Source organism: Rhodopila globiformis (assembly GCF_002937115.1).
GTDB classification, from domain to species: Bacteria; Pseudomonadota; Alphaproteobacteria; order Acetobacterales; family Acetobacteraceae; genus Rhodopila; species Rhodopila globiformis.
The window spans coordinates 1-114036 of the sequence record NZ_NHRY01000269.1; the positions used below are offsets into that span (position 1 = coordinate 1).

The window sequence follows — 114036 nt, forward strand, 5'->3', positions numbered from 1 at the left end:
CCAATCGCCGCTCGCCGCGGACCTACGACCGCGACCTCTACAAGGCGCGCCATCTGATCGAAAATTTCTTCGCCAGGCTCAAGCAGTTCCGTGCCATCGCAACCCGCTATGACAAGACTGCCCGCAACTTCCTCGCCGCGGTCCACCTCGCCGCCGCCGTCGTTTGGCTTAATTGACGACACGCCCTAGTTGGTCTATGATAAAAATGACGAAATCGATCAGATAAGGCTTCCTGTGGGCCGGATCATCTGGGATCAGTCAGGCAAGCAGTCACCGTCCGGGCCATACTCGAACTGCCACCGGGCGTCGTGGTGGTGCAGCCGGCCGGTGGCGAAATCCCGGCGGAACCAGCCGACCCGGCCGACCTTGAGGCAGAGCCGCAGCACGGCCTCGGCCGCATGGGTTGACGTGACGTCGATGACGACGCCGGTCGAGCCGAGGAACCGTCCGGCCGCGTCGTACTCGTAGCGGGCGCGAGGGGGGCCGCCGGGCGTGGCCGCGGGGTGGTGATGCCTCGCCTACGGCGCCCCGGCGAGCGGCGGCGTCTCCGCCAGCGCCTGGTAGACCAGCGTGCGCAGGGCGGTCCGCTCGCGGTACCCCTGCCCCGGCGCCTGGGTCATCAGGATCGCCACGAGATCGTCGGCCGGGTCCACCCAGAACGACGTCCCGCCCGCGCCGTCCCAGCGAAACTCCCCGGCATGCCCCAGCGCGTCCGAGCGGGTGCGGACCGCGACCGTGAAGCCGAAGCCATAACCCGGTCCGAGACCGTTCCCGGGACCGACGGCCACGCCCGGCGGCAACTGGTTCGACGTCATCAGCGCCACCGACGCCGGCGACAGCAGGCGCACGCCGTTCCGTTCGCCGTGGTTGGCCAGCATCAGGGCGAAGCGCATGGTGTCGGCCGCGGTGGACAGCAGCCCCTCGCCGCCGCCGAGGAAGATGCGCGGCTTCGTCACGTCGGTGAGGTCCGGGATGCGCCCGGTGTCCGGATCGGCGCCGGGCTGCGCCACGCGGTGCAGCTTGCCGGGCGGAAGGTTGAAGGCCGTGTCGGTCATGCCGAGCGGGCGGAAGATATGGTCGCGCATGAACGCGTCGCCGCGCTGACCGGAGACGACCTCGACCAGGGCGAGCAGAACGTCGATGGAACGGCCATAGACCCAGCCGGTGCCTGGCTGGAACTTCAGCGGCACCGTGCCGAGCGCCTGCGCCACCTGCTGGTCGGTCAGGCGCTGCGACAGCGGATGGCCGTCGCCGCGTCCGAGCTGGATGCCGAGCCCGGCCCGGCGCATCGCCTGTTCCGCCGCTGACTGGCCGACGCCGTAGGTGATGCCCGAAGTGTGGGTCAGCAGGTCCCGGATGGTGATCGCGCGCTCGGCCGGCACCAGAGAAACGATCGGTTGGCCATTTACATTGGTCGTTTCGACTGCGACGCGCGGATGCGCCAGCGCCGGCAGGTATTTCGATACGGGGTCGGAGAGGTGGATCCGCCCCTGTTCCGCCAGCATCAGCACGGCCACGCCGGTCATCGGCTTGGTCATCGAGTAGATGCGGAAGATGCTGTCGGTGCGCATCGGCGCGCCGGTGGCGGGGTCCGCGAGGCCGAACGCCTGGTCATAGATTACCGTGCCGTGGCGGGCGATCGTCACCACAGCGCCGAGGATGCGCCGCCGCTCGGTTTCGTTGCGGAAGTAACTGGTGATGCGGTCGAACCCGCGCGGCGCGGCCTGCGCCGCCGGGGCCGGCAGGACGGCGGCGGGCGGCGGCCGAGCGTCGGCGCCCCCGGCGGTGCCGGCCATGGCTGGCGTGGCCGCGAGGGTGCTGGCGGCGAGGCACAGTAACCGCGCCAGCCGTCTGATGAGTGCGGCTGGTTCGACGTGGTTCATGCCGGGTGATCCATGCCGGTGCCCGTTTCGTGTGACCGTCCTGTCTGACGAACCGAGGCTAGCGCAGGCTTTCCGTGCCGGCAACAGCGGGGCGAAAGCCTTGTTGGCGTTATGTTCGCTATATGTCCTCGCTACGATCCGGAGCCGGCGCCACATCAGAGAGGTCTTGTACAGAACAAGAATAAATCACGTATTTACAAGGAACAGCGCCATACCTTCGAAGCGCCGCCGACGTCTGACCACCAACCTTGATCATCGCTTTCATTTTGTTGCTTTAGAGTTACAAGAACGTCTTATCGTCTGATAGTACGTTACCATTTCGCACCAGGTACGTCACTTATCCGTTACATTGTTGCTGAGTAACATATATAGGTACTATTAAGTTACGTGTGATGTTATTATGATGTCGCAATGGAGGCGTGGTTACGTACGTCACTATTTTGTGCGACGCGACTGCGCCCACCGCCATGTGGCGAACGGAAATATCAATCGGAGCCAACTTGGACCGAAACAAGAACGAACCTTCTCGGGCGCTCGTTGCCCAGCCCGGAACATCGAATAAATCAGGAACAATAAGCGCCCCGCTTCGAAAGCCAGCTTCGAAAGCACGCCTGGGAAAATTTGGGGCTCTTATTGGATTTCGGGGCGGTGAGACGCTTCACCGTCCATCCGGAACCCGGCAAGACCCTTCAAAACCACAACCGAGCGTCCCGGCAACAATCGGCGCGCGGCCGACAACACGTTCGGAGGTCCGGTTCACCACCGGCCCATTTGCGTTCATCTGCGTTCATCTGCGTTCATTTGCGGTTCCTGAATCAGCGTGGCGGCGGGAGGGATGTTCCAACCCGTGCGTGCTGCGCCAAAGCAGAAATGGAACCGCAGATGAACGCAGATGAACGCAGATGCAGCGGGGCTGTTGCCGCAGCAGGGGCGCACGTCATCCGACAGGGCATTGTCGTGGCCCTTTTCAACACGGTTCTGGTTGGATTTCGCGGCCGTGGAACGCCTCACACGACCACCCCGGAACCCGACAAGAGCCAAACCTGGTTGGGCGAGCGTGTTGGGAAACCCTGCGGGCAGCCAAGCGGGATACCATCCGCATTGGCGTGATTGATCCGGCCCTCATTGCCTTGAATGCCAAGCTGCGCGTTGCGACAGCAACAGGCCGGCCGCATTCCAGCCGCCCTTGCCGCGGGCCGCCCCGATTCCTTTCTCTGCGTGCTCTGCGCCCCGCTCTGCGCGCTCTGCGTTAAATCGCGGTGGCCGGGGCGCCCCCGGCGTTGCAGGTTGGCCGACTCACCGGCAGCGCCGCTCTTTGTTGCGGCACCGCATTTTTGCAACGCAGAGATCGCGGAGCGGGGCGCAGAGCACGCAGAGAAGGAATCGGGGCCGCCCGCGGGGGCGGTGGGTTGATCGCCGTGCCCGCTTCGTCGTGGCCAAGATAATGTGACGGCCGAATCTGCAGGACCGGCGCACCAGCGACGGACCGCCCTGTCGTCATGGCGGCCACCCGGGACAAGCCCGGGCACAGACTCCAAGCCTCTATCCACGCCTTTCCGCCGCTTTGACACCGCCAAACGTGGATGCCCGGCCCTGTGCCCCACTGGCGCTAAAACAAGGGCACGCGCAGCGCGACTCCTCTGTCATCATGGTCGCCGCAGGGCCACCGTCCACGCCTGCGGTGCCGACGCCAGCATAAGGCGTGAATGCCGGTCCTGCGCCCGGCATGACGACGTGGCAACGACCACCGCTGTCGCAACGCTCATGCGGTCCGCGCCCGGCATGACGAAATAGCAGCGGCCGCCACTGTTGCATCGCCAGTGGGGCACCATCCGGGCAACCACGCCGGCCGCCGCCTGCGCAAATCCTGGCGCCGGCACCGGCAAACGGATACACTGGTCTGTGAACGGACAACGGATACAGCGTGGCCTCGATGCACATCAACGACGTCCGCACCGCGGACATGGACGCCGCTTTTCCCAGCGGCGCATCAGGCAGGGCCGCGCGCGGCATGCCTGGCAACCACCCCATTCGGCATCGCCCTACCCGGACCCGGCAGCCATGACCGCGACGCACCACCCCACCCCGGCGGCGCCGGCGTTCGACGACGCCTTCCGCTCCCAGCTCCAGACACTGTTCCGCTGGCGCCGCGACGTGCGCCACTTCCGGACCACGCCCATCCCACCCGCCACCGTCGCCGCCCTGTTCGAGACCGCGTCGCTGGCGCCGTCCGTCGGCCTCTGCCAGCCCTGGCGCTTCGTCATGGTCGACTCGCCCCAGCGCCGCGCCGCCGTCCGGGCCAGCTTCGAACGCTGCAACGGCGAAGCCCTGGCCAGCCAGGACCCCGCGCTGGCACCCGCCTATGCTCGCCTGAAACTGGCCGGCTTCGACGCGGCCCCGTGCCAGTTCGCCGTGTTCGCCGAGTGCGATCCGGCCCAGGGCCACGGCCTCGGGCGCCGGACGATGCCGGAAACGACCGCCTACTCCGCCGTCATGGCGGTGCACACGCTGTGGCTCGCGGCCCGGGCGCTGGGCATCGGCCTGGGCTGGGTGTCGATCCTTGAACCGGCGATCATGCACGAGATCCTCGACGTGCCGCGCGACTGGCAGTTCATCGGCTATTTTTGCCTGGGGTACCCGCAGACCGAGGACGACACGCCGGAACTGGAACGCTTCGGTTGGGCGGAACGGCAGCCGACGGCGGCAGCAACGATCCGCAGGTGATGCCTGGCGTCGCGTTCGTTCGCCGCCATGGACGTCGTCACCAGATGGTGCGCCGGGCGGCCAACGTCTCGGTCGTCACAGACGCCACCAATTATCGCGACACTGAACAGCCTTGATTTTGTTGCTATTTATCAATAAAACGTGTCGCCGGGCGCAGCATGAACCCATCCCCCTGCACCACCGACACAAGGTTCAATCTCCAGTATCTTTTGAAGTGCCATGGTAGGCCTTTGTACAATCGCTACCTCAAAGCCACAATTCATCAAGTAAGTATCCCCCGGCAAAGCCGGGGGCTTTATGGTGTTGGCCGCTCAAAGCGGCAAGCGGGTCGCTGACACGACCCCGGGTTCAGTCGGCCACGAAAGTGGCCGGTTAGCGCTAACAGCCCGTCCAGGCACTACAGCAGACCGCAGGTTGGTTGAGACACGGCGACGGCGCACCTCACTCGTCATGGCCCGGCTTGTCCGGGCCACCTATTCCAGCACGTGTGCCGCGACAGGTGGCCCGGACAAGCCGGGCCATGACGATGAAGACAGGCCGTCTGCGTCCCACCTAACCTGCGGTCTGCTGTAACATCGTGGGCATGCGGCAGAGGCTGCGCTGGCATCCGGGCCCGCCCGCTGTTGCCGGGCGGCGCCGGGCTTGGCGCGCCATGCACAATGAAACTGAGAACTGGAGTCTCGCCATCAATCCTTTGAACAGCCTTTTAGGTTGAGTAGAGCGAATTGAGGGCTTCCGCGGCGCGAAGCCGCCGCAGAAGCACCGTTGACCCAACGCTGTGATGTCGGGTGGTTGAATGGCCTGGAACCATTGGAATGTGGTAAGAATGGGTGGCATCGCTGAGTCAGCCAGGGAAGTGCGAACGCTACAGCAGACCGCAGGTCGGTTGGGACACTGCAGCCCCCTGTCCTCATCGTCATGGCCCGGCTGGTCCGCATAGGCGCTAACATAACGAGGCCGGGGCGGGTCCATTGCCTCCCCGTCATGGCCGGGCGTGTCCCGGCCATCCGCGCTTCAGCGGCGCGGGGTGGATGGCCGGGACACGCCCGGCCATGACGATAAGGAGACGACCACGCCCTGTTCCCGACTATGTTGGCGCGGATGCGGCTCGTCCGGGCCACCTATCGCGGCACATGTGCTGGAACAGGTGGCCCGGACAAGTGTCCAGTCTAAACAACAAGTCGGGCCATGGCGATGAGGGAGCGCCGTCGCCCTGTCTCAATTGACCTGCGGTCTGCTGTAGAAGCCGTTGCTTCGCTTCAGGCCCGCTTTACCCTGTCAAGCATGAGACATCACCCGGCCTCCAGTTCCTCCCGCAGCATCTCCAAAGCCAGCCACTGTTCCTCGGCTCCAGTGAGGGCCGCCTGCGCCGCCTCCAGCGCCTTGGTGACCTCGGCGAACTTCGCCGGCCGCCGGGTGTAGAGATCACCGTCGGATAGCACACCGTTCAGCCGGCCGATCTCCTTCTCCAACTCGGTGATACGGCCGGGCAGCGTCTCTAGCGCGTGCTTGTCCTTGAAGCTCATCTTCCGGATGGCCGGCTTCGCGGCCGGTTCCTCCCGCGCCGCCCGAGGCTTCGCCGCCGGGACGGTCACTGCCGATCTCACCGCCGGGCCGCGCTGCGCCAGCATGTCGGTATAGCCGCCGGCATACTCGGTCCAGCGCCCGTCGCCCTCGGTTGCGATCACCGACGTCACGACGCGGTCGAGGAAATCACGGTCGTGGCTGACCAGCAGCACCGTGCCGCTGTATTCCGCCAGCCGCTCCTGCAGCAGTTCCAGCGTCTCCAGGTCCAGGTCGTTGGTCGGCTCGTCCAGCACCATCAGGTTCGACGGCGTGGCGAAGGCGCGCGCCAGGGTCAGCCGCCCGCGCTCGCCGCCCGACAACACCCCCACCGGCGTGTTCGCCTGCTCCGGCGCGAACAGGAAGTCCTTCATGTAGCCGACGACGTGGCGGTTCTGGCCGTTGACGGTCACCGTGTCGCCCGACCCGCCGGTCAGCGTCTGCGCCAGGGTCAGCGCCGGATCGAGCGTCTCCCGCCGCTGGTCGAGTTCCACCTCGGACAGGTTGGTGCCCAGCTTCAGCTCGCCGCTGTCCGGCGCCAGCTTGCCCGTCAGCAGGTTCAGCAGCGTCGTCTTCCCCGCGCCGTTGCGCCCGACGATGCCGACACGGTCGCCGCGGATCACCCGCGCCGAAAAATCCCGCACCACGGCACGGTCGTCATACGCCTTCGATACATTTTCAGCCACCGCGACCAGCCGCCCGGACAGTTCCGCCTCGGCAGCCTCCAGCTTCACCTTGCCAACCGCCGCCCGCCGCTCCTTGTGCCGCTTGCGCAGCGCGTGCAGGTCGGCCAGCCGCTTCTGGTTGCGCTTGCGCCTTGCGGTGACGCCGTAGCGCAGCCAGTCCTCCTCCACGACGATCTTGCGGCCCAGCTTGTGCCGCTCAAGTTCCTCCTGCTCCAGCACCTGGTCGCGCCAGCCCTCGAAAGACGCGAACCCCTCGTCCAGCACGCGGGTGACGCCACGGTCGAGCCAGACGGTGGCGCGCGAGATCCGCTCCAGCAGCCGCCGATCGTGGCTGATCAGCACGATGCCGGAGCGCATGGCGGCGAGTTCCTGCTCCAGCCACTCGATCCCCGGCAAATCGAGGTGGTTGGTCGGCTCGTCCAGCAGCAGGATGTCGGGTTCCGGCGCCAGCACGCGGGCGAGGGCGGTGCGCCGCGCCTCGCCGCCGGACAGGCGCTGCGGGTCCTCCTGGCCGGTGAGGCCAAGCTGTTCCAGCAGGTAGGCGGCGCGATACTTGTCCGCGGCGGCGGCGTCGCCGAGGCCGGCTTCGACATAGGTCAGCGTGGTGGAGAAGCCGGCGAAATCCGGCTCCTGCGGCAGGTAGCGGATGGTGGCGCCGGGCTGGGCGAAACGGCGCCCGGCATCGGGCTGCACCAGCCCGGCGGCGATCCGCAGCAGCGTGGACTTGCCGGATCCGTTGCGGCCCACGAGGCAGACGCGGTCGCCGGCCGAGACAGACAGGCCGGCGGACGTCAGCAGCGGCGTCGCGCCGAAGGTCAGGGCGATGTCTTGCAGGGTGAGCAGGGGAGGGGCCATGGCGAGGGTCTACACCACAACCCGGGCAACCGCGAAACCGGTTTTGGAGCCGGTTGGGTTGCCGTGGGCCTGGAGGTCCGCAGCGCTTGCTGTCCGGCTGGAAACCGGCACCGCAGGGCATTCGTGGATGCGAGAGTACTGGTCCACTTGTTCCGGGACGGCCGCGGTGCGCGATGGTGCCTCCGCGGCAGGGACGGCGTGGTTGATGGCGTATTTCTGTTCGCACAGAGAAGAAGCCGAGGAGCTTGGAAGGCCCCGGAGAATCAGGGGGGACATCGGGCGGGCTGGTGCGGATGTTCATCGTAGCAGTCCCCGTGGCGGCGCGGCCACCACGATGGGTGAAAAATGGGTGAGGCCGGTGCCTCCCCGTCATGGTGGGCGGCTTCTGCTGATACCGGCACCGCAAGGCGTGGATGGCAACCGGGAGCCTCTGCCCGGGCTCGTCCCGGATGGCCACCATGACGCGGAAGGGCTGCTGCGCCGGATCGGTTATTCCGCCCGGACCCTAACCGCCGAGCGGGCCGATGGTGACCCCAAGATCAGTGACCAGCCCGTTGGCCAGCGAATAAACCCAGCCGTGGACGCTGACTTCCTGGCCGCGCGCCCAGGCGTCCTGCACGAAGACGTCGGCGGCGACGTTGCGCACCTGGCGGATGACGTTCAGCTCGCACAGCCGGTCCAGCCGGGCCCGTTCGTCGGTGATCCGGTCCAACTCGTCCCGATGTTCGTTGAACACCTCCCGGATCGGGTGCAGCCAGTGGTCAACCAGGCCACGCCGCCTGCCGTCCACCGCCGCGCGGACGCCACCACAGCCGTAGTGGCCGACAACCAGGATGTGCCTGACCTTCAGCACGTCAACGGCGAATTGCAGCACTGACAGGTAATTGGCATCCTGTGGTGGCGCCAGGTTGGCCACGTTGCGGTGAACGAACAACTCGCCGGGGTCGAGGCCGACGATTTCGTTCGCCGGCACCCGGCTGTCGGAGCAGCCGATCCATAAATATTCCGGCGCCTGCTGGCCAACCAAGCGCTTGAAGAATCCGGGATCGCCCGCGACCTTGCGCGCCGCCCATGCCCGGTTGTTGGCTTTGAGATTGCTCAGCATGGCCACAACGCAATACGTGAGTCCTATGCCCGGTCAAGTGCCGGCGACGCGCGAAGAGCCGGGCGGTCGTTCGGCGTTCCGGCGATCACCAGAATGGTCAGGGCGCTACGCCGGCGGACGCGGATGCCGGCAGGCGCGGCGGGTCTGATCATTCAACGTGCTCCCACGAAAGTCACCAGCGCCTTCGCGGCCGGACACATGGCGCAAGGGCAACGGTGGCGCAGGAGCCTCACGCCCGTTTGAGATCGTTCTATTCGCAACAACCGAAGATCCGCATCGCGCCGGTACTGTAGCCGCCGGATAAGGCGGCGGCCGGCGGTGCCCTTGACCCCGCCGCCGCGACCGGCATCCTTCCCGCATGACAGCAAGGACATCGGTCATGGCCCCGACGCCGTTCACTCTGTCCATCCCCGAGCAAGACGTCGCCGATCTGCGCACCCGCCTGGCATTGACGCGGTTTCCGGACCAGGCGCCCGACGCGCCCTGGGCCTACGGCACCGACCTGGCGTACATGAAAAACCTCGTGCCGTACTGGCGGAACCAGTTCGACTGGCGGGCGCAGGAGGCGCGGCTGAACGCCTTCCCGCAGTTCAAGGTGGCACTGCCGGACGTCGATCTGCATTACCTGCACGTGCCGGGGCAGGGGCCGGCGCCGATGCCGCTGCTGCTGATGCATGGCTGGCCGGGCTCGGTGTTCGAGTTCCTCGACATCATCCCCCGCCTGACCGACCCTGCCCGCTTCGGCGGCGACCCGGCGGACGCTTTCACCGTCGTCGCCCCGTCGCTGCCGGGCTACGGCCTGTCCTTCAGGCCCGGGCAGAAGCGCTTCAATATCGAGGAGATTGCCGCCCGCTTCGCCACGCTGATGACCGACGTCCTGGGCTACAAGCGCTACGGCGCCCAGGGCGGCGACTATGGCGCCTTCACCGCCTCCCGCCTCGGCTACGCCCACGCGGACGCCCTGATCGGCATTCACATCAACCTGCTGACCATCCAGCGCGACCGCCCGCCGCCGGCGAATCCCACCGAGGAGGAACGCCGATACTTCGCCGACCTGGCCGCCTGGCTGAAGGAGGAAACCGGCTACCAGTGGATCCAGGGCACCAAGCCGCAGACCCTGGCCTATGGCCTGACCGACTCGCCCGCCGGCCTCGCCGCCTGGATCATCGAGAAGTTCCGCAGCTGGACCGACTGCAATGGCGACCCGGAGTCCGTCATCAGCCGCGACCACCTGCTCGCCAACGTTTCATTCTACTGGTTCACCGGCGCCATCGGGTCGTCCTTCTGGCCCTACTACGCCCGGATGCATTTCGGCTGGCCGATTCCGTCGGGCAGCACGATCGCCGTGCCGATGGGCTATTGCGCCTTCCCGAAGGAGATCATCCGTCCGCCCCGCTCGATCGCCGAAAAGACCTACACCAACATCCAGCGCTGGACCCCGATGCCCCGCGGCGGCCACTTCGCTGCCATGGAGCAACCCGACGCCCTCGCCGAAGAGATCCGGGCGTTTTTCCGGGTGCTGAGGACGTGAGGGTTTGCGCCTGGAAATCGGCATCGGGTTGGCATTTGTGGATGATCGAGTTGGGGGGTGGTCCGGGCTGGTGCGGTGTTGGGAGGGGTGCCTCCCCGGGTGGGGACAGCGTGGTTGAGGGCGTATTTCCGCTCGCACAGAGATGGAACTGAGGGTGGCGGAGGGCCGCGGAGGGGCAGGGGGACGGCGCACGGACGGGTGCGGATGGCGCTGTCTTGGCAGGCGGGTTCACCGGTCCGGCCATGCCGCGATTCCTGGCGCCACATGGGGCGGGTCCGTGCCGCAGCATCGGGTCGCCGGTCACCACGAGGGAACCGCTGGGGCACAGGTTCGTGTTTGTTTGTAACAATATGAGACAAAAACGACTTGAGGGTTATGGTCCAGGTTGATCAGGTTGCTCGTGGGATACGAGAGGGTCTGATGTATGCATCGTGCCCGGCCGGCTGTCCTCTCTTCTGCAATCGCTGTCACGATGTCTCAGCGCCACCCGGGATTAGCTGATCGTACGTTGAGTATGCCACGCAGGACCAGGACCGGGAGCTTCCGCATTACGACCTGGTTTTCAGTGGAATCGGGGAAGTTGACCTGGCGCCCGCGCTGACACCGCCGGTTGCGCGCGTGTTGGACGAGCCCGGTGCCATCGTGCTCAATCATCCGGATCGCGTGGCTTGCACACGGCGCGATAATTTGGCGGATTTACTTGGCGGCATGACAGGCGTGCTCGTTCCGCCCGTGGTCCGTGTGGCCGGCGCGCCAGCGATCCGTGGGAAACGCTCCGGCGGTCCGGGCTTTCCCTGCCCGTCATCTATCGCCCGCTCGGCGCTCATGGCGGGCAAGGCGTCCGCCGGATCGATGATATCGCCGGCTTGCGTTCCTGTGTTACCGATCCGGGCTACGTGACGGCGTTCATCGACTACAGGCCGCCCGACGGGTGGTTCCGCAAGTATCGCTTCATCTTTGTCGATGGTTGCCCGTATCCGTATCATCTGGCGATTTCACGCGATTGGCTCGTTCATTACTGGACCGCCGGGATGGCCGGCGACCGTGCACGACAGGCCGAGGAGCAGCGGTTCCTCGCCGATCCCGAGGCTGAGCTTGGCACTTCGGGCGTGACCGCCCTGCGGGCGATCGCTGCCCGGATGGCGCTCGATTTCGGCGGGATCGATTTCGGCATGATGCCGGACGGCAGGATCGTCGTCTTTGAGGCCAATGCCACGATGCTTGTTCATCCCGAGTTGGCGCCGCACTTCGCCTATCGGAACCACGCGGTGACGGCGATCCAGCAGGCATTTCGGACCATGCTGGCATCCCGTCTCAAGGGCTGGCGGCGGGACCCGGCTTGAGGTCGCCACGAACAGCCGCCGCCTGGCCGCGGAAGCCGGTGGCGACGACATACAGCTCACTCGATTCCTTCCGGCTGGCCGGCGGCTTGGCATGGCGGACGCTGGCGAAGTTGCGCTTCAGCAGGTCCAGGATCTGCTTCTCCGAGCCGCCCTGGAACACCTTGGCGACAAAGGCGCCGCCGGGCGCCAGCACCTGCACCGCGAAGTCCAGCGCCAGCTCGGCCAGGGCGACGATGCGCAGGTGATCGGTCGCGGCATGGCCGGTGGTGTTCGGCGCCATGTCCGACAGCACCACGTCGGCCTCGCCGCCCAGTGCCTCGCGCAGGCGCTCCGGCATCGCCGGGTCGTTGAAGTCGCCCTGCAGCACGGTGGCGCCGGGGATCGGGTCCATCGGCAGCAGGTCCAGCGCCAGCACCGACTTCGCACCGCGCTTCACCGCCACCTGCGTCCAGCCGCCCGGCGCCGCGCCCAGGTCCAGCACCCGCACGCCCGGGCGGATCAGGTGGAACTTCTCGTCCAGCTCCAGCAGCTTGAACGCAGCGCGCGACCGCCACCCCTGCTGGCGCGCCGCCGCGACATAGGGATCGTTGAGTTGGCGGGCCAGCCAGCGGGTGGAGGCGGAACTGCGGCTCCTGGCGGTCTTCACCGGCACCGCCAACCCGCGCGAAGGCGGGACGACCGGCTTCTTCATGGGCGGCAGTAATCCCGCCGTCGCCCGTCATACCGCCCGTCATACCGCCCGTCATACCGCCCCTGGCGCAACCGGTGCGCGCGGATCAGCCGCAGCAGCAAACCCTCACGCAGACCACGATCAGCCACGATGACGTGCGGCGCCGGCCACATCCGGGTGATTGCGGCGAACACGGCACACCCCGGCAGCACGAACTCCACCCGATCGGCGCCGACGCAGGGGTGCTGGATCAGCCCCTCCCGCCCGAGGGCACGCAGGTGCGCCAGCGCGTCGGCGGCCTCACGCGCATTCAGTTCAATCCCGTCCACCGCCGGGCGGCGGTAGCGGTCGAGGTTCAGCGCCACGCCTGCCAGGGTGGTGACCGTGCCGCTGGTGCCCAGCAGCCGCACCCCGCCGTCGCGGATTTCGTGCGCGATGCAGTGCACGCGCTCGAACGCCAGCAGGCGCTTCTGCACGTCGGTGACCATCGCCTCGAACCCGTTGGGGTCGAAGCCGGCGTCGCCCCAGCGCTCGGCCAGGGTCACCACGCCGACGGGCAGCGAGTCGTAGCCAATCAGCTCCGGCCGGCCGTGGGCGAGGCGGATCCAGGCCAGCTCGGTCGAGCCGCCGCCGATGTCGAACAGCAGTGCCCGCCGCCCGTCGATGGGCAGCAGAGGGGCGCAGGATTCCAGGGCCAGCTCGGCCTCTTCCCGGCTGGTGATGATGCCGAAGTCGAAGCCGGTTTCCTGCTTCACCCGGCAGAGGAACTCGGGCCCGTTGGCGGCGCGGCGGCACGCTTCCGTGGCGATGGCGCGCACCTGGCGGACCGGGCGGCGCACCAGCCGCGCGGCGCAGGCCTGCAACGCGATGATCGCCCGGTCCATCGCGTCGGGGCTGAGGCGGCCGGTGCTGTGCAGCCCCTCGCCCAGGCGGACAATGCGGGAGAAGCTGTCCACCACCCGGAACCCGCTGCCATGCGGGGTGCCGACGAGCATGCGGCAGTTGTTGGTGCCAAGGTCGAGCGCGGCGAACGCCGGTCCGGGGATACGGCGCGGCGGACCCAGCCGCGGCTCATTGCACGGCGCGGATGTGTCCGGAAAAGGGGCAGCTTGCACCGGCGTCATCAGGAGATTGTCAACCGACTGGCAGAGGGGGGCAAGCGCCGAATGCGCGTACCGGGGTGCCCTGTCGAAATTTTCACTCCTTGGGTTGGGAACAGCGCGGCTTTGCCGGCAGATGCGACACCCGCCAGCCGCCACCGCCGATGGCCTTCAGGTCCCGCACCGCAAGCTGCGCCCGGCGCAGCAGGGTGCGGACGTCCTCACCGCTGCCGATGGGGCGGGAGGCGATGCCGATGGAGAGCGAGGCGCGGTGGCCGTCCGGCAGTTCCTGGAACATCGGCTGCAGGCACAGCGATTCCGCCCGCTCGGCCGCGGTCAGGTGGTCCATGCCGGTCTGCCACAGGGCGAACTCGTCGACGGCGATGCGGGCCACCACGTCGCCGGGCCGCACCATGGTGCGCAGGTAGCTCGCCAGCCGGACCAGGACGCGGTCGACATGCGTGCGTCCCAGGCTGACGGCCAGCCGGGTCAGGTTGTCGATCTCGATCAGGCTGAGGGTCCCCACCGCGCCGTCCCCGTCCAGCCGCTCGATATGCCGATCGGCCTCGTCGAGGAACCAGCGGCGGTTGGGAACGCCGGTCAGACGGTCGATGCCGACCTGCCCGAGGCCGCTGCAGAGCAGGACATGCAGCAGCATGGCGACGGTGGCGGCAAGGCTGTGGTCGCCGTCCTCCCAGCGACGGGCGCCGGCCGCCCGCCACAGCGCCAGGCCGCCCGGGCGGTCGGGCGGCAGCATCCAGGGGCAGGCCAGGATGGCGCGGCCATCCGCGGCGAGCGTATGCGATGGGCGAATCGGGTCGGCGAGCAGCAGGTCGCGCCCGTGGGTGACGGTGGCATGGCCGCCCGGGCCGAGGGCGAACAGCACCGGCTGCTCGGTGTCCGACAGGTCGAGCAGGGCGAGGCCCTCCACGCCCGCGATATCGCGCAGCCTTTCCAAAACCGCGACGATTGAGCCATCATAATCGCCAGTAAAGGGCACGCCGATTACTCCGCGCCAGGGATGCGCGAGACAATAAACATATCTGCGCGGAATAGGGGAATAATTTCTATAGCGCACCCAGGCGTGGCCGTGCCTGTCCAGAGGCAGCCAGATCCATCAGGGAGAACGACCATGCGCGCAGTCTGGTACGATCGGCAGGGCGCCGCCAACGACGTCCTGATGACAGGGGAACTGCCAACGCCGGAGCCAGGGCCGGGCCAGGTGCGGGTGCGGCTGGAGGCGTCCGGCGTCAATCCGTCCGACACCTATCGCCGGCGCGGCGCGGTGCCGGCGGAATACCCGCGCGTGATCCCGAACAGCGACGGCGCCGGGGTGATCGACAAGGTGGGCGAGGGCGTGCCGGCGGAGCGCGTCGGCGAGCGGGTCTGGCTGTACAACGGCCAGCGCAACGGCCGCTGGATGGGCACCGCGGCGGAGTACGTCGCGCTGGATGCGAACCTGGTGACGGCGCTGCCGGACCATGTGTCCTTCGCCGCGGGGGCGACGCTCGGCATCCCGGCGATGACCGCGCATGGCTGCGTGTTCGCCGCCGGGCCGGTGCAGGGGCTGCGGGTACTGGTGACCGGCGGCGCCGGGGCGGTCGGGCACTACGCGGTGCAGCTCGCCGCCTGGGCCGGGGCGGAGGTGATCGCGACGGTGTCCTCGGTGGCGAAGGCCGAGCGGGCGCGGGCGGGCGGCGCGGCGCATGTCATCAACTACCGGACCGAGGATGTCGCGGCCCGCATCGCCGCGATCACCGGTGGCGCCCTGGTGGACCATGTCGTCGACGTCGACCTGGGCGGCAACCTGGCGGCGACGCTGGCCTCGGTGCGGGAGAACGGCAGCATCGCCTATTACGCCACGGCCGGGGCGGTGCGGCCGGCGGTGGACCTGCGGGCGCTGATGATGCGCAACCTGACGCTGCGTGGCTTCGTCCTGCCGACCAGCCCGGTGGCCCATCGGCGGCGGGCGCAGAGGGACATTGCGGCTTTCGTTGGGAATCCGCACCGCATCCTGTCCGTGGCAGCGGAATTCCCGCTATATGAAACCGCGGCTGCGCACATCGCGGTGGAATCGGGTGGCAAGGCCGGCACCGTGGTCGTGGCGTGCGCCCGCTGAATTGAAAGGACTATTCTATGACTGACCATCGGCTCGCGCTTGTCGTGGGCGCCAATCGCGGCATCGGCCTTGGGGTCGTGCAGGTGTTTCTCGACCACGGCTGGGATGTGATCGCGACCGCGCGGCAGCCCGGGAATGCGACGGCCTTGCGGGCGCTGGCGGACAGCCATCCCGGGCGGGTGACGATTGCCGCCCTGGACGTCACCGACACCGCCGCGGTGGACGGATTTGGCGCGACGCTGAACGGCAGGGTGCTGGACGCGGCGCTGATCAATGCCGGCGTGGCGGGCCCGGGGCATCGCAGCGCCAGCCAGGCGACCATGGAGGAAACCGGCGCGCTGATGTTCATCAATGCCGTCGCCCCGGTGCGGCTGGCGCGGGCGCTGGCGGGGCATCTGCGATCCGGCTCCGGTGTGCTGGCATTCACCTCGTCGGTGATGGGCAGCGTGGCGATGAACGGCGGCGGGCACGAGTTGTACCGGGCCAGCAAGGCGGCGCTGAACTCGCTGACCCGCGGGCTCGCGGTGGAACTGCGCGGGAGGAAGCTGACGGTGCTGTCGCTGCATCCGGGTTGGGTGGCGACGGACATGGGCGGCGCGGGCGCGCCGGTGTCGGTGAAGGAGAGCGCCGAGGGGTTGGTGGCGGTGATCGAGAAGCAGGCGGGCAGCCACGGGCACCGGTTCCTGGATTACACCGGGAAGGAACTGGCCTGGTAGCAATCGTAGTTGGCGAGCTTGGTGAACTTGGCCAAATTGGTCTCGTCAGGAGACGCTGATGGCACGGGCAGCCAAAAACAGGATTGGCTCGCAGCCCCGGCCGGGGTCGGCCTCCGCCGTGGAAATGCCGGCCCTGGTTTCGCTGCATCAGCTTCCTGACGAGGATATGGCCCGGCTCATGGAGTTGGTGGAGAATGCGGGCATCCACGGTGTCAGATCAGCGAAGGTGGTGGTAAGCCCGGATGCCGCCGAATGCATCGCGTCCAATCGTCAGGCCATTGTGAAAGCAGTGATTATTGCCGGCGAGGGACCTGAGGCACCGGAACTCGCCCCGGCTCTCGACGCCGCGAAGAGGCGCGGCGATGCCTTGAAGCGGTCGCTTCTTGCTGCCCCTGACATGCTCAGTACTGCAGAGATGGCAGAACGCCTGGGCATGTCGGAGGAAGGGGTGCGGCTCAAGCGTAAGCGTCATGAAGTGCTTGGACTGGAACTGGCGAAGCGCGGGATCCGCTATCCGTCCTGGCAAGTTCTAAACGACCGGACGTTGCTGCCAGGTCTGCCGCGCCTGTTCCAGATTCTCGGCGACAGCCCGTGGACGATCTATCGCTTTCTGCTGCAGCACCATGCGGAACTGGGTGGGGTGCGCGGGATTGATGCGCTGCGACAAGGCCGCGTTGAGGACGTCCTGGCGGTGTCGGAGAATAGTGTTGCCGGTGGATACGCATAGCCGCTCGAACCCCTGACGGTGGGGCTGAGGCTATCCGTATGGCTTGAAGGGTCAGGCTGGCTCAGGACCGCACGGGTGGCTGGGCGCGACCAGGCTCATTGGCCTCAGTCTGCCGACTTTTTCCGCAGGATAACCTGGATCTGCGCGACGGCGGGTCCTCGGGTCTGGTCAATGGGCACCTCGAGCCAGCGGTTGAACCTCACCAGCCACGGCCCTGTCCAGCGCGGCCTGGGGCCGGGCCGGTAAAGATCCTTGTTCCATTTACGGAAGCACCAGCGCAGGGCTTTCTGCCAGTGACGCATCATGCGGTTGCGTGGAAGGTGCAGGTAGGAATGATCGTACCCGCGATCCTGCCGATCGATCTCGACGGTCTCGCATCCGGGGAGGGCGCCGACGAGTTGGCCCAGATCATGGGACACCGGGGACCAGGATGACGGTTTGTCCAGCCGGAAGGTCGCCTTGTGGTCGGGGTTGAACAGCGACGGCCAGTGCCCCTGTTCATAAAGGTCCTCATCGGGAACGACCAGCACCAGGAACCCGCCCGGCTTGACGAGCGCCCACCACTGCATGAGCGCGGCTTGCGCATTGTGCATGTGCTCCAGGCAGTGGGAGCTATGCACGCAGTCGAACGAGTCCGGGGCCAGATAATCCAGTATCCGGTTGGCATCGCCCTGTTCCAGGTCGAACGGCATGGCCGCCGGCACCACCGGGTCGGTGCCGCAGCCGATGTCGAGCACATGTCCGCTGAAATACTTCGCCTTGAAGGTCTCGTCGCGGAGGCGGTTTGTCTTCGCAGCCTCATGCCCCATGATGGGGACGTCCTGCCTTGAGCGGTGGTTTGACCTGGCCTGGGCAGGCGCCCGGGGATTCCGTGTGCATCTTGTGTTCTGTCATGAAGGGTAGGGCGGTGCGGCCTGTCGTAACCTGGGGAGGGCCGCCGGGCAATCACCGTTGGTCTGCTGGCATCGTCCGGGATATGGCGTCAGCCCGCCAGGGGATGTGCCAAGGATGGCCCGTGACCATGGTGCCAGCTTCGGCGCCGGCGCGTTCCGGGAACCGTCCGTGCCCGTTCATCCTTACGTAATTTTCAACACGGAGGAAGATGAAGGACCACAAGGGCCACGGAGACCGGACCTTGCTGGCCTGTCGGGACCCGGCCAACGGCATCATCGGGCGGGACGGCGTCGTCTCATCGCCTGACTCGTTCACACCCCCTTCGTGGCCCTCCGTGTGTCCTCCGCTTTCTTCGTGTTGAAAGCGGTCGCCAATCCAGGCTGTGCCGCTGCCTTGTCCCACCCGGGGCGGGGACGCTGCTTGCCAACATAGAAAAAGGCCGGCAGGTAATCCCGCCGGCCTCCTCCAATCCCAACAGCGTCAGCCGGCCTAAACCTCGACCTCCTGCTCCCGGTCCGTGCCACCGTCCTCGTCGCCTTCCGGCTTCGGCAGGGCGGGCAGGGCGGCTTCGGTGATTTCGAAGTCCAGCTTGTTGTCTTTCAGCGTCACCTTCACCGCGCCGCCCTTGACCAGCTTGCCGAACAGCAGCTCCTCGGCCAGCGCCTTCTTGATGTGCTCCTGGATCACCCGGGCCAGCGGCCGGGCGCCATACAGACGATCGTACCCGCGCTCCGCCAGCCATTCCTTGGCCGCGGACGACAGCTCGATCGTCACGTTGCGGTCCGCCAGCTGGGCTTCCAGCTGCATGACGAACTTTTCCACCACGCGGCCGACAATCTCCGGCGTCAGGCCGGCGAAGGCGATGACCGCGTCCAGGCGGTTGCGGAACTCCGGCGTGAACAGGCGCTTGATCGCATCCTCGTCCTCGCCCGTCCGGGTTTCGCGGCCGAAGCCGATGGCTTCCTTCGCCAGGTCGGAGGCGCCCGCATTTGTCGTCATGATCAGGACCACGTTGCGGAAATCGACCGTCTTGCCGTTGTGGTCGGTCAGCTTCCCGTGGTCCATCACCTGCAGCAGGATGTTGAACAGGTCCGGATGCGCCTTCTCGATCTCATCCAGCAGCAACACGGCGTGCGGATGCTGGTCGATCGCGTCGGTCAGCAACCCGCCCTGGTCGAACCCGACATAGCCCGGCGGCGCGCCGATGAGGCGGGAGATGCTGTGCCGCTCCATGTACTCGGACATGTCGAAGCGGATCAGCTCGATGCCCATAGTCGCCGCCAGCTGCCGGGCCACCTCGGTCTTGCCGACGCCGGTCGGGCCGCTGAACAGGTAGTTGCCGATGGGCTTCTCCGGCTCCCGCAGGCCGGCGCGGGCCAGCTTGATCGCGGCGGAAAGGGCCTCGATCGCTTTGTCCTGGCCGAACACCATCGACTTCAGGTCGCGTTCGAGGTTGCGCAGCGTCTCCTTGTCGTCGGCCGAGACGCTCTTTGGCGGGATGCGGGCGATCTTCGCCACGATCTCCTCCACGTCGCGCAGGGTGACGGTTTTCCGCCGCTTGTGCTCGGGCAGCAGCATACGGGAGGCGCCGACTTCGTCGATCACGTCGATCGCCTTGTCGGGCAGCTTGCGGTCGTTGATGTACTTGGCCGACAGCTCCACCGCACCGCGGATGGCTTCCTCGGTGTAGCGGACCTTGTGGTGCTTCTCGTAGTTCAGCTTCAGGCCGCGCAGGATCTTGACGCTGTCCTCGACCGTCGGCTCGTTGACGTCGATCTTCTGGAAGCGGCGGACCAGGGCGCGGTCCTTCTCGAAGTAGTTGCGGAACTCCTTATACGTAGTACTGCCGATGCAGCGCAGCGTGCCGGAGGCGAGCGCCGGCTTCAGCAGGTTGGATGCATCCATCGCCCCGCCGCTGGTCGCGCCGGCGCCGATGACGGTGTGGATTTCGTCGATGAACAGGATGGCGCCGGGCTGCGATTCCAGTTCGCTGACCACCGCCTTAAGCCGCTCCTCGAAGTCGCCGCGGTAGCGGGTGCCGGCCAGCAGCGAGCCCATGTCGAGCGCGAAGATCGTGGACTTGGCCAGCACCTCCGGCACGTCGCCCTCGACGATGCGCTTGGCCAGGCCCTCGGCGATCGCCGTCTTGCCGACGCCGGGGTCGCCCACGTACAGCGGGTTGTTCTTGGTGCGGCGGCAGAGGATCTGGATTGTCCGCTCGATTTCCAGGTCGCGGCCAATCAGCGGGTCGATCTTGCCGGCCATCGCCTTCTTGTTGAGGTTGACGCAGTAGTTGGACAGCGCGTCCTGGCTGCGGCGGTTCGGCTTTTCCTCGCGCTCCTGCTCCGGCGGGCTGCCGTCGGGCTGCTGCGCGTTGGTGCCGGTGACCGGGCGCTGGGTGGAGCGGCCGGGCGCCTTGGCGATGCCGTGGCTGATGAAGTTGACGGCATCCAGCCGGGTCATGTCCTGCAGTTGCAGGAAGTAAACCGCGTGGCTCTCGCGTTCGCTGAAAAGGGCGACCAGGACGTTGGCGCCGGTCACCTCGTCGCGGCCCGAGGATTGCACGTGGATCGCGGCGCGCTGCACGACGCGCTGGAAGCCGGCGGTGGGCTTCGGGTCGCCCGGCCGGTCGGTGGCCAGTCCGGCGAGGTCCTTGTCGAGGAATTCGGTCAGGTCGGTGCGCAGCTTCTCGAGATCGACGCCGCAGGCGCGCAGCACGGTGGCGGCGTCGGTGTCCTCGGCCAGGCCAAGCAGGAGGTGTTCAAGGGTCGCGTATTCGTGGCGCCGCTCACTGGCCAGTGACAGGGCGCGGTGAAGCGTCTGTTCGAGGTTCCGGGAAAGCATGTCCGACGCTCCTGCTCGTTAGATGGCCCCTTGCGGGGCAGACCATGACCGGACGGTGCCCACGGGCAGGCCGCCAGACCGCAATAAGACCGAAGCTGCGCCGACTCCGCGCATCATTCCTTCTCGATCGTGCACTGCAAGGGATGCTGGTTCTGGCGTGCCAGGTCCATCACCTGGGTCACCTTGGTCTCGGCGACCTCATAGGTATAGACCCCGCATACGCCGACGCCGCGGCGATGAACGTGCAGCATGATCCGGGTCGCTTCCTCGCGGTTCTTCTGGAAGAACCGCTCGAGCACGTGGACAACGAACTCCATCGGCGTGTAGTCGTCGTTCAGCATCAACACTTTGTACATCGCGGGTTTGCGGGTCTTTGGACGCGCCTTGACCACGACCCCCGTGTTGGGGCCCTCAGTCGTTCCGCCGCCGCGCTTGTCGTTGTCGCTCATCGTCTTCGCATCCATTCGCCGTCCCGTGGCCACCGCACCACGGTCTGCATCTTTGACCGGACCATTTGCCGGCAACCCTCTCCACCTGTCAGCCACGCGCCGTCGGGCCACCTTGCAGGGAGTCAGCATATCGGATCGCGACGCTCCGTTGGAAGGGCTTTGCAATCCCTAAAATACAAAGACGATTGCGCTGACGGGCCTCAACCGCAAGAGGGGACTGTCACGTTATCGCCAAATGGCCCCGGGTTTATCAATTCGCATCTTGGAAGATCCCCTCCCGGCGTCAGCGGCAGAACGCCAGATGGGCAGTCGCGGCGAAAAAGCAAAGGCCCGGACATTTGCCCGGGCCCTTTTCATCGTCATCGTGGCGCTCCGCGGCCGGGCCGCCGGAGGATGGGATCCGTCGGCACGCGGTGCGGCGCGGGTCCCGCCGGCATCAGGCCGCCTTGGCGAACTTCTCGACCGCGACCGTCACGCGGGCGGTCAGCGGCGCCAGCGCCTGCTCGGTCAGCTTGAACGAGGCGTCGGTCAGCTTGCCGGACTCGGCCAGCGTCTTCTCCATCGCCGAACGCGCATACGCGGCCTGGAGGTCGAACGCGTCCTTCAGCGACTTCGCGGTGCTGATCGCCTTGAAGGTGGCGATGCTCTCGTCCAGCGACTCCTTCGCCGAGGCGACGACGTGCTTGGACAGGTCCTGCAGGCCCGTGGTCCAGATCTGGCTGGCCTTCACGAACGCTTCGACGTTGCCCTGGCTGAATGCAACAAAGTCTTCGGCGGTCTTCATAGCTTTTTCCATTCCTTCCTTTACCGTCGCCTGGGTCGCTTCCAACCCGGCCGTCGCTTTCGCCACGTTGCCCTTCAAGGTGGACACGGTGGCCTCAACCCCCTTTGCAGCAGCCTCGTCCGCCGGCGGGGGAACTTCCGTGATCTTCGCTGCCATGTCTCGTCCTCTCTGTCTGCGTCCGTGTGGCGCGGTTTCCCGCGGCCGGACGGCATTTCACCGGGTGGTTTCATTACGCGGTGCCGGTTGGTTTTGCTGCACCGCAACACGAATGCGATATACGAGGTGACAGGTCCGCAATCAAGAGTTTTTTGTGCAGTGCACAAAAATTTGGGCCGGGCGTTCCGGCGGTCCTGCCCTGTAGCCGCTGACTGACCGGGCGGCACGACGTGGAGAGGCCGCTGCGCCGGCTTCGGCGGATCGGTTATTCTTCCCCAGGCCCTGCGGCCACCCGCCGGATATCCAGCCCCATTCCCCAACCGCTGCGGAGCCTGGCAGGCTGCAACGCGTTCCGTCATGGCCCAGTGGGTCGGCATTTCCCGGCGAGCCGCACCGGGTGGGTCGAAGGCGGCGGCGGAGTCTGGATCGCCGACCGATTTTCAACACGGAGGACGACGGAGGAGCACCAAGGGCCACGAAGGGTGTGAACGGGTCAAACAATGAAGCCGCGCAAGCCGTGCTTCATGCACGCGGCACGGACACATCCGCGCAGACCCGGGCTGATCGATGCGCTGCACCGCGATCGCTGCAGCAAACCGCAGATCGATTGGGAATCGACTGCGGGTGGGACGATCTGCCCCGACCGTCATGGCGGGCGCAGGGCCGCCATGACGATGAAGGAACGCCCTCGTCCCGTCCCAACCGACCTGCGGTCTGCTGTAGCCCAATAACGCCTGGCCAGGTCCCGGCAAGCCAGCAGGGTCCGGTCTTTGTGGTCCTTCGTCCTTCCTCCGTGGTGAGAATCGCAGACGGCCGAGCCAGCACGGGCGGTTCCGAACACCCCTGGTCAGTACCACCTGCCGCCGATCGAGCCCCCGGCTGCTACCGACCACGGTCAGGGCAACCGCCGGAGAGCCTTCCACCACGTTCATCTGCAGTTCCGCCCCAGGCCTCCCGGCGCCCCCGGCCCATGCGAGGGTCGGCCCGTAACACCTTAGGTTTTAGGGTTTTTGACAACATTTACGCTAGACACGCGCCGGGGTTGAAACATAAGGTTGCGCACTGCTCTGAAAGGGACATGGATGACTCGCTTTGCGTGCCAACCGCGCAAGCACCTGCTGCCCTGCCTTATGGCCGCGGCGGGTTTTATGTCCTGGGCCAGCGTGCCCCCTGCCCAGGCGCAAATCGGCTCCGCGCGCTACAGTTCCATTGTCGTCGACGCCAACAACGGTGAGGTGCTGGAGGCGGTCAACGCCGACCAACTGCGTCATCCGGCCAGCCTGACCAAGATGATGACGCTGTACATGGCGTTCGAGGCGCTGCGCGACCGGCGCATCTCGCTGGACGACCTGGTGCCGGTCTCCGCCCATGCCGCCAGCATGGAGCCGAGCAAGCTCGGGCTGGTGCCGGGCACCCGCATCACGGTCGAGCAGGCGATCCTGGGTCTGGTCACCAAGTCGGCCAACGACGCCGCCTCGGCGCTGGGCGAGATGCTGGGCGGCAGCGAGGACCGATTCGCCCAGATGATGACCCTGCGCGCCCGCGCGCTGGGCATGAGCCGCACGACGTTTGAGAACGCCTCCGGGCTGCCGGACCCCGACCAGTGGACCACGGCGCGCGACCTGGCCATACTCAGCCGCCACCTGATCAACGATTTCCCCGGCTATTACCGGTATTTCTCGACGCCGAGCTTCGTCTGGCACCGGCAGGTGATCCCCAATCACGACAACCTGCTGCGGTCCTATCCAGGCGCGGACGGGTTGAAGACCGGCTACACCGACGCATCCGGCCACAACCTGGTCAGCAGTGCGGTGCGGGGCGGCGTGCGGCTGGTCGGGGTCGTGCTGGGCGCGGCCTCCAACAACGAGCGCGACGTGCACATGGCGAGCCTGCTCGATCGCGGATTCGAGCAGATGGACGTGCCGATCGGCCATCCCACGATGGCGCGGGTGACGCTGGTTTCCAGCGCGCGCGCCGAGGTGGTCCGGCCACCGCCCCCGCCGCCGCGGGTGCCGCATGGCGGCTGGGTGGTCCAGGTCGGCAGCTTCGCCACCGAGGCCGCGGCCCGGGCCGCCGCGAATGCGGCCAGGCATGAGGCCGAGGCAGGCGAGGCGCGGGTGGAATCGATCACCGTCCACCACAAGACCACATGGCGTGCCCAGGTCGTTGGCCTGACGTCCGAGGATGCGCAGGATGCCTGCTCGGGCCACCGCAAGCGCAACTGCATCGTGATCCGGCCGGTCGCCCGCCAGATGGCCAGCCGGTAGGCTGGCCCGGCGCAGCTGCGTCTGGGCGAGGTTGTCTCTCTGCGGCGCCAAGTCGCCTCTCTATCGTCATGGCCGGGACTGCCGCCCGGCCATGACGGTGACGGAGATGACCTTGCTTCGCCGGACGCCCTATCCTGATTCGCATGGGCGACACACCCGGCCATGACGGAGGAGGCGGTGCCGGCTGGCTGATTCGTGGCGGTCGCCGCGGAACCGGGGCCGGTCGCAGCGACGCTGGAGCGACCTGGCCACCGGGCTTCCTCTCTACTTCGCCGACGCCGAGCCTGATCCGGCCTGTGGCTGAGCAGGCTGGCCAGCGCTTCTCGCGTCCTGACGCTGATACTTCTGCGCGTCGCGCTCTCTCTTGAGGTCCATTCGGCCCTTCTCGGCCTGCCCCGGGCTTTTGCCGCTGGTCGCCTCGGCGGATCCCCGCGGACCAAGTTGAGGCTCGCCGGCGGCATGTACCGGCCACGGTGCCGTCATGCCGACGCCCAGGACGACCGCGACAGTCAGAGCAGAGGCTTTCATGGCGTTCTCCCTGCCAAAGGCTTGCAGGGCCAGTAACGACCACACCCGGGCGTGGTTGCCTTTGCCGCGCGGACGCACGAAGCAGCGGCGGCGACTCGGGAATGCCGCGCCGGCAACGCGGGCTGGCCAGCCATGAGGCGCCGGCCCGCGGCAGGGTTTACCGGTCCAGCCGCAGGATGCCGGTCGCCGTCGCCACCAGCGCCGTCGCCGCCATGCCGATGAACAGGCCGGTTTCCACCACGCCGATGACGCCGGAAATGTCCCGCTCCAATTGCGCCGGATCGGCGATCACGCCGAAATGGCAGTCCAGAATCAGGTTGCCGCCGTCGCTGCGGAACGGCTGGCCGTCCGCCGCCTGCCGCAGCACCGGATTCGCACCCAGCCTGGCCAGGCGCTTCGCCGTGGTCTCCCAACCGAAGGTGACCACCTCGACCGGAACCGGCACCGTGCCGCCGAGTCCCGGCACCAGCTTCGGCTCGTCGGCGATGATGACGAGGCGCTGGCTCGCCGCGGCGACGATCTTCTCGCGCAGCAGGGCGCCGCCCAGGCCCTTGACCAGGTCGAGCGAGCCGCGGGCGATCTCGTCCGCGCCGTCGATCGTCAGGTCCACCTTCTGATGCTGGGAGAAGTCGGTCAGCTTCAGGCCGCCGGCGCGGGCCTGCTGCGCGCTGCGCTCGCTGGTGGGGATGCCGACGATCCGGAGCCCGTCGCGGACGCGGGCGATCAGCCCGTCGATGGCGAAGGCGGCGGTCGAGCCGGTGCCGAGGCCGACCACCATGCCGTCCTGCACCATGGCCACGGCAGCCATGGCGGCTTCGCGCTTCAGCGCGTCGCGGTCCGTCGTCATGGCCGGGTCCCCGGGGTCATGCGTGTCGAATTGCCAAAGTACATGTCTCTTCAACCTCCTGGATCGGCCGCGGTCACGCCGGTGGAGCGGCGGCCGCAACGTCTTGGTGCCGGCTGGCATGGCCGCGCGGCGGGGATTCGTGTCTGACTTTATACCGCTGTTGGAAAGCAGGTCACCAGGGACCGCAGGTTAGTCTTGCGCCGGACGAGGCGGTTGCGCATGTTGCAGTCTTGGGAACAGGGCTTGGTGAAAGCCGCGACGGAGCGAGTGATGGACGGCGGAGCAGACTCAAGGCGGATTACCATTCACGCACCGGAGGATTTCGCCGGCATGCGGGCCGCAGGACGTCTCGCCGCCGCGACCCTGGACATGATCACGCCGCATGTGAAGCCGGGCGTGTCCACGGGACACCTGGACAAGCTGTGCCACGAGTTCATCGTGGACCATGGCGCGATCCCGGCGCCGCTGAACTACCGCGGCTATCCGAAGTCGATCTGCACCTCGATCAACCACGTCGTCTGCCACGGCATTCCAGGGGACCGGAAGCTGGAGAACGGCGACGTGCTGAACATCGACGTGACGGTGATCCTGGACGGCTGGCACGGCGACACGTCGCGCATGTATGCCGCTGGGGCGCCGAACACGCGCGCCCGCAACCTGATGGACGTGACCTACGAGTCGCTGCAGCGCGGCCTGAAGGCGGTCAAGCCGGGGGCCACGCTCGGCGATGTCGGCCACGCCATCCAGTCCTATGTCGAGAGCAACCGCTTCAGCGTGGTGCGCGATTTCTGCGGCCACGGCATCGGGCGGCGCTTCCACGAGCCGCCGAACGTGCTGCATTTCGGCCGCCCGGGGACGGGGACGATCCTGCGCGCCGGGATGTTCTTCACCATCGAGCCGATGGTGAACGCCGGCCGGCCGGAGGTGAAGATCCTGGAGGACGGCTGGACCGCCGTCACCCGCGACCGCAGCCTGTCCGCCCAGTTCGAGCACATGATCGCCGTCACCGATGAGGGTTGTGAAATCTTCACCCTCTCGCCGGCCGGGCTGGACAAGCCGCCGTACGACGTGGACTGAGCGGCGGCGCGGCCGGCCGTTCCCCTTCCGTCGTGGCCGGGCGTGTCCCCCCTGCGTATCGGGATAGGGTGCCCGGCGGAACCAGGTCGTCTCCCTATCGTCATGGCCGGGCGTGTCCCGGCCATCTGCGCTTCGACGGGGGGGGGCGGATGGCCGGGACACACCCGGCCATGACGGCGGGGGAACGGACCCGGCCCGAATCCTTCTCCAATCTTCGCCCTGTCCTGATAGCCATGGGGCGTGTTCCGGCCATCCACGCCTGGCGGTGTGATGGCTCGGAAAGGCGTGGATGGCGGCCCTCCGTCCGCCATGACGATGGGACGGTTCGCCGCTCCCAGCCATGACAAGAGAGCGACGGCCTGGCGCCGCCAGGACGAAAACAAAGTCCCCCGCGTTAGCGGATTGGCAATAAATCAGGCGTAGTGTCGGCCGCGACATCTCGCCGCGAACGCCATGCCGAAGACGCCACCGCCCGCCCGGGGCCATCTTTCCCTGGGTGACTCCTCGTTCCTGCCCGGCCTGTCGCCGCCGGCGGCCGACGCCGCCAACGCCGTCGGCGCCGAGGGACACCGGCTGCGCATGCGGCAGCGGCTGCTGAAGGCCGGCCCGGAGTCGCTGGCGGACCATGAAATGCTGGAGATGATCCTGTTCATCGCGCTGCCGCGGCGGGACACCAAGCCGATTGCCCGGGCGTTGCTGGCGCGCTTCCGCAGCTTCGGCGGCGTCGTCGGCGCGCCGGTGCAGGAACTGATGGCGGTCGAGGGTGTCGCCGAGGCGGCCGCCGCGGCGCTGAAGCTGGTGCAGGCGGCGGCGCTGCGGATGATGCGGCAGGAGATCGCCACCGCGCCGGTGCTGTCGAGCTGGGACCGCCTGACCGACTACCTGACCGCCGCCATGCAGCACGAACGCACTGAGCAGTTCCGCATCCTGTTCCTGGACAACCGCAACCGGCTGATCGCCGACGAGGTGCAGGGACAGGGCACGGTCAACCACGCGCCGGCCTACCCGCGGGAGGTGGCGCGGCGCTGCCTGGAACTGCACGCCACCGCGGTGATCCTGGCGCACAACCACCCCAGCGGCGAGCCGGCGCCCTCACGCGACGACGTCGCCCTGACCGCCGAGATTGCCCGCGCGGCGGCGACCATCGGCGTGACCGTGCATGACCATATCGTTGTGGGAAAGTCGCGCTGGCTCAGCTTCCGTGCGGAGAAGCTGCTGTGATAACGCAGACTTTGCTGTTGCGACGCAGTAGCGCGACGTAACAGTCGCAGCCGCGAACGGAGGGAAGCATGTCACATCGAACCAGAACTTTTGCGTTGAGCGCGGCCGCGCTGCTCGCGACAGCGGCCGCGCAGGCTGCGCCGGTATCGCGCGACGATTTCGTGCTCGGCACCACGGCCAACCTGGTCACGCTGTGCAGCGCGACGCCAACCGATCCGCTTTACACGGCGGCGATGAATTTCTGCCATGGCTTCGCTGTCGGCACCTATCGGGCAGTCGCCGACGAGCAGGCCGCTTCTCGGTCGAAGCACAGGATGTTCTGCCCGCCGGCGCAGACGCAGACGCGCGACCAGGCAATCGCCAGCTTCGTGCAGTGGGCCAGCGCGCGGCCGAAGACGCTGGAATCGTCACCGACCGACGGGATCGTCGAGTACCTGATTGCTCAATACCCCTGTCGGTGATCCAAACGGACGTCGCCAGGTGAAGACCATGATCCTGGCGCCGGTGGGCCGGGTTGCGACCCGGTCGGGAAGAACGAGCCGACCGCATTCGTGCCGGAGGTCCCTGGCGGCCATGCCAGCCCGGGTGCCGATCTTATCGCTGGCCAGATTAAAAAGAGTAAGCAATCGACGGACCCGACGGGCTGCCACGCCGGACAGCGGCAGGGCCATCGATCCCGGCGAGCCTGGTTCGCGTCGGATCTGCCATTCCGCGTGATGGCACGTTGTTAAGGGGACGGCCAGCTTGCTTGATGCGGGGCGCCGTGTTTGTGGGAGTTTGGGCAATATGTCCGGACGAACAACAGACAGTCTGCCGCCTCCCGGGTAAGCTGGCAACAATGGCGCATTAATCCATTACAATATAGTTTCGACATGAGCTGCCAACAGGTGTCTGTGACGACGCTTCGCGCCACAGCCGTCTGGTCGCGGTAGTAGCGCCTATTTGAGCATGGTGCCTGCATCGCCGTTAGATGCGGCCCGTTCCACAGGCACCGGTTCGCCGCTGCGGAATCCTTCCGGCTTTGGAAAGCGGCTGTGAAGACCCGACCTCCGGCGTCCGGTAGGGAGGCGGATGGGTGCAGAATCCGCCCGACCCTTGTTGCTGGACTGACTGCTGCACTTGGTATGTCGGCTGTCACGACTGGTATGGCGACAAATGCCGCAGGCGTTCGCCGCCATGACAGATGGCGTGACATCCGCGCTTCGGAAAGGAGACCGACTATGTCGGAAGCTGCACAATTACGAGATGTAAAACTTGGCGTCGTACGAGAGAACTGGACCAACGCCGGTCCGGTGGTGTCGCAAATGCCGGATCAGGACCTGAACCTGCTACGCGAACGCGCCGCGGCGACGATTGCCGATCCCAGTGCGCTTGGCTTGTGGGGATTTGCCACCGGCACCTGGATGGCGGCGACTGTGCTCGGCGGATTTGTCGAGCCTTTGGCCAGTTGGTCGCTGGCCCCGACCGTCATCCTGTTTGCCGGCATCGCCCAGTTCATAGCCGGACTGTATGCCTTCCGGCGGACCAATGCCCTGCACGCGACGGCTTTTACCTGCTTTGGCGCCTTCAATACGGTAGCGGGCATTATGCTGACGATCCCGTTCCAGGCGACCAGGGGGATGACGCCGGGATACCACTTGATGCTGGGATTCCTGCTTGAATCGTTCGCGTTCATCTCGCTGGCACTGATGGTCGGCGCCTTGCGGCGGAACGCCGTGCTGACGCTTTTGCTGGGCGCGCTGTTCATCGGCTACTGCCTGACCGGCATCGGTCAGTTCACGATCGGCAACGCTGCGGCCATCGTGCCGGCCGCCACTGCGAGCGGAGCCCATGCCGGGGCCGCCGGCGCGGCGGGGAACGGGCCTGGCGTGATCGCCGGCATCGGCGGCGGCTTCCTGTGGCTCTCGGCGATATGCGCTTACTACCTGGGCGCAGCACTGCTGGTGAACAGCACCTGGCACCGCCGGGTCCTTCCCATCATGGGCGAGCCGTAATGGGTGCGCTCTCCATGGCCGAGGCGGCAACGCGCGGCCATGGATGAGAGCCTGTTCCTGTCGGGCTGAGACTGGCTTTGCCTTCCCGGGAAGAAGTGTACCGGGGAGGCATCACCACGAGTCCCGCAACAGTGCGAATTCGGCATGATCGCCGGCAAGCCGTGATGCCGGACATTATCTTCATGAACAGCGCGCGCCGGCGCGTTCTCCTATGAAAATGCGGTCCCGCAGGTGCCGGTCGTCTCTCCATCGTCATGGCCGGGCGTGTCCCTACGCAATGCACACATCCTGGAAAAGAGTGGGAAATGACCGTAAAATCAAGTGCTTGCCTGGGCGCCAAGAGCGTTCCACCATCGTCATGGCCCGGCTTGTCCGGGCCACCTATTCCAGCACTTGTGCCGCGACAGGTGGCCCGGACAAGCCGGGCCATGACGAAAGGGAAACGCAGCGGCGGACCGTTTCCGAGATGTGTGCATCCCGTAGGGACACGCCCGGCCATGACGGAGAGGCAAAGGCTCGCCCAATTTTCGGTCATCGCGGTGCCGGCGCGCCGGCTGGCCAACTCCCATGGGTTGGAAGCCGGCAGACAATTCCGCGGCTGCAGTCCAGGGCGGTGGCCGCAGGCTGTATCGGCATGATTTCCATGCTTCTGACTAGCCTGCGACGGGACTCCGGCGTCTGCTGGATCGTGCAGTCGGGTTACCGCCCCGGCGTCGGCATGGTGAATTCCGGCCCGCGCCGCATGCCGGCGGTCCAGCGCTGGGTGATCGCCTTGTAGCGGGTGTAGAAGCGCACCCCCTCCGGCCCGTAGATGTGGTGGTCGCCGAACAACGAGTGCTTCCAGCCGCCGAAACTATGGAACGCCATCGGCACCGGGATCGGCACGTTGATGCCGACCATGCCGATCTGGATGGCCTGGGTGAAGTCGCGGGCGACGCCGCCGTCGTTGGTGAACAGGGCGACGCCGTTGCCGTATTCGTGGCTGTTGACCAGCCGCGTCGCGGTGGCGACGTCGGGGGCGCGGACCACCGACAGCACCGGGCCGAAGATCTCGTCCTTGTAGATGCGCATGTCGGGCGTGACGTCGTCGAACAGGCAGCCGCCGAGGAAGAAGCCGTTCTCGTAGCCTTGCAGCTTCAGGTCGCGGCCGTCGACTACCAGCTTCGCGCCCTCCTTCACGCCGAGGTCGACGTAGCCGCGTACCTTGTTCAGGTGCTCGCGCGTCACCAGCGGACCCATTTCGGCGTCCGGGTCGGTGCCGGGGGCCACCTTCAGCGCCCGCACGCGCGGGGCCAGCTTCGACATCAGGGCGTCGCCGGCCGAGCCGACGGTCACCGCCACGGACACCGCCATGCAGCGCTCGCCGGCGGCGCCGTAGGCCGAGCCCATCAGCGCATCGACCGCGTCGTCGATGTCGGCGTCGGGCATCACCACCAGGTGGTTCTTCGCCCCGCCCAGCGCCTGCACGCGCTTTCCGTGCGAGGTGCCGCCGCGGTAGATCGTCTCGGCGATGGCGGTGGAGCCGACGAAGCTGATGGCGGCGATGCCGGGATGACTGAGGATGGTTTCAACCGCCTCGCGCCCGCCCTGCACGACGTTGAACACGCCGTCGGGCAGGCCGGCTTCCTTGAGCAGCTCGGCCAGCCGCAGCGAGACGGACGGGTCCTTCTCGGATGGTTTCAGGATGAAGCAGTTGCCGCAGGCCAGCGCCACCGGGATCATCCACAGCGGCACCATGATCGGGAAGTTGAACGGGGTGATGCCGGCGACGACGCCCAGGGGCTGGCGGATCGACCAGGCGTCGATGCCGGTGCCGACCTGGTCGGTGAATTCGCCTTTCAGCACGTGGGGGATGCCGCAGGCGAATTCGACGACCTCCAGGCCGCGCTGCACCTCGCCGTCGGCGTCGGACAGGACCTTGCCGTGCTCGGCGGTGATGATCTCGGCGAGTTCGCGGCGGTTGCGTTCCAGCAGGTCCTTCAGTTTGAACATGACGCGGGCGCGGCGGAGCGGGGGCGTGGCGGCCCAGGCGGGCCAGGCTTCGGCGGCGGCGGCGACGGCTTTGTCGACTTCAGAGGCGTTGGCCATGGCGACCTTGCCGGTGACCTCGCCGGCGGCGGGATTGAAGACGTCGCCGTGGTTGCCGCTGGTGCCTTGGACGTGCTGGCCGGCGATGTAGTGGCCGATTTCGCGCATGGCTGGTTTCCTCCAGAACTTGTCCGGTGTGGTAGCGCGGTTTCGGCCGGCGTGCCAAGCCGGACGGTCAGGGATCAATCGCCTGCCGGAAACGCGCGATCTCCGACGGCAGCAAGGAGGCCAGCAGCGCGGCGCTTTCGACCGCTCTGGTCGCCTGCGCATAATCGAAGGCATCGTAGGCATGGGCAGCGATGCTCCGGAAGCGGCGGGTTTCGTCGGCCGCGCGGGCCGCGTCCCCGCCCAGGATGGCCGGCCGCTTGCCGACGGGATGGGCCGCCCGCGCAATCAAATCGGCATGCCAGCGTGACCCTGTCGGGGCTGCCTCGCCGTACAGGTCGAGGATGCGAAGCAGTGCAGTCTCCAGGGATGTCTGGCCGGACTGCATGGCGTGCATGAAGCCCATCTCGAACCCATACCGGTCGATGTCAGGCACGATGCCTGGCAGGCGATCGAACAATCCCTTCGCGCCAGTGAAGTGCCGCACTGCCGCGGCGACGGCCTGGTCAATTTCGAACCAACGGGCGTCGCTCATGCGATCTCCCGGAGATCGGGTGCGATATGATCCAGGAAGGTCCTCCGGCACCAGCGATAGGGCATGAGGTCAGGCTCCAATCCACGGTCCCAGCAGGCTGTTTCGGCGAAGTTCCATGCCTCGCCCAGCGTGGCCTCCGGGAAATCCAACAACAGATCGACGTCGCTGTCATGCTTCATCGTCCCGCGCGCGGCGGAGCCGTACAGCAGGAACCGGCCGCCATGCGCCTGGGCATAGGCGGCCAGCACCGGCACGAGCGCTGCCACGGCCGCCTGGCGGCGTGCCGCCTCGATTGCCTTGTGCTCGGCCAGGGTGACGATCTGCTGCATGAGCGGATTATCCTGCATGTCGCGCTGCGAGGGTAGAGCAGTCTGATGCTGGGGGGCAAAGGCGGCAGGTTGGGAACTTTCCTTGCACGAAGAATTGCGGAAAAGAGACGTCTATGCGAACGTCCCGCCGCGGTTGAGCGGCGGCTTGATTGATCGCCCGGCCGTCGGCTGAAGCAAACGACCTGCTGCTTTCTCATCGATGGAGCGAATGATGGCGGATCAGCCGCTGGGGCACGACAAGCCGGGCGCGGACGACATGGGGTCGTTGCAGGTCCAGGCTCATTGGGACGCCGCCGCCGAGGTCTGGTGGGCAGAGAGCGATGACCTGCCCGGTCTTGCGACCGAGGCGCCATCGTTTCCGGAGTTGATGACTCACATCAAGTCGCTCGCCCCGACGATCATCCGGGAGAACCTGGGGCGCCGGCCGGATGGCCTGTCCGTCCGGGTGGCCGGCAATGCGTCGGAGGAAACCTTCAAAATCAATGGCTGACTTCGACCGCGATCTGCGCAGGATCCTGCGCGATCATGGCTGCGAGTACCGGCGGCCGGCCGATGGCAGTCATGAATGGTGGTACAGTCCCATCACGAACCGTGGCTTCGCTGTCCCGCTGCATATCAAGAGCCGACACACCGCCAATGCAGTCCTGAAACAGGCCGGCATCGAGAAGAAGTTCTGATTGCTGAAGCCTGGCAGGCCCGGATGGACGCCTGTGAAATGACCGGACCTGGCTCGGGCGCCGGTGTGGTCATGGCGCGGCTTACGCTGGATCGAGCAGCGTATCGAGGTGATCGTGCCGCTCGTTCATGCGGGATGCGGCGATCTGTTCGATTTCACCGTCGGTGAGGTCCGCCGTCTGGAGCCGGCGGCGCATGGCCTTGAGCTTCAGCAGCGCTTCATACTCGTGCGGCGAGACGAAATAGCCGGCGAGGGCGCCGAGCACCGGCTGGTCGCAGGCGATGACGCCGGCCATGACGAGGTTCAGCGGGTTGCTGAAGCGCGGCTCCGCCAGCGCCTGGTCGAGCGCGGCATCCTCACCCGCCACCGGCAGCACCGCCGGCTCGCCCGCCGTGCCGCGCAGTGTCCAGGCCGCCGCCCGCGCCGCCAGCAGCAGGGCGTGCCGCTCGGCCGGGTCGCCCAGGCCCAGCAGCCGGACGGGCGGGTTCTGCCAGACCACCTCGGCACGGCCCCGGCCGCTGTTCAGGCCGGGGCGGGTCAGTTCCGGCCACCAGCCGAAATCCGCCGGCGCCTCGCGGTCGAGCAGCAGGAAGCGCAGCTTCTGCGGCTGAAGCGTCGGCACCAGCGCATCCAGCCAGCGCGCCAGCTCCCGCTATGCCGTCGCCGCGTAATCCACCACCAGCAGCGTCGGCCGATCCCAGGTAAAGGCGCGGGTCGCCAGGGTATCGACGATCGGCCGCAGGTCGGAGGGGTGAACAAAGGCCGCGAGCCAATCGCCCGAGCCGTCCGGCGGATCAACCAGGCGGCAGAGTTCCAGCGCCAGCCGTGTCTTGCCGCTGCCGGCCTCGCCAATCAGCGCATGGACGGACAGATCGGCCGGGTCGTCCAGCCAGCCGCGCAATTCCGCCAGCATAGCGGCGCGGCCGAGCAGCGGCAGCACCCCGGCCGTCGGGGCAAACATGTCCAGTTCGCGCGGCAGAGCGCCCGGGCGCGGCGGCGGTCGGGCACCGGCACCTGGCGGCATTCCAGCGCCAGCCGCACGCCGGTGTCGCCGAACGTCGCGGTGATGCTGTTGCCGTCGCCGGTGACGACGACGCTGTGCCGGATGTCCCGGGCGTGGACCGACTGATCGCTCACGGATGCGCCTCCTGGGCACACGATAGCGGTCATTCTTATAATGCAAACATATCGCCCCGCCGCGCCGGGCGTGCCGCAATCCAGCCTTGCCCCAGCGCTCGCCGCCTGCCACTCTGCCCCGACTTCCACAGTAAAGGAGCGGAACCGCATGCAGGTCGAAATCGAATACTGCGGTATGTGAGGCTACGAACCGCGCGCCCGCCAGGCGCGGGACCTGATCCTGAAGACACACCCCTCGGCCCGGGTCGACCTGAAACGATCCAGCGGCGGCGTCTTCGAGATCACGGTGGATGGACGACTGGCCTACTCGAAGAAGGCCACCGGCCAGTTCCCGACAGACGAGCAGGTGCAGAGCACCCTCGGCTGATCGCTCGTCCGGCGTCGCGCGGCGCCTGCCGCGTGCCGGTGGCAGCCCACGTCCGAACCGTCGCCACAGCCCGGGCCGACCCGGGCACGGGTTTCTGCGTCCAAGGGGATTCTCGCCGCATCGGCGGGTCCGGGCGGGCTATTGCCTGTCTGTCCCGCCCCGATGCTGTCGCAGCAACGGCCCAGCGGAACGATAAGCGGAAAGATACCGGCAGCCACGCCGTGCTGTGGTATCCTCGGCCCGCCGGGCGCGGAACGCCCGAGGGGACAGGTTGGCCGAGGGAGATGTTGGCCATGAGCAAACCGGGGCAGGCAAATCGAGAACAGATGATTAGACAGCTCATTGCGGTGCGCGCGTATGAAATCTGGGAAAGCCAGGGGCGGCCGCACGGCCATGACGCGGCGCATTGGCGCCAGGCGGAGCAGGACATCATGGCCTGCCTGGCCGACAGCGCGACGGCAGGCGCTGCGCCGCCCGGGCCGTCCGGCAAGAACCGTTAGCGGAGGCTGCACCATGCCGACGACACTGCAGGACCGAGAGCAGGCCTTCGAGGCGAAATTCGCCCACGACGAGGAAGTTCGTTTCCTCACCCGGGCGCGCCGCGACAAGCTGTTCGCGCACTGGGCGGCCACGGAACTCAGGCTGTCCGAGGCGGACACCAATGCCCTGGTCAAGGCGGTCATCGCCATTCCCGATGGCCCGGGGCACGAGCAGGCCCTGCTGCGCCATGTCGGCGACCGCCTGCGCGGCCGTTCCGCCGGGTCCGAGGCATCGCTCGCCGCGGCGCTGGGCCGGTGCATGGAACAGGCGAAGCTGCTTGAGGCGACGGCGGATCGTTCCGGGACGGCGTGATCGTGGCGGTGATTCGGATCGTGTCGTCCGGGAAGGGTTACGTGCCGATGGGGACGGGACTGGAAGCGTGTTTGCCTCCGTAGTTTTCAACACGGAGTTAGCCAGCTGGCGGCCCCGGCACCGCGATGGCTGAAAATGACGGCGGCCGTTGCCTTCCCGTCATGGCCGGGCGTGTCCCGGCCATCTACCCCCAGCCGTCGAAGCGCAGATGGCCGGGATACGCCCGGCCATGACGATAGAGAGACGATCGGCGCCTGCGAGACCGCATTTTCATAGGAGAAAGGTCATGTCGCGCTGCGCGCGAAGCGTATGAAATGCCGGAGGGGCCAATGGGACGACCCGCGCTGCTGCTCCCCTGCAACCTTCGTGGCCCTCCGTGTTCCTTCGTACCCTCCGTGTTGAAATTCGACCGGTGCAACAGGCACTGGCGGAAACCAGGACGTACCAGGATCGATCCCATCCTGGCTGCCTCATCATGCCAGCCGACCCCAAGCCTGGCCGTTGCAGAGTCGTCAGGCACCCGGGCCAGGCCGGACATGACGCGATGCAAACGACCGTGCCGCTGGCCCCGCCGTCGTCAGTCTCTACTGCTGTAGCGCCGACGTGGCCGCCGCTGGCCGCCAACATTCATTCTCAGCCGCAAATGGCATATCCCCCGAACCAGCCCCGGCCGTCACGCCGATCGGCGGGCGCCCGCGCTGCTGGCGAGTTCGACCACCTCGGCGGTGATCTCCTCCTGGCGGATCTGCCGCTCCAGCACCTGCAGGTCCGTCAGCATCGTCTCCAGGTTGCCTTTCGCCCCCAGCATGGTGGCGACCCGGGCTTCGTTCTCGGCGGCGAACGCGGTCAGCGCCGCCTCGCACAGCTCCGCGAAGACGTATTCCTCGGCCAGCCGCGCCAGCAGCCGGGCCGGGGGCAGGGTGGTCAGCGGCGCCTGGCCGGAGGCTTTCACGGCGAAGCGGCGGAAATCGAACGGCAGCAGCGACCGCCGCTCGGCCGCCACCCCGCCGGCGGCGGACCAGATGGGCACCATGACATCGACGCGCGGTCCAGGCCGATCGGCCAGCCAGGCGTAGAGCGCATCGGCGATGCGGCCGGCCAGCACCGCCACCAGGTTCGCGTGCGGCACCATCGGCGCGTGCCAGAACAGGCGCAGGCGCCGCTCGACCGCCAGCCCGCCGCCGCGCGAGCCAATCAGGAACAGGTCCTGCGAGTTCGCGGTCACCCGCGCCGCCTCCAGCATGCGGTCGCTGAAGGCGCCGGCGAAGCCCTGCTCGGCGCAGAACAGGATCAGCGCCCGCCGCCCGGCGCGGATGGTCGTCGCGTCATGGTTGTCCGGCAGCAGCGGCAGCGCCTGGCCGATGGCGCGGCCAATGATTGCCGCATGTGCCCTGACGCCCTGCAGCAACGCATGCGCCTGCTGCACGCGGCTGGCGGAAATGCCGCGCATCGCCGTCACCACGGCGTCGAGCTGCTGCACGCTGCGGATCCGCCGGGTGGTTTCGGCCAGGCGCTCGGTCATGCGGCATCACCCGCATACCGCTGCGCCAGCGCCCGCACCGCGGCGGCCAGGGCGGCGGTCTGCTCCGCGGTCAGGTCGCCGGTAGCATCCAGCCGTCGCGCGATTGCGTCGGCGTGCTGGTCCAGCCACGCCGGCAGCGCCGCCCGGAACTCGTTGATCCGGGCGGGCGGCACGGCGTCCAGCATACCCTCGCGCAGCGCCGTCGCCAGCGCCACCTCGTCGCACAGCCGCAGCGGCCGGTACTGCGGCTGCGACAGCAGCGCGCGCAGCGTGGCGCCGCGGGCGAGCTGCGCCTGCACCCGCGCATCCGGCACGCCGCCGAAGCGTGAGAACATCTCCAGCTCCAGGAACTGCGCATAATCCAGCCGCATCGTGCCGGTGGCGGCGCGCAGCGCCGGCGCCTGGGTCTTGCCGCCGACACGGCTGACGCTGGTGCCGATGTCGATCGCCGGCTTCTGCCCCTCCTGGAACAGCCGCGCGCTCATCACCAGCTGGCCGTCGGTGATCGAGATCAGGTTGGTCGGGATATAGGCGCTCAGGTTCCCCGCATCGGTCTCGGCGATCGGCAGCGCGGTCAGCGATCCGCCCCCCTTCTCCGGCGACAGCTTCGCCGCGCGCTCCAGCAGGCGGGCGTGCAGGTAGAATACGTCGGCGGGGTAAGCCTCGCGGCCCGGCGGCTGGCGGGTCAGCAGGGCGATCTCGCGATGCGTCGCGGCGTGCTTGCTCAGGTCGTCGATCACCACCAACGTGTGCCGGCCCTGGTCGCGAAAGTGCTCGGCCAGCGTCATGCCGGCGAACGGGGCGATCCATTGCAGCCCCGGCGTGGCGGTGGCGGCGGCCACGACGAAGATGCAGCGCCCGGGCGCGCCGTGCCGGCGGATGGCGTCGATGATCCGTGCCACGGTCGAGGACTTCTGCCCGACCGCGACATAGACGCAGATGATGTCGGAGCCGCGCTGGTTGATCACGGTATCGACGGCGATGGCGGTTTTGCCGGTGCCGCGGTCGCCAATGATCAGCTCCCGCTGGCCGCGACCGAGCGCGAACAGCCCGTCGATCGTCAGGATCCCGGTCTGCACCGGCTGCGTCACCAAATCCCGCTCGACGATCGCCGGCGCCGGCTGCTCAATCGGCTGGTGCGCCGCGGGGTCAATCGGCGCGCCGCCGTCCAGCGGGCGGCCGAGCGGATCGACCACCCGGCCGAGGAAGCCCGGCCCGACCGGCACGCGCACCACGTCGCCGGTGCCGTGCACCGTGTCGCCGGCCTCGATCGCCCCGGCATCGTCCAGCAGCACGCAGCCGATGCGGTCGCGGTCCAGGGTCTGGGCGAAGCCGAGCTGGCCGCGCTGGAACCGCAGCACCTCGTCCAGCCGCGCCGAGGGCAAGCCGGACACCATCGCAATGCCGTCGCCGAGGCTCTCGACGCGGCCCAGTTCCTCGATCGAGGGGCCCAGCGCCGCCGCCGCTACCCGGCCGGCGGCGCGGTCGAGCCAGGGCGAACCGCCACAAATGCCGGAACAGGCCGAGACAGGCGATGGGTCTGGCGCCACGGGGCGTTCTCTCTCCGTCATGGCCGGGCGTGTCCCGGCCATCTGCGCTTCGACGGCGAGGGGTGGATGGCCGGGATACGCCCTACGGGATGCACACATCTCGGAAACGGTCCGCCGCTGCGTTTCCCTTTCGTCATGGCCCGGCTCGTGCGGGCCACCTGTCGCGGCACAAGTGCTGGAATAGGAGGCCCGGACAAGCCGGGCCATGACGATGGGGGAACGCAGCGGCGCCCAGGCAAGCACTTGATTTCACGGTCATTTCCGACTCGTTTCCAGGATGTGTGCATTGCGTAGGGATACGCCCGGCCATGACGGAGAGAGAACGCCCCTGCGCCACGGGGAGACGACCCTGCGCCATCACGGCTTTAGCCTGACGCGCATGGGACGAGGCTCTGCTCATCCTTCGCCAGTTCCTCGGCAATGCGGTCCAGATCGGCCCGCCAGGTGTTGCTCAGCCGCGCGTGCGGCCCGCGCAGTTCGACGCCGGCGATCAGCGCGGGGTCACCCACGAAGCGCAGCCGTAAGCTGTCGCCGAGCCGTCGCCGCAGCATCGCCACACAGGACGCCTGCGCCGCCTCGTCGAGCGGTGCCGCCGTCGCCACCTCCAGCGTCTCGCCGGTGCCCGTAAGGTTCCCCAGCGTTGCCGCCGGCAGTGTCGCCAGCCAGGCATCGAGCATGTCCAACAGCGCGGCGGTGGCGGCCTGCGGCGGCAGACGCGCCAGCAGGCGGGCGGCGATGGTGACGGCCAGTTGCCGTGCCTCGGCCTCCAGCGCGCGGCGGATCCGGGCGCGTTCCTGGTCCAGCGTCGCTTCCGCCGCCTGTTGCGTCCGGGCGGCTTCCTGCCGGGCCTGCGACAGCAGTTCCGTCCGTTCCGCCTCGGCCGAGGCGTGGGCGTCGGCCAGGATGTGATCACCCTCCGCCGCCAGCGACTTCCGGCGGCTGGCAACGCCCTCCGCTTCCGAGCGGGCGGCGGCGCGGGCGGCTTCCGCGTCGGCCAGCAGCGCCTCGGCGGCGCGCTTGCGGGCGGCGATGATCGCCATCACCGGGCGGAACAGGAAGCGCCGCAGCAGCCAGACCAGCACCAGCAGGTTGACCGTCTGCAGCAGCAGCGTGGTCCAGTCGAAGCGCATCAGTGCACGAACGGGTTGGCGAACAGCAGCAACAGGGCGATCACCAGGCAGTAGATCGCCATGGTCTCGATCATCGCCAGGCCGACGAACAGGGTGCGGGAGATAGTGTTCGCCGCCTCCGGCTGCCTTGCGATCGCGTCCATGGCGGCGGCGACGGCGCGGCCCTCGCCCAGCGCCGGGCCGATGGCGCCGAACGACACCGCCAGGGCGGCGCCCAGGATGCTGGCGATCTGCAGGGCATTCATGGCGGTTCGGGCTCCTCGTCCGGTTGTGCCTCGTGGCCGCCGAGGGCGCCGGCGATGAACACCATTGCCAGCACGCTGAAGATGTACGCCTGCACCGCGCCGGTGAGCAGGTCCAGCGCCATCAGCGGCACCGGCACCAGCAGGCCGAGCAGCGACAGCACGATGCCGATGACGAACACGCCGCTCATGACGTTGCCGAACAGCCGCACCACCAGCGAGAAGGTCCGCGTCAGCGTCTCGACGATGTTCAGCGGGATCATGACGATCGTCGGCTCGGCGAAGGTCGCCAGGTAGCCGCGCACGCCGCGGAAGCGGATGCCGAAGTACGTGACGGCGAAGAACACGATCAGGGCGAGCGCGGCGTCGGTTTCCAGGTGCGCCGTCGGCGGCTCCACGCCTGGCGCCAGGGACGACCAGTTGGCGGTGAAGGTGAACAGGAACAGCGTGCCGATCAGCGGGAGGAAGGGCTCCGGCTCGACGCGCATGGTGTCGTGGATCTGCTGCCGGATGGCGTCGACCACCAGTTCCAGCGTCGCCTGCGCCAGCGACGGGCGCAGCGCCAGGTGGCGGGTCGTCAGCCAGAAGCCGCCGGCCAGCAGCAGCATGATCGCCCAGGTCGTCACCACCGGCGTGGTGACGGCGACGGGGCCGAGGTGGAACGCGACGGACAGGGTCAGCGGCGACCTCGTCATGGCGCGGGCGCCATCAGCCGCACCACCACCGGCCGCGCCGCCACCACGCCCAGCGCCGCGAGCAACAGCGGCAGCGCGCCATACGTGGCGATCACCGCCAGCACGCCGCCCAGCACCGCCAGCCGCAGCAGTTGCAGCGCCACCGCACCGCCGATGCCTCCGGCGCGGCCGTACAGCGCGGCGTTCCAGCGCAGCAGCGCGAAGTGCAGCGTTCCCGCCGCCAGTCCCGCGGCGAGCCAGGCGACCTCGGCAATCATCGGTCGTGCATCCATTGCCAGGCGGTCCAGCAGCCGGCGGCGAGCCCCAGCAGCATCAGCGGGCCGGTCCAGAAGATGCCGGTGCCCAGGCTGCGGTCGATCCAGCGCCCCACGAACACGCCCAGCAGCGCCGGCACCACGATCATCCAGCCCAGCACGCCGACTTGCGCGAGGTAGCGGCCGAGGGTCGGCTCGCCCTGCCGCATCCAGGCGCGGTAGCGCCGCTGCTGGCGGCGGATGGAGTCGAGCATGCCGTCGGGCTCCGTGCTCATGCGCCGATGTCCGTGGGGCCGTTGGCGCGCAGCGCCTCGATGATGCGGCGGATCGCCTGGGTGTGCAGCCGCATGGCGGCGACGCGGCCGGCGCGTTCGGCTTCGGCCTCGGCGAGGAAGCGGGCCAGCACCTGGGTTTCCAGGGTTTCCAGGTCGTCGCCGCGCTGCGCGTCACGAGTGGCGATGGCGATTTCCTTCCCGCCCTGGACACTCAGCACGCCGCGGCGGACGGCGCAGTAGCCGGGCTTGCCGTCGGTATGGCGCCACAGCACCACGGAGGTCGTCAGCACCGTCAGCATGTCGGCGTGGCCGGGCAGGATGCCGAAGCTGCCGGTCTCGTCCTCGGCCCGCAGGCTGGTGATGTCGGCGGAATCGACGACGACGGCGGTGGGGTCGGTGATCAGCAGTCTCATGCCGGGTGTCCGGGGACGTTCCTCCACCGTCATGGCCCGGCTCGTCCGGGCCACCTGTCGCGGCACACGTGCTGGAATAGGTGGCCCGGACGAGCCGGGCCATAACGGTGAGATATCATGCAGCCTCCGCTCCGGCCGGCTGCCGGGGTTCGTCGCTTGGGCCAGCCTCGGCCCGCTGCCGGGCTTCATCGATGCTGCCGATCATGTAGAGGGCGCTTTCCGGCCACGCATCGGCCTCGCCGTCGAGGATGGCGCGGCAGCCGGCGATGGTATCCGCCAGCTTCACCGATTTCCCCTGCATCCCGGTGAAGGCCTCGGTGACGCTGAACGGCTGCGTCAGGAAGCGCTGCAGCCGCCGGGCGCGGGCGACGATCTGGCGGTCCTGCGCGCCGAGTTCCTCGGTGCCGAGCAGTGCAATCACGTCGCGCAGTTCGCGCCAGTGCGCCAGCGTCTCGCGCACCCGCTCGGCGACGTCGTAGTGCGCTTGGCCGACCACCAGCGGGTCGAGCAGCACGGACGACGAGGCCAGCGGATCGACCGCCGGATAGATGCCCTCGGCCGCCATGCCGCGCGACAGCACGATGGCGCTTTCCAGGTGGCTGGAGATCGCCGTCACCGCCGGGTCGGTGAAGTCGTCGGCCGGCACGTACACCGCCTCGATCGCGGTCACCGAGGCGCCGGCGATGGAGGCGATGCGCTCCTGCAAGGCCGCGACCTCGGTCGCCAATGTCGGCTGGTAGCCGACGCGGGACGGCAGGCGGCCGAGCAAGCCCGATACCTCGCTGCCGGCCTGGACGAAGCGGAACACGTTGTCCATCAGCAGCAGCACGTTCTGGTGCTTCCGGTCGCGGAAATACTCGGCGATGGTCAGCGCGGACAGGCCGACGCGCCAGCGGGCGCCCGGCGGCTCGTTCATCTGGCCATAGACCAGCACGGTGCGGCCCAGCACGCCGGAGGCGCGCATGTCGTGCAGCAGTTCGTGCCCCTCGCGCGAGCGTTCGCCGACGCCGGCGAAGACCGAGATGCCCTGGTACTTCTCCACCATGGCGTGGATCAGTTCCATCACCAGCACGGTCTTGCCGACGCCGGCGCCACCGAACATCGCCGCCTTGCCGCCCTGGGCGAGCGGCACCAGCAGGTCGATGACCTTGATGCCGGTCTCGAATACGTCGCCCGTCCCGGTCTGCGCCGTCAGCGGCGGCGGCGCCCGGTGGATCGGCCAGCGGTCGATGTCGGCGGGCAGCGGTTTGCCGTGGTCCTGCTCGCGGCCCAGCACATCCAGCAGCCGTCCCAGCACCGCGTCGCCGATCGGCATGGTGATCGGGCCGCCGGTGGCGCGCACGGCAGTGCCGCGGCGCAGGCCGGCGGTGGGCTGCAGGGAAACGGCACGGACGGTGGTCTCGTCGAGGTGGCTCTGCACCTCCGCGGTCAGCACGCCGGGTTGGTCCCAGGCGACGTGCAGCGCCTCCTGGATTGCCGGCAGCGCACCGCTGGGGAAGCGGGCGTCGATCACCGGCCCGCGGAGGGCAACGACCTGGCCGGACACAGGGGTGAGGGGCGGCGACACGGCCGGCGCCCGGGCCTATGGCGGCTCGACGACCGCGTCGGGGTTGCGGGCGAAGGCGCGGATCAGGTTGGCGCGGGAGACGATGCCGACCAGCCTGCCGTCCTGGACGATCGGCAGCCGCTTGATATGATGCCGGACCAGCATGTCGGCGAGTTGCGGCACCGGCGTGTCGGCGGTGGCGGTGATGACCGGCTTCACCATCAGGTCGCCGATGCGCCTGTTGCCGATGCCGATGTAATGCACGAAGTCCGAAGCGAGGTCGGTGCCCTCGGCCAGTATGGTCAGCCACCGGGAGCGCCGTGCGGTGCTTTCGGCGCCGACGGGCGTCAGCAGGTCGCCCTCGCTGACCATGCCGATCACCGCGCCACGGGAGTCGCAGACCGGGACGGCGCTGATGTCGTGCTCGCTGAGCAGCCTGGCGACGGCGGCCACGGTATCGTCCGGCTTCGCGGTCAGTACGGACTTCGTCATGATGTCGGCGGCGGTGAGTGACATGCGCGTCTTCCTTCCGGCAGCGATGATGCGCGGCGGCGGGGGACAGGCTGTTGATTTTTCTCAATCGTGCGGTGCGGGGGGAGCCACACGGGCGCTGCGCCAGGCCGCAGGCAGGATGGGACGGGAACGACGGCGCGCCTTCACCGCCATAACGAAACGGTAACGGCTTCCGGCGCGACCGTCGGCAGAACGTTCCGGATCTGAGGCAATGTGCTTTCCCGCCGCGCGCACAGCCAGGCCAGGACGAACACGCCGATGGCAACCGCCGGCGGCGCCAGCAGGTACGTCGCGGGATCCATGTTAAGCCCAAGTAACGGCCACACGAACAGAACGGCCAGGGCCAGCCGCTGCCACGGCAGGAAGCCGTGGTCGTGGCCCCAGCGCACCAGCCAGGCCATGGCGATGCCGGACAGCACCAGGTCATAGACCAGCCCCACCGGGACCGCGACGGGCGTCGCCGCGGCCAGGATCGCCGCGCGGACGGGAAGCGACAGCCGGCGCCGCCATGTGGTCCGGACCGCGGACGCCGCAATCAGCGTCGCGGCCGATTGCACCACCCCGGATGCCGCAGGCGGCAGCCCCAGGGACCGGGCGGCCCCGAACGGGCTGATATACGCGGCCAGGTCCAGTGTCCCGGACGCATAGACGGCGTGGGAACCGGCGAACGCCGCCACGTAGGCGTGCCACGTCTCCCAGCCGAACAGCGCCAACGACAGCGCGCAGAGCCCAAGCGCCGCCGCGCCGGCCGCGGCGAACGCCCGCCAATGGCCGCCGGCCGCCAGCGCGATTGGCAGCAGCAGCCCGAAATGCGGCTTGTAGCAGATTGCCCCGAACAGCAGGCCCGCCAGCACCGGCCGGCGGCCGAGCGACAACGTTGCGGTTGCAAACAGGGCGGCGGTGAGGAACGCGTTCTGGCCCAGTCCCATCGTCCAGAAGGCCGGCGCGAACGCGATCAGCGGCAGCACCGCCAGCCACCGGCGTTCATGCAGGATCGCGCGCATGGCCGCCAGCGCCCAGGCCAGGGTCGCTGCCTGGAACGCAACGAACGCCGGCAGGTACGGCAGCCGCGCCAGGACCGCGCAGACCAGGACATAGGTCGGCGGATAGTAGAAGTAGATGTAAGGAATTGCGGCGTTGGCGACCTGCCGCTCGGCGGCGCCATGCGCGATCCGGTCATAGACCAGGGCGGGCGTCCCGCCGTCCGCCAGCCGGCCCGCGGCATAGAAACTGATGAAATCAGTCGTCGTCGGCTCGCCCCGCCCGAACAGGCCATGCGACCCGGCGATCACGATCCCCAGCAGCGCGGCCTCGAGCAGCAGAAGAACGGTTGCCGCCGCGAGCAGGCGCCGCCGCGTGAGCCATGCGCCGTCGCCGAGGCTGTGCAGCGCCCGGCTGACCGCCGGCAGGCGTACCATCATCCATAGCCTCCATCCGCAGGCAATGCGCGATCGATCCGAAATTTTCCTTTGCAGAAAAAGAGTCGGATATGCAAGAAAACCCCGCACTCGATCGGCGGTGGCTGCACAACATGGCTGATCGCGCCACAGGGACGCCGGCAGTGACAAGGTTTTTCTGATTGTTCCGGTCGGCGATGATTAGTTTCGTTCTGATTCGTTCGTTTCGACCCGCCCGCGCCGGCGCGGTGCCTCCGGACGGCTGACCCGCATGCCACACCGCCACCGGATCGCGATCGCCCTTGCCTGCGCCGTGACGCTTGCCGTGCCGGCGGCGGCCCGGGACATGCCGGACAATCCCCTGCTCGCCTGCGATCGCGCCGCTGCCCGGGCCGAGGCCGACTGGCACCTGCCGGAGGGGTTGCTGTCGGCCATCGGCATCGTCGAGAGCGGCCGCGGCGACCTGGGCACCGGCCGGCCCGTCCCCTGGCCGTGGAGCATCAACACCGACGGCCGCGGCTACGTCATGCCCGGCAAGGCCGAGGCCATCGCCGCCATCCGCGCCTTCCAGGACGTGGGACGCAGGGCGATCGACGTCGGCTGTTTCCAGGTCGACCTGTTCTACCATCCCGAGGCGTTTCCCAGCCTGGAGGCGGCGCTGGACCCCGACGCCAACGCGCAGGCGGCGGCGCGGATCCTGACGCTGACCCGGCTGCGGGGCAATTCCTGGGACCTGGCGATCGCGCTGTACCACTCCGCCTCGCCACTGCTCGGCGCGCAGTACCTGCGGCAGGTGCAGGCGGCCTGGGCCTGGACGCGGGGGCGCGGGCCGGTGGCGCAGGCGGCCGCCTATGCCGTGCTGCTGTCGCCGGCGGCGCGGCAGGTCCAGGTCATCAGCGTTGCCGACCCGCCGGCGGCGTCCGCCAACCTGCCGCGCGTGCTGGGACCGCAGGGCGCGACCGGGCCGTTGCAGTGGACCGCCATGCCGCAGGCGGCCCTGCCGATCGTTCTGGTGCCGCGGGCGGGCGGACGGCATGGCGGGAAGGCAACGCGCTTCGTGCCGCGGCCGGCGGGCTGACGCCGGGGACGGCGCGTGCCGCGGCCGGCTTCCGCACCGGCGAAAGGATGCAGAAACAACTCGCATCGGCGCCGTTCGAGCTGGTATATTATTACTACGAAGCTACAATGCTGTTCGTTTCAGGATATTGCGCCAAATGCCACCGGCTCCGATCCCGGACAATGAGCAGGAGCGTCTCACGGCCCTCCGTTCGTATGAAATTCTGGATACCTCCTGTGAAAGCGCGTATGACAACATCGCCAAGCTCGCCGCGCAGATCCTTGGATGCCCGATGGCGACGGTGTCGCTCGTCGACGCCGATCGGCAGTGGTTCAAGGCCCGGCATGGGTTGCCGGTCACCGAAACCCCGCGCGACCATGCTTTCTGCGCGTACACAATCCTTTCGGACGAGCCATTGATCGTGCCGGATGCGATGTGCGATCCGCGGTTCGTCGATTCGCCGCTTGTCACTCTGGATCCCGGCATCCGGTTCTATGCCGGCATTCCGCTGGTGAACCGGGATGGCTTCGCGCTCGGCGCGCTGTGCGTGCAGGACTGTCAGCCACGGACCATCGACGAAGCGCAGGTCGAGGTGCTCGCGACCCTGACGCAGGCGGTGGTGGCGACCATGGAACTGCGCCGGTTGATGCGGCAGGTGGAACTGCTTGCCGTCACCGACACGCTGACCGGCCTCGCCAACCGGTCCGCGTTCCTGAATGCCCTGCAGAAGGCGATCGCCGCCCAGCGCCGCTCCGGCGGCAGGCTGGCCATCGCTTTCCTCGACCTCGACGGCCTCAAGCACGTCAACGATACCGAGGGGCACGAGGCCGGCGACCGGGTCCTGCGGGAGGTGGCAGCGGTTCTGGTCTCGACCCTGCGGCAGGAAGACGTCGTCGCCCGTCTTGGCGGCGACGAGTTCGCGATGATCTTCGTCAGCGGCGACGTGCATGACGGCGCCGCGGGCGAGCGCCTGCGGGTGGCGATCCAGAGGCGCATGCGGGCCTGCGGCAAGCCGGTCACGGCGTCGGTTGGCTCGGCGTGCTTCTTCGCCGCCCCGGCCGACGCCGCCGCCGCCCTGGCCGAGGTGGACAGGCTGATGTACCAGGCCAAGGCGGCCGGGAAGAACAGGATGATCCATCGGGATCTGGCGCCGGATGTCGTTTGCGAGGCTGGCGCGGCCACGTAGGCCACGCGCTCCGGACCAACACCACACCGGCGACAATCTCCCCGACACGATGCAGCAGAGCAAGCACATGCCGATCGCCCTGGCCGCCCTGGCCTATGCCGTTTTCCTGTTCTCGCCGAGCGTCCTGAACGACGGCGACACCTGGCTGCACATCGCCGTCGGCCGCTGGATTCTTGAACACGGCACCGTCCCGGTGACCGACGCTTTTTCCTACACCTTCGCCGGCGCGCCGTGGCGCGCACAGGAGTGGCTTTCGGAACTGCTGATGGCTCTCGCCTGGCGGCTGGACGGCGTCGACGGGGTGCTGATCCTGTACGGCGCCGCCGTGGCGCTGACCGTCTGGCTGCTGGCCAGACATCTTCAGACCTGGTTCCCGCCGCTCCTCGCCGTGATCGTGACGATCTATGCCTCGCTCTGCGGGGCGGGTTCCGCGCTGGCCCGGCCGCACCTGCTCGCCGTGCCCGCGCTCGAACTCTGGGTTGCCGGGCTGGCACTGGCACGGACACGCGAGCGCCCGCCCTCGCCCTGGCTGCTGCCGGTGATGACGTTGTGGGCCAATCTGCACGGCAGCTTCGTGTTCGGCCTGCTGCTGGTGGTGCCCTTTGGGTTGGAGGCGGTGTTCGCGACGAAAACGCCGGACTGGCACGCGGCACGCAGCTGGGCGTTGTTCCTGGCGGCCGGAATCGCCGCGTCAATGCTGACGCCCTATGGTTGGCACAGCCTGGTCATGCCGTTCCATCTGATGCGGCTTCAGCACCTGACGGCCATCAGTGAGTGGCAAAGCCCGGATTTCAACATGATCCAGCCGGCGGAAATCGCGCTGTTCGCGCTGCTGTTGGCCTGCTTGCTGCACGGCCGGCGCATTTCGCTGTTCCGGCTGCTGATCCTGCTCGGCATGCTGCACATGTCGCTGCAACACGTCCGGCATTTTCTTGTGGCGGGCATTGTCCTGCCGCTTGCCCTGGCCGAGCCGCTTTCCCGCGGAGGGGTGCGGGGGGACGCCTTCGGCGCGCCCGTTGCCATACATGGTGCCGTGGGCCGCAACCGACTTCCCGGTCTTGCCGGCCTCGGCTTGCTGGCCCTCGTGACCGTGCTGCGCCTGGGCACCGCGGCCGTGCCGCATGATGGGCCGATGTCGCCGCTGTCAGCGCTTCAGCATGTACCCGCCGCGCTTCGCACCAAGCCTGTGCTGAACGACTGCATGTTCGGCAGTTTCATGATATATGAGGGTTTCCGCCCGTTCGTCGATGGGCGGGCGGAACTTTACCGTGATAAATTCATTGAACTGATCATTGATATCGATCGTCCGGATTCGGCCGTGCTGCAGCGGACACTTGCCAGCCGCGATATTGCCTGGACGATACTGTCCCCGTCCAATCCGGCGAGCGCCGTGATGGATATGGTGCCGGGATGGAAGCGGCTATATGCCGACGAGTATGCCATTATTTATGTCCGTGGCACGCCGACATCCTGAGGCCGGGGCATCAGTGGAGATGCGGCCCTGATTGATCCGAACCTCAGCCCCGGCATTCTCAGGCATAAATTGGTCCCTCCAGGGTCTCAGGATTCATGACAAAGATGGCCGGCGCTATAATACAGATCGGTGGTGACCGACAGCCCGCCCACCAGGTTGCCCCACCACGGCAGCACGGTCGGGAACGTGGTCATCGTGGCGGTGACCGCGATGGTGCCGCCGCTCGGCGTGACAGTAACGGTCGGCGACGCGCCGCCGGCGAACAGGATCGGCGCGATCGCCCTTTCCTGGGCCGTGGTCAGCGGATTCGCGTTGCATGATGCGGACAGGCTGCCATAGCTGTTGCTGCAACTGATGATGACGGCCCGCGCAACCTCGGCAGTCAGGGTGCGAAGCTCGTGCTGCGCCAGCATGTAATGGCCCAGGTCGAAAATCGCGAAGATCAACGCCAGGAAGGGCCACAGCACAAAGGCGAATTCGAGCACGGCGCTGCCGGACCGGTTCTTGAGGCACATCACTGTATCCTATTGAACCAACTGCGCGGCCTGCACGAGCGGCAGGACGTTCGGCGGGCAGGTGCTGAACCTGGCGCTGCTGTAGCTTGCGCTGGCCGCGAACTCGAAGGACTTCGCGATCACCACGCCGCAGGTCAGCCCCGATGTGGGGCTGACATAGACGTTATATTGTGCGTTCGGTGCGTAAATTGCTCCGTTCATCGTCAACCCGTACACGCCGTTGGTGATCATCGGGAGCAGGCTCGCGCTGGTAAGATCGATCAGCACCACGCCGTCCATCACGCCGGCCGGGATGAACGAGGGCAGCTCGCTGCTCTGGACCGGGTTCGGCGCACTGACGTTCAGGGTAGCAGAGCCGTTCCAGTTTACGCTCGTGTTGGGCAGCAGGATGAAAGTGGCGCTGCCGGTAAGGACGGCGCCGCTCTGGACATTCACCGCGCCCGAAAGAATGTAGGTGCCGTTATAGGTCCCGGAGGCGAAGGTCGGGTTCTTATTCTGGCAGTTCTGCGTGCCGTAGTCCACGGGCTTGCCCGATGTCGTCAGGCAGGCCGTCAGCGCCTGCATCTGAATTATCGTGGCGGACGCACCCAGGAGGGCCAGCGGGTCGGAGACTGCCGGCGCATTGGCGGTGGCAACGGCACAGGAGGCCGTTGAGCCGGAACACGACCCGGGCGTCGTCATCCCGGCCACGCTGGCGCTGCTGCCGGGGTCGAAACTGATTGCATCGCCCGCGGTATCATTCGTGGCCAGGAGGCAGCCGGGAGCGGACATGCTTACGGAGTCGTCGAAGTCAAGCTGACCCGAAAGGGCCAGCATGCAAACCTCGGGGAGTGTCCGGGCGACGGCGCTGGCCTGGATGGAGATCGAGCTCTGCCCAAACAAGGCCGCAAAAATGCCTGGCTGTGTCTGGGTGATCACCACCTGCACGGCTGGGTTCCCGGAGCCGGGCGTGTTGGGCGAGAACGTCCCGCCGCTATAGCTGCCGACCGTCACCGCCACTGTCTGCGGCGACCCCTGGGACATGCAGGACGTCGCGCCGTTGGTGCAGAATCCGTTCTGATTGGCGAAGCTGACGGCGCTGGTGCCAGCATTGGCGATCTGGCCTGCACTGATGCCGGCCAATGTCAGAGCGTTGGCCTGGGCCAGTTGCACGGCACCCGCCAGGGCCGCGGCGTCGGCGGCGTTCTGGGCATCGCGCTTGATGACATACCACGTGCCGACTTCGCTTCCCAGGGCGGCCAGGCCGCAGATTACCACGGCGAGAAGCGCGAACAGTGTCGCAATCGATCCGCGGCGGCAGCGCATGGCTGTTCCCTGTCTACTGCAGGCGGCCGGAATAGGTGACGGTGTAGCTGCCGGCCAGGTATGTCATCAAAGTGGCCGATATCTTGACTGTCTGGGACAGCTGAAACGTCTTCGGGGTCAGGTTGGCGGTGGACGTCGTGCAGGCAGCCCCGGCGCACTGCAGGCTGACCCTCATGCCCGATGGCGCCTGGGCGGGCAGCCAGCTGCCAATGTTGGTGACGTCCGGCGGCGGATTCTGGAGCAGGTAGGAGGCCACGCCGCTCATTGCCTCATAACAGGAAATCAGCCGCATTCCGGCCATGCCGATGTCCAGCAGGGCGAGCAGCAGGGTGATCATGATCGGTGCGATCAGGACGAATTCCAGCGCCGCGGCGCCCCGGCGCCCGCAGGCCGCGATGATCCGCAGGATCGCTGTCACCACCGACCGCATCATTTGCTACCGCAAAGAAATGTCACGAGCGTTCCGTTGCAGGGCATTTCCGTTCCGCTGCCGATCACGGCCGGCGTGCTGCCCGGGTGCTGCCGGCGCGCCGCCGGTTCGTGCCGCCACGCGGGAACACCATGGCCAGCAAGCCGTTGGCGGGTCCTGATAACGGCCACCGTCTGCGCCCTTGCGGCACAGCGGCATTTCCGGCGTTTGCCGACAGGCGGGGGAAGGCGAAGCTGTGCAGCTCATGGCCGCGATAACCCCTTTTGACGAAAACCCAACTTTATGATTGCAAATCTATCATATTATTATTATTACGTCAACGACCTTAGATTGAAAAGAGGTTGGTTACGAAACCGGCTTCCTTTCAACCGGCAGGCCGTTACCGGCTTCGTTATTCAGCGATTCCATGAAGGAAACCTCGACCGTGATCAGCCTCCTGCCTTCGATGAAGCGTGCCCTGCGCGATCGCAAGGGCGTCAGCACCACCGAATACGTGCTTTTGCTCGTGGGGATTTCTGCCATGGTCGTCGCCGGAGCGAATGTAATGGGAACCCAACTGTGCGCTGCCCTGAGCACGATCGGCAGCTATGTCAGTCACCAAGCAACCACGATCTGATCAGCACCGTTTCTCTGCCCGGCGCGTGATCTGCTGGCCGGTCTGCGTGCCCGGTCCGGGTGACTGACCGCAGCAAGACACGGCGGAAGCGGTCGCGATACCGCAGCCGGCGTCTCGCTGGAGTCGAGACGGCGGCGCGGTTTATCGACCTCCCTGCGCAGGCCTGCCGCCACCGCAACGGCGTCCGCACGTGTCCGGGTGTTTCCTGTCGATGACCGGCACGATAATTCCTGCCATCCGCGACGCCGTCGCCACCGGAAGCGCTTTGGCACCCCGCCCGGGTGCAGCGCCCGCGGCCGGGCCGCGACGGCGCCGCCTTGCCCGTCGCGTTGCGGGCGCAGCCTGCATTCGCGCCGGCGGCCGGCGCCGATATGGTTACTTTCCGAATTACATGGAAAATCATGTCAGAATCCGCCTATATGGATAGCTGTATTTTTCCGATTGTGACCTGAAATGACCTTGCGTGTCCGCGGATGCCTGGTATCAACACTGGGGTGGCGTCACACATGACTGCAACGTCGCTGCATACCGGTCTTGCCCTGGCCGCCCTGGCGCTGCTTTCGGCCGCGGCCTGTTGCGATATCGTCTGGCGGATCATTCCGGACCGCATCAGCCTGGCGCTGGCCACGGCCGGCCTGGTGGGCCGGGGGCTTTCCGGGCCGGGCGCCGTCGCCGCCTCGGCCGCGCTGGCGGCGACGCTGTTTCTCGTCCTGGCGGTGGTGCACGCCAGGGGCGGCATCGGCGGCGGCGACGTCAAACTGATGTCCGCGGCGGCGCTTGGCCTGCCGGTGGCCGCCGCCTGTCATTTCCTGCTCGCCACGGCATTCGCCGGTGGCGTCCTCGCCGTCGCGCACCTGCTGGCCCGGCGGCTGCCGCGCCCGGCCTGCTGCCCGGCCACCGCATCCCGCGGGCGCCGGCTGTGGACCGTGGAACGATGGCGCTGGCGGCGCGAGGGTTGTATCCCTTACGGTATCGCAATAGCCTGCGGCGGCGCCTGGATCATCCTCCCCGGCCTGGGAACGTGAGCCATGTCGATACGCATGCTGGTTGTCGGCCTGATGCTGATGGCGGCGCTTGCGCTGGGGCTGATGGCCGTGCAGGTGGCGCGGGCCCCGCAGCCCGTCGTGCGCTTGTCGGAGTTGCCGCCGGCGCCCTTGACCGTCAGCTACCTCACCGCGGCCCGCGCCCTGCCGATCGGCACCCTGCTGCGGGACGAGGACCTGTCCGCGATCGCCGTCCCGCCCGGCAAGCTGCCGCCGCAAGCGCTGATCGATGCGCCGCAGCAACGTGCCGCCCTGCGCGGCGCCCTGGTGCGGCGGTTTGTCGATCCGGGTGCGCCGATCCTGACCGGTGACCTGCTGCGCGTGCGCGAGCGCGGCTTCCTGGCCGCCGTGCTGCAGCCGGGCACACGCGCGGCGTCGATCGGCGTCGACGAAGTCAGCGGCGTGGCCGGCCTGATCTGGCCGGGCGACCGGGTGGACGTGATCCTGACCCAGGCCATGGACCCCTCCACGCCGGTGGCGCAGCGCGTCGTCAGCGAGCGGATCCTGGCCGACGTGCGCGTCATCGCGATCGACCAGGCCCTGACCCGCAATGACACGTCCACGGCAGGCCTTACGGGCGGCCATGTCGCCCGCACCGTGACGCTGCAGGTCAGTCCCGAGGACGCGGACCGCCTGGCCGTGGCGCAGCGCCTGGGCCACATCTCGCTCGTCGTCCGCGCCATGGGCACGGACAAGACCGACGCGTCGCTGCCGGGGTCCGTGTTCAGCCGGGACGTCTCGCCGGCCCTGGACCACCCGATCGGCGCGACCGTGCGGGTGATCGAGGGCGACAAGCGTAACGATGTGACCTTCCGGTGAGTGGCATGTACCCAGTGCTTCGTGCCTGTGTCCTGATCGGGCTTCTGCTTCCGGCGGCCGCGGCGGCGGCTCCGGCGGGGCTGGGCCAGTCCCTGTTGCCGCCGGGCGGGACGCTCGATCCGCCGGCCACGGCGTTGCCGCCCGCGCAGCGCGCCGAGGCCCGGCCGCCGGGCCCCGCGGGCACCATCAGCCAGGCGGTGACCATCCAGGCCGGCACCGGCGTGCTGCTGCGGCTGCCCAGCCCGGCAGCGACGGTGATGTCGGCTGATCCCTCGGTCGCGCGGGTGCAGCCGGCGTCGCCCACCAGCCTGTTCCTGATGGGCGTCGCGCCGGGACGCACCACGGTGATCGCCACGTCGGAGACCGGCAGCGCGATCGTGCAGTACGACATCACGGTCTCGCCCGGCGCGCGGGCCGCCGCGCCGGCGCCCACCGGGATCACGGCCGCGACCGCCATCGCGATCCAGAACGCCATCGCCCAGACGGTCAGCGGCGCGTCCGGCATCCGCGTCCGCGCGGCGGGCAGCGCCGTCGTCCTGACCGGCACCATTTCGACGTCGCTGGCGGCGCAGCAGGCCGAGGCGGTCGCGCGCGGCTATGTCGGCGACAAGGCCAACGTGGTCGACAACCTGACGGTGCTGGGCGCCATCCAGGTGAATGTCCGGGTGCGCATCGCCGAGGTGAACCGGCAGATCACCCGCCAGCTTGGCTTCAACTGGCAGGCGCTGGGCTCCGGCCCCGGCTGGCGGTTCGGGCTGCTCACCGGCGCCGCCACTGGCGGTGCCATCAGCCCGCTGCTGCCGCTGGGGCTCGCGCCGTTCGCGTCCGCCACGGCGGTGCCGAACCAGCTTGGCGCCGGGTTCACCTCGGGCAACGGCGCCTGGGACGTCAACGGCATCATCGACGCTCTGGCGGCCGACCAGTTGATCACCATCCTGGCCGAGCCGAACCTGACGGCCCTGTCGGGCGAGACGGCCAGCTTCCTGGCGGGTGGCGAATTCCCCATCCCGGTGGCGGGCGCGGTGGCCAACGGCGCGGTGCAGATCACGGTGGAATTCAAGGAGTACGGCATCAGCCTGGCCTTCGTGCCGACGGTGCTGTCGCCCACCCGGCTGAACCTGCGGGTGCGGCCGGAAGTCAGCCAGCTGAGCACCCAGGGCGCGGTCAGCGTGCCGCTGGCCACCGGCTCGCTGACCATTCCGGCGCTGACGGTGCGGCGCGCCGAGACGACGATCGAGCTTGGCAGCGGCCAGAGCTTCGCCATCGCCGGGCTGCTGGAACGGACCAGCATCGATTCGACCAACGCGCTGCCGGGGCTTGGCGAGCTGCCGGTGCTGGGCTCGCTGTTCAAGTCGAATGACTTCCAGCGCAACGAAAGCGAGCTGGTGATCATCGTCACCCCCTACCTGGTGAAGCCGGCGGACAGCCCGGCCGCGCTGCGCACGCCGATCGACCATTTCCGGCCGGCAACGGACCTGGACCGGATCCTGTTCGGACGGCAGTTCGCGCCCTCGCGTCCGGGCGCGCCGCCGGTCAATGCCGGGTTCATCCTGGAATGAGGCCGTTCATGTCCTGTTGGCACCGTTTTCGCAACGTCATGGCGGGAAGCGGCCCGCGCCTGTCCCAGGTGCCGGCCATGACGGGGTGGGCCGGCCGGTCAACCATTCCGCTTGCCTGGATGATTGCCGCGCTGCTGCTGGCCGGCTGCACGCCGGACTGGCCGATGGACCGCCCCGGCACCTGGTCACTGGACCGCGAACCCAGCGCCAACGACGCGAACCTGCGGACCATGATCGTCAACCCGCGCGACCTCGTCGCCGGATCCGGTGACGACACCGGCGTCGGCGCCGAGGCGGCCCGCCCCGTGCAGCGCCTGTTCACCGGCCATCGCGCGGCGTTGCCGGCGGCGTCCGCATCCAGCGTGTACGGCAGCCCGACGTTCGGCGGGGCGGGAGGCGACAATGCAAATGGCGGACAGTAAGGCGCCGCCATCGCCGGTCGTCCCGGCCGCGGCGCCGCTGGAGGCAGCGGACGACCGGATCGTCGCGTTCCTGTCCGACGAGGAAAGCCGCGCCGCCGTCCGCTTCGGTCTGCAGCCGCTCGGCGACGCGGTGAAGATCCAGGCTGGCGACATCACCGGCGGGGTGCATTACCTGCGCCGGACGCCGCTCGACGGCATGCTGATCGTCGACATCGAGGGCATCGACAACCCGCAGATGGCGCTGGACGACCTGGCGCAGGTCTGTCCGCCGGACGTGCAGGTGGTGGTGATCGGCAACCAGACCGACATCGGCTTCTACCGCCTGCTGGTCAACGAGCTTGGCGTAACGGAATACCTGCCCAAGCCACTGACCCGCGACAGCGTCCAGCAGTTCATCGCACCGCATCTGTCCGGCCGTTCCATCACCTGGCGCTCGGCCCGCGGCGGGCGTGTGATTACGGTTTCCGGCGTGCGCGGCGGGGCAGGGGCGACCACTATCGCGGTCAACCTCGCGTGGGAACTGGCGGAAGTGACCGGCGGGCATGTCGCCCTGCTCGACCTGCACCTGCGCAACGGCACGACGGCGGTGATGCTGGGCGGACGCCCCGGCCCGGGCCTGCGCATCGCGCTGGAGGATCCCAGCCGGGCGGACGCGCTGTTCCTGGAGCGGACGGCGATCGAAGCCGGGCCGCGCCTGCGCCTGGTCGCCGCCGAGGAAGGGTTCGAGGCGGTCACCGCCATCACCGAGGCGGGCGTCGCGCGCGTTATCGAACTGCTGCAGAGCAAGTTCAACTACGTGGTCGTCGATCTGCCGGTGCCGACGCCGCTGCCGATGCTGCCGGTGCTGGGCCAGGCGCGCCACGTCGTGCTGGTGCTCAGTCCCGACGTCGCCGGCGTGCGCGATGCCAAGGCATACCGCCACTTCGTTATTGCATCGACAGGATCGGATCGCGTGATCACCGTCGTGAACCGCCATGACATGCCGGGCGGCCTGCCGCTGCCGCTGATCGAGCAGGGACTGGGGGCGAAGCCCGAGGTGACCATTCCGGACCTGGGCCGGCGCATGGTCAACGCCCTGAACCTGGGCGTGCCCGCGGTCACGCAGGCGCCAGCGCTGCGCCGGCACCTGGCGCCGATCCTGCGCGAGGTGGCCGGCATCCGCCCGGGCGCCGCGCCGGGCCTGCTGGCGAGGATGTTCCGCCGATGAAACCAGGCTTTGGCCGCCGCGACATGACCCAGCCGGTCGCGCCGAACCCGTTCGTACTGCCGGCGGTGGCGGACCCGGCCGTGCTGGAAACCCGCGACCTGCGCGAGCGCGTGCTGAAGGAGATCGATCCCCGCCAGGCGGCGCTGCTGACTCCGCAGGTGCTGCACCGCGAGATCGAGCGGGTCATCCACCAGATCGCCAACGAGGACCGCCTGGGCCTGTCGGGGCGCGAGCAATCCCGCCTGGCTGAGGAACTGGTCCAGGACATGACCGGCCTGGGCCCGCTGGAGCCGCTGCTGGCGGACGACAGCATCACCGACATCATGGTGAATGGCCCCGACGCCATCTATGTCGAGCGCCGGGGCCAGCTGGAGCGGGTCGACGTGCGGTTCCGCGACGCGACCCACATCATGGTCGTGGCGCAGAAGATCGCCGCGCGAATCGGCCGGCGCATTGACGAATCGAGCCCGATGGTCGATGCGCGGCTGGTTGACGGCAGCCGCATCAACGCCATCGTGCCGCCGCTGGCGATCGACAGCCCGTGCATCTCGATCCGGAAATTCCCCAAGCGGCGGCTGGACCTGCAGGCAATGGTCGACAACGGCACGATGACGGCCGGCATCGCCCGGCTGCTGGGCATCGCGGCGGCGGCGCGGCTGAACATCCTGATCTCCGGCGGCACCGGGTCCGGCAAGACGACGCTGCTGAACGCCATGAGCCAGCTGATTTCGCCGAAGGAGCGAATCATCAGCATTGAGGACGCGGCGGAACTGCAGTTGCAGCAGCCGCACGTCATCCGCCTGGAAACCCGTCCGCCGAGCCTGGAAGGCGGCGGCCAGGTCACCCAGAACGACCTGCTGCGCAACGCCCTGCGCATGCGCCCCGACCGGATCATCCTGGGCGAGGTGCGCGGCGCCGAAGCGTTCGACATGCTGCAGGCGATGAACACCGGCCATGACGGCTCGATCTCCACCATCCACGCCAACAGCACGCGCGATGCGCTGGTGCGGGTGGAGAACATGGTGCTGATGGGCCATTTCAACCTGCCCGTGCGCGCCATCCGCTCGCAGATCGTCGGCGCGCTGGACCTGATCATCCAGATCGAGCGCATGCGCGACGGCGTGCGGCGGATCGTGCAGGTCTCCGAAGTGTGCGGCCTGGAGGGCGACATCATCACCACCAACGACCACGCGACGTTCGAGTACCAGCAGGAGGACGCGAACGGCGGCATCGCCGGCCGCTACGATTCGGCACGGATCAGGCCGGGCTTCATGCCCCGGCTGGAACTGTATGGCCAGGACCGCGCCTGGCTCGCGGCGATGCGGGAGGTCTGACGGTGCCGGGCGGCCTGTTCCTGCCGGCCATCCTGCTGCTGCTGGTGTTTGCCGGCGCCCTGCTGACGTGGCGCCTGGACGCGCGGCAGCGGGCGCTGGCGAGCCGGGTTTCCTCGGTTGCCGCCGCCGAGCGCATGGGCGCGGCCGAACCGGAGGAAACCCGCGGCATCCGTGTCGCCGCGCCATCAGGTGGCCGCCTCGCCGAGGTGTTCCGGCGGTTGACCGCCATGCCGGTCGATCTCGACAATGCGCATGTCGTGCCGGTCTGGGCGGTGCATACGGCGGGCGCGGCCGGCTGCGCGGCGGGCTACCTGATCGCGCGTCTCGGCCTCTCCCGCCAGGCCGCGCTGGCCGTCGGCGCCGGCTGCGGCATTGTCCTGGTGCGCGGCGTGTTCCGCTGGGAAGTCCGCCGCTACGCCGGGAGCCTGACGAAACAACTGCCGGATATGATCGAGCTGATGGCCAGCACGGTCATGGCCGGCCTGCCGCCGATCGAAGCGCTGCGCATCGCGGCCAGGGACATGGCGTCGCCAAGCCGCGAGGAATTCGAACGGGTCGTGCAGGAAGTCGGCGTCGGGACTCCGGTCGACGTGGCGCTGATGAACCTGCACCGGCGCACCGGCGTGCTGGAATATTCGATCATGGCGATGACCCTTGGCGCGCAGATTCGCCGCGGCGGCCGCCTGGTCGAAACGATCCAAATTCTTGGCGAAACGACCCGGCAACGGCTGGCGGTGATCGCCCGCGGCCAGGCGCTCGCGGCCGAGGCGCGGATGTCCGCCTATGTCATTGCCTCGATGCCCGTGGTCGGCGGCCTGCTGATGTCGCTGGTCAAGCCCGGCTACATGGCGCCGCTGTTCCATGATCCGCGGGGCAACACGATGCTGCTGATTGGTTTCGCGCTGCTGGGACTGGGGTTCCAGATCATGCGCTGGATGATCCGGGGAGCGATGAGCGATTGACCCGCCAGCAAGCCGTCCTGTTCTGGGGCCTGCTCGCCGTCGCGATGCTTCTGGCCGCCGCCGCGGTCGCCGTGCTCGCCCGGGAAGCGTCGCTGCAGACCCTGCGGGTCCGGGTCCGTTCCGTCACCGGCCCGCGCGCCGACGGCGAGGCCGTTGCCGACGGCTGGCGGCCACGCAAGGCCGTGTCGCTCGTGACCGGCATCGGCGAGTGGCTGCGCCAATCGGCGTGGCTGTACTCGGCCAGGGACATCGACGTGCTGGAGAACGTCATCGCCGCGAGCGGCCTCAACGTCCGCCGGGCCCTGCCGGCGGTGCTGGGCGGCAAGCTGCTGTTCCTGGTCGCGATCCTGGCTGCCGTCATCGGCCTGGGCATTGCCCGGCAGGTGACCGTGACCGCATGGATGAGCCTGCTGGCGATGGCGCTGCCGGCCGGGGTCGTCCTGCCGGAAACCGCCCTGCGCCTGGTTCAGCGCGCGCACATGAAGGCGGTGGAACGCGGCATTCCGGATATCCTGGACATGCTGGTCGCGTGCACCGAGGCGGGCCTGGGCCTGGAAAGCGCGCTGGAACAGGCCGCCGCCGAAATCCGCGCCACCAATCCCGCGATGGCGGTGACCATGGCCAACTTCCTGGATGAGCTGAAGATCCTGCCGGATCGGCGGGAAGCCTTCACCAACCTTGGCAAGCGCTCGGGCGTGGAAGGGTTGCGGCGGATGGGGACCATGCTGCTGCAGACGTTGCAGCTCGGCACGCCGCTGGGGCACTCCCTGCGGGCGATGGCGGCCGAACTGCGGCGGGAACGCATGCTCCGGCTGGAGGAAAAGGCGGTGAAGCTACCGACTCTGCTGGTTTTCCCGCTGATTTTCTGCATTCTTCCGGTCCTGCTGATCACGCTGGTCGGGCCGAGCTTCCTGACATTGATGGACTTGATGAAAAGCATTCACCTGTAGAGTGGGCATCAGACGTGCGATCTTCATTTCCCGGCTGTTTGCTGAGAGCTGCAGCATACCGCAGGTTCGTTCAGACAAAACGACGGCGCTCCTTCATCGTCATGGCGGGCGCAGGCCCGCCATCCACGCTCTTGGGCGACCTCAGCACCGCAAGCCGTGGATGGCGGGCCTGCGCCCGCCATGACGACCGGGGCAGATCGCCCCGCTCGAAGCCGGGTCTCAACCTGCCTGTGGTTTGCTGTATCATGCTGGGCAGCCTGGCGGCGGGCTGCGCCGGCCCAAGGGCGCCGGAACTGAGCACGGGCGCGCAACTGCAACTGGCGGAGACGGCCGATGCGCAGGGGGCTTCGGATATCGCTTTGACCATGTACCGGGCCGCGGCGGCTCGCGCGGACGGCGACGTTTCGGCGCAGTTGCGCTATGCCGACGCGCTGGCCCGCGCCGGGCGGGTGAAACAGGCGCAGCAGATCCTGACGCAACAGCTTCAGCGCCACCCGGAGCAGCGCGACCTTGCGCGCGCCTCGGCCATCGTGGACATCATCTCCGGCGACGCGGCCGGGGCAGTCAGCAAGCTGGATCGTTTGCTGGCCGACGCGCCGCATGATGAGAAGTTGCTCGCGGACAAGGGAGTCGCGCTGGACCTGCTGGGGCGCCATGCCGACGCGCAGGCGCTGTACCGCGCCGCGCTGGCGGTTTCCCCGGATGATGTTTCGGTCAAGAACGACATGGCGCTGTCGCTGATGCTGCAGGGGCGGCGGCAGGAGGCGCAGGCGGTGTTCGAGACAATCGGCGAGGCGGATGATGCGCCGGCTCGGGTGAGAACCAATCTTGGCGTGCTGTATGCGGCCGATGGCGATGCGGCCCGGGCGCAGGCGGTCACCAACGGCCAGGTCAGTCAGGACGACCTGATGGCCCTTGCGAAGGGGTTGCGCACGGCGCCGTCCGGCGTACCTGACGGAAGTCGTTAGTTTATTGGAACGATACGCGGCGATACGGGGATAGCGCTGTCGCTTACGGCCTCGTTATGGTTGGCGCAGGCTGCCGCACGGCGTTGAACCGGCCGCCGACGATCAGGCGGCTGCCGGGGGGCGGTTGCGTGATGACCAAGCGGTTTTCCACCGGCGTTTCCCTTTCAGGCATTGTTGCCCCCTGGAGGCCTGTTTGGTATCTGGATAAAACAGCGTTCCGACGTGCGGGCGATTCCGGTTGCCCGGCCGGGACTGGCGGGCTCCCCGGTATTGGAACGAAGACACATGCAGACAGCGCCTGGCGTGAGCGCCCTCGACGGCATACGCATCCGCCCGGCCACGGCGGCGGACACCGGCCGGATCGTTGCCCTGGACCAGGCGGTCACCGGCCTGCCGAAGCCTGACTACTGGCAGGACATGGTCGCGCGCTGCCAACCACCGCAGGATCGGCGGCGGTTCTTCCTGGTGGCCGAGGATGGCGACGCGATCGACGGCTTCATCGCCGGCGAGATCCGCAGCTGGGAGTTCGGCTCGCCGCCCGTTGGCTGGATCTTCGCGGTGCAGGTGCGTCCGGCGCGGCGCGTGCGGGGCCTCGGCACGCGGCTGTTCGAGGCCGTCTGCGACTGTTTCCGCGACGCCGGTGTGCATCACGTCCGCACCATGGTGGCGCGCGACAACACGATGATCCACGCCTTCTTCCGCAGCCAGGGCATGACCGCGGGCCCGTTCCTGGAACTGGAGATGCGCCTTGACTGACCGCCGCTTGCCGGCATGAGGTTGCAGAAAGCCACGGTGTTCGGCCTGTACGCGGTGCTGGAGCTTGCCGCCGCGCCGGACCGCCAGCTGACGGTGACCGAGATCGCCGACAAGTACGGCATTTCGGCGCACCACCTTGCCAAGGTGCTGCGTGACCTGGGACGGGCGGGCCTGGTCGATTCGGTGCGCGGCGCCGGCGGCGGCTACCGGTTCGTCGGGGATGCAAGGCGGCTGACCCTGATGGACGTCATCCGCCTGTTCGAGGACGTCGAGGCCGATGCCGACGACCAGCCGCAGGCCGGGCCCGGCATTGCCGAGGGGCTGCGCTTCGTGCTGGCCGAGGTGGATTCGCATACCGTGCCGACGCTGCAGTCGATCAGCCTGGCCACCATGCTGAAGCTGGTGGCACGGCGGCCTTGGGTGAACGGCTCGTCGGGGCGGTGAGGCGGCGCGGCTGGGGCCGACGTATCCGGGCAAGAGATCCGGCGGAGCAAGCAGGGCAAGGTCGTCGCCTTATCGTCATGGCCGGGCGTGTCCCGGCCATCTACCCCGCGCCGTCGAAGCGCGGATGGCCGGGACACGCCCTACGGCATGCACGCATCTCGGAAGCAACCGCCGGGCCGCGTCGCGGTGGCGTGCCCCCCGCGCACACATCTGGCGTGGGGCGTCGTGCCGACCGGGATGGGGCGGGGGCGGGTCTGCCACCGCAATCAAGCGAACACGGCGTTGCACGGTGTTTGCACGGAGTTCCGCAGAGAAGGTCGATCATGCGCGTCGCGCGAAGCGCGTCAAATCACCGGACGCCGTCAAGGAGGCGATCATGCTGCGGCCGCCCCGGAAGACTCTGCGCAACTCCGTGCGAACACCGTGCAACGCCGTGTTCGCTTGATTGCGGCTGGTGAAACCAGCACCGGCCATGACGGTATTGAGCCACGGCCGCAGCGGATCGTTTCCGGAGTCTGTGCATCCGGTAGGGACACGCCCGGCCATGAATGTGAGGGAGAAGCCCTTGCTTCGCCAATTCGCGTATCCTGATACGTATGGGGACACGTCCGGCCATGACGAGAGGCAATGGACTGGGCCGTCGCGGATGGTGCGTTGTGAATCGCCGCCGGACGAACGGCAGTAGAGGTGGCGCCCATACTGAATAAGAGGAAGATGTACCATTCTTCCATTATTTAAGCAGGCCGCTGTCGCGGCGCTTTCACAGAGAAAATCCGCTCGCTTTGATCCAGATCAAAGCAGCCACCGCACGGACGGGCAAATCATCACCTGACCCATAATCGGTATTCAAGTACCGGAATGTAGGAATCAGCATCGCCAAGGGAAGCGGCCATGATCCCAACAGCCACCCACCGGACCGCGGTGCCGGCATGACCGCGCCGGCACCGCCCGTCCGGGCCTGGATCGAGCAGGAGGGCGCCCTGCTGCGCCTGCACCTGGCGCGGCCGAAGGCCAACGTGCTGGACGCCGCCATGATCGCCGCGCTGGACGCGGCGCTGACCGCCGAACTCGGGCGGCCCGGCCTGCGCGGCGTGCTGATCGATGCCGAGGGGCCGCATTTCAGCTTCGGCGCCAGCGTCGAGGAACACCTGCCGGACGCCTGCGCCGCCATGCTGCGGGATTTCCACGCGCTGCTGCTGCGCCTGCTGGCCCCGCCGCTGCCGGTGCTGGTCGCGGTGCGCGGCCAGTGCCTGGGCGGCGGGCTGGAACTGGCCATGACCGCCACCCGCATCTTCGCGGCGCCGGGGGCGATGCTGGGCCAGCCGGAGATCCGCCTGGGCGTGTTCGCGCCGGCGGCCTCCTGCCTGCTGCCGGAACTGATTGGCCCGGCTGCGGCCGAGGACCTGCTGCTGTCCGGCCGCAGCCTGACCGCCGCCGAGGCGCTGTCGGCGGGCCTGGTGCAGGCGGTGGCAGACGATCCCGAGGCGGCCGCGATCGCGTGGTTCACCATGCACCTCGCCGACAAAAGCGCCATGGCGCTGCGCTGCGCGATGCAGGCGGCGCGCGGCGACCGCGTCGAGCGGGTGCGGCGGCGGCTCGGGGACCTGGAAGCCCTTTACCTGAACGACCTGATGCGGGGCCACGACGCGCTGGAGGGCCTGACCGCCTTCCTGGAAAAGCGTCCGCCGCGCTGGGAGCATCGCTGACCATGACAACCACCGCGGACATCATCGCCCGCTGCCGGGCGCTGTACGAGGACCTGAATTTCACCCATGCGCGGGAATGGAAGGCGGCGGCGCCGGGGCGCATCGTCGTCGGCTTCATGCCGTTCTACGTGCCGCGCGAACTGATCCACGCCGCCGGCGGATTGCCGCTGGGGGTGCTGGGCGGCGGCGACCAACTGGAGGTGATCCAGGGCGACGCCTATTACCAGAGCTATATCTGCCGTATCCCGCGCTCGACCATCGAGCTGGGCGTGACGAACCGGCTGGATTTCGTTGAAGCGATGCTGTTCCCGTCGATCTGCGACGTGATCCGCAACCTGTCGGGCATGTGGAAGATCCTGTTCCCGAACGTGCGCAGTCGTTACTTCGACGTGCCGCAGAATTTCTCCGACGGCGTCGGCGGCGAGTTCTACGTCAACGAGCTGGGCGAGCTGCGCGCGATGCTGGCGGAGCTGGCGGGGCGGCCGGTCACGGATGACCAGATCCGGTATTCGATTGCGTTGTATAACGAAAACCGCCGGCTGGTGCGCGAGGTTTACGCCTTCCGCGCGCGGGAGCCATGGAAGGCGCCGGCGACCGAGGTGTATCTGCTGATGCGCGCCGGGATGGTCCTGCCGGTCGAGGACCATACCAGGATGCTGGCGGCCTATCTCGACGCCGCGGCCGAGGAGGAGCGCCCGCGCCGCGACAATGCCCGCGTGGTGCTGACCGGGGTGTTCTGCGAGCAGCCGCCGCTGGGCCTGATCCGCTCGATCGAGCTGGCCGGCTGCTATATCGTTGATGACGATTTCATGCTGGTCAACCGCTGGGAATTGTCGGACATCGACCTGGGCGGCGATCCGCTGGCGGGCATGGCGCGGGCGTACCTGCACAACTCGTCCAGTACTTCGGCGAAATATCAGCCCGACCCGGCACAGAAGGGGCTGTACCTGGTCGAGGCGGTGAAGCGCAGCGGGGCAGAGGGCGTGATCTTCGCCTCGCCCAGCTTCTGCGATCCGGCGCTGCTGGAACGGCCGATGCTGCAGCGCGTGCTGGCCGAGCACGACATTCCCTGTATCGCCTTCAAGTACGCCGAGAATTCCGGGCAGATGCAGCCGATCCGCGAGCAGGCCGGAACGTTTGCCGATTCGATCAAGCTGTGGAGCGTGGCATGAACACGAAAGTCGCCGCACCGGTGGCCAAGGACGCTTCGATGCTGAAGCAGAAGGCGATGATCGCCGGCAACTACGCGAAGCTGGGCAGCGCGCGGGCGGACGGGCGCAAGGTGGTGTCCACCTTCGTGCCGGGGAACCTGAACGAACTGATCATGTGCTTTGACCTGGCGAACAACCTGCCGGAGATCAACGCGATCCAGAACGGCATGCGCAAGCGGACCGGCGGGCTGATCATGGAAGCCGAGAAGCGCGGCCATTCCGAGGATGTCTGCACCTATGTGAAAGCCGATCTGGGCATGATCGCCAAGGGCAATCTGGGGCCGGACGGCGAGCAGTTGCCGGACCCGGACCTGCTGCTGCTGTCCTATACCGGCTGCTTCACCTTCATGAAGTGGTTCGAGCTGTTGCGTGACCAGTACAAGTGCGAGACGGCGATGCTGCACGTTCCCTACCAGGGCGACGGCAGGATCACCGCGAACATGATTTCCTACGTCGTCCGCCAGCTTCGCGAGGAAGTCATACCAAAGCTGGAACGCATCAGCGGCGTCAGGTTCGACATCGACCGGTTGCGGGAAAACCTCGCCCGATCGGCCCGGGCGGAGGAGGATTTCGTCTGGGTCATGGAATCGGCGAAGTCGAAGCCGTCGCCGATCGATGCGTATTTCGGGGGCGTTTACTACATCGGACCGATTTTCACGGCGTTCCGCGGCACGGCGGATGCGGAGGAGTATTACCGCCTGCTGCGCGCGGAAATCGCCGAGCGGCTGGCGAACGGGCAGGGGCCGGTGACGCCGTCGGGCGACATGGCGAGCGAGCGCTATCGGCTGGTGGTGGAAGGGCCGCCGAACTGGACCAGTTTCCGCGACTTCTGGAAGATGTTCTACGACGAAGGCGCCGTCGTCGTCGCCAGCACCTATACCAAAGTCGGCGGGCTGTACGACCAGGGCTTCCGGCACGATCCGGACCATCCGCTGGAAAGTCTCGCTGAGTATTGCCTGGGCTGCTACACCAACCGCAACCTGCCGGGCCGGATCGATCTGCTGGCGCAGTATATGGAAGACTACCAGGCGGACGGTCTGCTGATCAATTCGATCAAGAGCTGCAACAGCTTCTCCGCCGGCCAGTTGCTGATGCTGCGGGAGATCGAGCGGCGCATCGGCAAGCCGGCGGCGTTCATCGAGAGCGACCTGGTGGACCCACGCTATTTCTCCGGTGCCAACATCAGGAACCGGCTGGAGAGCTATTTCCAGATGATCGACCAGCGGCGCAACGGTGCCGCCCGCGCGGCATAGGAGGCGTTGCACATGCGCGTTTTCATTGGCATCGATCTCGGTTCCACCACCACCAAGGCAGTGGTGCTGGACGAGAGCCTGAGCGTTCTGGGCCGCGGCATCACCAATTCCCGCGCCAACTACGACACCGCCTGCAAGGTGGCGAAGAGCGAGGCACTGCTGGACGCGCGGTTCACCCTGCTGCAGCGCGGCCTGGCGCCGGTGGTCGCGGCGGAGTCGCGGCTGGATGATTTCCTGGGATCGCTGGAACGCAGCTTCCGCCTGGGCCAGTTTGTCGAGCACCTGGACGACCTGGAGCAGACCTGCCTGGACAAGGCGAAGGCGGATCGTTTCAGGAACCAGCAGGCCGCCATTGGCGAGGCGATGCATGCGATCTTTCATCGGCTGCGGGCGGATGCGCCATCGCTGTTCACTCGTGACGCGCGGCGAAAATCCGATTTCTTCCGCGATCTGGCCGGCTCGCGCTTCATGGCGTTGGCGCAGGAAACCGCGAAGGCGGCGGGCCTGTCGTATGACATGCTGTTGAACATTTACGACAAGGCGATCATCGAGGTGGAGAACCGTCCGCCCAGCGGGGACCTTGGTCGCAAGCTGCTGCGGGCGCTGGACCGGGTGCTGGAGACCGCGCCGGAAATCGCCGAGGTGGCGGCGGACGTGTCCGGCCCGACGCACCGGGCGCTGGACATTCCCATCGGGGAGGCCTCGGTCGTCGGCACCGGCTATGGCCGCGTGACGCTGCCGTTCCCGAAGGAGCATATCCGCTCGGAAATCCTCTGCCACGGACTGGGCGCGCACATGATGCATCCCGGCACGCGCACCGTGCTGGATATCGGCGGCCAGGACACCAAGGCGATCCAGGTCGATCCGCACGGCATCGTCGAGAACTTCCAGATGAACGACCGCTGCGCCGCCGGCTGCGGGCGCTACCTGGGCTATATCGCCGACGAGATGAACGTGGGCGTGCACGAACTCGGACCCCTGGCGTTGCGGGCGACGCGGACGGCGCGGATCAATTCCACCTGCACCGTGTTCGCCGGCGCGGAACTGCGCGATCGGCTGGCGCTGGGGGAGAAGCGGGAGGACATCATTGCCGGCCTGCACCGGGCGATCATCCTGCGGGCGATGTCGATCCTTTCTCGCTCGGGCGGGGTGCGCGACCAGTTCACCTTCACCGGCGGCGTCGCCAGGAACGAGGCCGCGGTGCGCGAACTGCGCCAGCTGATCAGCGAGAACTATGGCGACCTGGCGATCAATATCAATCCGGACTCGATCTATACCGGCGCGCTGGGAGCCGCCGCGTTCGCGCAACGCGCGGTGAACTGAGGGAGAGGGAACGATGATCAGGACCGCCGGCATCGACATCGGCACGGGCGCGATCAAGACGGTGATCTTCGCGTTCGAGAACGGCTCGCCGCAGTGGCTGGTGCGGCGCGTGGAACGGGTGCGGCAGCGCGACCCGCTGCAGCTGGCGGCGGACGAGTATCACGCGGCGCTGGCGGAATCCGGGCTGGCGCACGCGGACATGGACTATGTCGCGACGACGGGTGAGGGCGAATCGCTGGCGTTCCATACGGGTCACTTCTATTCCATGACGACGCACGCGCGCGGCGCGATCTTCCTGGATCCCGAGGCGGGGGCGGCGCTGGATGTCGGCGCGCTGCACGGCCGCGCCATCCGCATGGACCGCCGGGGCAAGGTGCTGAGCTACAAGATGACCAGCCAGTGCGCGTCGGGCTCCGGGCAGTTCCTGGAGAACATCTCGCGCTACCTGGGCATCGCGCAGGACGAAATCGGCGCGCTGTCGAAACAGGGTGACAGCCCGGAAAAGGTCAGCGGCATCTGCGCGGTGCTGGCCGAGACCGACGTGATCAACATGGTTTCGCGCGGTGTCTCCGCCCCCAACATCCTGCGCGGCATCCACGGCTCCATGGCCGATCGGCTGGCCAAGCTGATCAAGTCGGTGGGGAACGTGGAGGGCGTGGTGATGATGACCGGCGGGCTGGCGCACGACGATGGCCTGGTCGCGGCGATGCAGGACGTGATGCGGCAGGAGAAGGTGCCGTGGCAGGTCCGCAGCCATCCGCAGTCGATCCATGCCGGCGCCATCGGCGCGGCGCTGTGGGGCGCGTACCGGCATGAGAAGCTGAGCCGGCGGGAGTCGCTGCCGCGGGCTGCGTAGAATCGGCCCGCGGCAGAACCGTTACGATGGGGCGCGCAGCCGGCGATGCGACCGCCCCATCGATGTGCGCGATCGTGGCGACGTCAGGCCGCCTTCATGGCCATATCGGCGGACAGGAGATATGGCGTCGTTCCGCCGAGGTGCAGTTCCAACTGGAAGGATCGTTCGGGCCTTGCTGTAAACACGTCCTGCGGCAGCCCGGCATCGCCGCAGGTCCAGCGGATGCCGTCATCGGGTTCGTAACCGTGAAAACCGTCGGTCAGCCGTTCATCCGAGGCTTCGAGCAGCTCCACCTGCGGCCCATCCCACAGGATGACCCTGCGCAGGGCGATGCCGAGCAGACGCGGGTCTCGGGCTAGGCCAAGTTCCATGGGTGAGGCGGCGCGGGAAACGATGCGCACGCGCCCAGGCCGTGGCGGCAGCTGGAACGTATAGACGTTCCGATGGACGGCCACGGGATTCAGGCGCCTGCCATCGACCAGAAGATACGGCTCCGGATCCATTGTAAGCGGGCCGATCGGCTGTTGATTGGCGCGATCCAGCAGGCGTTGCCAGACGGCATCGACGACCGCTCCGCCGGTGATCACCGGGGCGCATGCCTGTTGCGCACCCTGATGGGCCGTCCAGGCATTTCGGAACAGCCAGCGGTTTCCGTCGTCGCGGAAGCTTTCGGCCGGCGCGCCGTTGGCGATCAGCACGTCGTGGGTTTCCAGCTCGATGTGGTAGAGCAGGACTTCCTGTGGCTCGTCGTCCCAGAGGATGGATCGCTGGTTGATAAGGAACTCGGCCGGGATCAGCACGTCGTCGAACAGAAACGCGTGCGCCCTGGTTACCCGCAGGTCGTGATTCGGAATGCCGTCGCCAAACGCATCCATCCGCACGATCACCGGCGTGGCGGCGCCGCGCTGGCGCCGTGTTGCCAGCATCCTGCCCTCGCCGATCCAGACAATCGGCCGCACTTTGCCACTGTGGGTGAGGATGTGGTCGCCGGGCGAGAGATCCTCGATGGGCACCTCGCCCGACGGCGTGGCGATGCGGGTTCCGCGCAGGAAGCACAACGGCAGCGAGTCGGCCTGCGACGCGGCGCCCCAGGCCGCACCGAGGCCGCCGCCAAAGGTCTGGACCAGCGTGCCCGCACCTGTTGTCGTGTTGATGGAATAGATGTCATTTCCATCGAACCCATAGAGGACGCCGTCGGATCCGGTGGCAAGGCCGTACATGGTGGGGTCCGCAACGACCTGGCCGACGACGGTCGCGGCACCGGTCAGGGGATCCACCTTCAGCAGGTCGGTGTTCGTGCCGTCTGTCGCAGTTTGATAAAGGTTGCCGTTGTTGAACGACAGGTCGCCCGCCGATTTCAGGCCGAGTCCGGAATTGCCGATCAGCGTGGCTGCGCCGGTCGTTGTGTTGAGGGTATAAAGTCCCGTACCGCCGGAGGCATACAGCGTCCCGTTCGAATTGAAGACCAGCCCGTTCAGGACCGCCCCGGTGGGGCCGATTGTAGTTGCGGCACCGGACTGATTGATGCTGTAGAGGGTGGTGAACGACTCGCCGAACAATTGCCCGGTGGAGCTGAGCGCGATATCGGTGAGCTGCTGACCCGAGCTGCCCAGCAAGGACACGGAACCCGTGTCCAGGTTCACGGTGCCGATGTTTCCGTTCACATCGTCAACCCAGATGATCGGGGCTGGCGTTATCGTGAGCGTTGCCATGTTGTTGTCCCTTCCGTTGTTCCACTCCCGGACGCAAACCCCATTTCATTGCGTACGGTAGCATACGGCTCGGGGGCGGCAAAATGTCAAGGACGTGATCATCACTTTTCCGCTAATCGCGTATCCGGCAGGAGGGGCTGGACGTGCCGTTCAAACGGCAGGCCCCCCGGAATGCCGGGCAGACGGGCTTGTCGCGAGACAGTAGGCGCGGAGGGGCGTCACCTGGGCTGCCCTGACGAGGCGCGTATCAAGTGGGAGGTCGCCGCCGGCCACCGCAAAGGCGGAGCGCTGCGAGCGGTTCCATGTCGTGTCAGTCTTCCCGGCCCAGGCTGCCACGGTCAACTTCCATAGTCTGCAAGCCTGCGATGACCGCATGCGCAAGCGTACGGCGCGCGCCATCGACGCACCCAGGTTCAAGCTCGGCGTTTGGTGCATGGCTTCCGCCAGTCGGCCTCGAAACGCAATCGGTGCGCTCTTCGCGCCGGTGGCGCAGCATCAATCGATCCGGCAATTCCGGCCGGTTAAGTAACGTCCAGGGATCTCCCGGCGCAGCACCTTGGCCGCCGGGGACAATGCAGTTGTTCGACAAACACGGTGGACTTCGGAGCCGCCTAGCGGCTGATGATCGTCTTCGCGCGGGCCATCGGTCTTACGGTCCGTAAGGAACCGGTAGCTATCCTTGTCGAGGTGGCCCAGGTCGCCGGATTTCGAGAAGTCAGCGGCAAACTCTGCGGAAGGTTCCCGGCGGCGCGTCGACAGGATCGGAAGATGACTTTTCTGCAAGCTGACAGTCATTGACCAGTCAACAAGCACGGCCATGTGTCGCGCAGACGCCAAAGTCAAGTAACCGGACGCATCAGATTCGCAGAGCCACATTGACTATAATTTGTTCTCCGATTTCACCTGGATGATCGACGCCCGCAGGAATCGAGCATATGCTTCGCAATCAGGCGGTCCAACCGCCGATAGTGAGACATCATGTTATCCAACCAATGCCTCGCCGATGGACGGACGCCGCGATCATGAGCGACGATCGACTGGCTGGATTATTGTCACTGGCGCTGCCGGACTATCAGGCGCCTCGGGGCGGGCTCGATTTTCGGCAGATATTCCGTACGCTGCGCGCCCGCGCCTATGTGCTGCTGATCGTTGCCGTGTTTGGAGGTTTCGCCGGCTATGCGTTGCAGCGGGCGATCTCGCCTCGCTACACCAGCACGACGGAAATCCTGCTCGATCCACGGCGGGCCGATGCGTTTGGCGCGGATGCCAGCTTCGCGAATATTTATGTCGATTCGGCGAAAATTGCCAGCGTCGTTTCAATTATTGATTCTTCCGAGTTGCTCGGTCGTGTCGTCCGGTCCGAGAAGCTCGCCGACGATCCCGAGTTTGGCGGCCCTCGGCACCCCTGGCTGGAAAAGTGGCGCAGCCTGCTGCCTTTTCTCCCCGCACCGGATGTTTCGACGGGTCCGCAGGCGCGCGAGAGACGGGCGCTCGAGCGTTTGACGAAGGCGGTGCGGGTGGAGCGGGAGGGAACGACCTATGTGCTGACGGTCGCCGTCAGCGCCAGGTCGCCGCAGCGCGCGCAACAGCTCGCGCGCGCGGTCGCCGACGCCTACCTGAAAGACCAGATCGACACGAAAATTTTGGCGGCGCAACAGGATACCGACTGGCTGAACGCCCGTCTGAGCGAGCTTCGCCAGAAGCTTGAGGACAGCGAGCGAAAGGTCGAGGCGGTTCGCACGAAGTACGGCCTGGAAGTCGGTGGATTGGCGGATCGTCAGTTTGATGCATGGCGCCGGAACCTGGGTCTGGCAAGTTCGGCCTCCAACAACACGCTGAGTCCGGAAGAGGCATCCGTCGCCGCGCTGAGAACCCAGTTGCTGAACGCCCAGCAAGAGATCGCGGTGCGGCATTCCCAGTGCGTGCAGGCCGAACAGGCCAGGCAGTCCGGTCAGAGCATTGAGGGAATGGCCGAAGGCGGCCAGTCCAACGTGATCGAGCAACTGCGGCTGAAGCAGGCCGATGTCGCCCGCCAGATCGCCGCCTTGTCTGCTCATTATAATGACTCCTTTCCGGAACTGCGGCGCGCTCGTAGGGACCTCGCAACAATCCAGGGCCGGATAGCGGCGGAACAGGCCAGGGTTGGCGAAACGATCTGCAGTATCTACAAGATCGCCGTCGCCCGCCAGGAAGCGCTGTCCCGAGAGCTGAAGCAGGCGATGCAGGCCGAATACGCCGCCCCGGGCGTGGAAGGGCGAATGCAACTCCTGCAGGCTCAGCGAGAGGTGGACGCGAACCAAGGCCTGTACGATTCGCTTTTCGACCGCCGACGTGAGGTGGAAAGACAACAAAACCGCCACGAGGCGGAGGCGCGGATAATTTCGGATGCGGACCTTCCGGAGCATCCAAGTTGGCCGAAACCAGTCCTGTTCCCTTTGTGCGGCGTCTTGCTTGGCTTGCTGTGCAGCGTCGGCCTGGCAATCGTCGCGCCGGTGCTCAGGAACAGATTTGCGCACGTCAGCGACGTCGAGCGGCAACTGGGCCTCCCCGTCCTTGCGTCGGTGCCGCCGTTGGGCCGCAAGGATCTGTGGCTCAAGCGCGAGCGATTAACGCTCGTTGAGTACTCGGTCCGCCGCCCTTTGTCGCCTTTTGCCGAAAGCCTCCGGCTTGCCCGGGCGTTGTTGCGGCTTGGCGACATCGGCGGCAATCGTATCGTTCAGATAACTTCCGCCGCGCCGGCTGAAGGCAAGTCCACCTTTGCGGCCGCGCTGGCGATATCGGCGGCGAAGACCGGCCTGAGGGTAATTCTCGTCGATGCCGACATGCGGCGTGGGTCGCTATCCGGCATGTTCAACCTCGCCAACAAGGATGGGCTGATCGGCCTTGCGACTGGCGAGAATCTACCTGTAACCTATACGCAACAACTCGGTGATGTATCCCTGGAGGTTCTCGGGGTCGGCAACGCGATTGTGCCTCGACCCGATCTTATTGCCTCGGCACGCTTCGCCATGTTGCTCAAGGATCTTGCCCTGACCTACGACGTGATCATTTTGGACACCCCCCCGGTCCTGGCCGTGTCCGACGCCATGAGCATCGCCCGTGCGGCCGATGCGACGGTTCTCGTGGTGGACGCTCAGAAGACACCGAAAGATGTCGCCGAACGCGCAGTGAAATCGTTGCGGGCCGCGGGAGCTCAAATCGCCGGCGTGGTGCTGAACAGGCACAGGCAGACCGATATCGGCGACAAACACTATGCGCAGGCTATTGCCAAATACTATGCGCTGGACGCACTCACCTGAGACCCAACGGGACGCGATCGTTCCAGATGTGTCCGGCCTGGGCAGAGATCTTTTCGTTCGTGCCTCGCGCGTTGTCTCGCCGGACCTGGAACCGCCGACCGGGCTGCGCGGCGGCCTTGCTGATCGCGCTCAGCGCAACGGGTGTTCAAGCAGCGCCAGATACCACGGTGCCAACGTCAGCCCTGCCCAGCTGCTCGGATCGAGGGTTTGCTCAAACCGCTGTCTAATTCCCGGATCATAAGGCACCAATGCCGGCCAGACGGTGGTTTGCCCGGCATCGGTTCTCACCAGGCGATCGATATCATCGTGGCTGAATTCAAGACCGTGGGCGTAGGCTGCGACGATGGCAGTCACATCGATGTCGTAATACCCCGGATTCGGATGGACGCCGATCCAATGCTTGGGACGGCCGGCTGCGTTATAGTCCCAGGCGCCGGCGGGCTCCCAGTAGTTCCAAATACGATATGTGCCATCATCGGCGGCGACCATGCGTGATTTCATCACCCGGAACCAGTTGTCGGCCAGGGTTCGATATTCGGGATTCCCGGTCGCGTCGAACATCGCGAGCAACCATGACGCGACCAGGTTGGCTTTGTTGTCCGGGTGTGAAAAGCCGATCGTCGGGGAATTCCTGTTGGCATATCCGTTCGTCCACCTGCCGGTGGCACGGTCGATGCCGAACGGCAGAACGATGCTGATGTAGCCAGCGGCAACCGGCCGCCATGCTCCGCGATCCTGCCATTTCCTGAATATGGACCCGGCAAGGCGGATGTAGCCAGCCGCCTGCGATCCGTAACGATTCCGCAGCGTCGTATCTTTGGTGATCAGCGACGACAGCAGGACCACCGGGCGCAGTGCCATCGCTTCCCCAAGCAGGCTGTCAGCATAATAACTATCGAGATCATCGACGGGTGTTCCGGCGGCCCCGACCTTTGGCCATCCGGGATAGCCATCGGGTTCGACCACGGCGCGGCGAACCCAGTCGTTGGCGCAACTGATCAGCCCGTCTATCCACCGCGTATCCGCCGTCGCCAGGTACCCATAGTAAAGGCCGTTGAGAATGGGCGATATCAGCCATCCAATCTCCTCTCCGGTGGCAGTTTCGCAGTAATGCGCACGCATCTCCCGCGCTATGTTCAGCTTCCACAATTCCTTGATACGATTCCGGTATGCCAGTTGCTGGCCAAGGAGAGCCTGGGCCGCCGGCGCGTTGTTGTCGCCGCGATTGGCTGTAACCGGAGTCGGGCAATTGCAAACTGTAATATAAAAGACGGCGGTAACAGCGCTGATTTTCCACCATCGCCGCCGACACCGCGATCCTGCCGCCAGGGCCCGCGCCTCGGCTGCCCTGTAAATCATCGATGTCTGCATTTCCTGGGATTTACAGGCAATTTTTGCACTTGTCCATACGCAGTAAGCAGAAATCAACCAAGAGTTGAACAAAAGCGTCAACTTCCCGTTAGCCTGGATAAGGATGATTGTCGGTGTCGGATAATTAGCGCTAAAGTCATGACGGACGCCAGGAAAGGAGGCCACGCGGAGCAGACGACAGGCACAGCTGGACCGGCAAATCACTCCGTTTTTCTTAAACATATTTAGAACACGATAGCTCTCTGGCGGGACCCAATGGGTACTACGCCTGAACAATGGTGGACTGTACGTCACAGAAACGCATCCGGCTGACGATGCTGACAACATGGTGTTGACCGATATCTGCGCTGTACGAAGGAGTGACGTGGCTTGGCGTGTCGTCACCGGCAATTCAACAGCGCCGAGCTTACAATCTCCGCGAGTCTACCGCGATCGATATCGCCTGAGGTGCCGTAGATGCATGGGTCAAGAAGCGACGAGGCTAGCGGTGCCTGTGACGTACGTCATGCCGACCTGGGAAAGGGTTAGCGACATGCTAGCTGACGAGCCGGCTGCCAATTTCGGGTCGGAAGTCATTAGCGAAATGCTTTGCAGGCCCGTTCGCTTCCTCGGTATCCCGCTCCATCCATTGACGATGAATGATACAATTGCCGTGGCACGATGGGCCATGCAGAATCGATGTCATGTCCAGCATGTCGCCCTGAATGTTGCAAAACTGGTGAAGTTGCGCGGTGACGCTGAATCGCGGGCCGACGTCCTGGCTGCTGATGTTGTGGGGGCCGACGGAATGGGAATTGTGGTTGGCGCCCGCCTGCTTGGCGCCTGGATTCCGGAACGGGTGGCCGGCGTGGACCTGATGGACAACTTGTTCGGGCTCTGCGCGGCCGAGCACTTCCGCCCGTATCTGCTGGGCGCGACACCCGGCGTTCTTGCCGATGCCATCGCCGAACTGAAGCGGCGACATCCTGAACTCCAACTGGCCGGGTTTCATCACGGCTACTACAGTGAAGCCGACGAAGCCGTGGTCGCAGCATCGATCCAGCAGAGCGGCGCGGATTGCCTGTTCGTCGCGATGCCTACCCCGCGAAAAGAACGTTTCATGGCGAAGTATCGGGACGGGCTTGGCGTCCCGTTCGTAATGGGCGTGGGCGGAGGGCTGGATGTGCTGTCGGGCCATGTCCGGCGCGCACCCGTCTCCTGGCAGCGGACCGGCTTCGAATGGCTCTACCGGACGTTGCAGGAGCCGAGCAGGCTGTGGCGCCGCTATCTGACGACGAACCTTGCCTATGCGGGCCTTCTTGCCGCCGCACTTTTCATGCACGACAGATCCAGGCGGGTGTAAGTTCGTCGCCGTCGAGTTGAGTGCATCAGAAACCGAATATCGCCGCCTCGGTATAGGTGAGGTCGCTGGAGCGGCCGGGTTGCGGTCCCCTGCTGTACATCGGCTGTCTGTTGGGAAACAGCCTGCCGGAAACGCCACGCAGAGGCCGATCCGTCGCCACCATCAGGAACGGCATGCCGTGCAGGGCAAGAAAGCGCCCAATGCAGCCGGCATGGCGTTCAAGATCTTCAAGCGTTGGGCAGTAGATCAGTTGGGCGGACGGAATCCGGGCCCATGTGACAAGACGCCGCCTGAATATGAAAGGAAGTCCTCCGGTTTCGTCCTGCAGCCAGAGGCAGACACAACCGAAGCGGTGGTGATCAGTCAGCAGTTGCATCGCGCCCGGCGGGATCGTGGGGATTTGTGCCCAGTGCCGTGGCAGCCAAGCCAGATGCATCCCACTCCCGACCGACGCGACCGAAACCGGAGCAGCAAAAACCCCCGAGTTAAACTTGATGAATCCCTGGGCCGATATGATCGGAATTGTCTGTTCAGCCGGTGACACGTTGAGATATGTTGCCGATCGGTTTCGAATCGCCCGCATGACCATCAACGGGGCATACGCGCGAAACTCAGGCATCACGTACCAGCTTGAGAGGTTGCAGCGGGTGATGGTGCCGTGCATCGAGGGGCTGGAGATCACCAGCAGCACGCCTACGGGGACGCCGCCTGCTTCAAGCATGTATCCGAACTGTACGAAACCAGCCGCGGGTTGAATTGTGCCAAGCCGCTGTAAGCCAGTACACCAGTAGCGAATGTCCCGGGTCGGGAAGCCACAACGCAGGAGACTCGCAATACCAGAGAGGTCCGCCGTCCCGATCGGCCTGCACGTAATCATTAGATGCGAGTGCGATCCATGCTGATTCAATTTCAGTATCCGATGGAGTATACAGACGAGGCGGCGTGGTCTCCATGACACCGAAGACGTATATGCCGGCGTTCCGCCGAACGTGAGAGGTCTTCCGGCCGGCGAAGGCCAGCATCAACGGGTCTATCCGGCAACGCAAAAATGAGCGACTGCGCATTGACAGTATCTGCAGCCGTCGACTACATTTGCTGCCGGGCCAGTCCGAAATACGGAGGGAGGCACCACTGTCGATGCTTATCCAAAATGACGAGTGAGCATCGTGGCCCTGATGACAATGGCCCCTTGGTGTCAGTCGTGATCCCGCACTATAATGACCTTGTGGGTCTGAAAACCTGCTACGCCAGATTACAGAGACAGACATGGCCACGCAACGACATAGAGATCGTCGTCGCAGACAACAATTCAGCCTGCGGAATCGACGCTGTCCAGTCCACGGTTCCCAACGCGGTCGTGATTGCGGCCCCCATCCAGGGCGCGGGGCCGGCGCGCAACGCGGGTGTGGCAGCAAGTTGCGGCAGGATCGTGGCGTTTCTCGACAGCGATTGCGTGCCGGAGCCAGATTGGATCCAGGAGGGCGTGGCAGCCCTGCAGCGGTACGACTTCGTCGGGGGCGAGGTGGTCACCTTTGCTCGCCGGGCAGACAAGCCAAATCCGGTCGAGGCTTACGAGCGTGTCTTCAATTTCAATTTCCGCCGTTACATCCAGAAGGTCGGCTTTACCGGAACCGGCAACATGTTCGTCCCGCGCTCGGTATTTGACCAGGTCGGCGGGTTCCGTACCGGGGTTGCCGAAGATGTCGATTGGTCATTCAGGGCAAGATCCCTGGGTTATCGGATCGGCTATGCAGAGCGGGCGGTGGTTGGTCACCCGGCCAGACGCAGTTGGAACGATCTCGAACAACGCTGGGCCCGAATGGAAGCCGAGCATTTCTTGCTGTGGCGGGAGCGGCGCAGCGGGCGTGCGCTGTTTGCATTGCGGGCCCTTATCATGCCCTTGTCAGCGGTCCCGCACGCCGGACGAGTGGTCTTTACATCAAGGCTTGTTGGTCCGCGCGCCCGTCTGGGGGCCATTGCCGTGTTGTTTCGCCTCCGCCTGTGGCGGGCGCGGCGGATGCTATGGCTGGCGTGGCGAAATTCCCTGCCGGCCGCAGCCACGGGGCCTGCGGATGTTGGGCTGCCCCGCAATTGAACAGGCCGGGTTGTCACGACTGCGAACGTCCATCATCGGCGTTCTTGTCCGGCGATACGGTCCGGGTGTATTCAAGGCAAGACATATTGCGAAAGCTGCATATCCTGACGGTAAAGCTGAACGTTCCCGTTGCTGTCATAGTCGTTGGTTATCGCAACGAGGGGGATATCGTCGGCTGCCTTGCCGCTCTGTCGCGGGCTGAGGAGGAGCCCGGATTTGAAATATTCGTCGCGGAGAATGGCGGGCGGGCCGCAGCAGCGACCCTGGTCGAAACGTTGCGGCGCGGCGTGTGTACCTGTCCAGCAGGCGCTGACGGCGTGTTGGACTCCCCGCTTATTGTAGAGTGCAACCTATTTTATTTACTCCGCCAGGATGGCACAGTTCGGTCCAGGGTCCACGTGGCTCAGATGGCCGAAAACCTTGGCTATGCCGGCGCGATCAATGCGATGGCGCAGCCTTTGCTGAAAGTCGCAGGCTGGGATGCTATTTGGATCGTCAATCCCGATACCGAGCCGTCGCCGACCGCTCTTGCCGAATTGCGCGACCATTCCACGAGGCGGGCCAGGGGCATGGTCGGAAGCTGCATAATCTCGGCGGAAAGACCCGAGGTCGTTCGCACGCGTGGCCTGGCGTGGTCGAATCTCAGCGCCCGCACTCTGGCCGTCGATTTCCATACGCCACGGGACGTCGAGCCCAATGAAGATGACCTGGAGCTTCGCCTCGGCGCTCCATCCGGGGCGTCTATCTATGTGACCCGAAGCCTGCTTGGGCAGATTGGCCTGCCGGACGAAAGCTACTTTTTGTTCTTCGAAGATCTTGATTGGGGCTTGCGGGCGAAACGTCTCGGTGCCCTGGGCTATGCCCACCGTTCCGTTGTCCTGCACCGGGGCGGCACGACGATCGGAACCAACCGCTACCGCGGGGGATTGTCCCCCCTTGCAGTCTATCTTGAAATCCGGAACCGGATACTCTTCGTCCGGGCGCACCATCCCCGCTGGCTGCCATGGACAATTCTGATGCAATTTCCGCACGTTGCCGCCTATGGCACGAGCGGCGGACTGAGCCTGATCAAGCCTGCGATCCAGGGCCTGATCGCCGGTGTCAAGGGCGAGAGCGGCAGGCCGGACCGGATGTTGCAAGCACACGCAGCCTGGCTTGGATCTCCGCCGCAATGAAGGACGGGGTGAAACTTGCTTTGAGTTGCCTGTATTTCGTGGCGACGCGCACGCAACGGATCGTACTGCGCATGCTGGGAGTAGCCGTGCCTTTGCCGCTGGTGATTTTGTACTATCATGGAATTTCCGCCGACAGTCGGCATTCCTTCGCTCGACAGATGTCTTCCCTTGCCCGCTGGGCCAAGGTCGTTCCCGCCGACTTTAGAACCTCGACTGCGTTGTCGTCACCGACCGTAGCGATCACCTTCGATGATGCGTTCGTCAGTACGTTCGATTATGCGCTTCCGCAACTTTCGGCGCGCAAGTTTCCCTGCACGATATTCGTCCCCTGCGGCAATCTCGGACGCAGGCCCGGTTGGCCGATGGAAAACGAAGCCGGCTGCGACGAAGTTGTCGTTACCGCCGCCCGACTGAGGCAGCAATCGCTTGATCCGCTGGTCGTCCTCGGTTCTCATGGTGTCACCCACCCGCGCTTCACTGAGATATCTTCCGAAACCGCCCGCGCGGAGCTTTCGGACTCCCGCGATATTATCTCTGGTATTACTGGCACGGACGTCAGGCTCTTCGCCTTCCCCTACGGAGACCATGATTGCGGCCTGATCCGGGTCTGCCAGGAAGTCGGCTATACACACGTCTTTACGATTGAGCCGGAGCCGGTTGATCCGCAGGCTGACGCTTTCGTTCGGGGGCGCGTGTCAGTCAATCCGGGCGACGGGCGTCTGGTGTTCTTCCTGAAAGCTTCCGGCGCGTACGCCTGGCTCGTGCCGATTTCCCGGCTTAAGCGTCGCAATCGCGCTTCACGGGAGGATTACGTTCCATATCCGGAAGTTATTTGAGAGATTGCAGTGCAGCACCTTCGCCTTTTCGTGGTTCTGCTGGGGTTGCTGGAGGCAACCTGTCAGAGGGCCGGAACGGCGGATGCGGCGGATTGGCGGGACGTCGATGGAGCGGACAATGCGCCCACCGGGGTCCCACTGATGCCGACCCTTCTGCGGGGATATGGGACGAGGCCGCCCTGGAAAGTTGCCGGCGTTGACTATGCCGTGGGCGTGCCATTGGGAATGGAACTGAAGGATCCAGCCACGATCTCGACGCCTGGCGTGGTGGTCGATGTTGCCAGCCACACGGTTGTTGTCAGTGCGAGCCATGTCAGGCTTACCGGCTATGACTTTGGCTCGGCCGGCGGCTGGGGGAGCTACATTGAACCTGGCGTGACCGACACGAGAATCACGAACAGCCGATTTCTTGTCGGCATCAACAACGTCATTCCAATCAACGTCGCCGCGGGTGCCGGTAGCCTTACCGTCGTCAACAATACCTTCGCCGGCGGCGGTGGCCGCGCCAGCGTCTGGGCACTGGTCAACTACAACGGGTCCGGTAGCTTCATCGCGAAATACAACGTGTTCCTGGACGCCCCGGAAGACGCGATCGACTTCAATTCCGGATCAATGAGGACCATCGTGATGTACAACCTGTTCGTAAATCTTGGCACCCGCCCGGGTTCCCACCCCGACTCGGTGCAGTATGTCAGCGTGCGGTCTTACAATTCTATGATTTCGTTCAACACCATCTACCAGCCCAATCCCAGTGGTATGCAGGGCGTTCAGTTGCAGGCCCAAAATGGTTCGACCATGAACAACACGAGCATCGCAAACAACACGATCGTGGCGAAGGCCGGAACCTCGGTCAGGATGTCCTATTCCATCGCCGTGATCCAAAATCCAGGCAATGTCATCAACGGCGTCACCGTGGAGGGCAACTACATCGACTGCAGCGGCGCTTATGGCCCGTTCTACCCGCCGAGTGGCCGGAACCTGACCTTCCGCGGCAATGTGGACATGCTGACAGGACGCCTGCTGGGTTCGCGGTAACGGATTGGGTCTCCTGCCACGGAATTGGCTTCCCGACGCGCCGGCGTTTCCAGGGACAGATAATTGAGTAATCGCAGTGAAAAGTCATAAGACTATTTGTCGCGCGCCAATCGACGTATTGCTCGTTCCCTGGGTTTATCTCGCGGCCCTGCTGCGCAAAGGCATGCGCCGGACGTGCGTGAGCAAGCTGCGATTATGCTGGGCCTGTCTGCCGCGCACGGCGGTGTTCCTGATCCGAAATCACAATTACGAGCCACGGTCCGACTTCGGGAACTGCCCGGAGCCAGCTTCCTTCGCTAGGCAGCTTCCAGGGATCGATCGGAAGATCAATCAACAATTAGGGTTCCTGGCAAACCTCAATTTCGCGGATGAGCTTGCATTCATCGAGACCAAAGCGGCGCGCCCGGGCCGTTTTACGACGTACAACGGCAATCTCGGCTCCGGCGATGCTGACTGTTGGTATCAAATGGTTCGCTTCCTCAGGCCGGGTCGTATCAACGAAACAGGGAGCGGCTATTCCACGTTGGTTGCAGCAAAGGCCCGTCAGGCGAACCGCAGCGCGTACGGCAAATGCCGGTACCGTCACATGTGCTCAGAGCCCTACGACATGCCCTGGTTGGAGACAACCGGTGCCAGTGTGCTCCCGTCGAGGGGCGAGGATCTCGATCCATCGCTGCTGCTGGAGTTTCAGGAGGATGACGTACTCTTCATAGAATCGCCGCAGATGGTACGACGGGGTGGAAAAGTGATGATTGAGTACCTCCAGATCGTTCGCGTCGTGGCTGTTGGCATTTACGTTCTTATCAGTAACATACTCACTTCGCGACGCGATCTGCCTGAATGGCTGGCCATCGGCATGCGTTTCTGCAACGAGCAATCTCTAACTGAATCGCTTCTTCTTCGCAACGTAGCTTGCGAAATCCTGAGCTCGCTGAATCTTATGCATCACCAACATTACGGCAGGCTGAAGCGTGTTGCGTTATTTACAACTTGCAACAGGGAGCCTGGCTCCTCTTATATGCGGAGAGTTGCCTGATGCCCATCAAGGATACACTCGGCACCGAGTTCCCGGCCTGGCGTCGCTGATTTATCGCGATGCGCCCGTTCGGCCCGACCGCAGATGCCGTCGCGCCACGTCCGCCCTGGCGTGGCCTGCTTTCGGGCAGCAGCGTGGTGGGTATCGGTCTCGCTGTGGAGGTCGGTGCTCAGTTTCTGCGCACCCTGATCCTCGCACGGCTGCTCGGGGCTACCGAATTCGGCCTCGTTGCATCTGTCAATACGCTGTGGGCCGTGGCCGAAATGGTCAGCTTCATCGGTGTCGATCGATACATCATCTATTCGCCCCATGGCGGCGAACGGAGTGCGCTTGCCGCCGTGCATAGCCTGAGCCTGCTGCGGGGCATCGTCAGTGCCGTTTTCATCTTCGCGCTGGCGCTGCCGACTGCCGCCCTGGTTGGCGCGCGCGACCATGCCACCGGATTTTCCTTCCTTGCGATCGTGCCTTTGCTGCGCGGCGTATCGCATCTGGGCGTCATCCAGGTGCAGCGTGCCGGCCGGTTCTGGCCTGCCGCCGCCGCTGATGCCTTCGCCGCTCTGGCCGGACTGATCGCAGCCACCACCGCCGCCCTGCTTGCGCGCGATTTCACCGCGGTGCTCTGGAGCCTCACGACCCAGGCGGTTGTCAGCGTGTTGCTCAGCCATCTGCTGTCGCCTGGCGTGCCATATCGTTGCTCATTCGATTCTCGGCAGTTCCGCGCGGCGCTTCGCTTCGGCCTGCCGCTGATGGGCAACGGACTGGCACTGGCGGCCGCGTACCAGCTGGACCGGATGGTCATCGGCGCCTGGCTTGGTGTCGTGGAGCTGGGCATCTACAGCCTCAGCATGGCTCTCCTCGCCCAGCCGATTTCCCTTCTGCTGCGCCTGGCCAACACGGCGTGGCAACCGCGTCTGTCCGCCGCGTGGCATCAGGACCGATCAGGCCTTTTCCCATTGCTCGCGGGCCGGGTTGGCCGTGTCGGTGCCGCACTGGCCGCCACCGGCGCGGTCGTCGCCGCGTGCATCGGGTCGCCGTTCCTTCGTTTCGCGTTCGGGGACGGATATGCCGTTTCCGACACGTTCTTCCTCATCATGGCCGGCGTGGTCCTGGCGCGGCTCGGCCGCGGTGCGCTGAACGTTCTGGGGCTTGCTATCGGACAAACACGCGACCTGATGTTGTCCAACCTCGTTGGGGCGGTTGCCTTGCCGGTCACGATCGCGGCGCTTGTCGTTCGTGCGGGGATCGAGTCGGCGGCGCTTGGCGGCCTGATTGGTGAAATCCTTTCGTGGGTGACGCTGGTCCTACTGCTGCGGCACCGTTGCGCGGCGTCATCGGCCGCGCTGGTGCGACAGTTCGCGGGGGCGGCCGTCATTCCGTTGCTGATCGGAATGGCGGTGCTGCTGCTGAATCCCGGTCTCCCGCTCCGCATGGTCGCGGCCATGGCCGGATCGCTCGTCTGCCTGGCGGTGCCGGCTTTTACAGGCAACCGACTCGGCGTAAGGCGCCTGACGCGCTAGGCAACAAGCAGCGGGCGGCGTCTTCGGTTCAGGCTCGCCGTAGCCGCCTGCCGGGATGGGCATCAGCATGGCGGAGGATGGCACGATCCCGTGTCGAACCCCGTTCCGCCACGCACGCGCTCGGCCACGTTCCCATTCCGATTGAAACAACCAGGGGTTTGGAGAAGCGCCCACAAGCGGCCGCCATGGCTGGATCGGCACATTCGTTGCTAAAACGGAAACAAACGGGCCGATTGTTCGCCTGCCTTCTGACGCAAAACGTTCCGTATAGAGAATCACAACGCCTCGGCCCCGCGCTTGGCGACAAGAAACAGTAGCGAAACAGACTGTCAGCTAAAATAACAAATCCGTGATTGATTACGTTCCGCCTGACCAATATCAATGATGCCTGGTCGCAAGATTTTCCTCAAGGATGGCCAAGGTTGGCGCCATTAGCGCGTCTCTCATTCCCAAGCGTCAAGCGGATTCATCATCATGAGCAGTGCCTACACCGACGGAGCCAGCGGCGCCCCCGCAGGCGTACCGATCGTGCCTACGATCCTGAACGGCTACGCTGTCCGTCCGCCCTGGAAGGTCGCTGGCGTGGATTACGCTGTCGGCATCGCGTCGGGCACAGGGTTGAAGAATCCCTCGCAGATCGCGCTGGCGGGTGTCTCCGTCGACACGGCCGCCCACACCGTCACGGTTTCCGGCAACAATGTGGTGCTGAACGGCTACGACTTCAGCCTTGCGGGCGGTTGGGAAGTCATCGTCCAGGGTGCCGGCGACACGGTCGAGAACAGCAATTTTGTTGTGGGACCGAACCAGGGCGCGATGGGCACCGTGCTCGATGCAACCCAGTCTGCCAGCAATTTCAGCTTCCTGGGCAACGACGTTGACGGCGCGAATGTCCCCGTGACCGCGCAACTGGGCACCACGATCACCATCGCCAGCTCCGGCACGCTGACGATGCGCTACAACGACATGCATAATTCCGGCGGCGATATGGTCGATCTCAACGCCAGCACCACGCCGCAGACCGACCTTATTCAGTACAACCTGTTCGAGAATATCGGCGTCAACACCGCCCACGCCGACACGATCCAGTGGTACAACACCGACACCGCCGCCGGCAGCGATGTCGGGTTCAACACCGTCTATCAGAACGTGAATCAACCCGGTGCCGGGAACGGCGCGCTCGTGCCGCTGGCCGAGGGGCCCAAGGCGGTGATGAACGGGCTCACCGTCAACAACGACACGCTGATCCAGACAGCCGCCGTCACCAACGCAAACTTCACCATGGGGTTCTACGCGGATGAGGGCGGCACCGCGTCGAATGTCGTCATCCACGATCTCTATATCGATCCGACCGGCGTCATGGGCTACACCGGATCACCGTGGTTCCCAACCGGATATTACGGTGACAACCTGGCGAACCCCACGGTGATGTCGAACGTCACCAACATGGTGACGGGGGCGGGGGTTCCGGTACCCAGTTCCTCCAGCCCGACCGCGCAGGGCTACTACACCTACGGCGATGCCGCCGGCTATTCGCCGACGCTGAGCGACGTTTACGGCGTAACCGCGTCCGCGGCCGGCGGGACCCTCGTTCCAGGCAAAACGATCACTTTCACGGTCCATCTCGACGAACCCTTCATGGTGACGGGCACGCCGACGCTCGGGCTGAATGACGGCGGCACCGCAGTCTACAGCAGGGGCTCTGGCACCAACGCGCTTGCTTTCAATTATACCGTTGGCAATTCCGACAAGGCCGTATCCGCACTGGGCATCGCGGGCACCAACCTTGCGGCCGGCGCGGCGGTAACGGACAGCGTCGGCAACGCCGCCAATCTGGCCGGAGCCGTTGTCAGCTTCGCCGGCCTCGCCGTCAATCCGACCGCATCGCAGCCGGCGCCGACCCAACCCATGGGTTACGCCGATGGATCGAGCGGCGCTCCCGCCGGTACGCCGCTGTTGCCGACGCTGCTGAACGGATATGCCGCCCGTCCGGCCTGGAAAGTTGCCGGCGTCGACTATGCTGTCGGCGTCCCCTCGGGGACCAGCCTGGCGAATCCGTCCAGCATCACTTTGGCCGGCGTATCGGTGGATACCGCAAGCCATACCGTCACCATCAGCGGCAGCAACGTTACGCTGAGCGGCTATGACTTCACCGGCGGTGGCGGCTGGGGCGTCGACATCGCCCCCGGCGCAACGAATGTCGTCATCAAGAACTGTCACTTTCTCGTCGGCGCCAACAACAACGTGCCGATCAATGCGGCGTCGGGCAGTGGCAACCTCACCGTACTGAACAACACGATCGATGGCGGCAGCGGTACCAGCGGCGCGGACTGGGCCCTGGTCAACTATGACGGGTCGGGGACATTCACGGCGAAATACGATGCTTTCCTCAACGCCCAGGAAGATGCGATCGATTTCAATTCGGGCACGATGACAACGGTCGTCGAATACAATGTGTTCGACAACCTCGGCACCAGCCCCGGTTCGCATCCCGATCCCGTGCAGTATGTCGGCGTCACCTCCAACAACTCGGTCGAGGCGTACAACACCATCTACCAGCCCAATCCCAGCGGCATGCAGGGCGTCCAGTTGCAGGCGCAGAGCGGCTCGACGCTGGACAACACCATGATCGAGAACAACACCATCGTCGCCAAGGCCAGTTCCTCTGTGGCGATGTCCTACTCGATCGCGGTGATCCAGAATTCGGGCAACACCATCAACGGAGCGGTCGTTGACAACAACTATATAGATTACAGGGGCGCCTATGGTCCGTTCTACCCGCCGAGCGGCAGCAACCTGACGTTCTGCGGCAACGTCAACATGGCAACGGGCGCAACGATCGCCAGCCCCGGCGGCACTGCCGGCTCCGATGTCTGCGGCGTCTCGGCCTCTCCGGCCAGTGGCACGCAGAACCCGGGCACCACGATCGCGCTGACCCTGACCATGGACCAGCCCGTATTCGTGACCGGCTCGCCCACGCTCAGCCTCAACGACGGCGGCGCCGCAACCTACGCGGGTGGGTCGGGCACCGGCAAGCTGCTGTTCAACTATACCATCGGCGCAACAGACGCGGCCGTGAAAGCGCTCGCCGTCACGGCGGCGAACCTGCCCAACGGCGCCGCCATTGCCGATGCCGCCGGCAGTTCCGTCAACCTGTCGGGGGCGTTGCAGACGCTGAACGGCCTCGTGGTGGATCCGCCCGCGTCGGGCGGCTCGACCACGTCGACGATCACCCTGAACGTTTCGGAGGACGCCTACCAGGGCGACGCCCAGTTCATCGTCAAGGTGGACGGCACCCAGATCGGCGGCACCATGACCGCCTCGGCGCTGCATGCCAGCGGCGACAGCAACGTCTTCACCCTGACCGGCAACTGGGCCTCCGGCTCGCACCAGGTGGCGATCCAGTTCCTCAATGACGCCTATGGCGGCACGGCCAGCACCGACCGCAACCTCTATGTCAACGCGATCGCCGTCAACGGCCAGACCGAGAGCGGCACCAGCGCGGCGCTGTATACCGCCAGCACGCACACCTTCAGCGTGGGCGGCAGCGTCGCGGCGGCGAGCGACCCGGCCGATACCGTCACCGTGCACCTGTCCGAGGATGCCTACAAGGGCAATGCCCAGTTCAAGTTGCTGGTGGACGGCAAGGCAGTGACGACGCCGCAGCAGGTGGTGGCCTTGCACGCCGCCGGGGCCTGGGAAGACCTGACCTTCTCTGGCAACTTCGGCGCCGGCAACCACACCATCGGGGTGCAGTTCACCAACGACGCTTATGGCGGCACGGCTAGTACCGATCGCAACCTCTATGTCAACGGCGTCGACGTCAACGGCACCCACTATGGCTCGGGCGTCTCCGCGCTGTATTCCAACGGCACCGTCAACTTCGCGATCACGACCACGCACTGAGCGGGCTCGCCGGGGACAGGGCGTGCCGCACGGCAGAAGCCGGGCGGCGCGCTCGACTCGCTCGGCACGACGCTACCGGAACGGCCGCTCTGTGCATCGTCAGTTCTGGCCGACGCCAAACGACAGCGCCGTCCGAAGCTGAACGAGCGGCCTGCCATTCAGCAGGAACGCCAGGCCCCGCAGCAACGGTCCAGCAACGGCCAGGATCACGAAGGGCAGGTATCCCACCAGATACCCGAAGGTCATGTGGCGCGGTGCGGACAGAAAATCCCGAAGGAAAGCCAGGGCAATGAAATTCATGCCGACGGCACGGATCAGCCGCCAGAGCGTCGGGTTCAGGCAGGCCTGCAGCCGCTGGATCGAAAACAAGGCAAGTAAATAGACGAAGATTGCCGCCGTCCCAAAAAACAGGAAGGTGGCCCGGGATGGGGCCGCGCCGATCCAGCATAGCCAGGCAACCAAACCAAGATGCACCTGAAGAGCGGACGCGAAAGCGAGCCCGAAGTTGCGGGCTGACCGCTTCAGCCAAATGAGCGGACGACTCGCCAGACTGGCAAGAGCGCCACCGGTATAGGCCAGCCAGAACAGCACGAAGGAAAACCGCGCCGTTGCCTGCAGGGCAACATCGGTGCCGCGCTCGCCCGCGCCGAGTGCTGCAAGGACGGCGATCGCCAGGACCAGTTCGATGGCGAAGGCGGAACCCATCCAGGCAGCGGTCGGTGTCCTGGACTGCATAGCGAAAATCCTCCGATACTTTCATCACTGCGTTACGCGGCCATCAAAGGACTGCCGTCGCCGGAACAGCACTGGTGCGCCAGGCGCAGTCCGCGACGACGACCCTCCAACTCCGGGCGCGGATATCATCGGCCAGCGGGGACGAAGACGCGATCCCTCTGCGCAGCCGCTCCGAACAATTTGACTTACTGACAGTTACACTTTGTTACGGGCTTCCATCCGTAGCGAGTGTTCGCGCATCTGCTGGATCGCCTTGTCTATCGCGACTGTCATCCTCGTGTAATCCTTGCCCATTGCCCACCTGGCTTGCTGATCGGACAATTGGCTGCCCTGGCTTTGATTTTCGACGGCAAGCGTCAAGGGCGTCGATACTGGGACCAATAAAGTCAAGCTGCCGAAGATGCCATCAACCCTGATTGTTTATGCGCACTGAAGCAGTCTGTCGCAGTTGACAAAAGTTGCAAGAACAACCAGACTCTGATCTCGCGATACGAGCGGCGCCTTGCACACGCATCTTCAGTGGCAGGGGCGTACACTTCTCTGTTTCCTTTGCGGGGGGCTACGTAGCATTTCCCGAAACTGGCTCACTGTCCGTCAAGTTTCATCAACAGCGGCCGTGCCGCACCCAGAAAATTGAAGAAGCACCAAAAGGACGACTTGGAGCGGCCCGAACAGCACCATACAGGGCCGGACCACCCAAAATTCCGTCGGCAGCGTGCGCCGGGAATCGGCAAAGAACGCCATGGTTCCCAATACAGTAATACTTTCGCGGCACATGATGCGCCGGGGGCGGCTGCACCCCCGGCCTCCGCGCATGGGCCAAAACCATGCTTGTTTTAAGCGTACTGGGCACCCGACCAGAGGCGATCAAGATGGCGCCGCTCGTGCGTCGCCTGTCATCCACCCCCGGCGTCAGGTCGCTCGTTTGCGTTACCGCCCAGCATCGCCAGATGCTTGACCACGTGCTCGACGTGTTTGCCATCAATCCCGACTTTGACTTCAACCTCATGCGAGACGGCCAGGGTCTCACTTACATAACCAATTCTGTCATGCAACGGCTCGGTGACGTCCTGCATGACCTTCGCCCCGACAGGGTGCTGGTTCAGGGCGACACGACAACGGCCATGGCGGCATCGCTTGCCGCGTTCTACGCCAGAGTGCCGGTCGGGCACGTGGAGGCCGGCCTGCGAACCGGCAATCTGCATTCGCCCTGGCCGGAGGAACTGAACCGGCGGGTGATCACCGTCACCGCCGACATGCATTTTCCGCCCACCCAGGCGGCACGCCGGAACCTCGAGCGGGAAGGGGTCGCGCCCGGCCGCATCGTCGTCACCGGCAACACGGTCATCGATGCGTTGCTCGAGGCGGTCGCGATCATCAACGCCGATCCGGCCCGCGCGGCGTCACTGGATCGCCTGCTGCCGCCCCTGGGCCCCGGAAGGCGGCTGATCCTGGTGACCGCCCATCGGCGCGAGAACTTCGACGGCGGAATCGAACGCGTCGCGCGCGGGCTGCTGCGCCTTGCACACAGGAATGACGTGGAAATCGTCTATCCTGTCCACCTGAATCCGAACGTGCAGCGCGCTGCCCATGCCGTGCTCGGCGGCCATCCCTCCATTCATCTCATTCCACCGCTGGACTATCTCCCGTTCGTCAACGCCATGCGCCGGGCGGCGCTGATCATTACGGACTCCGGCGGCATCCAGGAAGAGGCCCCGTCGCTCGGGAAGCCGGTCCTGGTTACGCGCGACACCACCGAGCGGCCGGAGGCGGTCGCCGCCGGCACGGCCGAACTTGTCGGCACCGACACCGATCTTCTGGTCGCGCGCGCCAGCCGCCTGTTGGATGACGCAGCGGCCTATGCCGCCATGAGCGTCAGGCACAACCCCTATGGAGACGGCCGGGCATCAAGCCGTATCGTGGAGGCACTTCTCAGTGAGTAATTACAGTCGCATCGTTGTGGTCGGCCTGGGCTACATCGGCCTGCCGACTGCCGCCGTGTTCGCCGACCATGGGCTCGAGATTGTCGGCGTCGATGTCAATCCACGCGTCGTGGACAGCGTAAATCGCGGACGTCCGCATTTCGGCGAACCCAATCTCGACGCCCTGGTCCGCCGCGTCGTCGAAAGCGGCAAGTTGCGGGCAACCCTGGAAATGGAACCGGGCGACGCATTCATCATCGCCGTGCCGACCCCGCTGGTGAGCCATGGCGCCGAAGCGAGACCCGACATCAGCTATGTCGAGGAGGCCGCGAAGGCTATCGCCCCGGTGCTGGCGCCGGGCAACCTTGTCATCCTTGAATCAACCTCCCCGGTGGGAACGACCGAGATGTTGGCATCGATTTTTGCCGATAGCAGGCCCGACCTGACATTTCCGCCGCAGCGCGGCGAGCGCGCGCAGGTGCAGATCGCGCATTGCCCCGAGCGCGTGCTGCCGGGAAACATCCTGGACGAGGTCGTGAACAATGCCCGTGTGATTGGGGGAATGACCCGCAAGTGCGCCCACGCCGCGCTCGGCCTGTACCGCATCGTGGTGCGCGGCGAATGCCGGCTGACCAATGCCCGCACCGCGGAACTGACCAAGCTGACCGAGAACGCCTTTCGCGACGTGAACATCGCCTTTGCCAATGAACTTTCCTTCATTTGCGACAGGCTGAAGATCAATGTCTGGGAACTCATCCGGTTGGCCAACCTGCATCCGCGCGTCAACATCCTGCAGCCGGGACCTGGCGTCGGCGGCCACTGCATCGCCGTCGATCCATGGTTCATCGTCGCAACGAACCCCGACGAAGCACGGTTGATCCGCGGTGCCCGGCTGATCAATGACAGCAAGCCGGCCTATGTCTGTGCCCGCGTGGCGGCCCGCGCGGCCGCGCTGAAGCGGCCGGTCATTGCCTGCCTGGGGTTGACCTACAAGAAGGACGTGGACGACCTACGTGAAAGCCCCGCCGTCACCATCGTCCGACAGCTGGCCGAAGAACAGATCGGCGAACTACTGGTGGTGGAACCGAACATCGCGGAACTGCCGGCGGATCTGCGGGACCTGGGGCTGCAGCTTCACGACTTCGACGATGCGCTGGAGCGGGCGAACCTGGTCCTGCTGCTGGTGGATCACATGAGCTTCCTGCAGATCGACCGCGAGGTGCTGAACGACAAATTCGTTATTGACACCAGGGGCATCTGGTAGCCGGATCAGCCCCCGCCGAGTGCGAGAGAGGTGACGATGACCAAAGGTTCGGCTGCCGGCCCGCGCGGCGCGGGTGTGATATAGAGAAAGACGTCAACCGGCGCCATGGACAATCGTTGAACCATTGCCTCGGCCACGCTTTCCCTTGATGACGGCAGGGCCACCAGAACGCTGTCCACCGCATCGTCGCGGATCATCCGCTCGAGTGCCAGGAGTTCCCGCGGCACGGGCGCGGCCAACGCGTCGGCGGCTCCATCGCCTTCCATCCGGAACAGCCCCACGATATCGAACCGCACGGGCTCGGCAATCCGGATCCGTGTCGTCAGATCCTGTATCGAGGCGCTATCGCCGATGATTACGGTGCGGTTCAGTAACACCACGCCCCACTTTATCCGCGCGGCAAGCGCACGTGCGGCGGCCACGCCGGCGCTTCCCGCCAACAGCCATGCCAGCACGCCGGCCCCGACCAGGGGCTGTGCCAGGGCGGCGTGCAGCCGCGTCGTGCCGCCCCAGGATACCGCCGGCACAGATACCAGAAGGATTGTCAAAGCGACTGTCTGTATCCAGGCAAATACTATGTTTCTCCAGTCCGGACGCTGGCCGTTGATCGCGATGGCGGCGTACAGGCCGCGCTCGAGGAAGCAGGCGAACAGGCACGCCGGCAGCCAGGCAAGACATGCAACCGGCTTCACGCTTGCAAGCGCCGGCTCATGGGCGAACGTCGAATAGCATGAGATCGAAACGACCAGGGCGACCGCCTGGTCCAGGCCGGCGACGCACAGCGTGCGGAGGATCAGGCCGCCGCGACGAATTTTCCACGGGGGCTGTGCGACGCCAGACCTGGATTGATGGGAACTGCTGTCATCGCCATCTGCATCTGGGTCTCCCATCGCTTCCATCAGCGAGTTCCCTGGACATCATGAAGCGGAACCGACGCAGTGCCTGGGCCATTGGAACCTGTCCCACACGACACCATTGGCTCAGGCAAGGGCCAGACCATATACGATGAGTGCTGGCCATGACTTTGAGCGTATTCGAAACCACCAGCGACAAACATCAACATTTTCGTGTGCATATCCAAAAGGCGTGAGTTGCGTTGCCGTTCGATGAACGGGGCACAAAATCAAATTTGAACGCCAGACCGTTCGTTTTTGGACGAAAGCGTTTGCTCCGACTCGGGCTTGGACCTAGCTTGCGGGTCCTGAAAAGACGTCGAATGCTTCTGGGGACGCACTTATGCCGCGCGTGTTCCGCTTCGCCCGCCTTGGTCTGACGGAATTTATCCCACGCTCGGGCATCTGGTTTATGGCGCTGGCGTTGCTTTCCGGCTGCTCGGACTCCGCTTCGACAGTGCCGGGGATGCAGTCCACCCGGATGGCGGCCAACGGTGCAGCGACGGCCGCAAGCGACGGCTCCCGGTCGCCCGCGCCGGACAATGCCGACACCTACGTGATCGGGGCAGGCGACAACCTGTACATCTTCGTCTATGACTCGCCGCAACTCAGCCTCGATGTTCCGGTCCGTCCCGACGGCCGCATTTCGATGCCCCTGGTTCCGGAAGTCGTCGCCGCCGGCAAAACGCCCAGCAAGCTGGCCAAGGATCTCGAAGCGCGGCTCAAGCCGTACATCAAGGATCCGAACGTTACGGTGATCGTCCGCAAGTTCGTCGGCCCGCTGAACCGCCAGGTCCGCGTCATCGGCGAGGCCGTCGAGCCACAGGCAATCCCGTACCGCGACAACATGACCGTGCTCGACGTCATGATCCAGACCAAGGGCCTGACGCGCAATGCCGCCGGCAACCGCGCCATCATCGTCCGGCGGATCGACGGCAAGCGGGAAACCATCCACGTCCACCTGGCAAGCCTGCTGAAGGACGGCGACATCAGCCAGAACGTGGCGATGCAGCCGGGTGACACGCTCATCATTCCGGAGAGCTGGTTTTGACCAGCGGGCAGGCGGCGTTGCCAGACCTGCCGCCATGCGGGCGCCGGCTGCCGCGCCGGGGCCATGGTGAATGATCCCGCCGGCTGACAGGGGTTTCCGTCATCCTGCCAAAAGGCGTTGCCGCGCCGCCCTGACGCGTTCCCGTCCGGCCGTGGGGATTGCGGCCGTGCTGGGCGCCGGGCTGTGCCATCCGGCTGTCGCCCAGTTGCTGCCGCCCGATCTCGGATGGACGCCGCAGATCGGGATGCCATCGGTTCTGCCCGATACCGGCACGAACGCCACGCCCGATGCGTTGCGCCAGCAGATTGACCGTCTCGACACCGCGGCGTCGAAGAAAACCGCGCCGCCACTGGGATGGACCTTCACGCCGCAGATTGCGGTCAACCAGGAATGGACCGATCATATCCTCGGCACGAACCAGAGTTCCTTCGTGACCGCGGTCCAACCGGGCCTGACTGCGAACGGCGACACCTCCGTCTTCCACACGGTCGTTACCTACACGCCGGTTGTGGAATTCTTCACCCAGAACGGCGACCAGAATCGGGTGGGGCAGAACTTCAACGCCGACGCGACGGCGACCCTGGTGCCCGAGCGCCTGTTCCTGGACCTGCGCGGCTTCGGTACGGTGCAGTCCGGCATCCCCGGCTCCGGGCCGAGCAATATGTTCGTTCTCAGCAAGTCGAACGAGATACAGGTCCAGACCTACGCCGCGCGCCCCTACCTGGTTCAGCAGTTCGACGACTGGGCGACGGTCGAGGTTGGCGGCATCCTGTCCTATTCGGCGCAAAACCTGCTGTCCACGGCAGGGTTGCCGCTGGCCTCGATCCAGTCGATCAACCAGAACTCGACGGCCCAACGCGAGTATGTTTCGGTCACGTCGGGGCCGAACCTCGACCGGGTCAGCATCAGCGGCCTTGCGTCAGCCATGCAGTCCAGCGGCACCGGCGTGCTGGACGGCGCGTATCGGCGGGAAGGCGACATGGAGTTCGGCTACGCTATCACCCGCAGCGTCATCGCGCTGGCCGGCGGCGGCTACGAGGACATTCACTACAGCGGCTTTCCCAACTTCAATTTCACCGGTCCGCAGTGGGATGCTGGCGTCCGCCTGACGCCCAACGCCGACAGCTCGTTGACTATCCGGTACGGCCGCAGGGATGGCGTAACGGCGCCCCGGATCGACGGCGTGCTTGCCCCGACGAACCGCACGCGGATCTACCTCCGCTATTCGGAAGGCGTCACCACCGACCAGGAACAGTTCCAGGATGCGTTGAATTCCTCGGTGCTGGACCCGTTCGGCAATCGCGTCGACCCGCGGACCGGGGCCCCGCTGCTGCTCGTCAACAACTTCTACGGCGTGCAAACCTACCTGGCGCAGGAGAAGCGCGGTACGCTCACCGGGACGTGGCTGCGGGATCATGATACCCTGTCGCTGACCGTTGGTTGGCTGAGGGACTACCAGCTTTCCGCACCCACCCCGTTGACCGCGGGGGCGCAGACCATAACCGCCGTCTACGGCGCGATCAACTGGGTGCACCAGTTCGCTGATCGATTCACCACCTCAACCTATTTCCAGTATGGAACGACGAACCAGTTGGCGCTGACCCCGGGCGTGCGCGGGCCGACCCAGAATGCGCTGATCGCCAGCGCCAGCCTGATCTATCCGGTCACGACCAAGCTGAACGCTCTGCTGCAGTACAGCTACAGCAGCCAGCCGTACTTCAGCGGGCTGGTCCAGCAGCAGCCGTCCAATCTCGTCATCGTTGGTGTGAAGAAAACATTCTGATCCGCCTGCTGGTTACGCCGGGCACAGGGAACAATCGTATGTGCGCAGACCGACAGCACCTGGATGAACGGGAAGATCCGGCGGCGCCTGCCAGTCCGCTGGTCCGCTACGCGCTGGCCGGGCTGCGCCGCTGCTGGATGCCCGAGGCAGGACGGTGGTCGCACAAGTATCATCTGGACGGCCGCGCGGTGCCGAACGAATCGCGGCCGCACAGCGACATTTATTACTCGATCAACGTCCTGCTCGGCCTTGCCCGCGTTCGCGGCGCGCTGGCGGCCGAGCCCTATGACGTGCCGTCGCTGCTCAGGTCGCTGTGCACGGCAATGCCGAAGCATCCGATGCGCAACGGCGCGCCCGGCATGGCGCTGTGGGCGGCCGCCGCGCTCGGGCTGGACGTTCCCGCGGTCGCGGCCGACACGCTGCGGCCGCTGGCGGCGGATGTCGATGCGCTGTCCGGCTGGACCGCGCAGGACCTGGGGCTGACGCTGTCGGGCGCCGTGGCGCAGCTTCGTTACGATCGCACGTGGATGCCGCTCGCGGCGGGTTTGCGCGACCTGCTGCTCGCGCGCTTCAAGGGGCCCGGGGCCCTGTTCCGCGACAGCGGCAAGGGGCCGCGCCACGCCATCGCGTCCTTCGCGACGCAGGTCTATGCGACACTGGCGCTGTACCAGTTCAGCGAAGCCACCGGCGATGCGGCGGCGCTCGCCGCTGCCAATGCGTGCGTCGCGAAGCTGCTGGCATTGCAAGGGCCTCATGGCGAATGGCCATGGTTCTACGACCCGCGGCGGCAGACGGTGCTGGACCGGTACGAGGTGTATTCGGTGCATCAGCACGGCATGGCGCCGGCGATATTGCATCATGCAAACGACCATGGCCTCCCCGGCGCCCGCGCGGCGATCGAGCGCGGGTTCGCTTGGATTTTCGGCAATAACGAGATGGGCATCTCCATGCTGGTTCCGTCGCTGCAACTCATCTACCGGTCTCAGGCGCGCCGGGGTTTTCACGGCCACCGCATGGCGCGGTTGCTCCGGTTGGCCCTGCCTGCCTCCGTCGCACACGGCGGCCACCCGCCGATCGGCGGTCTGCGGCTGACGGAGGAGATGCGGAGCTATGAATTCGGATGGCTGCTTTGGGCGTTCGGCGACCGCACCGACTATCCCGCGCTGACCCACCACCTCGCGTTTGCAGCCGGCGTGCCTCGTCCGGCTCCGGCTGCCGCCTGACGGGGGGCTGCCGGCGGAAAATCCTGCGCCGCGCTTGATTTCCCTCAACAGCCAGGCGTCGCGCCGGCGACATGATGGCCATCAGCCTTGCCGGCCGCCGCCCGCGGGCCAAGGTTTCGCGGGATCAGGATTGGCACGATCAGAATCGAGGGTCACGACAATGCCGCAGCGCCACACCACCTCGGTGATACTGCCGCCACACGGGAACGAAGGCCTGCTTGGCCTGCCGCCCGATCCGAAGGGGATCGTGTTGTTCGCCCACGGCAGCGGCAGTTCCCGGCTCAGCCCGCGCAACACCATGGTCGCCGGGGTGCTGCAGCAGGCTGGGCTGGCGACGCTGCTGTTCGACCTGTTGACCGAGCACGAAGCCGCGCAACGAAACAACGTCTTCGACATCCCGCTGCTCGCCGATCGGCTGAACGCGGCCGTGGCGTGGGCCGGCGCATTCCCCGCCACGCGCGGCCTGCCGATCGGCCTGTTCGGCGCCAGCACGGGCGGTGCCGCGGCCCTGGTGGCGGCGGCCGGGCGGCGGGACGTGCGGGCCGTCGTCAGCCGCGGCGGCCGTCCGGACCTGGCGGGCGAGGCCCTTGCCAAGGTCAGCGCGCCGACACTGCTGATCGTCGGCGGGGCGGATCCGGCCGTGCTGGACCTGAACCAGCAGGCGATGCGCCGGATGAAGTGCCATTGCCGGCTGGAAGTCATTCCGGGCGCGACGCACCTGTTCGAGGAACCGGGCGCGCTGGAGATGGTTGCGAATTCGGCGCGGGACTGGCTCCGCCGCTACCTGGCTGAAGCGGGGCCGGGACGGTGACGTCAGCCGGCGCCGGAGGTTGCCGTTTCTTATCCGCCATGTTGGCGCCAATCGCGCTACGCGAAATGCGGCATGACGTCAGACGCCAGCAGTTCGTGCGTCTCCGCATCGTTCCGGTATGCGCTGCTGATCAGCAGCTGTGCCCCGGCATCATGGTAGCGGCCCACCAGCTCGGTGACTTCAGACGGCGTGGCGGCGACGCCGCGGAACGGGCTGCCCGCGGCCAGCCGGGCGCGCTTCGCCGCCAGAGCCGCGTCGTCACGGGCCAGCAACAGGCTGACTAGGCAGGTTTTCTCGATCGTGTCGTAGTTCCGCCCTTCCGCCTCGCAGTGCTGCCGCAGGATGGCGAACTTCCGGCCCGCTTCCGCCGGATCGCCGAACACGTTGCAGGCGTCGCCCAGGCGGGCCACGGCGCGCAAGGTCAGTTGCTCGCCCCCGCCGGCGATCATGATCGGCGGGTGCGGCTTCTGCACCGGCTTCGGCTCCAGGATCGCCGCCTCGGCGTGGAAATACGTGCCGCGGAAATCCGTCCGCGGGTTGGACCACAGCGCCAGGATCAGCCGCACGGCTTCCTCCATCTGCCGGATGCGTACCGCCGGGCGGGTGGGGAAATCCCAGCCATACTGGCGGTATTCGGTTTCGAACCAGCCGGCGCCGATGCCCAGCGTCAGCCGCCCCCGGCTGATCAGGTCGATGCCGGCGGCGATCTTGGCCAGGTGCGCCGGATTGCGATAGGCCACCGAGGTGGCGAGCGTCGCCAGGCGGATGCGGCTTGTCACCGCCGCCAGGGCGGACAGCGCCGTCCAGCCCTCGATGAAGGGCTCGTCCGCCGCGCCGACCGGCGGGATCTGGATCAGGTGGTCCATCACCGAGAACCAGGTAAAGCCGTGGTTTTCCGCCCATTGCGCCTTGGCCCTGGCGCCTTCGAAGGCCTCCGCCGGATCAGAACCGAAGATCCAGGATGGATTGTGGATACCGAATTTCATCAGCCGCCTCCTTCGTTCAGCAAGTCTGCCTGCCTGGAACGCCGGATCGGACGGCAGGATCAGCCGCGCCTGCCAGTTGGATCCTCGAAGCCCGTGCCGGGCCGGATGGTAACGCTGCCACGGTCCGGACCGCAACCGGCGGCGCCGGCCGCTATCGGCAGTATTTCCGCTTGGCAAGGCCGGCTTGTTGCGCCAACATCGCTATGTTCAGCAATATATGACGCCGTGGCCTGATGGCAACCGGGCGTGTTCATGAAGGCGCATGACCGGGGCAGGGCGCCCGATCGCCCCGGCCAGCGCCGCGCAGGCGGCCGCGCGACCGCACTGCACACCGCGGCCGGGCGGGCCGAAAGCGCACTCCAACCCGTGACGACGGCGTCAGTACCCACGCCGACCGGCCGCCTGCTGTTTCCCGGTCGCAGATCGTGGCCGCGATGCTGTGCCAGCGCGCCCGCCGCTACGGCGGCAAGTGTCCGGACTGCGGACGGCACCGGACCGGGATGTCGAGCGCGATCAGACGCCGACCATCACGTCCGAGGCCTTTATGACGGCCGTCGCGGTCTGGCCGACCTTCAGTTGCAGTTCCTCGGCGGCTTCGTTGGTGATCGAGGCGGTGATGGTGACCGTCGGCGAGACCTCGATGGTCACATGGGTCGTCGTGGCGCCTGGCTTCACGGTCTTGATGGTGCCGGCGATCTGGTTGCGAGCGGACAGTTTCATGTGAAGGCTCCTATCGGTGTTGCTGACCGGCGCGGGTCCGGTCCGACGCGGCCCAGTGTTGGCGCGCGAACCGGCATGTGTCCAGACGAAACGTACGGCGTGCGGAAGGTTGCCGGTGGCTTGCCGCGGTTCCGTCCGCCGGCATGGACTGAGCCATCCGTAGCCCGGCTGGCCTGGCATTCAATCGCGCGTTGACCGCCCGACGACGGCGAAGACGCCGCACTCGGCGCTGCCGGCGCGGGCGGCCGCCGGGCGCGGCGCGGGCGGCCGGGGCTTCGCCGCGGTGACGGGCACGGCGAATCCGGTCCGTGCGGCGGGCGCGGCCGCGCGCAACGCTTCAATAAGGATGCGCACCCGCTTGTCCGCCAGGCTGTAGTATACCGACTTCGCCTCCCGGCGCGTGGCCACGATGCCGGCGTCGCGCAACTGCCCAAGCTGCTGCGACAGGCTTGGCTGCCGCAGTCCGAGTTCGGTTTCCAGCCCGGCGACCGAGACCTCGCCCTCAAGCAGGCGGCACAGAATGCGCACGCGCATCGGATGCGCCAGGGCGCGGAACAGCGCGGCCGCCGCCCACGGGTCGCATGCTTCTCCCGGATGGCTCCCCCTTGGGCGGCTCATGGCGCCACCGGGCGGGACTGGTAGTACCAGGCGGGCGCGCCGTCGCGGGCGCGGGCATCCGCCTCGGCGACGGTAAGAGGCGGGGGCAGCAACGCGTCCTGCCCGGGTTGCCAGTCGCCGGGCGTGGACAGGCCGGCGGCATCGGCCTGCTGCAGCGCCGCCACCGTGCGCAGCATCTCCGGCGCGCTGCGGCCGATGGCGGTCGGGTAATAGGTCAGCAGGCGCAGGATACCGGCCGGGTCGATCAGAAATGTCGCCCGCACCGTTGCGGTACTGGCGTCGGCGGGGTGGATCATGCCATAGGCGGCGGCGACAGCCATCGACGGGTCCTCGGCGATGGCAAAGGGGATTTCGATGCCGAACGACTCGCGGATGCTGCGTACCCAGGCCAGGTGGGCGAACAGGCTGTCCACCGACAGGCCCAGCAGGTCGCAGCCCAGCGCCTGGAACCGGTCGTGCAGCTTCGCCAGCGCGATGAATTCCGAGGTGCAGACCGGGGTGAAGTCGGCCGGATGCGCGAACAGCAGCAGCCAGCGGCCACGATAGTCGGCCAGGCTGCGCTCGCCATGGGTGGTACGGACACGGAATGGGATGGCCGGCTCGTTCAGGCGCGGCAGCGCGGCCGGAAGCGCGGCTGCGGGGATGCTGCTGGCCGGATCGGTCCCTGCGCTCATCGGCAACTCCTGCCATTGCCTGACCGGATGTTATACACTATATGATAAGATATATCGTTAAGTGAGCCGCGGCCGCAACGCCGTCCGCCAGAATTTTTGCGTCCTCCAGCCTGAAAGGTCCTGCCATGTCCGCAGCCGCCCCGCCCATCCAGTCCGCGATCGACTCCTCCCGCCGCGACATCCTTGGTCTGACGGCGCTGGCCGGTGCCGCGATCGGTATCGGCGCCGTCGCCTGGCCGTTCATCGACAGCATGAACCCGTCCAAGGACACGCTGGCTGCCGGCGTGCCGATCGACGTCGATCTCAGCAAGATCCAGGAGGGCCAGCAGATCATCGTGATGTGGCGCGGCACCCCGATCTTCCTCATGCGCCGCAGCAAGGCTGCGCTGGCGCGGTTGCAGGATCCGGTGCAGCTCGCCCGGCTGCGGGACGCGAATTCCCAGGTCCACCAGCAGCCCTCCTACGCGATGAACTGGCACCGCAGCGTCAAGGAGGAATTCGCCGTGCTGGTGGCGATCTGCACCCATCTCGGCTGCGTGCCCAGCCTGGTGTCGAAGCCGGACCCGGCCGAGCCGATCGAGAACTGGCCGGGCGGCTATTTCTGCCATTGCCACGGTTCCAAGTATGACCTGGCCGGCCGGGTCTTCCAGGCCGTGCCGGCGCCGTACAACCTGCCGGTGCCGCCGTACCACTTCGTCGCCGACGAGACCGTGCGCATCGGCGAGAATCCGCCGAACGTCGATTTCGAGCTGGGCAGCGTCGTCCAGATCTAGGGCCGTGCCTCCCTGCGTTCGTCGCACGTCGCGGCGGACGCCGGGGATCGGCCGGCCACTGACCGGCGGCGCCCTGCGTCGGCGCTGCAGGCAACCGTCCTTGTCGCATGCAGCGCGCCGGAGCCACGGTATGCGATCACTGCGAGAACCGAACCCGCCCCGCCGCCGCGCGGCGACCGGGGGCCGCGCATGACCGGCCGCTGGTACGAGCGGCCCAACCGCATTCCCTGGCCGCCGATGATCTTCGCCGGCGTCGCCTGTGTGGCGGTGGTGCTGCAACACGTCTTTCCGCCCGGCCTGACGCTGCCGCCGGCCCTGCGCTGGCTCGGCGCCGCCACGATGGTTATCGGCGTCGCGCTCGACGTGTCGGCCATGGCGGTGATGCACCGGCATCGCGCCAACATCCAGCCGCACCGTGCCGCCACGGCGCTGGTGACCACAGGGCCGTTCGCCCTGTCGCGCAACCCGATCTACCTCGGCAACACGCTGCTGATCGCCGGCGCCGGGATTGCGTTCAACGTCCTGTGGTTCGTGCCGATGGCCATCGTCACCGCGTGGCTGGTGTCGCGTCTGGCGATCCGGCGCGAGGAGGCCCACCTGGCCGCCCGCTTTGGCGCCGCCTGGACGGCTTACGCCCAGCGCACCCCGCGCTGGCTGCGCCTGCGGCGCTGACGCTTCCGTCCGGAGGCGCGGCGGCAGTCCGGGGGATACACCAGGCGCCGGACCGCACGATTGGCTTGCAGTTCGCGGCAAACCTGATACAACGTAACGCACGATATATCGCAATACATCGTCGCCACACCGGCGCGCCCATCCCGAGGACTTGCCTCCGCCATGAAAATCGCTGTCACCAGCCAGAACTTCCGAGTCGTCACCGGCCATGCCGGCCGCGCCCGCCGCTTCCTGGTCTATGATGTCCAGCCGGGCGCCGAGCCGGTCGAGGTCGCCCGCCACGACCTGTCGCCCGAACAGTCGTTCCACGAAACCGGCGGCGCCGGCAGCCACCCGATCGACGGCTGCGAGGTGCTGATTTCGGCCGGCTTCGCCAACCATTTCGCCCAGGTGATGGCCGCCCGCGGCATCCTGGCCGTCACCACCGACAAGGTGGACCCGGCCGAGGCGATCAAGGACTTCCTGGTGCGCCGCGACGCCGGCACGCTGCTGCCGATGGCCGGCTGCAAGTGCGGTGGCGACTGCGCGGACGACCACGACCACGCGGAACACGAAGCCGTCTGACAACCACCTGCCGCGAAGCCGGGGCATCGTGATCCCGCTGCCACCATCCTGGCGGCGGCCCCGGCTGGCCGGCCTCGTTCCATCCTACGGAGCATTATTTCCGTGAGTATTGCTGTCTCCGTCCCCGCCCCGGCCCGCTACACGCTGCTGGCCCGGACGTTCCACTGGACCATCGCCGTGCTGATGGCCGGGATGTTCATCACCATGTTCCTGCACCAGGGCGCTGCGGAGAACTCCCCTGCCGCCCTGTACTGGATCAAGGCGCACATGTCGCTCGGCCTGCTGGTGTTCGGGCTGTCGCTGCTTCGCCTGCTGGCCCGCCAGACGCCGCCCGAGCCGCTCAGCCGGGGCATCGCGCGCCTGGCCGCCGTCGGCATGCAGAAGCTGCTGCTGCTGGTCACGCTGCTGCTGCCGGTGACCGGCTTCCTGCGCGTGATGACGCATGGCTATGCGGTCAGCTTCTTCGGCTACACGATCCCCTCGGTGACCGGCAACATGCCGGGCGTCAATGCCATCTTCAAAGTGCTGCACGGCGGCGCCATGCCGCTGATCGTGCTGACGCTGATCGGCCTGCACATAGCGGCGGCGCTGTTCCACCACTTCGTGCTGAAGGACGCGACCCTGAAGCAAATGGTGTAGTCTCCGCTCAGGCATAAGGAGTTTGGGCCATGGCGCATGACCTGATCCTGCATGAGGCGATCGTCGCGGTGCGCGACTCGCTTGGCGCGGAGCTGGATGCCATCCGCGTGTCGCGCGCCGTCGTTGGCCTTTACTTCACCGGCGTGTCGCTGGATTGCGGCACCGCCGGCGCCTGCCACACGCCGGCGAAAACCGCGGTGCACGAAGCCTGTTGCCCGATGGGCGAGCAGGTGATGCCGTTCCCCGGCACGCTCCGCGGCCGCCCCGCCTCCGACCTGCTGGAGTATGCCCTGTCGCCCAACCTGCTGGCCCGCGCCGTTGGCATCGCCACGCTGAACGCGCTGGCCGAGGTGCTGTGGCAGCGTCGTCCGCATCCGGGGGTGGACCTGCGGGTGAACGTCGATGGTTTCGATGCCGCCGCGATCCAGCCCGAGGAGCAGGTCGTGCTTGTCGGCGCCTTCATCCCGTTCCTGCGGGCGCTGAAGCAGAAGCGCCAGCCCTATACGGTGCTGGAACTCAGCACGGCGATGCTGAAGCCCGAGGAAATGCCGCATTACCGCCCCGCCGCCGATGCCGCGGACGTGATCCCGGGCGGCGACGTGGTGCTGCTGACCGGCAGCACGCTGCTGACCAATACGCTCGACGACCTGCTGCGGATGTGCAGGCCGGACGCCCGGGTCGTGGTGGTTGGCCCAACCGTCGGGCTGCTGCCCGAGCCGCTGCTGCGCCGCGGGGTGGACGTCATCGGTGGCATCCGCGTCACCGCGCCGGAGACGTTCCTGGACGTGCTGGCCGAGGGCGGCTCCGGCGCGCATTTCTTCGGCCGCTCGGCCGATCGCGTGGTGCTGGCCCGGCGCGGCCCGAAGCCGGCCCTGGCCTGACGGTAACGCGCTGTTGCCCGGACAGGCGGTCTGCCCGCTGTACGCAACCATAAGCAGCCGATCGGCAGGGCCGAGTGGAAATTGGCGGGCGGGATACCAAGTGTAGCGAAGCCTTGGCCGGTCCGGCGTGCTTTCAAATGATTTATTTGCCGATTGAGGCGCATATTTGACACCGTCCTGTTCATAGGCTCTCCGGAGCAAGAAGTGAGGGATTCTGCCGATGTCCTTTGCTGCAAATACCGGGCGTCCAAAATCGACCGCCTCGCACCCGGCATCCAGGGTGCGATATGTTTTCAGCGGGGGTAGTCCAGATCCTGGCAGGTGGACGGTCGTGCCGCCGCAGGTTTCGTCGGCACCCGGTGGCGACAGCGCTGCACCCGGGCCGGGGCGGCCGCAGGTCGATGCGACGCTGGAACGCCTCATTGCGCTGTACCAGGGGGCTGGCAACGCCGCGATCGACCTGGCCTCGGCGGTTGCACGGCGCATGGTGGCGTGCATCAGCTATCCCTCGTCCGGCTCGCCGGAGGCGGCTGCACAATCCGCGGCGGCCACGCCGTCGCCTGGAAATCTTGCCTTCGAAGTGGTCTCGAAGCGTGCGGCCGAGGGCATGCTGGACCTCTATATGACGGTGCCGTGGGCGTTCGCGCCTGCTGTCCATGCCCTGCATGCCGTTGATCGGAAAAGCGATCCACTGACCGGGATCACATTTATCCCCGGCGGCATGCAGCAGCCGTCGGCCTTGCGGATCGAGGTTCCCGACGACCAGCCGCCCGGCGTTTACACCGGCGCGGTGGTCGATGCGTTGACGGGCGAATCAGGCGGCCACCTGATCCTTCGGCTGTTCTGAGGCTTCGGGGGACGGCCGTTATGTCAGCGCCTATGCGGCTCGTCCCGGCCATGACGACAGAGCGGCGACTGGCGTCGGCGAGTCCACATGACCTTATGCGTGGCTCATCAGATCCTCCCGCCGCACGCCGTCGAATCCCTGGATGAAATCGGCTCCGTAGGCGCCCGCCGGGGTCCGGAAACCGGGGCGCGCCTGGCCGGCGAGAACACGTTCTGCAATCGCCACGACAGAATAGTACGTGAACGTATAGACGTTCGGCGTATGCAGCCGTGCCCGCACGACGCGGCGGTAGGCATCCTCGGCCTCCGCGACGATCACCTTCGGCGTGGCCGCCCGCATCGTCTCCGACGGCCCTGCCGGCCACGCCCTGGCCGCCAGGGCCAGCAGGCTTTGCACAGGCGGAAGCCGCAGCGGTTCCGCGGCCAGTGAAACCAGTTGATAGGCCGTGCGGCCGAGGATGCCGGCTTCCAGGTAGGCTTCGATGTTCGGAATCCCGGTGGTGAACCAGGCGGTGAACACGTCCGGCCACGGCATCGCCGTGCAGATCGAGGCGCCGCTGCCGAAGTCGAATGCCCGTTCCAGGCTGCCGGCCGGCACGGACCGCAGCACACCGTTGCGGCGGACGGGCACGAAGCCGCTGACCATGCCGAGCATGGAGGTGAAGCTGCCGCGCGAAATGACGTCGCCGCGGGAAAAGCCCAGCCGGAGGTACAGGGCACCCGGCAGGCGGGCAGCCACATGCGCGGCCAGGCAATCCGCCGCCGCGACCACGAAGCCGGCGCCCGGCATGATCATGATGCCTGCCTGTTCCGCATGCGCATCGAGGCTGCCCAGGTAGCGCAGGACCGGGAGTTCGCCGGCAACGTCCAGGTAGTGCGTTCCGGTGCGCAGGCACGCCTCGGCAAGCGGGCGCGCCGTTGCTTCGAACGGCCCGGCGGCGTTGACCACGACGGCGGCATCCGCCAGGGCGGCGTCGACGGCGCGTGGATCGTCGAGCGCAACGACCCGGCTGGCCAGCCCCAGCGACTGCGCGAGCGGCTCGATGCGGGTGCGGTTTCTTCCGGCAACGATCGGGTCGAGCCCGCGCATCCTGGCGCGCGCCGACAGCAGCCGGCCAGTGTAGCCGCCGGCGCCATAGATCAGCAGGCGGTCAGCCATGGCCGGGGCGGATCGGGCGCCGGCGGCCGCCGGCGGTCACGGCCCCGGCTTCCCGCGGGTCACGAAGACCGGGGCGTCGCATTCGTCGTGCTCCATGCCGGGCCAGCGCGCGAGTCCATGTTGCCTGCCCCAGGGATGGCCTGGCGCTCCCAGCGGCCCGACGGATTCGGTGGGGAAGCAGTGATCGGGCTTTTCCCGGTAGCGCGGGCCGAAGTGCATGACCCGAGGGTCCTTTGAATCATGCTGCAGCCTGGTACGCAGATAGGGGCCGTAATTTTCCCATTCGTCGCTGAGGATGCTCTCGACGACGACCTGGATGTCGTCCAGCTGCTTCATCGACGCCGCGGCATCCGCCCGGGACAGGCGGTACCACCGGCCGGGGTTGATCCAGTCGTCGACGATAACGTCCAGCCTTCGTGCAATCGCAGTGAGCCTGACGGTCGGATCGATTCCGACCGGCGTGTGAAGCCGCCCGGCGTCGATCTGTTCGATGTCGTGCCGGCGCCGCAGGGCAAGGAAGCTGATCTTCTTGCCTCGGCCCGCCAGCAGCAGGGCGTTCAGCGGTTCCGTCACGCTGGACGGCAAGGTCATTTCCAGCAATTTCCGTCGATTGACATCGAAACGGTTTATTTCGTGCAGCGCCTGCTGGATCTCCTGCACGCTTTCCTTCGTCGCCTCAGAAACGAATTCCGGCCAGGTCAGGTCCTGTTCCGGCGGGGGTTCCATGACCCACGCCACAAGGCATTTCAGTTTCGTTATGGGGTCGTTGTCCTGCCAGTCCAGATCGCCCACATCGGGTCTGGCAAATGCGTCCTCCGGCATGTCCTCACGGGCGGCCCGCAGCGGGAAGTCCGGCAGTTGGAGCGGTGCTGAACGTGACTCCTTGAAAGCTTTCTCGATCGCCCGGGCCAATGCGACCATGAGATCGACCGGCAGGGCGTCGCAAAACGCCCGGAACGGGGACACCGTGAATGCGGCCTGCTCCCTGGATGCGGCCCGGAGGTCCTTGAACAGAGCGTGCAGGTGCTCGTCGAATTTTCGCACCTCGGCATCGACTGCGTTCTGGTGGTGCTGATCCAGATGTTCCACGGCCAGCGTCATCAGCGCCAGGTCGTTGGTCAGGGACTTGCGCAGCCAGCGGTCGGCCTGGTCCCGCAGATTCTGGCCGTTGCCATCCGCCAGGTCATCGACCAGCGCCGGGCCGACGCAGGTTCGTCCGGAGGGATAGAAGAACGGACCCCGCGCCAGCCGTTCCCTGACCCTGTGGCTCTCGGACGGAGGCCAGCCCGTTGGCCTGAACCAGGGATGCGTCATGTCCCAGACAGTGGCCGATGGGCGGCCGCCATCGCGCAGAAACGCGGAGTCCGGCTCCACGGCGCACAGCGCCCGGCCGATGATCGTCCCCAGTTCTTCCTTTATCGAAACATGCATCCAGAACGGCCGGATCGGCTGCAAATTGAAAATGACGTCGCCATTTCTGGAATCAACGCTCTTGTCCTTGAGGCCGAGCAGCTCGACGATCGGATGCCCCGGTATCCGATGCACCCGGACATGGACACGCTGCTCGATCTCGCGCATGTCATAGATCCGGGTGATTGATCGTTCCGTGTGCACCGCCGCCTGGTAGCAGGCGCGGTTCATGTCGTCGGCATCACGATACTGCTTCATCGTAATGCGGTTTACCGGCACGCGGTGCGCAAGAAGCTCCAGCGCCAGCGCCTTGACGTTCTTCACGTGCTTATGCTGGCTCGACGCCAGCCGCGCCTTGCGCCTGAGATCGTTGACAAGCTTGCGTCCCCAGCTGTTCCCCAGGCCGCGCCATCCCTCGTCATCGCCGGGCTCCAGCACGTCATGCTCGTCGATCTCCAGCAAGGTGCGGGGCCGTTCCTCGGGATTCGTGGTGACATCCGGATAAATCGCGGTCTTGACATGCAGGAATCGCCGATCGGCGGCGGGGCCCTTCGGCGACATCCAGGCATCCTTCGGACTTTCGATCGTCGCCATCACGGTGTTCCGGCCGTTGACCTCGCGATCGGTGATGACCGCACGGGTGCCGTCGGCATAGACGAACGGCTCGACGATGCCGAGACTGATCAGCTCCTCGTTCCTGTACCACTTGACCGGCACGCAGAAGGCCACTTCATAGCGCGGCCACCAGTCGAGACTGTTGCTGCCGGCCCAGTTCGTCCCGCGCTCGCTGCGGTTCGACGCCACGACCATGTAGACATAGCTTCCGCAGGTTTCGAGTTTGAGCTTCTCTCCCATGCTCTGGGGCGCCCCGGCGAACGGCCGGTTCCAGTACGTTTCGATCAGATGATCGAGCCTTTCCCTGTCCGCCAGCAGCGGATAGACCTGAAGCGTTATTTCAGGGAAATGGAACGGTCCCGCCACGGGCTGCGTCGCCCCGCCCAGCGCGGTGCTGAACACGTTGGGCGCCTGCTGGGCGAAACCCGCCCGGCCGAAGCGTGCCGCCGCCGCGGCCTCGGCCTGCATCGGTTCCCATTCCACGCTGCCCGGAAGGTGGCGGCGGCCACTGGCCTTCCACGCGCGGTCATCGATCCATTTGTTGACTGTCCGCTGTTCGGTCAACTGTCCCATCTGATTGGTGCGGGAACAGATCACCTCGCCGGCTCCGTAGAACAGGTCAACGTTCATCCAGAACGGAAAGCTCGGCTTCAGCGTTGTCACGGTGCCGTCGGGAACGTTCAGGTCGGTGACCCCCACCTCGATCCCCAGCGACTCGACGATCGGCTGGGCGATATAACGATGGATACGAATCGAATATCCGCCGGAGGGATCGGCCCGCAGCAGATCCCAGTCCCCCAGCAGGCCGCTGCCGTTGAGCCGATCGACGCCCATGGCGGAATCCACCAGGGCCGTGTAGCAGGACAGATGCGGTTTTTCGGGATCGCGGAACTGCTTCAGGGTGATGTTCTGGGTGAACAGCTTCGGCACGTCCATGTAGGTCTTCACGCCCACCGCGTTGGCCGAGCCGCGCGGGCCGGCCGCCGCCTCGCCGGAGCCGCCGAGCGACGGCAACAGCAATCCCGACAGCATGTTGTTGGCGAGCGAGGTCGCTTTCGCGCTCATATCGAACAACGCCAGCAGGTTGCGGCCGGGCGGAAAGCCCCGGATGCGCAGCCCGGCCAGGATGTCGGTGGCATCGCCAAGCAACGAAAGCGAACTGCGCAGCATGTTGGGAACAATCGCCGTGACCGACCATGGACAGTTCACGTCGGCGGGAAATTCCGCATAGGACGCGGCAGGCGCGCGATCCACCTCGACCAGCACCTGCATCCCGTCGTCGCCGGCTGCACGGGCCGCGCCAGGGATTTGCGTGCTCATGCGCAACAGCCGCGTCGGCGCGCGCGGATGGGTCGTCCACAGCGGCGTGTCGGCGTCGATGCGCGCCAGCGCCTTCGGCCAGCCGTAGACCTCGCGGCCGGTGGTCAGCGACATCGGGGCATCGACGAAGATGAATGGCGAGACGCTGGCCCAGTCCTGGAACACCAGCTTGCCGTTCTGCCTTTGCCAGCGCTGCAGCGGAACGGCGAACAGCACCTCGTGCTGCGCCACCCAGCCGAGGCTCTGCGCCTGATGGGACGTCATCGACATGCCGCCATAGTTCAGCACGGCGAAATAGACGTATGGCAGCGCCGGCGTGAAATGAACAATGGAATCCGGAATATCCATGTTCAGGTACTCGTCGCAGAACTGCGTCAGCCGCGCCATGTTCGCCTTCAGCGGGAAAACACGGGCGGTGACCTCGCGAAACAACATCGGCGGCCCGAAGTATACGCCATCCTGGACCAGGTCACCGACCGGATCGATATACCTGGGCTTGAGGTAGAGCGGCATTCGGTTCCTCCCCTCCTGTTGGCAAGACCGGATCAGCCGGATCCTGCGGCACGGCGTCAGGCACGATGGAATATCCAGTGCGTCAGGCCCCTGATGAACTGCCTGTCGCGCGAGTCCGGCAGGCAGTCGAAGATTCGCGCATATTCGTGCAAGGCCGCGCCTGCCAGGCCATGGGCGATGCCGCGGGCATAGGCGATGGACCCGTATTCCTCCATCAACGCGCGGATCCAGGCGACCTGCTCCGCGGTGCGCACCGCGCGGGCGGAATCCAGCAGTTCGGCCAGGATCCTGCGTTGCGGCGGCGGAGACAGCCGATAGACATGATTCAGCATCAGCGTGCGCTTGCCCTCGAAGATGTCGCCGTTCGGCTCCTTGCCATAGGTTTCGTCGGGAACCAGGTTCAGCAGGTCGTCCTGGATCTGGAACGCTGCCCCAAGGAAAAATCCGAAGCGGATGAAAGGCTCGAGATCGATGCTGTCGCGCGTGCCGATCATTGCGCCGATGCGGCCTGGGTGAATCGATGCGAGCCAGCAGGTCTTTTTCAGCACCATTGTCAGGTAATCCGCATCGGTCAGGTTGTGGCAGTTGTCGCGCCGCCAACCCAGTTCCATTGCCTGGCCCTCGGCGGATTCCCAGGCCATGCGCTCGGTTTCCCGCACGATGGACAGCGCCAGCCTTGGTCCGATGCGCCCGAAATTATCGAACAGCGGGCGCATGCTCAGCAGCGCCAGGGCATCGCCGGTGTTCAGCGCCAGTGGTATGCCGTGCAGGGCATGCAGCGTGGGGCTGTCGCGGCGCTGCTCGCTTTCATCCTCGATATCGTCGTGAATGAGCAGGGCGTTGTGCATCAGCTCGATCGCCACCGCCGAAAGCAGGGCGTCGTCTATGCTGGCGCCGAACACCCGGGCGGTGGCAATGCACAGGCTGGACCGCATCATCTTGCCGCCGCGACGCGGATAGTCCGCCAGCAGATCGTACAGGTGCGGGCCGGGTTCCGCGGCCGGGAAATATGCCTGCATCGCGGCCCGGGTCATTGCGCCATACTCGGCGAGGGTTTCACGAACCACATCCGGGGCGACAACGTGGTCCATGATGTCCGACCTTCAGGCCATGTCAGGACATGATCCGCACGGATAACGTTCCGCACGGTTCATTGGTTGCGCTGTCAACGACGACGCCGGAATAGACGCCGGCCGGCTGGCCGTCCGGAACGTCTAGGTGCAGGACCGGCGAGGCCGTCGCCGGGTCCAGGTGGAAACGAACCGCCGTCAGCGGCGGCGCCGACGGCGTGGCGGCATGCAGGCTGTGCACCAGCGGCATGAACGTCGCGCCCTGCGGCCGGATGTCCAGCCTGACCTGCGTGCGGCGATTGGCGGCAAGTTCGAAACGGAAATTCGTGGCGCCGCCTGTTGTCGTTGCGGCGGCGGCGTCAGGCGATGCCTGCCAGGCGCGGGTGACGCCGGGCTGGAGCAGCGGGCTGCGCACCAATGTCTCCATCGCGGCGACCGCCAGCGCGCCCATGTCCTTGTAGATGTTGAGCGCCCGCTCGATCAGCGTGCTGAGTTCGGCCGGCGGCATCGCGCCGGGCTTGCCACTGACCTGCCGGAGCCGCGCGGCGAGTTTCTCGCCTTGCCGGATCTGCTCGTCGATGACGCTGTATCCCAGCTTCACGCCATGCGCGACCGTGGCCTCGATCGGCGCTCCGTCGTCCTGCTCGGGCGCGGCGGCGGTTTTTTCGCCGCCCAGCCCATGAGTCCGGATATAGCTCATGAAATCGCGGCGCGGTTCGTCGCGATCCAGTTCCGGACGGTGGAGCCGTTCAGGCTTGTCCACGACAATGCCTCGTGGCCGAACGGCGATTGGTTCTGGCTCCGAACCGGACATCCTGATGCCGGGGCGGTACGATTCTGCATCGGTGGCACATCGCGAGGCTCCCCCCTACCTTCGCGCGAAACACGGGAATTCTCTGTTATCCAGGCCGGTTTCGCCTACTCATTTTTTGGATATCACCCGCTCATCATGAGATTTGTGTGTCCTGATGCAATTGCGTCACGGGTTGCCGTCAGTATCATCGCGGAATACGCGATGACTCCTACGGATGGTCGTAGCCGGTGATATCCTCCAGTGGCGGCCACAGCGAAATCGCATGGGCCGCAAGGCGTCCCGACATGACCGCGGCCTCCACGCAGCCGGCGTTGTAGCCGCAATCCGTCCAGTCGCCGGCGATCGTCAGGTTGTCATAAGTATTGTCCAGTGGAGAAATCCGGCAGCGAAGCGTTCCCGGCAGCATAAGAACATAGCGGTCGGACGGATTCACGTTCGCTGTCCAGTACTGGGAGGAAAAGCGGCGTTCGCCGGCGACGGCGGACCCGGGATCCGACGGCGACTCATCGGGGTCGAGAAGCAGATCCCAACGGAAACCGCCTGACCACGCCAGCGCATTTGGCCAGAGGTGGTGGACCTGCCGGTTCAGGAAGTCGATGGCATTCCGCCGCACTTCGTCATGGCACGACGCTTCGTAGCCCGGTGCGTCCGCGTCCGATGGAGCGGCGGGGTCCGCCAGCACGTTGCAGAAATAGGCGACGGACCGCGGCGGCGAGCGCCAGTTCTCCTCGGGAATGACGTGCCCCATGTCGGCCCAGGTATCGAACGGCTTGGTGAAGGCGGACAGTGTCACCGGCGCTTCGGTCCAGCCCAGGGCCGCCATATCCTCGGTCATCCAGACCTGGAATGCCTGGGTCGCCACGGTCTTGACGTTGGCAACCATGCTCCGCCACCGCGCGTCGCGTTCCAGGATGTCCCGGCAGACGAACGGAATCACGCCGACGCTGACGCCCAGGACGACGAAATCGAAGTCCTCTGTAACGCGCAGCGTCCTGGCGCGGCTGCGGCGTCGTTCCCAATGGGACTCGAATCGCCAGCCCTCCTGCCGCAGGCGCTCTCCGTCAACCAGTTGCGAGAAATCGGGCGTGGACGGCCAGCACGGCACGCGCTTGACGTCGACCAGCGGCTGGTATTCCCCGCCACCGGCGATCTCGGCCTGTACGTCGAATTCGAGTGCCTCGACATAGGGACACTCGCCAAAGCCAAGCGATTCGACCGGCGCAAGCTTCACATCCGTCAACCGGTGGAAGAATTCGAAACGAACGCCGCGCCGCTTGAGCACTTCATAATACGGGGCGAACACGCAGTCGCCCATGCCGGACCGGAGCTTCCAGAAAATGGCACCGCGATAGGTGAAGAACAACCGCATCGAGCCGCGCAGGGCCTGTCCCGCGGCGAGGCCCGGGCGGGTTGGGTCGCCGTCCTCGTAGGCCATTGCCAGGTCGTACAGCCCGCGCACGAAGGCCGAATTCAGCGACCGTTCCGACGCCCCGTTCATGCGCAGCCACTCGCGGCTGTCGTACTGGTCGATGGCGCTCAGCCCTCTCGGGTCGGTCATCAGGCGGAAGCGCACCGCGCCCACCAGGAATGCCAGTACGAGGTCGATGACTTCCCATTTGTAGCATAGTCCGTCCTGCTCGGTAACGAAACTCTC

General features: G+C 66.4%; 103 protein-coding genes and 1 pseudogene (1 of these 104 only partly in view). 58 read left to right on the forward strand and 46 right to left on the reverse strand.

From position 1 onward, the window contains the following. On the forward strand, nucleotides 1–176 hold a 176-nt coding region (locus CCS01_RS29910), incomplete at its 5' end, for a transposase (protein ID WP_146101497.1). Between the two features lie 78 nt (nucleotides 177–254). Here CCS01_RS29910 and CCS01_RS35830 read toward each other — a convergent pair. Both CCS01_RS35830 and CCS01_RS29915 read right to left on the reverse strand, forming a co-directional pair. Beyond that, nucleotides 255–386, reverse strand: a complete 132-nt coding sequence (locus tag CCS01_RS35830) for a hypothetical protein (RefSeq protein ID WP_275112984.1) — start codon at nucleotides 384–386, stop codon at nucleotides 255–257. Nucleotides 387–518: 132 nt separating this feature from the next. Next, nucleotides 519–1883 carry a serine hydrolase domain-containing protein gene (locus CCS01_RS29915; RefSeq protein WP_204848472.1) on the reverse strand — a complete coding sequence of 455 codons (1365 nt, stop codon included), beginning with the start codon at nucleotides 1881–1883 and terminating at the stop codon, nucleotides 519–521. A 2061-nt stretch (nucleotides 1884–3944) separates the two neighbouring features. Here CCS01_RS29915 and bluB point away from each other — a divergent pair. After that, nucleotides 3945–4607 carry a 5,6-dimethylbenzimidazole synthase gene (gene bluB / locus CCS01_RS29920; RefSeq protein WP_104522498.1) on the forward strand — a complete coding sequence of 221 codons (663 nt, stop codon included), beginning with the start codon at nucleotides 3945–3947 and terminating at the stop codon, nucleotides 4605–4607. 1292 nt (nucleotides 4608–5899) lie between these two features. Here the strand turns inward: bluB and CCS01_RS29925 are convergent. Together CCS01_RS29925 and CCS01_RS29930 are read right to left on the reverse strand one after the other, a co-directional pair. Beyond that, on the reverse strand, nucleotides 5900–7711 hold the full coding sequence (locus CCS01_RS29925) for an ABC-F family ATP-binding cassette domain-containing protein (RefSeq protein ID WP_104522500.1): 1812 nt from the start codon (nucleotides 7709–7711) through the stop codon (nucleotides 5900–5902). A gap of 505 nt (nucleotides 7712–8216) precedes the next feature. After that, nucleotides 8217–8816, reverse strand: a complete 600-nt coding sequence (locus tag CCS01_RS29930) for a carbonic anhydrase (RefSeq protein WP_104522502.1) — start codon at nucleotides 8814–8816, stop codon at nucleotides 8217–8219. A 379-nt stretch (nucleotides 8817–9195) separates the two neighbouring features. On the opposite strand from CCS01_RS29930, the gene CCS01_RS29935 reads away from it, so the two are divergent. Together CCS01_RS29935 and CCS01_RS29940 are read left to right on the forward strand one after the other, a co-directional pair. Then, nucleotides 9196–10347: an epoxide hydrolase family protein gene (locus tag CCS01_RS29935; RefSeq protein WP_104522504.1), complete on the forward strand. Its 1152-nt coding sequence runs from the start codon at nucleotides 9196–9198 to the stop codon at nucleotides 10345–10347. Nucleotides 10348–11213: 866 nt separating this feature from the next. Then, on the forward strand, nucleotides 11214–11690 hold the full coding sequence (locus CCS01_RS29940; RefSeq protein WP_104522506.1) for an ATP-grasp domain-containing protein: 477 nt from the start codon (nucleotides 11214–11216) through the stop codon (nucleotides 11688–11690). Here the strand turns inward: CCS01_RS29940 and CCS01_RS29945 are convergent. From CCS01_RS29945 to CCS01_RS29955, 3 genes are all read right to left on the reverse strand, one after another. Continuing rightward, nucleotides 11662–12381: an RlmE family RNA methyltransferase gene (locus CCS01_RS29945; RefSeq protein ID WP_104522508.1), complete on the reverse strand. Its 720-nt coding sequence runs from the start codon at nucleotides 12379–12381 to the stop codon at nucleotides 11662–11664. The genes CCS01_RS29940 and CCS01_RS29945 overlap by 29 nt on opposite strands. Next, complete coding sequence (locus CCS01_RS29950; RefSeq protein ID WP_104522510.1) at nucleotides 12378–13484, reverse strand: Ppx/GppA phosphatase family protein; 1107 nt, start codon at nucleotides 13482–13484, stop codon at nucleotides 12378–12380. The genes CCS01_RS29945 and CCS01_RS29950 overlap by 4 nt, the downstream gene beginning before the upstream one ends. Before the next feature lie 73 nt (nucleotides 13485–13557). Further along, nucleotides 13558–14460, reverse strand: a complete 903-nt coding sequence (locus CCS01_RS29955) for a GGDEF domain-containing protein (RefSeq protein WP_146102028.1) — start codon at nucleotides 14458–14460, stop codon at nucleotides 13558–13560. 132 nt (nucleotides 14461–14592) lie between these two features. Here CCS01_RS29955 and CCS01_RS29960 point away from each other — a divergent pair, with 132 nt between their 5' ends. The 3 genes from CCS01_RS29960 to CCS01_RS34480 are packed head-to-tail and all read left to right on the forward strand — an operon-like array spanning nucleotide 14593 to nucleotide 17022. Then, nucleotides 14593–15579, forward strand: coding sequence for an NADPH:quinone reductase (locus CCS01_RS29960; protein ID WP_104522514.1), 987 nt, complete (start codon nucleotides 14593–14595; stop codon nucleotides 15577–15579). 17 nt (nucleotides 15580–15596) lie between these two features. Beyond that, entirely contained in the window at nucleotides 15597–16295 is a 699-nt protein-coding gene (locus CCS01_RS29965; protein ID WP_104522516.1) for an SDR family oxidoreductase, read from the forward strand. A gap of 58 nt (nucleotides 16296–16353) precedes the next feature. Continuing rightward, nucleotides 16354–17022 carry a hypothetical protein gene (locus CCS01_RS34480; RefSeq protein WP_193540182.1) on the forward strand — a complete coding sequence of 223 codons (669 nt, stop codon included), beginning with the start codon at nucleotides 16354–16356 and terminating at the stop codon, nucleotides 17020–17022. Between the two features lie 104 nt (nucleotides 17023–17126). Here CCS01_RS34480 and CCS01_RS29975 read toward each other — a convergent pair whose 3' ends face one another. The 4 genes from CCS01_RS29975 to CCS01_RS29990 all read right to left on the reverse strand — a co-directional run bounded on the left by CCS01_RS29975 (nucleotide 17127) and on the right by CCS01_RS29990 (nucleotide 22149). Continuing rightward, the gene (locus CCS01_RS29975; RefSeq protein ID WP_104522518.1) at nucleotides 17127–17831 is read right to left on the reverse strand and encodes a methyltransferase domain-containing protein; all 705 of its coding nucleotides are present in this window, start codon (nucleotides 17829–17831) and stop codon (nucleotides 17127–17129) included. A 574-nt stretch (nucleotides 17832–18405) separates the two neighbouring features. Next, nucleotides 18406–20760, reverse strand: a complete 2355-nt coding sequence (gene clpA / locus CCS01_RS29980) for an ATP-dependent Clp protease ATP-binding subunit ClpA (protein WP_104522520.1) — start codon at nucleotides 20758–20760, stop codon at nucleotides 18406–18408. A gap of 113 nt (nucleotides 20761–20873) precedes the next feature. Next, a complete protein-coding gene (gene clpS, locus CCS01_RS29985) occupies nucleotides 20874–21209 on the reverse strand; it encodes an ATP-dependent Clp protease adapter ClpS (RefSeq protein ID WP_104522707.1) in 336 nt (111 codons plus the stop codon). Nucleotides 21210–21645: 436 nt separating this feature from the next. Then, complete coding sequence (locus CCS01_RS29990; protein WP_104522522.1) at nucleotides 21646–22149, reverse strand: phasin family protein; 504 nt, start codon at nucleotides 22147–22149, stop codon at nucleotides 21646–21648. A 1148-nt stretch (nucleotides 22150–23297) separates the two neighbouring features. On the opposite strand from CCS01_RS29990, the gene CCS01_RS29995 reads away from it, so the two are divergent. Next, nucleotides 23298–24416 carry a D-alanyl-D-alanine carboxypeptidase family protein gene (locus CCS01_RS29995; RefSeq protein WP_239992457.1) on the forward strand — a complete coding sequence of 373 codons (1119 nt, stop codon included), beginning with the start codon at nucleotides 23298–23300 and terminating at the stop codon, nucleotides 24414–24416. A 685-nt stretch (nucleotides 24417–25101) separates the two neighbouring features. On the opposite strand, the gene rpiA is transcribed toward CCS01_RS29995, so the two are convergent. Continuing rightward, on the reverse strand, nucleotides 25102–25791 hold the full coding sequence (gene rpiA, locus CCS01_RS30005; protein WP_104522526.1) for a ribose-5-phosphate isomerase RpiA: 690 nt from the start codon (nucleotides 25789–25791) through the stop codon (nucleotides 25102–25104). 270 nt (nucleotides 25792–26061) lie between these two features. Between rpiA and map the strand changes: the two genes are divergently transcribed. The 4 genes from map (at nucleotide 26062) to CCS01_RS30025 (ending at nucleotide 30083) form a co-directional block, all read left to right on the forward strand. Beyond that, complete coding sequence (map, locus tag CCS01_RS30010) at nucleotides 26062–26868, forward strand: type I methionyl aminopeptidase (protein ID WP_104522528.1); 807 nt, start codon at nucleotides 26062–26064, stop codon at nucleotides 26866–26868. Between the two features lie 453 nt (nucleotides 26869–27321). Then, nucleotides 27322–28089 (forward strand): RadC family protein, encoded by a 768-nt coding sequence (radC, locus tag CCS01_RS30015; protein ID WP_104522530.1) that lies wholly within the window; start codon nucleotides 27322–27324, stop codon nucleotides 28087–28089. Between the two features lie 95 nt (nucleotides 28090–28184). Next, the gene (locus CCS01_RS30020) at nucleotides 28185–28550 is read left to right on the forward strand and encodes a Rap1a/Tai family immunity protein (protein WP_104522532.1); all 366 of its coding nucleotides are present in this window, start codon (nucleotides 28185–28187) and stop codon (nucleotides 28548–28550) included. 684 nt (nucleotides 28551–29234) lie between these two features. Continuing rightward, the gene (locus CCS01_RS30025; protein ID WP_158258681.1) at nucleotides 29235–30083 is read left to right on the forward strand and encodes an acetate uptake transporter family protein; all 849 of its coding nucleotides are present in this window, start codon (nucleotides 29235–29237) and stop codon (nucleotides 30081–30083) included. 699 nt (nucleotides 30084–30782) lie between these two features. Here the strand turns inward: CCS01_RS30025 and CCS01_RS30030 are convergent. The 3 genes from CCS01_RS30030 to CCS01_RS30040 form a co-directional block, all read right to left on the reverse strand. Then, a complete protein-coding gene (locus CCS01_RS30030; RefSeq protein ID WP_104522536.1) occupies nucleotides 30783–32279 on the reverse strand; it encodes a CoA-acylating methylmalonate-semialdehyde dehydrogenase in 1497 nt (498 codons plus the stop codon). Nucleotides 32280–32346: 67 nt separating this feature from the next. Continuing rightward, entirely contained in the window at nucleotides 32347–32811 is a 465-nt protein-coding gene (locus CCS01_RS30035) for a ribonuclease toxin HepT-like protein (protein WP_104522538.1), read from the reverse strand. Continuing rightward, nucleotides 32808–33140: a nucleotidyltransferase family protein gene (locus CCS01_RS30040; protein ID WP_158258682.1), complete on the reverse strand. Its 333-nt coding sequence runs from the start codon at nucleotides 33138–33140 to the stop codon at nucleotides 32808–32810. Before CCS01_RS30040 ends, CCS01_RS30035 begins: the two co-directional genes overlap by 4 nt. 211 nt (nucleotides 33141–33351) lie before the next feature. Here CCS01_RS30040 and CCS01_RS30045 point away from each other — a divergent pair, with 211 nt between their 5' ends. Both CCS01_RS30045 and CCS01_RS30050 read left to right on the forward strand, forming a co-directional pair. Next, the gene (locus CCS01_RS30045) at nucleotides 33352–33630 is read left to right on the forward strand and encodes a DUF1902 domain-containing protein (protein WP_158258683.1); all 279 of its coding nucleotides are present in this window, start codon (nucleotides 33352–33354) and stop codon (nucleotides 33628–33630) included. Then, nucleotides 33623–33817: a type II toxin-antitoxin system HicA family toxin gene (locus CCS01_RS30050; RefSeq protein ID WP_104522544.1), complete on the forward strand. Its 195-nt coding sequence runs from the start codon at nucleotides 33623–33625 to the stop codon at nucleotides 33815–33817. Before CCS01_RS30045 ends, CCS01_RS30050 begins: the two co-directional genes overlap by 8 nt. An 81-nt stretch (nucleotides 33818–33898) precedes the next feature. On the opposite strand, the gene CCS01_RS30055 is transcribed toward CCS01_RS30050, so the two are convergent. Together CCS01_RS30055 and CCS01_RS30060 are read right to left on the reverse strand one after the other, a co-directional pair. Beyond that, nucleotides 33899–34438 (reverse strand): hypothetical protein, encoded by a 540-nt coding sequence (locus CCS01_RS30055; RefSeq protein WP_104522546.1) that lies wholly within the window; start codon nucleotides 34436–34438, stop codon nucleotides 33899–33901. Between the two features lie 30 nt (nucleotides 34439–34468). Next, a complete protein-coding gene (locus CCS01_RS30060) occupies nucleotides 34469–34777 on the reverse strand; it encodes a hypothetical protein (protein WP_146102029.1) in 309 nt (102 codons plus the stop codon). A 369-nt stretch (nucleotides 34778–35146) separates the two neighbouring features. Between CCS01_RS30060 and CCS01_RS35930 the strand changes: the two are divergent. The 3 genes and pseudogenes from CCS01_RS35930 to CCS01_RS30075 form a co-directional block, all read left to right on the forward strand. Further along, a pseudogene (locus CCS01_RS35930) lies at nucleotides 35147–35320 on the forward strand (SelT/SelW/SelH family protein); the annotation flags it as partial. A 293-nt stretch (nucleotides 35321–35613) separates the two neighbouring features. Continuing rightward, complete coding sequence (locus tag CCS01_RS30070; protein WP_104522709.1) at nucleotides 35614–35820, forward strand: DUF2934 domain-containing protein; 207 nt, start codon at nucleotides 35614–35616, stop codon at nucleotides 35818–35820. A 13-nt stretch (nucleotides 35821–35833) separates the two neighbouring features. After that, nucleotides 35834–36172, forward strand: a complete 339-nt coding sequence (locus tag CCS01_RS30075; protein WP_104522552.1) for a DUF1476 domain-containing protein — start codon at nucleotides 35834–35836, stop codon at nucleotides 36170–36172. A gap of 673 nt (nucleotides 36173–36845) precedes the next feature. Here CCS01_RS30075 and CCS01_RS30080 read toward each other — a convergent pair. The 11 genes from CCS01_RS30080 to CCS01_RS30130 form a co-directional block, all read right to left on the reverse strand. Further along, on the reverse strand, nucleotides 36846–37694 hold the full coding sequence (locus CCS01_RS30080) for a F0F1 ATP synthase subunit gamma (protein WP_104522554.1): 849 nt from the start codon (nucleotides 37692–37694) through the stop codon (nucleotides 36846–36848). Further along, on the reverse strand, nucleotides 37691–39244 hold the full coding sequence (locus tag CCS01_RS30085; protein ID WP_239992458.1) for a F0F1 ATP synthase subunit alpha: 1554 nt from the start codon (nucleotides 39242–39244) through the stop codon (nucleotides 37691–37693). The genes CCS01_RS30080 and CCS01_RS30085 overlap by 4 nt, the downstream gene beginning before the upstream one ends. A gap of 365 nt (nucleotides 39245–39609) precedes the next feature. Continuing rightward, a complete protein-coding gene (locus CCS01_RS30090; protein ID WP_104522558.1) occupies nucleotides 39610–40374 on the reverse strand; it encodes a F0F1 ATP synthase subunit B family protein in 765 nt (254 codons plus the stop codon). Then, nucleotides 40374–40619: a F0F1 ATP synthase subunit C gene (locus tag CCS01_RS30095; protein WP_104522560.1), complete on the reverse strand. Its 246-nt coding sequence runs from the start codon at nucleotides 40617–40619 to the stop codon at nucleotides 40374–40376. The genes CCS01_RS30090 and CCS01_RS30095 overlap by 1 nt, the downstream gene beginning before the upstream one ends. Continuing rightward, on the reverse strand, nucleotides 40616–41311 hold the full coding sequence (locus CCS01_RS30100) for a F0F1 ATP synthase subunit A (RefSeq protein ID WP_104522562.1): 696 nt from the start codon (nucleotides 41309–41311) through the stop codon (nucleotides 40616–40618). Before CCS01_RS30100 ends, CCS01_RS30095 begins: the two co-directional genes overlap by 4 nt. Beyond that, on the reverse strand, nucleotides 41308–41568 hold the full coding sequence (locus tag CCS01_RS30105) for an N-ATPase subunit AtpR (protein WP_158258684.1): 261 nt from the start codon (nucleotides 41566–41568) through the stop codon (nucleotides 41308–41310). The genes CCS01_RS30100 and CCS01_RS30105 overlap by 4 nt, the downstream gene beginning before the upstream one ends. Next, nucleotides 41565–41840 carry an AtpZ/AtpI family protein gene (locus CCS01_RS30110; RefSeq protein WP_204848473.1) on the reverse strand — a complete coding sequence of 92 codons (276 nt, stop codon included), beginning with the start codon at nucleotides 41838–41840 and terminating at the stop codon, nucleotides 41565–41567. Before CCS01_RS30110 ends, CCS01_RS30105 begins: the two co-directional genes overlap by 4 nt. Next, nucleotides 41837–42253: a F0F1 ATP synthase subunit epsilon gene (locus CCS01_RS30115; protein WP_104522566.1), complete on the reverse strand. Its 417-nt coding sequence runs from the start codon at nucleotides 42251–42253 to the stop codon at nucleotides 41837–41839. The genes CCS01_RS30110 and CCS01_RS30115 overlap by 4 nt, the downstream gene beginning before the upstream one ends. Before the next feature lie 115 nt (nucleotides 42254–42368). Then, on the reverse strand, nucleotides 42369–43820 hold the full coding sequence (gene atpD / locus CCS01_RS30120) for a F0F1 ATP synthase subunit beta (RefSeq protein WP_104522568.1): 1452 nt from the start codon (nucleotides 43818–43820) through the stop codon (nucleotides 42369–42371). Nucleotides 43821–43835: 15 nt separating this feature from the next. Further along, on the reverse strand, nucleotides 43836–44315 hold the full coding sequence (locus CCS01_RS30125) for a CBS domain-containing protein (RefSeq protein WP_104522570.1): 480 nt from the start codon (nucleotides 44313–44315) through the stop codon (nucleotides 43836–43838). Between the two features lie 140 nt (nucleotides 44316–44455). Then, nucleotides 44456–45733, reverse strand: a complete 1278-nt coding sequence (locus CCS01_RS30130; protein WP_104522572.1) for a glycosyltransferase family 87 protein — start codon at nucleotides 45731–45733, stop codon at nucleotides 44456–44458. A 247-nt stretch (nucleotides 45734–45980) separates the two neighbouring features. Between CCS01_RS30130 and CCS01_RS34065 the strand changes: the two genes are divergently transcribed. The 3 genes from CCS01_RS34065 (at nucleotide 45981) to CCS01_RS30140 (ending at nucleotide 49426) form a co-directional block, all read left to right on the forward strand. Further along, nucleotides 45981–46787 (forward strand): lysozyme family protein, encoded by an 807-nt coding sequence (locus CCS01_RS34065; RefSeq protein WP_158258685.1) that lies wholly within the window; start codon nucleotides 45981–45983, stop codon nucleotides 46785–46787. Nucleotides 46788–46923: 136 nt separating this feature from the next. Further along, a complete protein-coding gene (locus tag CCS01_RS30135; RefSeq protein ID WP_158258686.1) occupies nucleotides 46924–47952 on the forward strand; it encodes a sensor domain-containing diguanylate cyclase in 1029 nt (342 codons plus the stop codon). Nucleotides 47953–48019: 67 nt separating this feature from the next. Next, the gene (locus CCS01_RS30140; RefSeq protein WP_146102031.1) at nucleotides 48020–49426 is read left to right on the forward strand and encodes a hypothetical protein; all 1407 of its coding nucleotides are present in this window, start codon (nucleotides 48020–48022) and stop codon (nucleotides 49424–49426) included. Between the two features lie 86 nt (nucleotides 49427–49512). Here CCS01_RS30140 and CCS01_RS30145 read toward each other — a convergent pair whose 3' ends face one another. Genes CCS01_RS30145 through CCS01_RS30155 form a run of 3 tightly spaced genes read right to left on the reverse strand, consistent with a single transcriptional unit; the run spans nucleotide 49513 to nucleotide 51667 of the window. Beyond that, nucleotides 49513–49941, reverse strand: coding sequence for a TadE/TadG family type IV pilus assembly protein (locus tag CCS01_RS30145; RefSeq protein ID WP_104522578.1), 429 nt, complete (start codon nucleotides 49939–49941; stop codon nucleotides 49513–49515). A 9-nt stretch (nucleotides 49942–49950) separates the two neighbouring features. After that, the gene (locus CCS01_RS30150) at nucleotides 49951–51246 is read right to left on the reverse strand and encodes a pilus assembly protein TadG-related protein (protein ID WP_104522580.1); all 1296 of its coding nucleotides are present in this window, start codon (nucleotides 51244–51246) and stop codon (nucleotides 49951–49953) included. 13 nt (nucleotides 51247–51259) lie between these two features. Continuing rightward, a complete protein-coding gene (locus CCS01_RS30155; RefSeq protein ID WP_158258687.1) occupies nucleotides 51260–51667 on the reverse strand; it encodes a TadE/TadG family type IV pilus assembly protein in 408 nt (135 codons plus the stop codon). A gap of 433 nt (nucleotides 51668–52100) precedes the next feature. On the opposite strand from CCS01_RS30155, the gene CCS01_RS30160 reads away from it, so the two are divergent. The 17 genes from CCS01_RS30160 to bcrD all read left to right on the forward strand — a co-directional run bounded on the left by CCS01_RS30160 (nucleotide 52101) and on the right by bcrD (nucleotide 69105). Then, a complete protein-coding gene (locus CCS01_RS30160) occupies nucleotides 52101–52292 on the forward strand; it encodes a Flp family type IVb pilin (protein WP_158258688.1) in 192 nt (63 codons plus the stop codon). Between the two features lie 506 nt (nucleotides 52293–52798). Continuing rightward, entirely contained in the window at nucleotides 52799–53317 is a 519-nt protein-coding gene (locus CCS01_RS30165; protein ID WP_104522586.1) for an A24 family peptidase, read from the forward strand. Between the two features lie 3 nt (nucleotides 53318–53320). Beyond that, nucleotides 53321–54154, forward strand: coding sequence for a Flp pilus assembly protein CpaB (gene cpaB, locus CCS01_RS30170; RefSeq protein ID WP_104522588.1), 834 nt, complete (start codon nucleotides 53321–53323; stop codon nucleotides 54152–54154). A 5-nt stretch (nucleotides 54155–54159) separates the two neighbouring features. Next, complete coding sequence (locus CCS01_RS30175; protein WP_104522590.1) at nucleotides 54160–55713, forward strand: type II and III secretion system protein family protein; 1554 nt, start codon at nucleotides 54160–54162, stop codon at nucleotides 55711–55713. Nucleotides 55714–55790: 77 nt separating this feature from the next. Next, nucleotides 55791–56135, forward strand: coding sequence for a hypothetical protein (locus CCS01_RS30180; RefSeq protein ID WP_146102032.1), 345 nt, complete (start codon nucleotides 55791–55793; stop codon nucleotides 56133–56135). Next, nucleotides 56122–57342 (forward strand): P-loop NTPase family protein, encoded by a 1221-nt coding sequence (locus tag CCS01_RS30185; RefSeq protein WP_146102033.1) that lies wholly within the window; start codon nucleotides 56122–56124, stop codon nucleotides 57340–57342. Before CCS01_RS30180 ends, CCS01_RS30185 begins: the two co-directional genes overlap by 14 nt. Continuing rightward, entirely contained in the window at nucleotides 57339–58676 is a 1338-nt protein-coding gene (locus CCS01_RS30190; protein ID WP_104522594.1) for a CpaF family protein, read from the forward strand. Before CCS01_RS30185 ends, CCS01_RS30190 begins: the two co-directional genes overlap by 4 nt. 2 nt (nucleotides 58677–58678) lie before the next feature. Next, complete coding sequence (locus CCS01_RS30195; protein WP_104522596.1) at nucleotides 58679–59638, forward strand: type II secretion system F family protein; 960 nt, start codon at nucleotides 58679–58681, stop codon at nucleotides 59636–59638. Beyond that, nucleotides 59635–60588 (forward strand): type II secretion system F family protein, encoded by a 954-nt coding sequence (locus tag CCS01_RS30200; protein ID WP_104522598.1) that lies wholly within the window; start codon nucleotides 59635–59637, stop codon nucleotides 60586–60588. The genes CCS01_RS30195 and CCS01_RS30200 overlap by 4 nt, the downstream gene beginning before the upstream one ends. A gap of 245 nt (nucleotides 60589–60833) precedes the next feature. Next, nucleotides 60834–61556, forward strand: coding sequence for a tetratricopeptide repeat protein (locus CCS01_RS30205; RefSeq protein WP_104522600.1), 723 nt, complete (start codon nucleotides 60834–60836; stop codon nucleotides 61554–61556). 285 nt (nucleotides 61557–61841) lie between these two features. Then, a complete protein-coding gene (locus tag CCS01_RS30210; protein ID WP_104522602.1) occupies nucleotides 61842–62312 on the forward strand; it encodes a GNAT family N-acetyltransferase in 471 nt (156 codons plus the stop codon). A gap of 15 nt (nucleotides 62313–62327) precedes the next feature. Next, entirely contained in the window at nucleotides 62328–62756 is a 429-nt protein-coding gene (locus CCS01_RS30215) for an Rrf2 family transcriptional regulator (RefSeq protein WP_104522604.1), read from the forward strand. Nucleotides 62757–63685: 929 nt separating this feature from the next. Next, on the forward strand, nucleotides 63686–64462 hold the full coding sequence (locus tag CCS01_RS30220) for a cyclohexa-1,5-dienecarbonyl-CoA hydratase (protein WP_104522606.1): 777 nt from the start codon (nucleotides 63686–63688) through the stop codon (nucleotides 64460–64462). 2 nt (nucleotides 64463–64464) lie between these two features. Then, nucleotides 64465–65634, forward strand: coding sequence for a benzoyl-CoA reductase subunit C (gene bcrC / locus CCS01_RS30225; RefSeq protein ID WP_104522608.1), 1170 nt, complete (start codon nucleotides 64465–64467; stop codon nucleotides 65632–65634). Beyond that, complete coding sequence (gene bcrB, locus CCS01_RS30230; RefSeq protein WP_104522610.1) at nucleotides 65631–66926, forward strand: benzoyl-CoA reductase subunit B; 1296 nt, start codon at nucleotides 65631–65633, stop codon at nucleotides 66924–66926. The genes bcrC and bcrB overlap by 4 nt, the downstream gene beginning before the upstream one ends. Nucleotides 66927–66938: 12 nt before the next feature. Beyond that, nucleotides 66939–68249, forward strand: a complete 1311-nt coding sequence (gene bcrA / locus CCS01_RS30235; protein ID WP_104522612.1) for a benzoyl-CoA reductase subunit A — start codon at nucleotides 66939–66941, stop codon at nucleotides 68247–68249. Between the two features lie 13 nt (nucleotides 68250–68262). Continuing rightward, nucleotides 68263–69105 carry a benzoyl-CoA reductase subunit D gene (gene bcrD / locus CCS01_RS30240; RefSeq protein ID WP_104522614.1) on the forward strand — a complete coding sequence of 281 codons (843 nt, stop codon included), beginning with the start codon at nucleotides 68263–68265 and terminating at the stop codon, nucleotides 69103–69105. An 83-nt stretch (nucleotides 69106–69188) separates the two neighbouring features. Here bcrD and CCS01_RS30245 read toward each other — a convergent pair whose 3' ends face one another. Both CCS01_RS30245 and CCS01_RS33305 read right to left on the reverse strand, forming a co-directional pair. After that, a complete protein-coding gene (locus CCS01_RS30245; RefSeq protein ID WP_104522616.1) occupies nucleotides 69189–70817 on the reverse strand; it encodes a Hint domain-containing protein in 1629 nt (542 codons plus the stop codon). A gap of 495 nt (nucleotides 70818–71312) precedes the next feature. After that, nucleotides 71313–71636, reverse strand: a complete 324-nt coding sequence (locus tag CCS01_RS33305) for a hypothetical protein (protein WP_146102034.1) — start codon at nucleotides 71634–71636, stop codon at nucleotides 71313–71315. 203 nt (nucleotides 71637–71839) lie between these two features. Here CCS01_RS33305 and CCS01_RS30250 point away from each other — a divergent pair, with 203 nt between their 5' ends. Then, nucleotides 71840–74116 carry a GumC family protein gene (locus CCS01_RS30250; RefSeq protein WP_158258689.1) on the forward strand — a complete coding sequence of 759 codons (2277 nt, stop codon included), beginning with the start codon at nucleotides 71840–71842 and terminating at the stop codon, nucleotides 74114–74116. A 129-nt stretch (nucleotides 74117–74245) separates the two neighbouring features. Here CCS01_RS30250 and CCS01_RS30255 read toward each other — a convergent pair whose 3' ends face one another. After that, nucleotides 74246–75568, reverse strand: coding sequence for a hypothetical protein (locus tag CCS01_RS30255; RefSeq protein WP_146102035.1), 1323 nt, complete (start codon nucleotides 75566–75568; stop codon nucleotides 74246–74248). 451 nt (nucleotides 75569–76019) lie between these two features. Between CCS01_RS30255 and CCS01_RS30260 the strand changes: the two genes are divergently transcribed. Beyond that, nucleotides 76020–76829 carry a WecB/TagA/CpsF family glycosyltransferase gene (locus CCS01_RS30260; protein ID WP_204848474.1) on the forward strand — a complete coding sequence of 270 codons (810 nt, stop codon included), beginning with the start codon at nucleotides 76020–76022 and terminating at the stop codon, nucleotides 76827–76829. Nucleotides 76830–76854: 25 nt separating this feature from the next. On the opposite strand, the gene CCS01_RS30265 is transcribed toward CCS01_RS30260, so the two are convergent. Next, nucleotides 76855–77550, reverse strand: a complete 696-nt coding sequence (locus CCS01_RS30265) for a hypothetical protein (RefSeq protein WP_146102036.1) — start codon at nucleotides 77548–77550, stop codon at nucleotides 76855–76857. 480 nt (nucleotides 77551–78030) lie between these two features. On the opposite strand from CCS01_RS30265, the gene CCS01_RS30270 reads away from it, so the two are divergent. The 7 genes from CCS01_RS30270 (at nucleotide 78031) to CCS01_RS30300 (ending at nucleotide 88426) form a co-directional block, all read left to right on the forward strand. Next, a complete protein-coding gene (locus CCS01_RS30270) occupies nucleotides 78031–78924 on the forward strand; it encodes a glycosyltransferase (protein WP_158258690.1) in 894 nt (297 codons plus the stop codon). A gap of 86 nt (nucleotides 78925–79010) precedes the next feature. Then, nucleotides 79011–80099, forward strand: coding sequence for a glycosyltransferase family 2 protein (locus CCS01_RS33310; protein ID WP_158258691.1), 1089 nt, complete (start codon nucleotides 79011–79013; stop codon nucleotides 80097–80099). Further along, complete coding sequence (locus CCS01_RS30280; RefSeq protein WP_158258692.1) at nucleotides 80096–80935, forward strand: polysaccharide deacetylase family protein; 840 nt, start codon at nucleotides 80096–80098, stop codon at nucleotides 80933–80935. Before CCS01_RS33310 ends, CCS01_RS30280 begins: the two co-directional genes overlap by 4 nt. Before the next feature lie 9 nt (nucleotides 80936–80944). Further along, entirely contained in the window at nucleotides 80945–81970 is a 1026-nt protein-coding gene (locus tag CCS01_RS30285) for a hypothetical protein (protein ID WP_104522632.1), read from the forward strand. Nucleotides 81971–82046: 76 nt separating this feature from the next. After that, nucleotides 82047–83006: a class I SAM-dependent methyltransferase gene (locus CCS01_RS33315; protein ID WP_146102038.1), complete on the forward strand. Its 960-nt coding sequence runs from the start codon at nucleotides 82047–82049 to the stop codon at nucleotides 83004–83006. Between the two features lie 59 nt (nucleotides 83007–83065). Beyond that, complete coding sequence (locus CCS01_RS30295; RefSeq protein WP_104522636.1) at nucleotides 83066–84523, forward strand: oligosaccharide flippase family protein; 1458 nt, start codon at nucleotides 83066–83068, stop codon at nucleotides 84521–84523. A gap of 474 nt (nucleotides 84524–84997) precedes the next feature. Further along, nucleotides 84998–88426 carry a carbohydrate-binding domain-containing protein gene (locus tag CCS01_RS30300; protein WP_104522638.1) on the forward strand — a complete coding sequence of 1143 codons (3429 nt, stop codon included), beginning with the start codon at nucleotides 84998–85000 and terminating at the stop codon, nucleotides 88424–88426. A gap of 99 nt (nucleotides 88427–88525) precedes the next feature. On the opposite strand, the gene CCS01_RS30305 is transcribed toward CCS01_RS30300, so the two are convergent. Then, nucleotides 88526–89131 (reverse strand): hypothetical protein, encoded by a 606-nt coding sequence (locus CCS01_RS30305; RefSeq protein ID WP_104522640.1) that lies wholly within the window; start codon nucleotides 89129–89131, stop codon nucleotides 88526–88528. 902 nt (nucleotides 89132–90033) lie between these two features. Between CCS01_RS30305 and wecB the strand changes: the two genes are divergently transcribed. Together wecB and wecC are read left to right on the forward strand one after the other, a co-directional pair. Beyond that, complete coding sequence (gene wecB, locus CCS01_RS30310) at nucleotides 90034–91104, forward strand: non-hydrolyzing UDP-N-acetylglucosamine 2-epimerase (protein ID WP_338050015.1); 1071 nt, start codon at nucleotides 90034–90036, stop codon at nucleotides 91102–91104. Continuing rightward, the gene (wecC, locus tag CCS01_RS30315; protein WP_104522644.1) at nucleotides 91052–92347 is read left to right on the forward strand and encodes a UDP-N-acetyl-D-mannosamine dehydrogenase; all 1296 of its coding nucleotides are present in this window, start codon (nucleotides 91052–91054) and stop codon (nucleotides 92345–92347) included. Before wecB ends, wecC begins: the two co-directional genes overlap by 53 nt. Before the next feature lie 5 nt (nucleotides 92348–92352). On the opposite strand, the gene CCS01_RS30320 is transcribed toward wecC, so the two are convergent. Continuing rightward, nucleotides 92353–93246 carry a nucleoside-diphosphate sugar epimerase/dehydratase gene (locus CCS01_RS30320; protein ID WP_104522646.1) on the reverse strand — a complete coding sequence of 298 codons (894 nt, stop codon included), beginning with the start codon at nucleotides 93244–93246 and terminating at the stop codon, nucleotides 92353–92355. 337 nt (nucleotides 93247–93583) lie between these two features. On the opposite strand from CCS01_RS30320, the gene CCS01_RS30325 reads away from it, so the two are divergent. The 4 genes from CCS01_RS30325 (at nucleotide 93584) to CCS01_RS30340 (ending at nucleotide 98108) form a co-directional block, all read left to right on the forward strand. Further along, nucleotides 93584–94291, forward strand: coding sequence for an XrtA/PEP-CTERM system exopolysaccharide export protein (locus CCS01_RS30325; protein WP_239992459.1), 708 nt, complete (start codon nucleotides 93584–93586; stop codon nucleotides 94289–94291). Between the two features lie 166 nt (nucleotides 94292–94457). Beyond that, a complete protein-coding gene (locus tag CCS01_RS30330) occupies nucleotides 94458–96074 on the forward strand; it encodes a porin family protein (RefSeq protein ID WP_146102039.1) in 1617 nt (538 codons plus the stop codon). A gap of 38 nt (nucleotides 96075–96112) precedes the next feature. Continuing rightward, the gene (locus CCS01_RS30335; protein ID WP_104522650.1) at nucleotides 96113–97297 is read left to right on the forward strand and encodes a hypothetical protein; all 1185 of its coding nucleotides are present in this window, start codon (nucleotides 96113–96115) and stop codon (nucleotides 97295–97297) included. Between the two features lie 160 nt (nucleotides 97298–97457). Next, nucleotides 97458–98108, forward strand: a complete 651-nt coding sequence (locus CCS01_RS30340) for a dienelactone hydrolase family protein (protein WP_104522652.1) — start codon at nucleotides 97458–97460, stop codon at nucleotides 98106–98108. Between the two features lie 56 nt (nucleotides 98109–98164). Here CCS01_RS30340 and CCS01_RS30345 read toward each other — a convergent pair whose 3' ends face one another. The 4 genes from CCS01_RS30345 to CCS01_RS30360 all read right to left on the reverse strand — a co-directional run bounded on the left by CCS01_RS30345 (nucleotide 98165) and on the right by CCS01_RS30360 (nucleotide 101106). Next, on the reverse strand, nucleotides 98165–99094 hold the full coding sequence (locus tag CCS01_RS30345) for a TIGR03560 family F420-dependent LLM class oxidoreductase (RefSeq protein ID WP_104522654.1): 930 nt from the start codon (nucleotides 99092–99094) through the stop codon (nucleotides 98165–98167). 513 nt (nucleotides 99095–99607) lie between these two features. Then, entirely contained in the window at nucleotides 99608–99814 is a 207-nt protein-coding gene (locus CCS01_RS30350) for a TOBE domain-containing protein (protein WP_104522656.1), read from the reverse strand. Between the two features lie 180 nt (nucleotides 99815–99994). Next, complete coding sequence (locus tag CCS01_RS30355) at nucleotides 99995–100432, reverse strand: ArsR/SmtB family transcription factor (protein WP_104522658.1); 438 nt, start codon at nucleotides 100430–100432, stop codon at nucleotides 99995–99997. After that, on the reverse strand, nucleotides 100429–101106 hold the full coding sequence (locus CCS01_RS30360; RefSeq protein ID WP_104522660.1) for a peroxiredoxin: 678 nt from the start codon (nucleotides 101104–101106) through the stop codon (nucleotides 100429–100431). The genes CCS01_RS30355 and CCS01_RS30360 overlap by 4 nt, the downstream gene beginning before the upstream one ends. Nucleotides 101107–101231: 125 nt before the next feature. Here CCS01_RS30360 and petA point away from each other — a divergent pair, with 125 nt between their 5' ends. From petA to CCS01_RS30390, 6 genes are all read left to right on the forward strand, one after another. After that, nucleotides 101232–101879, forward strand: coding sequence for a ubiquinol-cytochrome c reductase iron-sulfur subunit (gene petA / locus CCS01_RS30365; protein ID WP_104522662.1), 648 nt, complete (start codon nucleotides 101232–101234; stop codon nucleotides 101877–101879). 189 nt (nucleotides 101880–102068) lie between these two features. Further along, nucleotides 102069–102551 carry a methyltransferase family protein gene (locus CCS01_RS30370; protein ID WP_104522664.1) on the forward strand — a complete coding sequence of 161 codons (483 nt, stop codon included), beginning with the start codon at nucleotides 102069–102071 and terminating at the stop codon, nucleotides 102549–102551. Between the two features lie 162 nt (nucleotides 102552–102713). After that, nucleotides 102714–103115, forward strand: a complete 402-nt coding sequence (locus CCS01_RS30375) for a NifB/NifX family molybdenum-iron cluster-binding protein (RefSeq protein WP_104522666.1) — start codon at nucleotides 102714–102716, stop codon at nucleotides 103113–103115. Between the two features lie 102 nt (nucleotides 103116–103217). Continuing rightward, the gene (locus CCS01_RS30380; RefSeq protein ID WP_158258693.1) at nucleotides 103218–103754 is read left to right on the forward strand and encodes a cytochrome b; all 537 of its coding nucleotides are present in this window, start codon (nucleotides 103218–103220) and stop codon (nucleotides 103752–103754) included. Nucleotides 103755–103783: 29 nt separating this feature from the next. Next, a complete protein-coding gene (locus CCS01_RS30385) occupies nucleotides 103784–104635 on the forward strand; it encodes a DUF364 domain-containing protein (protein WP_104522670.1) in 852 nt (283 codons plus the stop codon). Nucleotides 104636–104966: 331 nt separating this feature from the next. After that, nucleotides 104967–105482 carry a hypothetical protein gene (locus CCS01_RS30390; protein ID WP_104522672.1) on the forward strand — a complete coding sequence of 172 codons (516 nt, stop codon included), beginning with the start codon at nucleotides 104967–104969 and terminating at the stop codon, nucleotides 105480–105482. 93 nt (nucleotides 105483–105575) lie between these two features. Here CCS01_RS30390 and CCS01_RS30395 read toward each other — a convergent pair whose 3' ends face one another. From CCS01_RS30395 to CCS01_RS30415, 5 genes are all read right to left on the reverse strand, one after another. Next, on the reverse strand, nucleotides 105576–106640 hold the full coding sequence (locus CCS01_RS30395; protein ID WP_104522674.1) for a saccharopine dehydrogenase family protein: 1065 nt from the start codon (nucleotides 106638–106640) through the stop codon (nucleotides 105576–105578). 36 nt (nucleotides 106641–106676) lie between these two features. After that, the gene (locus CCS01_RS30400; RefSeq protein WP_104522676.1) at nucleotides 106677–110498 is read right to left on the reverse strand and encodes a hypothetical protein; all 3822 of its coding nucleotides are present in this window, start codon (nucleotides 110496–110498) and stop codon (nucleotides 106677–106679) included. 56 nt (nucleotides 110499–110554) lie between these two features. Next, a complete protein-coding gene (locus CCS01_RS30405; RefSeq protein WP_104522677.1) occupies nucleotides 110555–111589 on the reverse strand; it encodes a polyprenyl synthetase family protein in 1035 nt (344 codons plus the stop codon). 22 nt (nucleotides 111590–111611) lie between these two features. Further along, on the reverse strand, nucleotides 111612–112331 hold the full coding sequence (locus CCS01_RS30410) for a hypothetical protein (RefSeq protein WP_104522679.1): 720 nt from the start codon (nucleotides 112329–112331) through the stop codon (nucleotides 111612–111614). A gap of 259 nt (nucleotides 112332–112590) precedes the next feature. Further along, on the reverse strand, nucleotides 112591–114036 hold the 3' portion of the coding sequence (locus CCS01_RS30415) for an FAD-dependent oxidoreductase (protein ID WP_104522681.1). 759 nt of this gene lie beyond the right edge of the window; only the last 1446 of its 2205 coding nucleotides appear in the window; its start codon lies beyond the right edge, outside the window; it ends in the stop codon at nucleotides 112591–112593.

Excerpts from the sequence above, each read along its gene's own strand:
- CCS01_RS29915 (WP_204848472.1), bottom strand. The coding sequence starts at position 1,883 with ATGAACCACGTCGAACCAGCCGCACTCATCAGACGGCTGGCGCGGTTA.
- bluB (WP_104522498.1), top strand. The coding sequence starts at position 3,945 with ATGACCGCGACGCACCACCCCACCCCGGCGGCGCCGGCGTTCGACGAC.
- CCS01_RS29925 (WP_104522500.1), bottom strand. The coding sequence starts at position 7,711 with ATGGCCCCTCCCCTGCTCACCCTGCAAGACATCGCCCTGACCTTCGGC.
- CCS01_RS29930 (WP_104522502.1), bottom strand. The coding sequence starts at position 8,816 with ATGCTGAGCAATCTCAAAGCCAACAACCGGGCATGGGCGGCGCGCAAG.
- CCS01_RS29935 (WP_104522504.1), top strand. The coding sequence starts at position 9,196 with ATGGCCCCGACGCCGTTCACTCTGTCCATCCCCGAGCAAGACGTCGCC.
- CCS01_RS29945 (WP_104522508.1), bottom strand. The coding sequence starts at position 12,381 with ATGAAGAAGCCGGTCGTCCCGCCTTCGCGCGGGTTGGCGGTGCCGGTG.
- CCS01_RS29950 (WP_104522510.1), bottom strand. The coding sequence starts at position 13,484 with ATGACGCCGGTGCAAGCTGCCCCTTTTCCGGACACATCCGCGCCGTGC.
- CCS01_RS29960 (WP_104522514.1), top strand. The coding sequence starts at position 14,593 with ATGCGCGCAGTCTGGTACGATCGGCAGGGCGCCGCCAACGACGTCCTG.
- CCS01_RS29965 (WP_104522516.1), top strand. The coding sequence starts at position 15,597 with ATGACTGACCATCGGCTCGCGCTTGTCGTGGGCGCCAATCGCGGCATC.
- CCS01_RS34480 (WP_193540182.1), top strand. The coding sequence starts at position 16,354 with ATGGCACGGGCAGCCAAAAACAGGATTGGCTCGCAGCCCCGGCCGGGG.
- CCS01_RS29975 (WP_104522518.1), bottom strand. The coding sequence starts at position 17,831 with ATGGGGCATGAGGCTGCGAAGACAAACCGCCTCCGCGACGAGACCTTC.
- clpA (WP_104522520.1), bottom strand. The coding sequence starts at position 20,760 with ATGCTTTCCCGGAACCTCGAACAGACGCTTCACCGCGCCCTGTCACTG.
- clpS (WP_104522707.1), bottom strand. The coding sequence starts at position 21,209 with ATGAGCGACAACGACAAGCGCGGCGGCGGAACGACTGAGGGCCCCAAC.
- CCS01_RS29990 (WP_104522522.1), bottom strand. The coding sequence starts at position 22,149 with ATGGCAGCGAAGATCACGGAAGTTCCCCCGCCGGCGGACGAGGCTGCT.
- CCS01_RS29995 (WP_239992457.1), top strand. The coding sequence starts at position 23,298 with ATGTCCTGGGCCAGCGTGCCCCCTGCCCAGGCGCAAATCGGCTCCGCG.
- rpiA (WP_104522526.1), bottom strand. The coding sequence starts at position 25,791 with ATGACGACGGACCGCGACGCGCTGAAGCGCGAAGCCGCCATGGCTGCC.
- map (WP_104522528.1), top strand. The coding sequence starts at position 26,062 with ATGGACGGCGGAGCAGACTCAAGGCGGATTACCATTCACGCACCGGAG.
- radC (WP_104522530.1), top strand. The coding sequence starts at position 27,322 with ATGCCGAAGACGCCACCGCCCGCCCGGGGCCATCTTTCCCTGGGTGAC.
- CCS01_RS30025 (WP_158258681.1), top strand. The coding sequence starts at position 29,235 with ATGGCGACAAATGCCGCAGGCGTTCGCCGCCATGACAGATGGCGTGAC.
- CCS01_RS30030 (WP_104522536.1), bottom strand. The coding sequence starts at position 32,279 with ATGCGCGAAATCGGCCACTACATCGCCGGCCAGCACGTCCAAGGCACC.
- CCS01_RS30035 (WP_104522538.1), bottom strand. The coding sequence starts at position 32,811 with ATGAGCGACGCCCGTTGGTTCGAAATTGACCAGGCCGTCGCCGCGGCA.
- CCS01_RS30040 (WP_158258682.1), bottom strand. The coding sequence starts at position 33,140 with ATGCAGCAGATCGTCACCCTGGCCGAGCACAAGGCAATCGAGGCGGCA.
- CCS01_RS30045 (WP_158258683.1), top strand. The coding sequence starts at position 33,352 with ATGGCGGATCAGCCGCTGGGGCACGACAAGCCGGGCGCGGACGACATG.
- CCS01_RS30050 (WP_104522544.1), top strand. The coding sequence starts at position 33,623 with ATGGCTGACTTCGACCGCGATCTGCGCAGGATCCTGCGCGATCATGGC.
- CCS01_RS30060 (WP_146102029.1), bottom strand. The coding sequence starts at position 34,777 with ATGTTTGCCCCGACGGCCGGGGTGCTGCCGCTGCTCGGCCGCGCCGCT.
- CCS01_RS30070 (WP_104522709.1), top strand. The coding sequence starts at position 35,614 with ATGAGCAAACCGGGGCAGGCAAATCGAGAACAGATGATTAGACAGCTC.
- CCS01_RS30075 (WP_104522552.1), top strand. The coding sequence starts at position 35,834 with ATGCCGACGACACTGCAGGACCGAGAGCAGGCCTTCGAGGCGAAATTC.
- CCS01_RS30080 (WP_104522554.1), bottom strand. The coding sequence starts at position 37,694 with ATGACCGAGCGCCTGGCCGAAACCACCCGGCGGATCCGCAGCGTGCAG.
- CCS01_RS30090 (WP_104522558.1), bottom strand. The coding sequence starts at position 40,374 with ATGCGCTTCGACTGGACCACGCTGCTGCTGCAGACGGTCAACCTGCTG.
- CCS01_RS30095 (WP_104522560.1), bottom strand. The coding sequence starts at position 40,619 with ATGAATGCCCTGCAGATCGCCAGCATCCTGGGCGCCGCCCTGGCGGTG.
- CCS01_RS30100 (WP_104522562.1), bottom strand. The coding sequence starts at position 41,311 with ATGACGAGGTCGCCGCTGACCCTGTCCGTCGCGTTCCACCTCGGCCCC.
- CCS01_RS30105 (WP_158258684.1), bottom strand. The coding sequence starts at position 41,568 with ATGATTGCCGAGGTCGCCTGGCTCGCCGCGGGACTGGCGGCGGGAACG.
- CCS01_RS30110 (WP_204848473.1), bottom strand. The coding sequence starts at position 41,840 with ATGAGCACGGAGCCCGACGGCATGCTCGACTCCATCCGCCGCCAGCAG.
- CCS01_RS30115 (WP_104522566.1), bottom strand. The coding sequence starts at position 42,253 with ATGAGACTGCTGATCACCGACCCCACCGCCGTCGTCGTCGATTCCGCC.
- CCS01_RS30125 (WP_104522570.1), bottom strand. The coding sequence starts at position 44,315 with ATGTCACTCACCGCCGCCGACATCATGACGAAGTCCGTACTGACCGCG.
- CCS01_RS30130 (WP_104522572.1), bottom strand. The coding sequence starts at position 45,733 with ATGATGGTACGCCTGCCGGCGGTCAGCCGGGCGCTGCACAGCCTCGGC.
- CCS01_RS34065 (WP_158258685.1), top strand. The coding sequence starts at position 45,981 with ATGCCACACCGCCACCGGATCGCGATCGCCCTTGCCTGCGCCGTGACG.
- CCS01_RS30135 (WP_158258686.1), top strand. The coding sequence starts at position 46,924 with ATGCCACCGGCTCCGATCCCGGACAATGAGCAGGAGCGTCTCACGGCC.
- CCS01_RS30140 (WP_146102031.1), top strand. The coding sequence starts at position 48,020 with ATGCCGATCGCCCTGGCCGCCCTGGCCTATGCCGTTTTCCTGTTCTCG.
- CCS01_RS30145 (WP_104522578.1), bottom strand. The coding sequence starts at position 49,941 with ATGTGCCTCAAGAACCGGTCCGGCAGCGCCGTGCTCGAATTCGCCTTT.
- CCS01_RS30150 (WP_104522580.1), bottom strand. The coding sequence starts at position 51,246 with ATGCGCTGCCGCCGCGGATCGATTGCGACACTGTTCGCGCTTCTCGCC.
- CCS01_RS30165 (WP_104522586.1), top strand. The coding sequence starts at position 52,799 with ATGACTGCAACGTCGCTGCATACCGGTCTTGCCCTGGCCGCCCTGGCG.
- cpaB (WP_104522588.1), top strand. The coding sequence starts at position 53,321 with ATGTCGATACGCATGCTGGTTGTCGGCCTGATGCTGATGGCGGCGCTT.
- CCS01_RS30175 (WP_104522590.1), top strand. The coding sequence starts at position 54,160 with ATGTACCCAGTGCTTCGTGCCTGTGTCCTGATCGGGCTTCTGCTTCCG.
- CCS01_RS30180 (WP_146102032.1), top strand. The coding sequence starts at position 55,791 with ATGACGGGGTGGGCCGGCCGGTCAACCATTCCGCTTGCCTGGATGATT.
- CCS01_RS30185 (WP_146102033.1), top strand. The coding sequence starts at position 56,122 with ATGGCGGACAGTAAGGCGCCGCCATCGCCGGTCGTCCCGGCCGCGGCG.
- CCS01_RS30190 (WP_104522594.1), top strand. The coding sequence starts at position 57,339 with ATGAAACCAGGCTTTGGCCGCCGCGACATGACCCAGCCGGTCGCGCCG.
- CCS01_RS30205 (WP_104522600.1), top strand. The coding sequence starts at position 60,834 with ATGCTGGGCAGCCTGGCGGCGGGCTGCGCCGGCCCAAGGGCGCCGGAA.
- CCS01_RS30210 (WP_104522602.1), top strand. The coding sequence starts at position 61,842 with ATGCAGACAGCGCCTGGCGTGAGCGCCCTCGACGGCATACGCATCCGC.
- CCS01_RS30215 (WP_104522604.1), top strand. The coding sequence starts at position 62,328 with ATGAGGTTGCAGAAAGCCACGGTGTTCGGCCTGTACGCGGTGCTGGAG.
- CCS01_RS30220 (WP_104522606.1), top strand. The coding sequence starts at position 63,686 with ATGACCGCGCCGGCACCGCCCGTCCGGGCCTGGATCGAGCAGGAGGGC.
- bcrC (WP_104522608.1), top strand. The coding sequence starts at position 64,465 with ATGACAACCACCGCGGACATCATCGCCCGCTGCCGGGCGCTGTACGAG.
- bcrB (WP_104522610.1), top strand. The coding sequence starts at position 65,631 with ATGAACACGAAAGTCGCCGCACCGGTGGCCAAGGACGCTTCGATGCTG.
- bcrA (WP_104522612.1), top strand. The coding sequence starts at position 66,939 with ATGCGCGTTTTCATTGGCATCGATCTCGGTTCCACCACCACCAAGGCA.
- bcrD (WP_104522614.1), top strand. The coding sequence starts at position 68,263 with ATGATCAGGACCGCCGGCATCGACATCGGCACGGGCGCGATCAAGACG.
- CCS01_RS30245 (WP_104522616.1), bottom strand. The coding sequence starts at position 70,817 with ATGGCAACGCTCACGATAACGCCAGCCCCGATCATCTGGGTTGACGAT.
- CCS01_RS33305 (WP_146102034.1), bottom strand. The coding sequence starts at position 71,636 with ATGGCCGTGCTTGTTGACTGGTCAATGACTGTCAGCTTGCAGAAAAGT.
- CCS01_RS30250 (WP_158258689.1), top strand. The coding sequence starts at position 71,840 with ATGAGCGACGATCGACTGGCTGGATTATTGTCACTGGCGCTGCCGGAC.
- CCS01_RS30260 (WP_204848474.1), top strand. The coding sequence starts at position 76,020 with ATGCTAGCTGACGAGCCGGCTGCCAATTTCGGGTCGGAAGTCATTAGC.
- CCS01_RS30265 (WP_146102036.1), bottom strand. The coding sequence starts at position 77,550 with ATGCTTGAAGCAGGCGGCGTCCCCGTAGGCGTGCTGCTGGTGATCTCC.
- CCS01_RS30280 (WP_158258692.1), top strand. The coding sequence starts at position 80,096 with ATGAAGGACGGGGTGAAACTTGCTTTGAGTTGCCTGTATTTCGTGGCG.
- CCS01_RS30295 (WP_104522636.1), top strand. The coding sequence starts at position 83,066 with ATGCGCCCGTTCGGCCCGACCGCAGATGCCGTCGCGCCACGTCCGCCC.
- CCS01_RS30300 (WP_104522638.1), top strand. The coding sequence starts at position 84,998 with ATGAGCAGTGCCTACACCGACGGAGCCAGCGGCGCCCCCGCAGGCGTA.
- CCS01_RS30305 (WP_104522640.1), bottom strand. The coding sequence starts at position 89,131 with ATGGGTTCCGCCTTCGCCATCGAACTGGTCCTGGCGATCGCCGTCCTT.
- wecB (WP_338050015.1), top strand. The coding sequence starts at position 90,034 with ATGGCGCCGCTCGTGCGTCGCCTGTCATCCACCCCCGGCGTCAGGTCG.
- wecC (WP_104522644.1), top strand. The coding sequence starts at position 91,052 with ATGGAGACGGCCGGGCATCAAGCCGTATCGTGGAGGCACTTCTCAGTG.
- CCS01_RS30320 (WP_104522646.1), bottom strand. The coding sequence starts at position 93,246 with ATGGAAGCGATGGGAGACCCAGATGCAGATGGCGATGACAGCAGTTCC.
- CCS01_RS30325 (WP_239992459.1), top strand. The coding sequence starts at position 93,584 with ATGCCGCGCGTGTTCCGCTTCGCCCGCCTTGGTCTGACGGAATTTATC.
- CCS01_RS30335 (WP_104522650.1), top strand. The coding sequence starts at position 96,113 with ATGTGCGCAGACCGACAGCACCTGGATGAACGGGAAGATCCGGCGGCG.
- CCS01_RS30340 (WP_104522652.1), top strand. The coding sequence starts at position 97,458 with ATGCCGCAGCGCCACACCACCTCGGTGATACTGCCGCCACACGGGAAC.
- CCS01_RS30345 (WP_104522654.1), bottom strand. The coding sequence starts at position 99,094 with ATGAAATTCGGTATCCACAATCCATCCTGGATCTTCGGTTCTGATCCG.
- CCS01_RS30350 (WP_104522656.1), bottom strand. The coding sequence starts at position 99,814 with ATGAAACTGTCCGCTCGCAACCAGATCGCCGGCACCATCAAGACCGTG.
- CCS01_RS30355 (WP_104522658.1), bottom strand. The coding sequence starts at position 100,432 with ATGAGCCGCCCAAGGGGGAGCCATCCGGGAGAAGCATGCGACCCGTGG.
- CCS01_RS30360 (WP_104522660.1), bottom strand. The coding sequence starts at position 101,106 with ATGAGCGCAGGGACCGATCCGGCCAGCAGCATCCCCGCAGCCGCGCTT.
- petA (WP_104522662.1), top strand. The coding sequence starts at position 101,232 with ATGTCCGCAGCCGCCCCGCCCATCCAGTCCGCGATCGACTCCTCCCGC.
- CCS01_RS30370 (WP_104522664.1), top strand. The coding sequence starts at position 102,069 with ATGACCGGCCGCTGGTACGAGCGGCCCAACCGCATTCCCTGGCCGCCG.
- CCS01_RS30375 (WP_104522666.1), top strand. The coding sequence starts at position 102,714 with ATGAAAATCGCTGTCACCAGCCAGAACTTCCGAGTCGTCACCGGCCAT.
- CCS01_RS30385 (WP_104522670.1), top strand. The coding sequence starts at position 103,784 with ATGGCGCATGACCTGATCCTGCATGAGGCGATCGTCGCGGTGCGCGAC.
- CCS01_RS30395 (WP_104522674.1), bottom strand. The coding sequence starts at position 106,640 with ATGGCTGACCGCCTGCTGATCTATGGCGCCGGCGGCTACACTGGCCGG.
- CCS01_RS30400 (WP_104522676.1), bottom strand. The coding sequence starts at position 110,498 with ATGCCGCTCTACCTCAAGCCCAGGTATATCGATCCGGTCGGTGACCTG.
- CCS01_RS30405 (WP_104522677.1), bottom strand. The coding sequence starts at position 111,589 with ATGGACCACGTTGTCGCCCCGGATGTGGTTCGTGAAACCCTCGCCGAG.